Genomic DNA, 115,343 nt, shown 5'->3' on the forward strand with positions numbered 1-115,343 from the left:
CGCGGCGCTCCTGCACGGCTTCGCCACCTATGACTCCTCGGTCCGCCTCGGCGGTGTGATCCTCAATCGGGTCGGCAGCGAACGCCACGAACAAGTCCTGCGCGCGGCCTGCGACCGTGTCGGCCTCCCGGTTCTCGGCGCACTGCCTCGCATGGCCGAATTGGAAGTCCCCTCCCGCCATCTCGGCCTCATCCCCGCCGTCGAACACGGCTCCGCCGCCACCGCCGCAGTCGACGCCATGACCGAACTCGTCGCGGCACACGTGGATCTGCGCGCCATCGTCGGCCTGGCCGGCGGCTCGGTACTCGGCGACGCGTGGGAGCCACACATCGAACTGGCCGCCGCCGCTGAACATGGCACGGGCGGAACAAGTCCCGGGGGCGATGGCCGCGCGGACGACACGCGCGCAACGGACGCGGCGATGGCCCACCAGCAGCCGACCTCGGTCGATCCCGCTCCGGCATCCGCTGCCGAGTCCTCGGCCGCGTGGTTCGGGGCAGCCTCGAGCAGCGATCCCCTGATCGCGATGGCAGGCGGTCCGGCCTTCACGTTCGGCTACGCCGAGCATCGGGAACTGCTGGTCGCGGCCGGCGCCAGGGTGGAGGTCTTCGATCCACTGTCCGACGAACTCCCTGTCGGCACAGCGGGATTGGTCCTTCCCGGTGGGTTCCCGGAGGAGCACGCCGGGCAGCTGTCAGCCAACGAGAAACTCCGCGCCGCAGTGGCCGACGGTGCCTTGCGGGGCCTGCCGATCCACGCCGAGTGCGCGGGCCTGCTCTACCTCACGCGCTCCCTCGACGGCCACCGGATGGCGGGGGTCATCGACGCCGACGCCGAATTCGGCCCGCGCCTGACCCTCGGCTACCGCGATGCGGTCGCGCTGCACGACTCGGCGCTGTGGCGAGCGGGGTCCCGGGTACGGGGCCACGAATTCCACCGCACCCGGCTGGTCCGCACCGGCGCGGAGAACCCCGCCTGGGGCTGGCGCGCATCGGGTTCCGTCGCCGAGGGCGCGGTGGTTCGCCAGGTCCACGCCTCCTACCTGCACACCCATCCAGCCGGAAACCCCGATGCGATCGCGCGATTCGTCACCGCCGCACGTCGATTCGACCGCTGATGGCGTGCGGCGGCATACGGCGACGATGACGACTTCCGACGGTGAGCGACAACCGGCGACCCGTGATACGCCTTCAGGTTCCGCGCTGGCCGTTGGCATCGGCGTACGGCCGGGCACCGAGGCCGGGCGGATCGTCCGCGCCGTGCGGGCGGTAGTCGGCGACACCACCATCAGCTGCTTGGCGACCCTCGATCGGCGTGCGACCGAACCCGGTGTGCTGACCGCAGCGGCGATCCTCGGTGTGACCGTGGTGGCATTCACCGCCGAACAACTGGCCGAAGTCGACGTGCGGCACCGTTCGGACCACGTGTCGGCGGCGGTCGGCACGCCCAGCGTCGCGGAAGCCGCGGCTGTGCTCGCGGGCAGTGGCGAACTCGTCCGCGGCCGAACAATTGCCGACGGAATCGTGGTCGCCGCGTCGACTTCGCCGGGATCGCCAATGCGCGGAGATTAATTCGCTGGGCAAGATCGCCGGTGCGCAGTAAGTTCATTTCAGCAGTTGCGAGGCGGACCGGATCTGATCGGTTACCACTCTGGATGGGGATGTCGCAGGTTCGAATCCTGCCCGTGATCGGAAGATTGCGGTAGCTCAGTTCGGTAGAGCACCTTGCCGGTCAGGACACACATGTCCGCTGAGCAACTGTCCACCGTGAACGAGCAGGACGGACCGGATTCGGTCGGTTATCCGGCACGACCTCAGGGTCCAGTGGGGTCGAACCCCGTGGCGGAAAGTGATTTCCGCGTCAGCACCTGCCCCGGTCGGGTCCCGGGTCCGAAACATCAACGCCGGTACACGTATCGGAGGGGGAACAATGAATATCTTGTCGCGCTTTTCTCGTCGCGCCACGCCGCAGACCGTGCCCGCCGATCACCGGCAGGTCGTCGACAACGCGGGCGGCTACGTTTTCGAGATCACCCCGCAGGCGCGGGTGCGCCGTTTTCTCACACTCGGCACCGAATCCGGAACTTTCTACGTCAATGCCAAGGCGCTGACAGTGGACAACGCCGAATTCATCATCGAATACGCCGCCGAGCACACCGCCGATCTGGTTCGCGAGATCGTCGAGATCTCCACCTCCGGGCGCGCGCCGCGCCAGAACCCGGCCCTGTTCGCGCTGGCCGCTGCCGCGTCGCTCGGTGACCTCGACGGCCGCCGGGCCGCCTTCGCCGCCCTGCCGCTGGTCGCGCGCACCGGTACGCACCTGTTCCTGTTCGCCGGCTATGCCGAGCAGTTCCGTGGCTGGGGTCGCGGGCTGCGGCGTGCCGTCGCGAACTGGTACCTGGACAAGCCGATCGACGACCTGGCGTTCCAGGTGGTCAAGTACCGGCAGCGCGAGGGCTGGTCGAACCGCGACCTGCTGCGTCTGTCGCACCCGGCGACCACCGACGACGATCGGCGCAGACTCTTCGACTGGATCTGCGGTCGCACAACGGAACTCGACGGTCTGGCACTGGTCGACGGTTTCCAGCGGGCGCAGACCGCACCGGTGGCCCAGGTGCCGGAGCTGGTCCGTGCGTACCGGCTCAGCTGGGAGATGCTGCCCGACGCCGCGCTGAACACCGCGCCGGTGTGGGAAGCATTGCTGGACAACGGCATCCCGCAGACCGCTCTGCTGCGACAGCTGCCGCGGCTGACCCGCCTCGGCCTGCTCGATCCGCTCGGACCGCGCACCGCGGCGATCTGCGCGCAGCTCGCCGACCCGGCGCGCCTGCGCAAGGCTCGGGTGCACCCGGTGTCCGTGCTGATCGCGTTGCGCACCTATGCGTCCGGGCGGTCGGCTCGCGGCGCGGGCACCTGGACACCGTCGGCTCCGGTCGTGGACGCCCTCGATACCGCGTTCTACGCGGCCTTCGAGTCCGTGCGCCCGACCGGCCTGCGTCACCTGCTGGCGCTGGACGTCTCGGGTTCGATGACGACCAGGATCGGGGGACTGCCGATCTCGGCGCGCGAGGCTTCGGCCGCGCTCGCCCTGGTCACCGCACGCACCGAGCCGCGGCACGAGATCGTCGGGTTCACTTCCCGCGGTACGGGGTGGGAGGGGGCGCGTGGCCTGTCCCCGCTGTCGATCTCGCCGCGGCAGCGTCTCGACGACGCCGTGCGAGCGATCTCGGGGTTGCCGTTCGGCGGCACCGACTGCTCGCTGCCGATCCTGCACGCGCTGGACCAGGGTATCGAGGTCGATGTGTTCTCGATCTACACCGACAGCGAGACCTGGGCGGGTTCGGTGCACCCGCACCAGGCGCTGGCCCGGTACCGCCGTGCGGTGAATCCGCGGGCCAAGCTCGTGGTGGTCGGCATGACCGCGACGAACTTCAGCATCGCCGATCCCGATGACGCGGGCATGCTCGACGTCGCCGGATTCGACGCTGCCGTGCCCTCACTCCTGGCCGACTTCGCCACGGCCGCATGAGAAAGCGGAGCCGCCGCGACCTCGTTGTCGCGGCGGCGCCTTTTCTTCTCGCGCGAAAGAGTTCCGTCAAGGGGCGACGGAAGACCAATCGGCGAAACCCGTGGGGTCGTGGCGGCCCATGGAGGCGTGTTCGAACAGGCCCCAGCCTTCGAGATCGCCGCAGCGGGCGTAGCCGATGTGGTCGATCACGCCGAAGGGGGTACGGCCCTTGATCGCGGGGTCGGTGAGGTCGTAGGCGCTCGACAGCGACCAGTTCTCGCCCATCCAGCGGCCGTGGGTCCAGTCGGGGTCGGCGCCGTAACCGCAGCCGACGTGCAGGGCGATCCCCGGGCGCGACTCGATCTCCACCTCGAGCGGCTTCCCGTCCGGGGTGGTCATGTCGAGGCGCACCGACTTCGGGTGCCGGGTGCCGGACTCGTAGGTCCAGTGCATGCGCGGCCAGCCCAGTTGTTCCTTTCGGCCGTCGTTCCAGATCCGCACCGCGTTGTTGAGGGTGCGGGTGCCGTCGGGCTCCTCCTGCACGATCACCACGATCGAGAAATCCTGGAATCGCAGCGGCGCGTACAACCACCAGAAGCCGTCCATGCCGGTCGGCCTGCCCGCGGGTTCCGGCTCACCGGAGGGCCGGATGCCCCAGGATCGGTCACGGCTGCCGGTCCACACCGCCGGGTCGACCGTGTAGTCGATGCCGTCGACCGCGAGAGTGCCCTCCCACGAACCCGATTGGGCGAAGCGGGAGGCCTCGATGATCGGCTTGGTGCCGGACAGGATCAGGTGCGGCTGCTCCTGCACGGCGGGCTGCGCGCCGGTCCAGGTCAGATCGAAACCGAGATCGTCGTGTTCGCAGACCAATCGGAGCTTGTGGAGCGGCTCGATCACCTCGATCCGGTAGCCGCCGACGGCGGTGGTCAGATCGCGCGAGGTGAGCGCGTCGGAGAAGCGGACGCTGCGCTGGGCGTCGCCGTGGCGCACCGTCGCGAACGCGTCGACCACGCCGAGGTTCGGGTACACGCCGAACCCGGTGATCAGCATCGCGTCGCCGGCCGGGTCGAAGGCGTTGAAGTAGTAGCGGTCGTAGAAGTTCCGGTCGCTGGTGGCAACCCTGGCCAGCGACAGCGGGGTCTGATGGACCGGGTATTCGTCCAGGGGGACGGGCATGATCGCGCGCACAGTCAGTCCCATTCGTAGGTGCCGTCGAGCAACGCCTCGAGGGTGAGACGGTGCATCACGTAGTCGTCGAGTTCGGCGGGCACGGTGTCCTCACCGAAGTGGATCATCCGGCACTTGATCCTGGCCATCACGATCGCGTGCCGCAACGCGGCGTAGACGATGTAGAAGTCCAGATTCCGGACCGAATGTCCGGTGAGCTCCTCGTATTTCGCCACGACCGCGTCGCGGCGCAGGAAGTCCGCGAGACCGGGCTGGTCGAAGCGGGTGGCGATGTCCTGGAAGAACCGGTGGATGAAGATGGTCCAGCCCAGATCCAGTTCGCGCGGCGCGAACGTCGCCATTTCCCAGTCCAGAACCGCCGCCGGGGTGAAGCCTTCGAACAGGATGTTGCCCGGGCGGGCGTCGCCCCAGTTCAGCACCTCGGGACCGGGATCGGCGGGCCAGTGGGCCTCGAGCCAGTCGAAAGTCCGCTCGATGAGCGGCACTTCGACGCCGTGGTCGGTCAGCGCCCACTTGTACCAGGCGCGCTGGGCCTGGAAATGCCTGCGCAGCGCGGTGCCCGCACCGTCGAGCAGCGGAAAGCGCTCGGCCACTGCGTCGATGGCGTGCACCTGGGCGATCACCTCGACCGTCGCGTCCGCGACCAGTTCGCGCTCGGCGACGGTCGCGTCGAACAGCCAGCCGAAGAACACGTACGGCGGATTGTCCGACGGCGCCCTGCCCTCGACCCGCTCCATCACGAGGAAGGGGGAGCCGAACACAAAATCGTCGAGTTCGAGCCAGCGCAGCGGCGGCACGGCGATCTCGGAGGCCGCGGCCACCCCGGCCATCACCTCGTACTGCATCGCCAGGTCGTAGGACTCGAACACCGGGAACGAGCTGTCCTCGGGCGCCATCCGGATGACGAAGGACCCCTGTTCGGCGACCCCCTCCGCCGACCATTCGGCGTCGAACAGGATGGTGGTGCTCGACATGCCGCCGCTGGACGGCTTGTCCAGATTGCTGACCGTCACGTCGGCACCGACCTTGCCGGTCAGCCAGCGCGCCAGCTTCCCGGCGAGCTCGTCCAGATCGCGCTCGCTGACGGTGAGCGACATCTGAGCGGCCGGATCCTGATCTTCGGACATCTACGCGGTACCCCTGTCAGCCGAAACTGTAACGTGTGTCACTTCTGAGTACCGGACGGCCGACCGGAATGTAAGGGCGGCATCGCTGAGTGAGACTCAGGGTTGACATCGCAAAGATCGGGGTTCTCCCCGACGCGCTCCATCACATCTTCCGGTTAGCTTCGGTAACAACAGAACTCGATGAGGAGGCGTGGGTGACCGCAGGGACCATTGATCGTGGGCGCAACAATATAGCGACCCCGCCGTCACCACCGATGTGGCATCCGATTACCCGGCTCGCCTTCCGATTCAGTGTGGCGTACCTGGGGCTTTTCTGTCTGTGGATGGCTCAGATCACTTTCGTTTTCCTCGGGGTGATTGCGCTGCGGTTGCCCGAGGAAGCCGTGCTCTGGCAGATCATGGCCCTTGATCCGGTGAGTAGCTGGATCGGTGAGCACGTGTTCGGGGTGGAGGCCGAGCTGGCGATGAACGGCAGTGGCGACCAGGCCGCGATCTGGATTCAGTGCGGTCTGCTGCTGGTGGTCGCGGTGTTGATCACGGTGGTGTGGTCGGTGCTGGACCGGCGCCGGGGTGCGTACCCGCGACTGCTGAGCTGGTTTCTCACCGCGCTGCGGCTGTGTGTGGGCGGACAGATGCTGTTCTACGGCTTCGCCAAGCTGATTCCGACACAGATGCCCGAGCCCGCGCTGATCACGTTGCTCACCCGTGTGGGTGATCTGACGCCGATGGCGATGCTCTGGACCCAGGTCGGCTCGTCACCCGCCTACGAGATCGCTTTGGGCACAGCCGAAGTGCTCGCCGGTCTGCTGCTGTTCTGGCCGCGGACCGCGACGGTGGGCGCCATGCTGGGCGTGATTAGCATGGCGCAGGTGTTCCTGCTCAACCTGACCTTCGATGTGCCGGTGAAGATGCGGGCCGGGCATCTGTTGCTGATGGGGCTGGTGCTGCTCGCCCCGCAGGCGCGCAGGCTCGCGAATTTCCTCGTGCTGGAGCGTGATTCGGGACCGGCCGTGCAGCCCCCGCTGTTCTCCTCGTCGCGGGCGAACCGGTGGGCGGCGGTGGCGCAGGTCGTGATCGGACTGTGGATCACGGCGGGCATGGTCGACGTGGGAATGCGGAGCTGGCGCGAATACGGTGGTGGCGCACCGAAACCCGAGCTGTACGGCATCTGGGAGGTCCGCGAGTTCAGTGTCGAAGCGGCCCCGGTCCCACCGCTCACCACCGATCCGGTCCGCTGGCAACGCCTCGTCGTCGATGTGGGCTCGGCGGGCTACCAGCGGATGGACGACGCAGTCGTGCCGGTGCTCGCCACGACCGACCTTGCCGCGCACACGATGGCTCTCGCCGCCGTCCCCACCAGCCCGGACGAACCGCCCGCGCCCTACGCGACATTCACCGTCGACCACCCCTCGGACGACACGCTGACCCTGCGCGGCGAACTCGACGGCCGACCCACCACGATCACCCTCGAACGTCTCGACCTCGAGCGATTCCCCTTGCGCAGCACGAACTTCCGCTGGGTCCAGAACCAGCCGTACTTCAGCTGAACGTGAAGGCGTCGCACCGAGCCGGGTCGACCGAGACGATGCCGCTCATCCGGGTGCGTCCTTCGCCGGCGCGACGCCGATGTCCTCGAACCACAGGTCGGGGCGCTCGGCGATGAAGTCGGTCATCAGCGACACACAGCGCGGATCGTCGAGCACGATCACCTTGACCCCGTGTTCGGCCAGCCAGTCGTGGCCGCCGTGGAAGGTCTGCGCCTCGCCGATGATCACGGTGCCGATCCCGAACTGGCGGACCAGACCGCTGCAGTACCAGCACGGCGACAGGGTGGTGACCATGATCGTCGGTCCGTAGTCGCGGCGGCGACCCGCGGCGCGGAAGGCGTCGGTTTCGGCGTGCACGCTCGGATCGTCGTTCTGGACGCGGCGGTTGTGGCCGCGTCCGAGCAGGGTGCCGTCGGCGGCGAACAGGGCCGCGCCGATGGGGACACCGCCTTCTGCCAGCCCGCGCAGGGCTTCGTCGTAGGCCACGTCGAGGAGTGCGTCCGGCTGGATCATGGACTCCACTGTCCTGCCTGCCCGCCCGGTCGGCAACGTACGCGCCGTGGACCACCGGGATCCGTCGAGCCCGGGCCGCCGACGGACAGATCGTCGTGCGGCGCGGCATCCTTCGGCGGGTGCGTTCGGGGCGCACCGAGCCAGGAACTAGGCTGGGACACTGTGCCGAACACCGCAGACACCGCATCGACCCCGCCCGCAGGCGACCCGAACTACCTGGTCGGGCTCGATCTGCGTGGACGCAGAGTAGTGGTGGTCGGCGGCGGAACCGTCGCCCAGCGCCGACTCGGCCTGCTCGTGGCCTCGGGTGCGGATGTGCACGTGATCAGCCGGGCGGTCACCCCGGCGGTGGAGGGCATGGCTACGGCGGGGCAACTCACCGTCGAACTGCGCGCCTACGCCGACGGCGATCTCGACGGCGCCTGGTACGCGATGGCCTGCACCGACGAACCCGAGACCAACGCCGCGGTGGTCGCCGAAGCCAGCGCCAAGCGCATCTTCTGCGTCCGCGCCGACATCGCGCGCGACGGCACCGCGGTGACGCCCGCGACCGCCCGTTACGACGGGCTCTCCCTCGGTGTGCTCGCCGGTGGCGCGCACCGCCGCTCGGCCGCCGTGCGCAACGGTCTGCTCGAAGCGCTGCAATCCGGTGTGGTGACCGATGATTCGGAACCGGTGACCCCCGGCGTCGCGCTCGTCGGTGGCGGCCCCGGTGATCCCGACCTGATCACCGTGCGCGGTCGCAGGCTCCTCGCGCGCGCCGATCTGGTCGTCGCCGACCGGCTCGCCCCGCCGGAACTGCTCGCCGAACTGGGCCCGCACGTCGAGGTGATCGACGCCGCGAAGATCCCGTACGGCCGGTCGATGGCCCAGGAGGCGATCAACCTCGCGCTCGTCGAAGGCTTCAAAGCGGGCAAGTTCGTGGTCCGGCTCAAGGGCGGCGACCCGTACGTGTTCGGCCGCGGCTACGAGGAACTCGAGGCGTGCACCGAGGCAGGCATCCCGGTGACGGTGGTGCCCGGTGTCACGAGCCCGATCTCGGTGCCCGGTGCGGCAGGCATCCCGGTGACCCATCGCGGTGTGACCCACGAATTCGTGGTCGTGAGCGGACACGTCGCCCCCGATCATCCCGATTCGCTCGTCGACTGGTCGGCGCTGGCCAAGCTGCGCGGCACCATCGTGCTGATGATGGCGGTCGAGCGGATCGACAAGTTCGCCGCCGCCCTGCTCGCCGGTGGCCGCCCGAGCGATACTCCCGCCGCGGTCATCCAGGAGGGCACCCTGCGCACGCAGCGGGTGGTACGCGCCGATCTCGCCACGGTCGCCGACCGGGTCAAGGAAGAGGGCATCCGCCCGCCCGCGATCATCGTCATCGGCCCCACGGCGGGCTTCGGCCTGGACTAGCTTCACCGACGGCGCGCCCACTCGTTGCCGGTGCGCCAATTACACTGCCTGACTGTGCTCGATAAACCCGCTGCGACGATGCAGTATCCGGTGAAGCAGCGGGCGTTCGGCCTGGCCATTCTCGTGCTGAGCGGTCTGCAGTTCATGGTGGTGCTCGACGGCACCGTCGTGATCTTCGCCCTGCCGCGCCTGCAGCAGGACATGGGGCTGTCCAGTTCGGGCAGCGCGTGGACGGTGACCGCCTACGGCCTCACCTTCGCGGGGTTGATGCTGCTCGGCGGCAGGCTCGGCGACGCGTTCGGCCGCAAACGCATGCTGATCTACGGTGTCGGCCTGTTCACCGCGGCCTCGCTGGCCTGTGGTCTGGCCACCGGTGAGGCGATGTTGCTGATCTCGCGCGCCTTCCAGGGCGCGGGCGCCGCGATCGCGGCACCGACCGCGTTCGCGCTGGTCGCGACGACGTTCGCGCCCGGACCGGCCAGGAATCAGGCGATCGCGATCGTCGGCTCGATGGCAGGCATCGGTTCGGTCGGTGGTCTCATCGTCGGCGGTATGCTGACCGAGGTCGGGTGGCGCTGGATCTTCCTGATCAACGTCCCGATCGGCGCGCTCATCGTGCTCGGCGCGATCTACAAGCTCACCGATACCGCCCACCACCGCACTCCGCTCGACGTCAAGGGCGCGATTCTGGGCACCCTGGCCTGCGCGACGATCGTGTTCGGCGCCACCGAGGGCCCGGCCATGGGCTGGACGAGCCCGCTGATCCTCGGTTCGCTGATCGGCGGTTTCGTGCTGCTGGTGATCTTCGTCTTCGCCGAGCGACGCGAATCCGATCCGCTGCTGCCGTGGTCGCTGTTCGACAGCCGCGACCGGGTCGCCACCTTCATCCTGATCTTCCTGGCCGGCGCGGTGCTCGGCGCGATGACGTTCTTCGTCGCCCAGCTGCTGCAGAACGTGCTCGGCTACAGCCCGCTGCTGGCCGGTGTCGCCTCGATCCCGTTCACCATCGGCATCGGTGTCGGCGGTGCCGTGGCGTCCAAGGCCGCGTTGGTGATCGCGCCGCGCTGGCTGCTCGCCACCGCGGGTGTGGTGCTCGCCGTCGGCCTGTTCTTCGGGTCGACGCTGGACCGGCACGTGCAGTACCTGCCGACGCTGTTGGCACTGCTGCTGGTGATCGGCTTCGGTGTCGGGATGGCGATCGTGCTCGCTCCGCTCTGCGTGCTGGTCGGGGTTCCGCCGTCCAATATCGGGCCACTCTCGGCGGTCGGCCAGATGTTCATGAGCTTGGCGACGCCGATCGCCATCGGTCTGCTCAGCCCGATCGCGGCGTCACGCACGCTGTCGCTCGGCGGCAGCGATACCCCCGGCGCGAACACCACGCCCGCCGAGATCGAAGCCCTCAACAGTGGCTACACCCTGGTGCTGTTCATCTGTGCGATCATCGCCGCCGTCGCCGCGCTCGTCGCACTGACCGTGCGCTACACCCCGCAACAGCTGGTGCAGGCACAGCACGCGCAGGAAGAGGCCCAGCGGAGCTGACTCCGCCGGGCCGCCGGGCTCAGAAGCGTCCGGTGACCTTGGTCGGGGTCACGCGGATGACGACGCGTTCCGCGTCGTCCACCGAGGCCGGGTTGAACTCGCGGTACGGCTTGCCGGTGTACTTGAGCGACATCTCGTCCGGCAGTGCCCGCTCGGGATCCGGTGTGGTGGTAGCGGTTCCGCGCACCTCGGCGTACAGGAACGGCCGCTCCGGCGGGTTCACCATCACGGTGATCCGCGGATCGCGGACCAGGTTCTTGGCCTGCTGACGGGAGACGGTGGTGGAGAACAGCAGCTCATCACCCTCGCGCTTGATCCAGACCACGGTCAGATGCGGATGCCCGTTGGGCCCGACCGTGGCGACGGTCGCATAGACCTTCTCGTCGTCGAGGTACGACTTCAGTTCATCGGAAAGCACTGCGGTATCGGTCACGCTCTTGGACAACGCCCCACCCGCGCCGGGAATTCCGGCGCGGAATCGACAGCGGGACAGACGTTGCCGGAACACATCGACCGCACCGCGCGGCGCGCGGACGAAGCCGACGGGCGCGGTGCCGGTGTGTCCGCGCCGGGACGTGGTAGACGTAGCGGCCATGAGTCGCATGGTGGTGTGGGTCCTGGAACTGGGGCTGACCGGCCTCGGTGTGGTCTGGTTGCTGCTGTTCTCGTGGACGACCGGCGGGATCGGCCTGCTGCTGATCTGGAATCTCCTGGCCGTCGCCTACGTGGCGGCGGGCTGGCTGCTGTTGCACCGCGACCTGCCCGACGACTCCGTCGACTGGATCGGTCCACGCTGGTACACCACCACGTTCGCGGTGGTGGCCAGTGGCGCCGGGCTGGCAGCCGGGATGATCATGATCGGTGCCCGCGACAGCGATGCCGACAACGCCGTCGCGGCGGCCACGGTGCTGATGTCGTGGTTGCTCCTGCACACCGCGTTCGCGCAGATCTACACGCGGGCCCAGTTCACCGACGGGGGACTGCGGTTTCCGGAGTGCCCGGTGCCGCAGCTGTCGGAGTTCGTGTACTTCTCGTTCACCATCGGTACGTCGTTCGCGGTGTCGGATGTCACGGTGGTGAACCGGTCGATGCGTCGGCGCGTCACCGCCCACAGCGTGCTCAGTTTCTTCTTCAACGCCGCCGTCGTCGCCATCGCGATCGACTGGATCAAGGGATAGCGGCGAGGAAATCACGCGGTGTACGCGTCGGCGACGGTGAGTGCGTGATCGAGGATCGCCAGCCCTTCCTTGGCTTCGGCCTCGGTGATCACGCAGGGCGGGACCACGTGCAGGCGGTTGAAATTGACGAACGGGAGCATCCCGCCGGCGCGGCAGGCCGCCACCAGTTCGTTCATCGCGGGGCTGGTGCCGCCGTAGGGAGCGAGTGGCTCGCGGGTGTCGCGGTTGCGGACCAGCTCGACGGCCCAGAAAACCCCGAGCCCGCGGACTTCGCCGATGCTCGGATGCCGTTGTGCCAGTTCGCGAAGGCCGGGTCCGATGACCGTAGCGCCGATGTCGGCGGCGTTCTCGACGATGCCCTCCTCGGCCATCGCGGTGATCGTCGCGACGGCCGCGGCGGTGGCCAGTGGATGACCGGAATAGGTGAGCCCGCCGGGATACGGGCGGTGGGCGAAGGTCGCCGCGATGGCCGCGTTGATCGCCACGCCGCCGAGTGGGACATACCCCGAGTTCACGCCCTTGGCGAAGGTGATCAGATCGGGCACGACATCGAAATTGTCGATGGCGAACCATTTTCCGGTCCGGCCGAAGCCCGCCATCACCTCGTCGGCGATGAAGACGATGCCGTGCTTGTCGCACAGTGCGCGCACGCCACGCATGTACTCCGAGGTCGGCACCATGATGCCCGCGGTGCCAGGAACCGGCTCCAGCACGATCGCGGCGATGGTTGCCGGACCCTCCATCTCGATGGTGCGTTCGAGATGCGCCAGCGCGCGCTCGGTTTCCTGCGCCTCGTCGGTCGCGTGGAACTCCGTGCGATACAGGAACGGGCCGAAGAAATGCACGGTTCCCGTGTTGCCGTGGTCGTTGGGCCAGCGGCGCGGGTCGCCGGTGAGGTTCACCGCGGTCTCGGTGCCACCGTGGTAGGAGCGGTAGCGCGAGAGCACCTTGTAGCGGCCGGTGTGCAGTCGCGCCATCCGGACGGCGTGCTCGACGGCGTCGGCGCCGCCGTTGGTGAAGAAGATCGTGTCGAGGTCACCGGGAGTGCGTTCGCTGATCAGGCGGGCCGCTTCCGAGCGGGCGTCGTTGGCGAACGAGGGTGCGACAGTGCACAGTTTGGCCGCCTGCTCCTGGATCGCGGCGACGACCTTCGGATGCTGGTGCCCGATATTGGTGTTCACCATCATCGAGGAGAAGTCGAGCAGGCGGTTGCCCTCGCCGTCCCACACGTAGCACCCCTCGGCGGCGGTGAGCACCATCGGCGTGAGAGTCGCTTGCGCGGACCAGGAATGGAAAACGTGGCGGCGGTCGAGCTCATAGGCGCGAGCGGCCTCTTCGGAAAGCGTCATAGCGAAGTCTCCTGGAGTCACTTGTTCTGTGGGAAACCGAGTTCCAGCCCACCGTGGCTGGGGTCGAGCCAGCGGGCGGTGACCGCTTTGGTGCGGGTGAAGAAGTGCACGCCGTCGGTGCCGTGCGCGTGTGAGTCGCCGAACAGGGAATTCTTCCAGCCGCCGAAGCTGAAGTAGGCCATCGGCACCGGGATCGGGACGTTGATGCCGACCATACCCACCTCCACCTCGTGCTGGAATCGTCGTCCCGCGCCGCCGTCGTTGGTGAAGATGGCGGTGCCGTTGCCGTAGCGGTTCGCGTTGATCAGCGCGACCGCTTCCTCGTAGGTGCCGACCCGGACGACCGACAGCACCGGGCCGAAGATCTCGTCGGTGTAGACGCTCATGGCCGGGGTGACGTGGTCGAGAATCGTAGGCCCCAGCCAGAATCCGTCCGGTGCGCCGTCGACGGTGAGGTTGCGTCCGTCGAGCACCACCCGGGCGCCGGACGTTTCGCCCGCGTCGATGTAGTCGGCCACCCGGTCGCGGTGCGCGCGCGTGATCAGCGGGCCCATCTCGGCGCCGCCGGTGCCGTCACCGGTGACGATGCTCGCGGCTCGCTCGCTGATCTTGGTGACCAGATCATCGGCCACCCCGCCGACGGCGACGACCACGCTGATCGCCATGCACCGCTCACCCGCGGACCCGAAACCGGCGTTCACGGCGGCATCGGCGGCCAGGTCCAGGTCGGCGTCGGGCAGCACCACCATGTGGTTCTTCGCGCCGCCGAGGGCCTGCACCCGCTTGCCCGCCGCGGTGCCGCGCTGGTACACGTACTTGGCGATCGGGGTCGAGCCGACGAACGAGACGGCCTTGATGCCCGGGTTGTCCAGGAGTTCGTCGACAGCGACCTTGTCGCCCTGCACGACATTGAACACCCCGTCGGGCAGCCCGGCCTCCTGCCACAGCCGCGCCAGCCACAGGGCCGCCGAGGGATCCTTCTCGCTCGGCTTGAGCACCACCGTATTGCCCGCGCCGATCGCCAGCGGGAAGAACCACATCGGCACCATGGCGGGGAAGTTGAACGGCGCGATGATCGCGACCGGGCCCAGCGGCTGCCGGATCGAGAAGATGTCGACCTCGGTCGAGGCATTCTCGGTGAAGCCGCCCTTGAGCAGATGTGGTACGCCACAGGCGAATTCGACGACCTCGAGCCCCCGGGTCACCTCGCCGAGCGCGTCGGCGGCCACCTTGCCGTGTTCGGCGGTGATCACCGCGGCCAGTTGGGTCTTGCGTTCGGACAGCAGCTCCCGGAAGCGGAACAGCACCTGGGTGCGGCGGGTGAGCGAGGCGTCACGCCAGGAGGCGAAGGCCATCGTCGCGGCGTCGATCGCGGCGCGGGTATCGGCCACGTTCGCCAGCGCCAGTTCCCCGGTGACGGCGCCGGTGGCGGGATTGGTCACCGGTGCGGTGGTCTCGCTGCTGCCGCTGACCGATTTGCCGTCGATCCAATGGCCGATGGACTGCATGAATGCCTCGATTCGCCGGTGGTGTGATGCTTCCACCCTGGTCCATCCGGGCCCTGGACCCGGCCGACGATATGTACATAATTGCGGCATTCATATTACGATTCGTAGGTGCTGTTGACCGTGGCCGATGTGCTCGCGACGCCGGTGATGCAGGCCGGGCAACCCGAGGTCATCTGTGCCGCGAACCTGGACCGGCCGGTGCGCTGGGTGCATGTCAGCGACCAGGCCGAGGTGGCCGACCTCCTGGTCGGCTCGGAGTTGATCCTGACCACCGGGCAGGCGCTCGCCGCTCCTGAACAGGCACGGATCGTCTACTTGCGTTCGCTGTCCGCCGCCGGCGTCGCGGGACTGGTCGTGGAACTGGGCAGCTATGTGAGCGAGCTCGGTCCCGTCGTCGCCGCTACGGCCGCCGAACTCGGGTTGCCGGTGATCGTGCTGCACCGGGTGACCCGCTTCGTGGAGATCACCGAAGCCGTCCATCGGGCGATCGTCGCCGACCAGTACGCCGAACTCGAGTTCGCGCGCACCGTGCACGAGACCTTCACCGAGCTCAGTGTGCGCCGCGCGGCGCTGGCCGAGATCGTGCAGACCGCCGCGAGCATGCTCGACGCGTCGGTGGTGCTGGAAGACCTGTCGCACCGGGTGCTGGCGGCTACCGCCCGCCACACCAGTTCGGCCGCGCTGCTCGATGATTGGGAGTCGGTGTCGCGGATGCTGCCCGACGGATCCGGCGTGGTCGGCGTCGGACCGCACACGCGGCGCTGGGGCAGGCTGATCCTGCGCACCGAGCGAGCCCCGACCGCGCGGGTGGGTATGGTCCTCGAACGCGCCGCGCAAACCATCACCCTGCACCGGATGATCGACAAGGACCGCTTCGGCCTGCACCGGCAGGCCCAAACCGGCCTGATCGCCGATCTGGTGGAGGGGCGGGTGAGCGACGAGCGCGACGCACAGGCGCGCGCGGCCGCCCTCGGTCTGCACCGCCGGGCCCACTATGTGCCGCTGGCGATCGAGATCGACACCGAGCCGGCGTCGGATCCCGTTGCGGCGCAACGACGGAGCGAGGCCATCGTCGAAGCGGTGACGCATGCGCTCGGCCTGGTCGCCGCGTCGGCGCTCAGTGCGGCGCAACATCGGCGAACGCGCGGTGGCGCCGACGGGGAGCAGGTCACCGTGATCCTCGCGGTGACGCGCGGCGGCGACGTCGACGGCCTGCTGGCAACGGTGTGTTCGGCGGTGCTGGCCGAGGTCCGCCGGGTCGACGGCGTGCGTCGTGCGGTCGTCGGCGTCGGCGCCGACGCCGATTCCCTCCTCGACACCGCGGGCAGGCTCGCGCACGCCGCGGGCGTCGCCGAGGTGGCACTGTCGATGACCGCGGCACCGAATCGGCTGTTCTTCCGCAGCGCGGATATTCGCCTGCGCGGTCTGCTGTCGCTGATCCGCGACGAGCCCGGCGTGCAGAGTTTCGCCGAGGCCGAACTCGGGGCACTGCTGCGCTACGACATCCGCCACACCGCCGACCTCACCGGCACGCTACGTCGCTTCCTCGACCTGGCGGGCAACAAGACCGAGCTCGCCAAGGCGCTCGCGATCAGCAGGCCCACCCTCTACGACCGTCTCGACCGCATCGAACGCATCCTCGCCGTCGACCTCGACGACGGTGAATCGCGCACCTCCCTGCACGCCGCGCTGCTCGTGCGCGACCTCACCGCGGGCGGCGAGAAGCCCTAGGCCGCACGGATCAGCGGGTGAGGACGCCGCTCGACTCGACCGCGGCGACGATGAGATCGGCGACGCCACGCTGACCGGCGAGGGTGGGGTGATAGGGGAGCAGGGTCCGATCGGCGAGAATCGGATCGAACCAGCGGACCGCCGGGTCGGCGCACATCCCGAATTCGCGGGAGGCGGTGACGGTATCGATGTACACGGCCCCGTGGTCGGCGGCCGCCCGCGCGACGACGGTGTTGAGGCGTTCGAACTTGGACTGGATGTAGGCGGCGTCGGCGGGAAGCAGGCCGAGCATGGCCGGGCAGCTGGTGTTCGTGAGATAGGTGGGCCAGCCGTCGACGAAGACGGTCGCCTCGGGCGCCCGCCGGGTGATGTCGGCCAGCGCGGCGGCGTAGGCAGGCGCGATCGCGTCGATCTTGTCGTCCCACTCCGGATCCGCCGAGGCGGCGCAACCACCGCTGAGTGCCCCGGCGTGGCAGTGACCGAGGATGAACCGGGTCATGTCGGCGTCGTTGGCGCCCATGTGCAGGGTGACGATCTCGGTGGCGGGACCGAGTGCGTCCAGTTGGGGGTCGATTCCGGCGCCCTGCGACCCGTACAGATCCGGGATCTTCGCCGAGCTGCAGGTCCGGTCGTCGAGCGCCAGCCCGAGTCGTTCGGCGACCAGCTTCGGCGCGTTGGAGCTGGAACGCACGCAGCGCAGCGGAGCCGTCAGGTCGAGATCGACCGCACCCGTCGTGGCCGCCCCGGAATCACCGAGCGCGACGTAGGTGGCGCCCGGCCGTACCTCGGCCCGCGCCACCGCGTAGGTCGACACCGAAACCATCAGCGTCACAGCACCGGTGAGCAGCAAGCTCTTCAACGAGAGCGGATGAGACACCATCGTCCCACGCTATCGGGCGGTGGAACCGGTGACAATGGCGGCAGTGCGGGGAACAACCGTGCGGTTCGCCCTGCCCATCTCCGGCGACGACCTCGATGCCGAGAAGCTCGCGACCGACCTCCTCGATGCCCTCGCCGCCGCCGAGGTCTGAGAGCTGACTGTCGTCCCGCCGGGCGACAGGATCGGGGGGTTGTGGGTGTCGGTGCCGACGACGAAACTTGTTGTATGAGTGCGTTGTCACAGAACCTGATGGGCCGGTGGATCGCATTGGCCGGGATCGAGGCCGAACAGATCGGTGCCGGGGTGGTGGGGCGCTACAGCGAACCACACCGCCGCTACCACACCGGCACGCATCTGGCGGTGATGCTCGCGGCCATCGACGAATTGGCCGATGCCGCAGCCGATATCGACGCCGTGCGCTACGCGGCGTTCTTCCACGACGCGATCTACGCCGTCGCACGGGCCGACAACGAGGAGCGCAGCGCCGACCTGGGCCGTGACATCCTCGAATCACTCGGTGCCGCACCGGAATTGGTCGAGGAGGTGGTGCGGCTGGTAGTGCTGACCCGCGGGCACCGTCCGCAGCCGGGCGATGCGAACGGCGCGGTGCTCTGTGATGCCGATCTCGTCGTTCTCGGCGGGACACCCGAGGACTATGCCGCCTACACCACCGCGATCCGCGCCGAATACGCCCACGTCCCCGACGACCTGTTCCGGGCCGGGCGCGCCTCGGTGCTCCGCAATCTGGCCGATCAGCCCCGGCTTTTCCGTACCGACCTCGCCCACGACCGGTACGAGGCGATCGCTCGCGCCAATCTCGCCGCTGAACTCGCCGACCTCACCGCGGTGAGCGGCTGACCGGCTCCCGGTTTCAGAGCGCAGCGAGCATTTCGGTGGCCAGCGGGCCCGCCGAGGCGGGGTTCTGGCCGGTGTAGAGGTTGCGGTCGACCTCGATGTGCGGTGCCCACGGTTCGCCTTCGCGGTAGTCGGCGCCGAGCGCGACCAAGCGGTCCTGGAGCAGCCACTTCGCCTTGTCGGCGAAGCCCGCCTGGGTCTCCTCCGCATTGCTGAACGCGGTGAGCCGGTAGCCGGCGAAGGGGGAGCTGCCGGATTCGGCGGTGGCGAGCAGCGCGGCGGGGGCATGGCAGACGATGCCGAGCGGTGTGCCGGCAGCGAGAGCGTCATTGAGCAGGGTTCCGGAGACCGCGTCGACGGCGAGGTCTTGCATCGGGCCGTGTCCGCCGGGGTAGAAGACGGCGTCGTAGTCGGCGAGGTCGACCTTGTCGAGCGACAGCGGACTGCGCAACGCGGTGGCGCCGGACAGGATCGCGGCGACCGCTGCGGCACCATCGGCGCCGCCGTTGACCTCGGGGGCGAGGCTGGCTCGGTCGACGGTCGCGACGACGCCGTCCGGAGTCGCCACGGTGACGGTGTGGCCCGCGCCGGTGAATGCCTCGTACGGTGCCGTGAACTCCTCGGCCCAGTACCCGGTGGGGTGCTCGGTGCCGTCCGCCAGGGTCCAGTGGTCCGCGCCGGTCAGGACGAACAGGATGTGTGCCATCGGATTCCTTCTCCATTCAACGGGTTCGGGGCGAGCGCCGATGTCGTCGTCGGGTCGCGTCGTCCACGCTAGGGTCGGTGGCATCTTCTGACCAATAGGATGGCCTATATGAGACATAGGTCAGTCGATGGCTCGATGGATCTGGTGCAGTTGCGGACCTTTCTTGCCGTGTTCCGCACCGGCTCGCTCACCGCGGGCGCGGTCCAGGTCGGGCTGTCGCAACCGACTGTCACCACGCAGATCCAGGCGCTCGAACGGCACCTCGGCAGGCCGTTGTTCGAACGCTTGCCGCGGGGGGTGACGCCGACCGCCGCCGGTCACGAGCTGGCGGCGCGGGTGGGCGGTCCGCTCGAGGAGCTGGAGGCGATCGTCAGTGGTGCGGCGACCGACCGGGCGGCCCCGGCCGAGCCGCCGGTGCTGCTGGGTGGACCGGCGGAGATGCTCGCCGCCAAGATCGTGCCCGCGTTGTCGCCGTTGGTCGCCGACGGCGTGCGGCTCACCGTCAGTACCGGCATGACCGACGAGTTGCTCGCGCGATTGCATTCGGGGGCATTGGATCTGGTCTTCGCCACCACCCGCCCGCGCGGGCGGATCGTGCTGGCCGAACCGCTCGTCGACGAAGAGTTCCTGCTCGTCGCCGCACCGTCCATCGCCGACCGGATCGACATCGAACGGCTGCGCGCCGAAGGTCCGATCGCGCTCGACGGCATTCCGCTCGTCAGCTACGCCGCCGATCTGCCGATTCTGCGCCGCTACTGGCGCCACGTCTTCGAGACCCGCCTGGAAACCGAGCCCGCCCTGATCGTCGGCGATCTGCGCGCGGTACTCGCCGCTGTCACCGCGGGGGCGGGGATCAGCGTGCTCCCGCACTACCTGTGCGGCCGGGAGCGGGCCGACGGGACGCTGGTCACGTTGCTCGATCCCGCCGACCCGCCGATCAACACCGGTTTCCTGGCGCGTCGGGTCGGCGCACCGTCGCGACCGCACGTCGACCTGGTCCGCGCCCGGTTGGTGGAGGCGGCGCGAAGTTGGCGAGCCGGATGTGGCGTGTGACAGGCAAGCGAGCGCTTGCACTTGACAGGCAAGTCCGTGCTTGCCTATGGTTCGAGGGGAGTGGACGGAGAGTGCCGAGTGACCGACATCTTCACCGCCTTGGCGGATTCGACACGACGCGCGCTCCTCGACGAACTGGCCGATCGCGACGGGCAAACCCTGTTCGAACTGTGCGCCCGCCTCGTGAGCAAGCACGACATCAGTTCGTCACGCCAGGCGATCACCCAGCACCTGGCCGTACTCGAGGACGCCGGTCTCGTACATACCCGTCGGCAAGGCCGATACAAGTTCCATCACGCCGATTTCACGCCGCTGCGCGCGGTGCCGGTGCGATGGCCGATCCCTCAGGAGGACCCATGATCCGCATCGGAGTGACCAGCGTCTTCGTCGACGACCAGGCCAAGGCCGAGACCTTCTACACCGACGTGCTCGGCTTCCAGGTCAAAGACAAGGTCCCGGTCGGTGAATACGACTGGCTCACCCTCGTCTCGCCCGCCGACGTGGACGGCATCCAGCTGCTGCTCGAGCCCGACCAGCACCCGGCGGCCAAGGCCTACAAAACGGCGCTGAGCGCCGAAGGCATCCCCGTGATCGTCTTCACCGTCGACGATCTCGACGCCGAATACCGTCGCCTGCTCGACCGTGGCGTCTTCTTCACCCAGGCCCCCGCCCCCATGGGCCCGGTCAGCACCGCGGTCTTCGACGACACCTGCGGCAACCTCATCCAGCTGATGGCGCCCGTTACCGAGTGATGATCAGAAGTTCGGTGGGGGAGGCGATTTCGGCGCGCAGACCTGCCTTGGTGGCTACCCGGGCAACGGCGCGGATGTCGGTGGGGTCGGCGCGGGTGAGCACCAGCGCGCGGGCGAGCAGGCCCTTGTGATGCTTGTTGAAATGGCTGACGACGGTACGTGAGCCGTCCGGGTGTTCGGTGAGGACATTGGCGGTGATGGCGTCGGGGACTCGGCCGAGCTGCTGGTAGGTGCCCGAGCGCAGGTCGATCACGAGTTCGCCCGCGGCTTCCGCGTAGAGGGCGTCGGGCAGCACATCGCGCCAGACTGCCGACAGTGTCGCCAGCCCTGGGAGCTTGGTGCCGCCGGAGAGGCGGTAGGCGGGAATGGGGTCGGCCGCGCGGACGGCGCCGAACAGGGCCGAACCGATCCCCAGTCGCGCGTAGGCCTTGGCGCGCTGCGCCGTGGTGAACGATGTCGCGTCCAGCGCGTCGTAGAGGACACCGGTGTAGCGCTCCAACGCCGGGCGCGTCGCCGACGTGCGCAGGCTCGCGTTGCGGGCGACCTCCGCGTCCGCGCCCTTACCCAATCCGAGCACGGCCGCCGACTGCGCGGGGTCGGCCGCCAGCTGCACCACCTCGGTGATCAACTTGTCGCGGACCGCGCTGAGCTGCGGCATCGCGAGATCGTCGAGGTTCAACGGCGCACCCGATCCGCCGTCGGATTTGGTTTCGGAGGGAGGCAGCAGCACCAGCACGATCGTCAACGGTAATCGCCGGACGAACTGCCACCTCGCCCCGCCCCGACGTAGACCGGCTGTCGCTGTCAGCGACTTCGCCCGTGCGCGCACAGCGGCACCGGAGCCCGCCCCGAGTTGTGTTCAGCCGCCGCCGAGTTCAGCGCACCGCCTCCAAGAACTTCCGAGTGCGCTCGTTGGCCGGAGCTTCGAAGATCTGCTCCGGCGGGCCCTGCTCGACGATGCGACCGGAGTCGAACATCAGCACCCGGTCCGACACCTCGCGGGCGAAGCGCATCTCATGGGTGACGATCAGCATGGTGATATCGGTGGTTTCGGCGATGGTGCGCAGGACGTCGAGGACGTCGCCGACCAGTTCCGGGTCCAAGGCCGAGGTCACCTCATCGAGCAGCATGACCTTGGGGTCCATCGCGCAACACCGCGCGATCGCCACCCGCTGCTGCTGACCTCCCGACAACTGCGAGGGGTGCGCGTCGGCCTTGTCGGCCAGCCCGACCACCTCCAGCAGATGCCGAGCACGCTCGCGCGCTTCGTCTTTCGACTTGCCGAGCACGTGAATCGGCGCCTCGGTGATGTTCTCCAGCACCGTCATGTTCGGAAACAGGTTGAACTGCTGGAACACCATGCCGATCTTGGTCCGTACCGCCCGCAGATGTTTCTCCTTGGCGGGTACCAGCTTTCCGCCGCGCTCGGTATGGGTGAGCGGTTCACCGTCGACCCAGATCACGCCGTCGCTGATCGTCTCCAGGGTCATCAGCAGCCGCAAGATGGTGGTCTTGCCCGACCCCGACGGCCCGATCAGCGTGACCTTCTCCCCGCGTCGCACGCTGAAATCGAGGTGATCGAGCACGGTGAGGTCGCCGAAGCGCTTGACCACCTGATCGAATCGGATCATCTCGTCAGTAGTAGGCAAGTCGCTTCTCCAGTCTTCTGATCAGCACAGACGTCGGGTAGCTGGCGACGAGGAAGAACACCCCGGCCATTGTGATCGACTCCAGGTACGCGAAGTTGCGTGCCCCGAATTGCTGTGCGGCGGTCACCAATTCGACGACCGAGATGGCGAACAGGAACGGTGTGTCCTTGAACATCGAGACGGCGTTGGTGCCGAGCGCGGGCAGGCTCGCCCGGATCGCCTGCGGCAGCACCACCGCACCCCAGGTACGGGTGGGCGGCAACGACAGCGCACGCGCCGCCTCCCACTGTCCCTTCGGCACCGCCTCGATCCCGGCCCGATACACCTCGGCCAGATAACTCGAATAGTGGATGCCCAGCACCACGATGCCGATCTGCAACGCCGAGAACTGCGTGAACAGTGTGTAGGCGAACAGCAGTTGCACGACCAGCGGGGTGAGCCGGACGAACTCGCTCACCGCGTGCACCGGCGCGGCGATCGGGCGCGGCATCGTGCGGCGGACGATCGCGATCACCAGCCCGAGCACCGCGGCCAGCGCGAAGCCCAGCACCGTGGCCAGCAGTGTGATCTGGAAGCCGTCCCACAACACCGGCAGCGCCTCGCGAGCGCGCTCCCAACTCCATTCCGCCCTCATGGCGCCACCTTCGTATCGTCGGGCGCCAGGCTGAGGACCTCCTTGAGCGACGCCCCGCGACCCAGCTTGGTCTTGGCGCGGGTTTCGAGCAGGTTCATGCCCAGGGTGAGCAGATAGCCGAGGACGAAGTAGATGACCAGGCCGACACCGAAGGAGAACAGCGTGTCGCTGGTGGTCTTGCGCAGGTCACCGATCTCGTAGGTCAGGTCGTGCAGGGTGATGTAGGACGCCACGGCCGTGCCTTTGAGCAGGTGGACGAGCAGATTGGTCAACGAGGGCAGCATCAGCGCCCATGCTTGCGGGAACAGCACCCTGCGCATCCGCTGCCACGGGCTGAAATTGAGCGCGACTGCCGCCTCGAACTGCGCGCGCGGTACCGCGTTGAGCGCGCCGCGCACCACCTCGGCACCGTAGGCACCGTAGTTGAGGCCGAGCGCCAAAATGCCGCAGAACAGTGGATCGAGTTTGTAGCCGAGCAACGGCAGTACATAGAACAGCCAGAAGATCTGCACCAGCAGTGAGGTGCCGCGGAAGAATTCGATCATGACCCTGGCGCTGCCGCGTGCCGCGAGATTGCGCACGCGCGCGGTGGTGCCGAGGGCGAGGGCGAGGACGAACGCGAGGAGCGCGCCGCCGATGGTCAGCTCCAGCGTGACCACGATGCCCTTCCACAACGAGGGAAGGGCATCGCGCAACGCGTCGAGATTGCTCATGCGTGAATCAGATTTCGCCCTTGCACAGCTTGGCCGTCGTGTACTTCGGATCCGGCAGTTCGCGCTCGGTGAACCCGAACTTCCCGACGATCGACAGGTACTTGTCCTTGTCGCCGGTGATCTTGGCCAGCTCGGCGTTGTAGGCGGCGAGCAGGTCGGGGTCGGTGGTGCGGAACACGGTGCCACCGGCGCCGACCTGCGGCTTGCCGTCGATGACGGCCACGAACGACGGTGTCACGTCGACTGCGGCGTTGGGGGTGTGGCTCTTCAGCCAGTTCAGCGAGATCGCGGTGAGCGCGAACACGTCGGCGCGCCCGGAGGTGACGGCGTCCATGCCGTCCTGCGGGGTGCCGACCTGGGTGGCGTCGATGCCGAGCGAGCTGGCGTAATCGGATTCGATGGCGCCGGTCATCGCGGCCATCTTCGCGCCACTGGCCTTGATCGACTGCATATCCGTCAGATTCATCGGATTACCGGGTTTCACCATCAGCGCGGTGGTGTACATGAATTCCGGTTCGCTGAAAGAGGCCTGTTCACAGCGTTTCGGCAGGATCGACATGCCGGCGCTGACCGCGTCGAATCGGTTGGCCTGCAGGCCGGGGATCAGTGCGCCGAACTCGGTCTGCACGCCGTCGACGGTCTCGATGCCGAGGTTGGCGAAGATCTCCTTGTGCAGGGCCACCGTGGCGCCGGTGAGCTGGCCGCCCTCTTCGAACGAATAGGGTGCTTCACCGGCGAAACCCACGGTGATCGTGCCCTTGTCCTTCAGTGACTGCAGGAGCTGACCGCTCTCGGTGGTCTCGGTCTTGGTGCATCCGGCGAGGGCCGCGGCCACCATCGCGGCACCGGCGAACACCGCTGTACAGCGCTTCGACATAGATTTCGTCTCAGCCATTGTGACCTCTCGCAAGGGCAGCGTCGCCGCCGCCAATTTTCTGTTGTAAGTGGGTAATTGACTTATGGGGAAAATCTAGTCACCCAAGAATTGCCAAATGCGGTTACGTTATCAGGTTGTTATCTGATGATTGAAATATATTTGTACTGGGTAACCCGATATGCGCTGTTTTGCCGGAACCGGTTTTCGCGGGCTCGATAGCGCTCAGGTGGCAATCGGCTGTCGCCCCGCCCGGACCAGGGACTACCCTGTGCATCCGTGATCACCCGCCTCTCCCGCCTGTTCCTGCGCACCCTGCGAGACGATCCCGCCGACGCCGAGGTGCCCAGCCACAAACTGCTCGTTCGCGCCGGCTACGTCCGTCGGGTCGCCCCCGGCGTGTACTCGTGGCTGCCGCTCGGTCTGCGCACGCTGCGCAAGATCGAGGACGTGGTGCGCCAGGAGATGGACGCCACCGGCGCCCAGGAGATCTCGCTGCCCGCCCTGCTGCCGCGCGAGCCCTACGAGACCACCAACCGGTGGACCGAGTACGGGCCCGGCCTGTTCCGGCTCAAGGACCGCAAGGGCGGCGACTACCTGCTCGGACCCACCCACGAGGAGCTGTTCGCGCTCACCGTGAAGGGTGAGTACAACTCCTACAAGGATCTGCCGGTCACGCTCTACCAGATCCAGACCAAGTACCGCGACGAGGAACGCCCCCGCGCGGGCATCCTGCGAGGCCGCGAGTTCGTGATGAAGGACTCCTACTCCTTCGACATCGACGACGACGGTCTGACCAACAGCTACGCCACCCACCGCAAGGCCTACGAGGCCATCTTCGAACGGCTCGGCGTCGAGTACGTGATCGTGGCCGCGACCTCCGGCGCCATGGGCGGCAGCGCGTCCGAGGAGTTCCTCGCCGCCAGCCCGGTCGGTGAGGACACCTACGTGCGCTGCGTCGAGTCCGGCTACGCGGCGAACGTGGAAGCCGTGGTCACCCCCGCGCCCCCAGCGCTGCCCATCGAGGGTCAGGCCGACGCGGTCGAGTACGACACCCCGAACACCCCCACCATCGCGACGCTGGTCGACTGGGCCAACTCCGCCGACGTTCTCGGGCGCACGGTGACCGCCGCCGACACGTTGAAGAACGTGATGGTGAAGCTGCGCCACCCCGACGGCAAGACCGAGATCCTCGGCATCGGCGTCCCCGGTGACCGCGAGGTCGACGACAAGCGGCTGGGCGCCGCGGTCGAACCCGCCGAGGTGGAACTGCTCACCGAGGCCGATTTCGCCGCCAATCCGTTCCTGGTGAAGGGCTACATCGGGCCGAAGGGTCTGGCCGCCAACGGTGTTCGCTACCTCGTCGACCCCCGCGTCGTCGACGGCACCGCCTGGATCACCGGCGCCGACGTGGCGGGCAAGCACGTTGTCGGCCTGGTCGCCGGGCGCGACTTCACCCCCGACGGCACCATCGAGGCCGCCGAGGTCCGCGACGGCGATCCCTCGCCCGACGGCGCGGGCCCGCTGGTGTCCGCCCGCGGCATCGAGATCGGCCACATCTTCCAGCTCGGCCGCAAGTACACCGACGCCTTCGACGTCGACGTGCTCGGCGAGAACGGCAAGCCGGTCCGCCTCACCATGGGCTCCTACGGCATCGGCGTCTCCCGCATGGTCGCGGTGATCGCCGAACAGCAGCACGACGAGAAGGGCCTGCGCTGGCCCGCCGAAGTCGCCCCCTTCGACGTGCACGTGGTCATCGCGAACAAGGACGCCGCCGCCCGCGACGGTGCCGAACACGTCGTCGCGGGCCTGGACGCCGAAGGCCTCGAGGTCCTCTTCGACGACCGCACCGCCTCCCCCGGCGTGAAGTTCAAGGACGCCGAACTCCTCGGCATGCCCTGGATCCTGGTCATCGGCCGCGGCTGGGCCGAAGGCAAGGTCGAACTGCGCAACCGCTTCACCGGCGAAGCCGAGGAGATCCCCGCCGAAGACGCCGTCAGCGCGGTCACCGCCAAGATCCGCGGCTGACCTCGTCTCCCCGATCGCGCTGTCCCACTTCCTGCGGGGCAGCGCGATTTGGTTGTTTCAGGCGGCCGAGGCCTGGTAAATCATCGCAGCGGCGCAAGGTGCGACAGAGGCCGGAATCAGATCTGCGACGGCGTAGGCGTGGATCGTCATGGGGGCATTGTGGGTAGGTATCGGAGTACGTCTGAGTTGCCGTTGCCGGGGGAGTGGAAGCGGAAGGCGTTCGGCGCGTATCGGTATGTGGTGTTGCCGTTCGCGTGTGCGCTGGTTTTGTGGCCGGTGACGCTGGGACTGGTCTCGGCGATGGTGACGGAGCCGGGATCGGTGGGGCCCGGGCTCTTCGGGCTCGTGCTGCTCGGTCCGCTGACTGCTGTTTTCACCGGCTGGGGATGGTCGGAGATCCCGCGAGCCGCTCCGGTGGCCGCCGAGATTCGGGTCACCGACGGTGGCCCGGCACTCGTGCTGCCGGTGCCGCGGCCGTCCTCGACCGGAAGTCTGGTGGCCATAGCGTTCGGAGTGGCAGTGCTCGGGGCTGGGCTGTGGCAGTTCGTCGCATCGTTGAACGACGACTGGTCGACGGGAGCGGCGCTGTTGTTCCTCATGTCCTTGCCTGCCTTGGTTGCCCTGCTCCTCGGCTTCGGCACGTACCGCCCTCGCAAGACCCTCGGCGACATCGGCATCGAACTCACCCCGCAGCACATCTGCATCGACTACGGCAACGGCCCGACCAGAGTTGCCTGGCAGGACGTCTCGGCGGTCGGCGCCCGCAGCCGCCGGGAAGGGTTCCGATTCGGTAGCGGAACCAACGTGATCAGCCTCGTCACCGGCGATGCCGATACCGGCTACCGAACCATCGACATCGTTCACACCGACCTCGAGACCGACCCGACCCGGGTGTATCACCTGTTCCTGTTCTACGTGCGCAACCCGGGGAGGCGAGCCGAGCTCGGGACCGAACTCGGGCTGGATCGCTTCCGGCGCGCCGAATACGCCGGCGAACACCCGACCCCGGCGGCACTGTGATGCCCAGCGCCGGGCGCCGTCGAACAGGACGAGGGAGCGTTCGAACTTACGGCTACGTAGGCGAAAGTGCTGGTAGTGGGGTCGAGGGTCGGCGTGGCGGGTGGGCGGCGCTGATAAGTTAACGGGCATGACGAGTTCGCCCAGCCTGCTGTTCAACCCGGCCACCTACGACCCCCAGCATTTCGATGCCGAGACGCGGCGGCTGCTGAAGGCCACCATCGAGTGGTTCGAGTCCAAGGGCAAGGCGCAGCTGCTGGTCGAGGATCGCGACGCGGTGTGGACATCGGAGTTCCTCGAGTTCGTCGGCAAGGAAAAGCTGTTCGCGACCTTCCTGACCCCGGCCGCCTACGCCGACGGCGACCCGAACAAGCGCTGGGACGCGGCACGCAACGCGGCACTGGCGGAGATCTTCGGGTTCTACGGGCTGGCGTACTGGTACGCCGAGCAGGTCACCATCCTGGGCCTCGGCCCGATCTGGCAGAGCGGCAACGAGATCGCCAAGCGCAAGGCCGCCGCCGACCTCGACGACGGTCAGGTGATGGCGTTCGCGCTGTCCGAACGCGACCACGGCGCCGACATCTACAACACCGACCTGATCCTCACCCCGAGCGAGCCGGGCAGCGCCGACGCCGAGGCGGGCATCCTGTTCCGGGCGAGCGGCGAGAAGTACTACATCGGCAACGGCAACGTCGCCTCGATGGTGTCGGTGTTCTCCCGGCGCGCCGACGTGGAGGGTCCCGACGGCTACATCTGGTTCGCCGCCGACAGCCGCCACGGCGACTACCACCTGATCGAGAGCGTTATCCACGGTCAGATGTATGTCAGCCACTTCCGGCTGGAGAACTACCCGGTGACCGCCGCCGACCTGCTCCACGAAGGGCCCGAAGCCTTCTCGGCCGCGCTCAACACCGTCAATGTCGGCAAGTTCAACCTCTGCCACGGCGGCATCGGCATGGTCGAGCACTCGTTCTTCGAGGCCATCACCCACGCCAACAACCGCATCCTCTACGGCAACCCGGTCACCGACTTCGCCCATGTGCGCGGCAATTTCGTCGACGCCTATTCGCGGTTGATCGCGATGAAACTGTTCAGCGACCGCGCCGTCGACTACTTCCGCAGTGCCTCGCTCGAGGACCGCCGCTACCTGCTGTTCAACCCGATGACCAAATCCAAGGTCACCTCGGAGGCCGAGGTCGCGATGACCCTGCTGCTGGATGTGCTGGCGGCCAAGGGTTTCGAGAAGGCCACCTACTTCGCGCAGGCCTCGCGCTACATCAACCACCTGCCGCGCCTCGAGGGCACCGTGCACGTGAACGTGGGCCAGATCCTGAAGTTCATGCCGAACTACCTGCTCAACCCGAAGGAATACCCGGCGATCGGCACCAACCTCGAAGCCGGCGACCAGCCGTTCTTCTGGCAGCAGGGTCCGGCCCGCGGAGCGGGCAAGGTGCAGTTCGCCGACTGGACCCCCGCCTACGAGCAGGCATCCGAGGTCCCGAACGTCGGCCGGTTCTACGAGCAGGCTCGAGCGCTGCGCAGCCTGCTGCTCACCGCGGCTCCCGACGCGGCCCAGCAGAAGGACCTGGACTTCATGCTGACCATCGGCCACCTGTTCTCCACGGTGGTCTACGGCCAGCTGATCCTCGAGCAGGCCGAGCTCACCGGGCTCGACCGTGATGTGCTCGACCAGATCTTCGACTTCCAGATCCGCGACTTCAACACCCAGGCCTCGGCGCTGCTCGGCAAGCCGTCGGTCACCGACGCCCAGCGCGCGTGGGCGATCGGGGCCCTGCGCAGCCCGGTTGCCGACGCCGAGCGTTTCGGCCGGGTGTGGCAGCAGGTAGCGGCCTACGACGGCGCGTACGCGATGCGCCCGTAGTCGGGGCCTACGGTTGCGGGCAGGTCGCTGATCTGCCCGCAACCGCCGACTCGGTGTCCTACGCCCGCCCCGGGAACGCGACGGTGACCGGGACCGATCCCAGAATCGTCTGCCAGCGGGCGCGGCGAACGGCGGCTTCGGTGAGCGCTTCCGTCGCGATGGCGCGCACCGCCTCGTCGTTCGCGTTCTCCACGACCGTGTACCACGCTGCCGCGCAATCGGATTCGACGCTCACCGCGAGATGGGCCGCGGGAATCGGATCATCGACGGGGGCGGGCGGGGTGTAGGCGGCACGGGGCGCGTCCGGTGCGGTGCCCTCCGCTTCCAGGAGTTCGACGGTGCTGTCCCGACGGGCTCGGTGCGCGGCGCTGAACTCGGCGACCAGGCGGGACCGGTCGGCATTGGCGTACGCGGCGATCAGGCCGTAGGCGTAGACGGCGGCGTACTCGGCGTCGAGCGCGCTCTGCAACGCCGTTCGCTGTTCGGTCATGTCAGCAGGACTCCTGCCTGGGTGGCGCAGGCCGCGCTGATCGACGCGAGAAGACCTGCGCGATAACCGGATTCGGTACGGGCCAGGGCTGCGGCGGACTGTTGGGAACGGACCAGCTGATCACGCACCTGCGCGACGGTGGCCGGCTGCGCGGACGCGGTCTCGACCTCCGAGGCCGGGACCGGCGATCCACCGGGGCCGGGCACGGTCAAGACGCCCGTGCGATGGACGGGCGTGGTGCCGTCGCCGTACACGCCGATCACCCGGTCGATTTCGGTGCGAAGCGCGTCGGCGTGGGCGGTGCGCTCGGCGGCGATCGTGCTCAACGCGGCATTCGCCTGAGGTGCCAGCGCGATCGCCGCGGTCGCGGCCGCGGCGTCGGCACGGGCCAGAACTTCTTGCGCGGCAAGGGGATCCGGCGCGTGCACGGTATCGTCTTCGGTGCAGGCGGCCAGTGTGGCCACCACGGGAAGGCCGATCGCGCTCGCGCCGGCGAGTCGGAGCAGGGTGCGGCGGCGCCAAGTCGGCCCGGTGTCGGCCCGCGCGGTCGCGGATAGCGAAAGCTGCTGCCCGGGTGTGGGATGTGGCACTACGGCGGGCGGCTGCGACGCGGTCGCGCCGGCGGGAACCGGCGTCGGCCCGGCGAGGTGCGCGGTGGCAGGCTCGACCCGTAACCGAGAGGGTTCGTGCCGGTCGGAACGCATGCCGGAAGGTCGCCCGGCTCTCGGCGGGACGGAATGGCGGTGGGGCACGTGCACCATCGTGCCAGATCTCGCGCGGGTAGTTCGCGCGCGTGGTGACACGGCTCTGGCACGCCGAGTCGGACCGGTGCGCGGTGCTCAGGGCCTGGTCCTTTACACTCTCTGAGCGCGTTACGCTAGACCTTCGGCGTAGATATTTCCGATCGCGTCACAACTGAACCAGGAGCCGCCCATATGCCGATGCCCACCGAGGAAAGGGTGAGCCAGCTAGTCGCTGAGCTCGTCGCACGCCGGGGATTCGACCTCGAGGGCGTCGCGATCGCCGCCGCGGGCAATGGCGAGCTGGCTCCGGTTCGCGTGCAGGTCACCGTCGACAGCGACGGCCCCGCCGACCTGGACACCATCGCCGCGCTCAGCCGTGAGATGTCCGAACTTCTCGATGCCGCAGGCGATTTCGGCGAATCCGCCTATCTGCTCGAAGTGACGACACCCGGCGTGGAGCGCCCGCTCACCACCGAACGGCATTGGCGGCGCGCACAGGGCCGCAAGGTCCGCGTGAAACTGGCCGACGGCGCCGAGCGGATCGAGGGCAAGGCTCGTTTCGACGCACGCGTCGGCCTGCTCGCCGACGACGCCACCGGCACCTCCACCATCGCGCTCGTCATCGGCGGCAAGGTGAAGCCGCATCGCGTGCACGTGCCGGTCGCCGATATCGCCGAGGCTGTCGTCCAGGTCGAGTTCAACGCACCGGGCGCCGCCGAACTCGAGCTCGCGGGCGGCATCGCCCCGGGCCGCCCGGTACCGGGCGAAGAACCCGCCGACCTCGCCGCACCAGGACAACACAGTGACACTCCCACCGAAGGGGTTGCGGAATGAATATTGAAATCGAAGCCTTGCGGGCGATCGTCGCCGACAAAGGTATCTCGATCGAGACCGTGATCTCGGCGATCGAGTCGGCACTGCTCACCGCCTACCGGCACACCGACGGCCACGAGGCCAACGCGCGCATCGACATCAACCAGAAGACCGGTGTGGTGCGGGTGATGGCCCGCGAACTCGACGCCGACGGCAACCTCGTCTCCGAATGGGACGACACCCCGGAGGGTTTCGGCCGCATCGCCGCGACCACCGCCCGCCAGGTGGTGCTGCAGCGGCTGCGTGACGCCGAGAACGAGAAATCCTTCGGCGACTTCGCCACCCACGAGGGCGAGATAGTCGGCGGTGTGGTCCAGCGCGACGCCAGGGCCAACGCCCGCGGCATCGTGGTGGTGCGCATCGGCAGCGAGGCCAACGGCGCCGAGGGGCTGATCCCGCCCGCCGAGCAGGTGCCGGGGGAGACCTACGAGCACGGCGACCGGATCAAGTGCTACGTCTACGGCGTCTCGCGTGGCCCGCGTGGCCCGCAGATCCAGCTCTCGCGCACCCACCCGAACCTGGTGCGGCGGCTGTTCTCGCTCGAGGTGCCCGAGATCGCCGACGGCTCCGTCGAGATCGTCGCGGTCGCGCGCGAGTCGGGACACCGCTCCAAGATCGCCGTGCAGTCCACCGTGCCGGGTGTGAACGCCAAGGGCGCGTGCATCGGCCCGATGGGTCAGCGCGTGCGCAATGTGATGAGCGAGCTGGCGGGCGAGAAGATCGATATCATCGACTACGCCGAGGATCCGGCGACATTCGTCGGCAATGCGCTCTCGCCGTCGAAAGTGGTTTCGGTCACCGTCGTCGATCCCGACGCCAGGGCGGCACGCGTGATCGTGCCCGACTTCCAGCTCTCCCTCGCCATCGGCAAGGAGGGCCAGAATGCCCGCCTGGCTGCCCGTCTGACGGGCTGGCGCATCGATATCCGCAGCGACGCGGCTCCGCAACCGGACGACTCCAGTCGGCCGGAAGCGCACCGTAGCTGATCCGAACACGTCGAATCCCGACCGGCGGATGACATGTTCGTAACTTCCGGAGGGGAGGGGTTCGTCGTTATGACCGGGTCACCGGTAGAGTGGGTACAGGACCGGCCCGCGCAATCCGTTCGCACCTGTATCGGATGCCGTCAGCGTGAGCCGTCTGCCGACCTGTTGCGGATCGTGGCGCAGCATCGGAACACCGATGTCGCGATTGTTCCCGATCCGCGGCGCAGACAGCCCGGACGGGGTGCATGGCTGCACCCCGTTTCAGTTTGTTTGCGTTCCGCAGAGCGGCGCCGAGCATTCGGCAGAGCCCTACGAGTGTCCGGAAATCTGGATATCTCAGCCCTGGAGCAGTACCTCGAGAACAGGCACGAGCACTCATGAGCACACCGTGAAGCACCAACGATGAACGTCCGTCGGAGATAACCCGAGGTCGTGCGGGCCCGCCTTACCTAGGCGGCGTCACTGCTCGGCCTCTCAGTGAGGAGAGCAGTGGCAGGCAAGGCCCGCGTGCACGAGTTGGCTAAAGAGCTCGGTGTCACAAGCAAGGAACTACTCGCGAAGCTCAAGGAGCAAGGCGAGTTCGTGAAGTCGGCGTCCTCGACGGTGGAAGCACCCGTCGCACGTCGTCTGCGCGAATCTCTGGCGTCGAAGTCCGCTCCGGCGGCCGATGCCAAGTCGGCGGCCCGTCCCGGCCCGTCGTCGGCAGCAGCAGCCCGTCCGGCTGCCAAGCCCACCCCCGGTGGTGGCCCTCGCCCCGGTCCGCGTCCGGCTCCGGCCGCTCCCGTCCCGGCAGCCGCTGCCGCGCCGGTCGCGCCGAAGCCCGAACCGGCCGCTCCGGTCGAGGCCAAGCCCGCTACCCCGGCACCCGCGAGTCCCGCTCCGGCCGCCGCGCAGTCGGCTCCGGCCACCAAGCCCGCCCCCGCGCCCGGCCCGCGTCCGGCTCCCGCCGCGCCGCGTCCGGCACAGCCTCCCGCTGCGGGTCAGACCCGTCCGGGTCAGGCGACTCCGGGCGCTGCCGCCCCCGGTCCGCGTCCGGCCGGTCCCGGCCCGAAGCCGGGGCCCAAGGCTCCGCGCGTCGGCAACAACCCGTTCAGCTCGGCGCCCGATCGTGAGCGTCCGGCACCGCGTCCCGCCCCGCAGGGTGGCCCGCGTCCGACTCCGGGTCAGGGCGGTCCCCGTCCGGCTCCCGGTCAGGGTGGCCCGCGTCCGGCTCCCGGTCAGGGCGGTCCCCGTCCCGGTCAGGGTGGTCAGGGGCAGGGGCAGCGCCCGGCCGCCGCGCAGGGCGGCGCCCCGCGTCCCGGTGGTCCCCGTCCCAACCCGGGTTCGATGCCTCCGCGTCCGAACCCCGGTGCCATGCCCGCGCGCTCCGCACGTCCCGGCCCCGCGGCCGGTGGCCGCCCGGGTCGTCCCGGTGGCGCTCCCGGCGGTGGCGGCGCAGGCCGTCCCGGTGGTGGCGGCGGCGGTGGCGGCTACCGCGGTGGCGGTGGCGGTGCCCCCGGCGCTCCCGGTGCCGGTGCTCCCGCGGCCGGTGGTTTCCGTGGTCGTCCCGGTGGCGGTGGCGGTCGTCCCGGTGGTCCCGGTGGCCGTGGTGGCGCAGCCGGTGCGTTCGGTCGTCCCGGCGGCGCGGTCCGTCGTGGCCGCAAGTCGAAGCGGGCGAAGCGCGCCGAGTACGAGAACATGCAGGCTCCCGCCGTCGGCGGCGTGCGTCTGCCCCGTGGCAACGGCGAGATCATCCGTCTCGCCCGTGGCGCCTCGCTGTCGGACTTCGCCGAGAAGATCGACGCGAACCCCGCAGCTCTCGTGCAGGCCCTGTTCAACCTCGGCGAGATGGTCACCGCGACCCAGTCGGTGAACGACGAGACCCTCGAGCTGCTCGGCGGCGAGATGAACTACGTCGTCCACGTGGTCAGCCCCGAGGACGAAGATCGCGAACTGCTGCAGTCGTTCGACCTCACCTACGGCGAGGACGCCGGCGGCGAGGACGACCTCGAGCACCGTCCGCCGGTCGTGACCGTCATGGGTCACGTCGACCACGGTAAGACCCGACTGCTCGACACGATCCGTAAGGCCAACGTCGCCGAGGGCGAGGCCGGTGGCATCACCCAGCACATCGGTGCCTACCAGGTGCTCACCAACCTCAACGAGGAAGAGCGTCTGATCACCTTCATCGACACCCCGGGTCACGAGGCGTTCACCGCCATGCGTGCTCGTGGTGCGAAGGCCACCGATATCGCGATCCTCGTGGTCGCGGCCGACGACGGCGTCATGCCGCAGACGGTGGAGGCGATCAACCACGCCCAAGCCGCCGATGTGCCGATCGTCGTCGCGATCAACAAGATCGACAAAGAGGGTGCGAACCCGGACAAGATCAAGCAGCAGCTCACCGAGTACGGCCTGGTCACCGAGGAGTACGGCGGCGACACCATGTTCGTCAACATCTCGGCCAAGCAGGGCACCAACATCGATCAGCTGCTCGAAGCCGTGCTGCTGACCGCGGATGCCTCGCTCGACCTGCGGGCCAACCCGGACATGGACGCCCAGGGTGTCGCCATCGAGGCGCACCTCGACCGCGGCCGTGGCCCCGTGGCCACCGTGCTCATCCAGCGCGGCACGCTGCACGTCGGCGACTCGATCGTGGCGGGCGACGCCTACGGTCGCGTCCGTCGCATGGTCGACGAGCACGGCGAGGACGTCCACGCGGCGACCCCGTCGCGCCCGGTCCAGGTCATCGGTTTCACCTCGGTGCCCGGCGCCGGTGACAACCTGATCGTGGTCGAGGAAGACCGCATCGCCCGTCAGATCGCCGATCGCCGCAATGCCCGCAAGCGCAACGCGCTGGCCGCTCGCAGCCGCAAGCGGATCAGCCTGGAAGATCTGGATGCCGCACTGAAGGAGACTTCGGAGCTCAACCTGATCCTCAAGGGCGACAACTCCGGTACCGTCGAGGCCCTCGAAGAGGCCCTGCTCGGGATCGAGATCGACGACGAGGTGCGTCTGCGCGTCATCGACCGCGGTGTCGGTGGCGTCACCGAGACCAACGTCAACCTGGCGTCGGCCTCCAACGCGATCATCATCGGCTTCAACGTCCGCGCGGAGGGCAAGGCCACTGAGCTGGCCAACCGCGAAGGCGTCGACATCCGGTACTACTCGGTCATCTACCAGGCGATCGACGAGATCGAGAAGGCCCTCAAGGGCATGCTCAAGCCGATCTACGAAGAGGTCGAGCTGGGCCGGGCGGAGATCCGCGCGATCTTCCGTTCGTCGAAGATCGGCAACATCGCCGGTTGCATGGTCACCTCGGGCTCGGTCAAGCGCAACGCCAAGGCGCGCCTGATCCGGGACGGTCGCGTGATCGCGGAGACGATGACCATCTCCTCGCTCAAGCGGGAGAAGGACGACGCTCCTGAGGTTCGCGAAGGTTTCGAGTGCGGTATGACCGTCACCTACAGCGACATCAAGGACGGCGACATCATCGAGGCTTACGAGCTTCGTGAAAAGCCGCGCGACTGATCAACGCACTACCGCTCGATCCACGCCGCATCCGATTCTTCGGGTGCGGCGTGGGTTCTTGCGTGAACCCCATCTACCAGGAGGTGAGCACCGCTGTTCATCGGTGCGCTCGAATTCGATCTACTGCTCGGTGACGTGCATTCGCTCAAGGAGAAGCGGTCGGTGATCCGGCCGATCCTCGCCGAGCTCCAGAAGCGCTTCGGCGTGAATGCCGCCGAAGCCGGAGATCAGGACCTGCACCGCCGGGCACTGCTCGGTGTGGCCATGGTCAGTGCGGAAACGGGACACCTGAACGAGGTGCTCGACAAGTGTGAGCGGCACGTTGCCGCGCGTCCGGAGATAGAGTTGCTGGCAGTACGCCGCCGGATCTTCGGACCCGAAGACTAGGGAGGTTCAGCCATGGTTGATCAAGCCAGGGCACGCCGGCTCGCCAAGCGGATTTCCGCGATCGTGGCCACCGCGATCGAATACGAGATCAAGGATCCGCGGCTGCGGTTCGTCACCGTCACCGATGCCAAGGTGACCGGGGATCTGCGCGAGGCGAACGTCTATTACACGGTGATGGGCGAGACCATCGACGCCGAACCCGACTACGCCGAAGCCGCCGCCGGGCTCGACGCGGCCAAGGGTGTGTTGCGGTCCAAGGTGGGCGCGGGTACCGGAGTGAAGTTCACCCCGATCCTGTCTTTCACTCTCGATAAGGTGCCCGAGGTGGCCCGCGAGATGGAAGAGTTGCTCGCGAGAGCTCGCGCCATCGACGACGAGGTGGCCAAGGTCGCCGCCAACGCCAAGCACGCGGGCGAGGCCGACCCGTACAAGGCCGATCGCGACGACGAAGACGAGTAGGCAGGCATGTCCGGTCAGCGCCCAGCTCGAGTGACCACGCAGGGTACGTCATCCCGCCCGGTGGGCACAGCCCTGCCGGGCCGACGGCCGGTGCCCGTCGTGGACGCCGGATGACCAGCGTCCGCGACGGGACCGAACTGGGCGCGGCTGTCGCCGCATTGGCGGCGGCGCGCTCGGTGACGATCCTGTGCCACGTACAGCCCGATGCCGACACCGTCGGGAGCGGGCTGGCGCTGGCGCTGGCGCTGCACCGGCGCGAGGTACCGGTGTGTGTGTCCTTCGCCGAGCCCGCCGAGCTGCCGGCTTCGTTGCGCACGCTGCCCGGTGTGCAGATGGTCGTGCCGCCCGCGCAGGTGCCGGACGAGGTGGACCTGTTGATCGTCGTCGATTGCGGCGCCCGCAGCCGTCTCGGTGCTCTCGCCGATCGATTACCCGGTGCGACAATGACATTGGTGATCGATCATCATCGGGCCAACGACGGCTTCGGCACCGTCGACCTGATCGACGAGACCGCGGCCTCGACCACCGAACTGGTGACCCGGCTCCTCGACGCCTGGGGCGTGGAGATCGACGCCCCCATCGCGCACTGCCTGTTCGCGGGCCTGGTCACCGACACCGGTTCGTTCCGCTGGGCCCGGCCCGGCAGCCACGCCATGGCCGAGCGCCTGCTCGCCACCGGCATCGACGGCACCGAGATCACCCGGGTCCTGCTCGATACCCACCCCTATGCCTGGTTGCCGATGCTGTCGAAGGTGCTGTCGACCGCCGTGGTCGTGCCCGCCGCCGCCGGTGTCGGCCTGGTCTACGCGCTGGTGCGCGCCGCCGACACCTACGACGTGGGCCCCGAAGAGGTCGAGAGCGTGATCGACGTCATCCGCACCACCGCCGAGGCGGGCATCGCCGCCGTCTTCAAGGAAGCCCGCGGCCCCAACGACCGCTGGACGGTCTCCCTGCGCTCGCGCGACTCCGCCCCCGGCCGCACCGACGGCATCGACGTCGCCGCGGTCGCCGGCGTTTTCGGCGGCGGCGGCCACCGCTTCGCCGCCGGCTACACCACCTACGGCAACGCCGAGGATGTCGTCCGCGCCCTGATCACCGCGCTGGGCTGACCTGGGTTACCGCGCTTGTCTTCTCGCGGCGTAGACGCAGGGCGAGGGGGACGCCGAGGATCGTGGTGGTGGCGCAGAGGGTGAAGGCCAGGGCGGGCCGGTCTACGAGCAGGCCGGTCAGGCCTGCTACGACGAGGCCGCCGAGATTGCCGGTCATCCAGATGAGGCCCGCGGCGGTGCCTTCGGCGGCGCCGGTGTGACGTTCGGCCATGGCCAGGACGATCGGGAGGGCGGGGAGCAGAGTCAGGCCGATGAGGACGAAGGCCAGGAAACCGGTGGCCAGCCCGGGGGCGAGGGCGACGAGCAGACAGGCGGCGGCGCTGGCGGTGAGACTGACCATCACGGCCGGGAGTTCGATACCGCGCCGCAGGACCGCGACCGGAATCACCGCGCAACCGACGACACCGGCGAGGACGTTCACCAGCAACACGACACTGGCCACGTCGGCGCTCACGCCGGACGGTTCCAGCAGTGCCTGGCCATAGGTCGCCAGCGCGACGAACGTGCCGAAGGGGAAGAACACGGCGACGCAGAGTCGGCGCACATACCGGTCGCCGAGAGTCGCTCGGAGCGCGGCGAGCGAGGTCGAGGTGCTCGCGGCGGGTCCGGTGCCCGCGCGCATCAGTTCGACCGTCAGTGCGACCGCGGCCAGGGCGGCGAAGATCGTGCCGATCGCGGTCAGGGTGGTGAGCTGGCTGTGCGCAGGCAGCGCCGCGCCGAGCACGAACGCGGCGGCCATCCCGGCGAAGGTGCTCGCCGTGCCCACCGCGATACCGGTCGGCCGGTCCTTCTCGTCGAGATAGTGCCCGGCGATGCCGGTGATCGCGTTGAGCACCAGCGGTTGCGCGATGGCGACGACGGTCTGACCGATGAGCACGATCGCGAACCCGCCGTCGAGCAGGCGTAGCGCGGCACCGATCGCGGTGAGTACCGCGCCGGCGATCAGGCTGGGGCGGAACCACCGATCGAGTGCGATCCCAGCGGGCACCGCGAGCACGACGTAGAGCAGCGGGAACATGTTCGCCAGCCACCCGATCGCGGATTCGGACACACCGAAGTGCTCCGCCGCCACGGTCGTGACCGGCGCGTAGGTGAGCCACACCAGCTGGGTGGCCGCGCCGACCAGGGCGAACGCCGTGATCACCCGCCATCGCTGCACAAGCACCATGGTCGATCCTGAGTTGTCCGGGCGAACCAGGCGTCCGCGGTGTGTCATCGTCCCACCCGAGCTGGGCAGACGACCAGTGTCGTCACTCATCCTGCCTGTCGTCCACACTTCGTACCGCGATTTCGTGCCGATGGGTAAGTGCGTCCGCGATCGGCGGTGTGGGTGGGGGCGTCGGTGCACGACCACCGCGACCATGATCATGCCCGGCGAACGGTGAGATCGCCGATGCACGTGATGGGCGATGTGTCGGTGGCGTGTGCCACCATCGGCAGGTCGGCGGCGCGTCCGATGAGTTCGTGGTGACCGTGGGAGGTCGGTGTGGGGTCCGCTGAACCGAGGGGCGAAGCCATGACCGGCGATGAGGTCGATCAGGTCGGGCCGCGGCGAATTCTCGGAATCGCCGTGCCCACCCTGGGTGTGTTGGTCGCCGAGCCGCTGTATCTGCTCTTCGACATCGCGGTGGTCGGCAGGCTGGGGGCGCTGGCACTGGCCGGGCTGGCCGTCGGCGCGGTGATCCTCGGGTCGGTGAGCACCCAGCTGACGTTCCTGTCCTATGGGACGACCGCGCGTGCGGCCCGCAGACACGGTGCGGGGGATCGGACAGGTGCTGTCGAGGAGGGCGTGCAGGCCAGCTGGGTGGGTGTGGCGATCGGCCTGGTGATCGTCGCGGTGATCCAGTTGTTCGCGGTGCCACTGTGTTCGGTGCTCTCCGGCGGTGGGGAGATCGCCGACGAGGCATTGATCTGGGTGCGGATCGCGCTGTTCGGCGTGCCGTTGATCCTGCTGTCGATGGCGGGCAACGGGTGGATGCGCGGCGTGCAGGATGTGCGACGACCACTGACCTACGTGGTGGCGGGCCTGGCGTTGTCGGCGGTGCTGTGTCCGGTTCTGGTGTACGGACTGCTCGGCGCGCCGCGCATGGAACTGGCCGGTTCGGCGGTGGCGAATCTCGTCGGCCAATCGGTCTCCGGCGTCCTGTTCGCCTATGCTCTGTTGCGTGAACGTGTTTCGCTTCGACCGCGCGTCGTGGTGATGCGCGCTCAACTCGTTCTCGGGCGCGACCTCATCATCCGCAGTCTGTCGTTCCAGATCTGCTTCGTCTCCGCCGCCGCGGTGGCCGCCCGTTTCGGCGCCGCGTCCGTGGCCGCCCACCAGGTGGTCCTGCAACTCTGGAATTTCCTCGCCCTGACCTTGGACTCGCTCGCCATCGCCGCACAGGCCCTGGTCGGCGCGGCCCTCGGTGCCGGTAATGCCCACGGCGCCAAGGTGATCGCGCGCCGTGTGACGGTCTGGTCCGAGATCTTCGCCCTGCTCCTCGCCGCCGTCTTCGCCGCGGGCGTGACCGCGATCCCGCTGCTGTTCACCGACGACCCCCAGGTCCTCGAACGCACCCACGTCATCTGGTGGTTCTTCGTCGCCATGATCCCGGTGGCCGGCGCGGTGTTCGCCCTCGACGGCGTCCTGCTCGGTGCGGGCGACGCCGCGTTCCTCCGCACCGCGACCCTTGTCGCCGCTCTGACCGGCTTCCTGCCGTTGATCTGGCTGTCGCTGATCTTCGACTGGGGCGTGGCGGGAATCTGGACCGGCTTGGTCGTGTTCATGCTGGCTCGGCTGCTGGCCGTCATCGCCCGCGCACGATCCGGCCGCTGGGCCAAGGTGGGCGCCGAACTCCCACAGGGTGCCGCCTAGTTCTACGGAAAACCCCTGTGACGCAGCGCATTCCATGGTGTTGATGAATACGGCGGTGCTTCTCGGCGGTCGATCGCCTACCGTCGGAAGGACGGACACGAGGATCGACGATGGAGGCGCCATGGCCGTGCACGATGTGATTGCCCAGGGCGGCCGGGTGGTGGTGGCCGCGGCGCTGGTGCTGATCGGTGCGGTCGGTGTGGCGCCCGCGGCGCAGGCGGTGCCCGTCGCGCCGGGGCAGCTCGTTTCCCATCTCGCGCAGCCCGCGGGCTGGGGTGAATGGTCGCGGGCGGCGATCGTCGAATATCGCACGGAGGGCGCGACGCGCGGCATCACGAACGCGTCGGGGCTGTTGCTGCTCCCGGATTCGCCCGCCCCGGAAGGCGGTTACCCGGTGGTGGCGTGGGATCACGGGACCAGTGGGCTGGGGCCGCAGTGCGGCCTCACCACCGACAAGGCGCGGCACGAACGACCCCTGCTGCGCGCGTTCCTCGATCGTGGCTGGGCGGTGGTCGCGCCGGATTACCTCGGCCTGTCGCCCGGCTCCGACACCGTGCACCCGTACCTGCACACTCGCACCGAGGCCACCGCCACGATCGACCTGGTTCGTGCCGCGCGGGTCGCCGAGCCGAGTCTGGCGCCGACGTGGGCCGTGGTCGGCGGTTCGCAGGGCGGACACGCCGCGCTGGGGACCGGCAACCTCGCCGGCGACTACGCGCCCGAACTGGACTTCCGCGGCACCGTGGCGCTGGCGCCGGAATCCAATTACGAGCAGATCCTGACCTGGCTCGATACCGGCGTCCCGAACCTCCCGATCGTGGACCGGCTCGTCGGCCCGTTCGCGGGCATGCTCGCCGGGCTGCGCGCCACCCGGCCCGACCTGGATGTGAACGGTCTGCTCAGCGCTCGGGGGCGCGAGGTGGTCGACGCGATCGCCACCAGCTGTGTCGACGATTTCGACCGGGCCGTCGGCGGCGCGTCGATCGGCGCGCTGCTGGCGAAGCCCGTGGCCGCCGACGGTCTCGGCGCGGCCCTGCGCGACTACATGGTCGTCCCCACGCTCGGCTATCGCCAGCCGGTGCTGATCGCGCACGGCGCGGCCGACACCGTGGTCCCGCTGCCGCTGACATTCGCGCTGCTCGCGCAGATGCGGTCGGCGGGCACCCAGGTCGAGTTCGCGCAGTACCCGGGCGGACACGAACAGATCGGTGTCGAATCGCAGGAACGAGTGCTGGCTTTCGTCGACGGCATACTCACCGCCTGACCAGGGCGCGGACCGGTTCAGCGGGGATAGGGACTGAGCATGTCGATCCAGCGAATGTCCAGGTCGCGGGTCAGGTAGTCCAGGCGGGAATTCCAGAACCCCTGCATGTGCGGCAGGGCCGGGTGGCGGTCGAGCTCCGCGAGGCGGGGCTGGTCCGGCAGGTGAATGACGGCAATCGCAGGTCCGTCGTCCTGCGACCTCGACGCGCGGTTTCCTGGGCTGCTAGATCTCCTGGTGGCCGAGGCAGTCGACGCGCAGGGGTGAACCCGCCGGTGCCGCGCGCCCGGGGTGTGCCACTGTGGACAGGTGATTCCGAAGTTGATGGCGGTCAGCGATGTGCACGTGGGGCATCAGGGCAACAAGCCCGTGGTGGAGCAGATCGTTCCCGATTCGCCCGAGGACTGGCTGATCGTCGCCGGTGATGTGGGGGAGAAGGCCGAGGAGGTGCGGTGGGCGCTGGAGTTGCTGCGCGGCCGCTTCGCCAAGGTGATCTGGGTGCCGGGCAACCACGAGCTGTGGACCACGCCGAAGGACCCGGTGCAGATGCACGGCGCCGCCCGCTACGACTATCTGGTCGCGATGTGCCGTGACCTCGATGTCGTCACTCCCGAGGACCCGTTCCCGGTGTGGACGGGTCCGGGCGCCGAGAAGTACGGCGGCCGGGTCACCGTGGCGCCGATGTTCCTGCTCTACGACTACTCGTGGCGACCGGCAGGCACGAAGACCAAAGCGGAGGGTCTGGCGCTGGCGCGCGAACGCAATGTCGTGGCGACCGACGAGTTCCTGCTGGCCCCCGACCCGTACCTCACCCGCGACGCCTGGTGCCACGCCCGCGTCCAGTACACCCAGCGCCGCCTCGACGCGCTGCCCGCCGACACCCCGGTGGTGATGATCAACCACTTCCCCCTGGTCCGTCAGCCCACCGATATCCTGTTCTACCCGGAGTTCTCGCTGTGGTGCGGCACCGACCTGACCGCCGACTGGCACACCAGCTACAACGTGGTCTGCTCGGTCTACGGCCACCTCCACATCCCCCGCACCACCTACTACGACGGCGTCCGCTTCGAAGAGGTCTCCCTCGGCTACCCCCGCGAATGGAAACGCCGAGGCATGCCGGAACCGCTGCTGCGCCAGATCCTGCCCGACCCGGTCTATGCCGAAGGCGACCTGAACTCCTGGGGCGGCCACTTCAAGGTCACCCCGGAGATGGAAGCCGCGGCCGCCGAGATGCGCGAGAAGGCCGAGCGCAGGCGCGGCATCTGACAGCGAATTTGCACGAGAACCCCACGCCTGATTTCGTAAGAACATCGGTAACTCACCGGGCACGAGCACACCCGCCCACCCCGGTACCGCCAGACCTCGACGCTGACCCAACCAGCGCCGAGGTCTGGCCACAGGACGCGGAGAGGCGGACAAGCAGTGCTGGAGAGGATTTTGCCGAGGAGTGTGGCGTCGGCGGAGTTGCTGGTGTTCCCGGAGGATCTCACGGCGCATCCGGCCGAGGAACACCTCATCGCCAAAGCCGTGGAGAAGCGGCGCCGCGATTTCATCGGCGCCCGGCACTGTGCTCGCCTCGCCCTCGAACAGCTCGGTGAACAGCCTGTCGCGATCGGCAAGGGCGAACGCGGCATGCCGTTGTTCCCGCGCGGCATCGTCGGCAGCCTCACCCATTGCGACGGTTACCGTGCCGCCGCGATGGCGCACTCGCTGCGTTTCCGTTCGGTCGGTATCGACGCCGAACCGCACGACACTTTGCCCGAGGGAGTGCTCGATTCGGTCAGTCTGCCCGCTGAACGGGAGTGGCTGTCGGACACGCCCGGGGAGGGCCTGCACCTGGATCGGTTGCTGTTCTGTGCCAAAGAGGCCACCTACAAGGCCTGGTTCCCGCTCACGCTGCGCTGGCTCGGTTTCGAGGACGCGCACATCACCTTCGAGATCGACTCCCGCACAGACGATGCGGGTTCGGGCACCTTTCATACGAAGGTGCTCGTGCCCGGGCTGACGAATGACGGCGGCGCCGCGCTGACCGAGTTCCACGGCAACTGGTTGATCGCCGACGGGCTGATCCTGACCGCGATCGCGCACGGCTGATGGCGGCACGGGTGTCGCGGGTCGGCGAGCTCGGCGGTCTCGTGATCGTCGACAAGGACAGCGGTCTCACCAGCCACGACGTCGTAGCGCGCAGCCGAAAGCTGTTGCAGACCAAGAAGGTCGGCCATGCGGGCACTCTCGACCCGATGGCCACCGGGGTGCTGGTGCTCGGGGTGGAGCGGGCCACGAAGCTACTCGGCCAGCTGCTGCTCACCACCAAGGCCTACACCGCCACGATCCGCCTCGGCCAGGCCACGAACACCGACGACGCCGAGGGCGAGGTCACCGCGACCACCTCCGCGCTGCACGTCACCGACGACGAGATCGCGGCCGGTGTCGCGGCCCTGACCGGTGACATCGAGCAGGTCCCCGCCACGGTGAGCGCCATCAAGGTCGACGGTGAACGGGCTTACGCGCGCGTGCGCGCCGGCGAAGAGGTGCAACTGGCGGCCCGCCCGGTGACGGTGTCGCGCTTCGACATCCTGGCCCGACGCGACGTCGCCGACGGTGAGTTCGTGGATCTCGACGTGGCGGTCGAATGCACCTCCGGCACCTACATCCGCGCTCTGGCCCGCGATCTCGGCGCGGCCCTCGGTGTGGGCGGGCATCTGACAGCCCTGCGCCGCACCAGGGTCGGTCCCTTCACCCTCGAACACGCCCGCACCCTCGAACAACTCGCGGCCGCCGTCGACGCCGAGCAGCCCCTGCTCAGTCTCGATATCGACGCCGCCGTCCGCACCGCGTTCCCGCTTCGCGACATCGACGAATCGCAGGCCACCGACCTGCGGACCGGCCGCTGGCTCGAGCCGGTCGGCATCAAGGGCGTCTATGCCGCGATCGACCCACGGGGCCGGGCTATCGCACTGCTGGAGGAGAGCGGCAAACGCGCGGGCTCGGTGATGGTGGTGCGTCCGCGAGGAATCGGCGACTGACGAGCTCCTTGCCGGGCGAGCCCGCCGGAAACCGCCCGCCGGAAACCGCCTGCCGGACAGCGGTCAGATACTCACGGGCAGCGCTTCGCGCCGCAATCCTGCTTCCTTCGTCAGGTGCTCGGCCAGCAGTGCCGCTTGCGCGGCGAGGCCGGGCGGGTTCGTGGCGATGAACATCGAATCCGCCGCCAGGTTGCCGAGGACGTGCCAGGTGCCTGCACGCAGCGCCCGTGTGCGTGGTTCGGCAAGGAGGCCACCGGTGGGCGCGAGTTGCGCTGTGCCACTGTCGAGCAGGCGCGCCATCAGCGACTCGGTGTCCTGCGGGGTGACATAGGCGGGCGGGTTGACGGCATTGATCACGATGTCGGCCGTCCAGGTGGATTCGCCGGTCAGCGTGAAGCCGGTGTCGCCCGCCGCGATCGCCGTGAGTCCCGTGCGCAACCGGACCCGGCCCGCATCCAGCAGGCGCAGCAGGATTTCGGCGTTGTGCGGGACCATCGGTGAGCTGAGGCTGCTGATCGTGCGGTAGTGCTCGGTCCGCAACAACATCCGGTCGGCGTCGGTCAGCGCAGGCCACAGGATCGGGCCCATCGTGCGAATCGCCATCGTGAGCAGGCGTCGGCCCAGCCGGGTGGAGTCGACCTCGGCGAGCTGACGGCGTAGGCGAAGCACCGGGTCCTCGGAGCCGGTCGCGCGGATCTCGGCGGCGAACTCGTCGAAATCCTCACCCAGGTCGGCCAATTCGGCCCGTAGCAGCGCGACCACCTCGGTGAACTCGACCGCTCCGCGCGCCGCCAGGTCCACTGCGGCGGCCGGGGTGAGATGGCGCGGCGACAACGGTCGTGGACGTTGCTGGACGAACGGCAGGATCCCGCTGCGCGAGAGCAGCGTGATCGGACCTCGATGGCCGTTCTCGGTCAGCGCCGCCGTGATGTCGACCGCGGTCAGGCCGCTGCCGATCACGGCTACCCGGGCCTCGGGTTCCACTTCGGTGAGGGTGCGCGCCAGCGGATACGGCTCATCGAGATAGCCGCGAGCGCCGGTGAGTCCGTACTGGTCGCGGGGACGGCCGCTGCCGACGCAGAGCACCACGCGATCCACCGGATAGCTCACGCCGCCCCCGGTGCGCAGGACCACCGGCTGTTGCTGCGCGACGCCGGTGACCCGGTCGTTCACGACGTCGACCTGCCATCCGTCGCGCCGCAACCGGTCGATCGACGCCCGCGCCGACTGTTCCAGGTACTCGCCGTACATCGCGCGCGGCACGATCGGCTGCCCCAACCCGGGGTCGAGGAAGCGCCTCGCATCCGGTCGCTGCGCGAGCCAGTCCTGGAAATGCCCACGATCGCTCGCCCGTGCGGACATCAGCGGGGGCGGGGCGTTCACGCGCACCGCGGGCACATCGCGCTGATAGGCCCGGCCGCGCCACAGCGCCGCGGACCCCTCGAACACGGTGATCGTGCCCGGTGCGCCGTCGGCACACGCGAGCGCGTCGAGCAAGCCGACCGCGGCCACTCCCGCACCGATGATCCCGATTCGCATATCGACTCCTGTCCTCGGAGGGCGTTGCCGCGCACTCTCATTCGATGGCGAGCACGACGTCGTGCCCGCTCTGTGACCAGCGTGCTCGCGCCGGAGCCGCCGCGAAATCCCGCGTTTGCGGGATGCGGCGGCTCACCGGGTGCCTCGGAGGCGGGCTCTCGGCGGTGCGGGATCGCCACAGGCACCCCCTCGATCGTGGGATGGTCCCGAGCACTGAACGCGGCGACAATGGGCACATGACCGCCCCGGCTTCGCCCGCCATGACCGCCTTGCTCCGCGGGATCGACGCGGCGCCGGATGCGCACGCGCTGTTCGAGCGGACTTCCACCCGACTGCGCCGGTCCGTGGGGTTCGATGCCGCGGTGTGGGTGGCCACCGATCCGGTCAACGGGCTGACCACCGCGCCGGTGCGGGTGGAGAACCTGCACGAGGGCGGCTGCGGGACCTACTGGGAGTCAGAGCTTTTCGCCGAACACGTCAACCTGTTCCGCGATCTGGCCGTGGCGCCGGTGCCGGTGGCCGGTTTGCGCGCGGTGACGGGCGACCGGCCGACACTGAGCCCGCTGTACCGAGGTTTCATGCGACCCCGCGGGTTCGGTGACGAACTGCGGGCCGTGCTGCGCGTGGACGGTCAGAGCTGGGGGCAGGTGAGCTTGTTCCGGGAACGTGGCAGACAAGCCTTCGCCGCCGCCGAGGTGGCGGTGCTGCACGCGGTGTCGGCCCCGATGGCACGGCGTCTGCGCGGCTTCGCCCGACCGGCGACCACGGGTTCGGGCGGCATCCACGCGCCCGGCCTGCTGCTGTTCGGCGCCGACGGCGCGCTGGTCTCGGTGAACGACGAGGCCCGCGAGCTGCTCGCGCTGATGCCGCCGGGTCCGTCCACGACCACCGGCGCCGGGCTCGAATTACCGTTGCCGGTCTGGATCCTCAGCACCGCGGGACGCGCGCGGCTCACCGGCGACAGTGCCCGCATCCGCATTCGCACTCTCACCGGCCAGTGGCTGGTCTGCCACGCCTCGTGTCTGCGTGACGCGAACGGCGAAGCGGCCACGACGGTGCTGGTGATCGAACACGCGGCGCCCTCCGACGTCGCCGCGCTCATCGTCGCCGCCTATGAACTGACCCGCCGTGAACTGGAGGTCACCGAACTCATCGCGGCGGGACTGTCCACCGCCGCCATCGCCCGGCACCTGCTCGTCTCCGCCCACACCGTGCGCGACCACGTGAAATCCATCTTCGACAAGACGGGTGTCGCCAGCCGTGGCGAGCTCGTCGCGGCCCTGTTCACCGAATACCGGCAACCGGCGGCCGAATCGGTCACGCTGCGGGTCCTCGACGGGCACGCCGGCTGACCGCCGCGCTCGCGGACGGCCTGGCCGACTCCCGGTGCGCCGCAGCCACTCCGGCGAATCCGTAGAGTGGCGGAAACCGGCCGGTGGCCGGCCGTGGAAGAGGGATCGTGAAATGAGTGCAGAGTCGGTCGACACGTTCACACTGTGGGATCGCGACGGTGACGGACTGGTGTCGGTGGACGACATCGCCGACGGAATCCGGTCGGCGGGAATCGATGTCGACCGGGAGGCCGTCGAGCGGATGGTCGCCGCCGCGGATACCAACGGTGATTTCCTCGTCTCCCGCGCCGAATTCGACGCCGCCGTCGTCGAGGGGCGGATCGACGTCACCGACGCCGACGCGGCGTTCCGGGTCTTCGACACCAACGCGGACGGCCGGATCTCGGTCGCCGAGCTGGAATCGCTGATCCGTCACGTGGGTGCGGGGCGTATCGACGAACCGGCCGCCGACCTGCTCGCGGCCGCCGATCAGGACGGCGACGGCTACCTCTCGCTCCCCGAATTCCGGGTGCTGCTGGATTTCCTGTCGCGCTGACGGTGCCGTGTTCCCCTGTCAGGGGCGCTGGACGGCGGATAACACCCGGCTCCGAACGGGCGATAGCGAGGATGTATGGCTTTCGCGTCGGAGGGGCAGACCATGGCTGCGATCAGGACGATCTGGATCGGTGCCGTCGCCGGTGTGACGGTAGTGGTCGCGGCATGCGGAGGCGGCGATCCGCAGACGCCGGGATCGAGCGCGGCGCGTCCGGCCACCTCGATCACCGCGCCGATCTCGATCACCACGCCCGGCGCCACGCCCGCCGGTCGCCCTGGCGCCGTCCCCGCGCCGTCCGTGGGCGCGCCCACCGCCCCGGCGAAGACCGCGAGGCCACCCGAAATCGCGACCGGCACCGTGGTGCTGCGCACCGTGACGTTGTCCGGGAACCCCGTCCCCGGTGTGCCGGTGTACTTGTCGCTGCAGCAGCCGTGTGATCCGTCGGGCAACGACATCCCCGTCGGCGAGACGGCGGAAACCCTGCGCCGCGACGGGGTCACCGACGAGCAGGGCCGGGCGGCCTTCGTCACCGAAATCGGTTGCTATCGCTTCGGGATGACCGCGTCCGCCGGAACGAACCCGGTCCCCGAGGGCATGCACTCGCTGTTCCTGGTCACCGCGGGCGGCACGGCCACCGGTCAGTTGCGCTTCCAGGACACCCCACCCGATCCCGCGCCCGCCTGCGCCGAATCCACCATCGAAACCGAACTCGGCGTCGATGCGGGACCCGTCGCCACCATCGCCGACTGTGACGGGCAGTGGGGTGTCATCCGCTGGGATACCCCCGGCGACAACCAGCGCGTCATCACTCGCACCTCGGGAACCTGGACCACCTACGTCGGATTCCCCCACGACATCTGCTGGTCCGCCGCCGTCGCCGACGGCGTTCCGGACCGCCTCCGTACCTACTTCAACTGCTGATCACTAAGCGGTGAGCCAAATCGCTTCGGCGGCAAGGGTTCCCAGCTCGGTGGGGGCTTCGGACGAGGCGATGCGGACGGCGATGGTGCCGGCGAAATCGCGGCGTTCGGCTACTTCGATCGTGGTGTCGAGCGCGATGCCGACGGAGTCGAAATAGCGCAGCATCGCGGGATCGGAGTCGGAAATGCGGGCCACCCGGCCGGATTCGCCCGCGGCGAAGTCGCTGAGCTGGCGGGCGGGGGGAGTGGGCACGGCGCCGTCGGTGGAGGGGATGGGGTCGCCGTGCGGGTCGCGGTCGGGGTGGCCGAGTTTCGCGTCGATGCGGGACATGAGCAGATCCGAGACGGCGTGTTCGAGTACCTCGGCCTCGTCGTGCACTTCGTCCCAGCCGTAGCCGAGTTCGTTCACCAGGAAGGTCTCGATCAGCCGGTGCCGGCGCACCATCGCGACCGCGGCGCGACGGCCGTGTTCGGTCAGGGTGATCGCGCCGTAGCGGGCGTGCTCGACCAGGCCCTGATCGGTGAGCTTGCGCACCGCCTCCGACACCGTCGAGGCCGACACGCCGATCCGCTCGGCCAGTAACTTGGTCGACACCTTCTCCTGCGACCACTCCTGGGCGGTCCAGATGACCTTCAGATAATCCTGTGCCACCGCCGACAGTTCGGGCACGATCGTCGCGGCGAGTTCGGCCTGCTCGGCGGGTTGCGTGAGCGCGCTGCGGGTCGCGACATCTCGTTTGGCTGGCACCTCACCAATGTTAGGCATCCCTGGCCCGAATGACACATCGGCGAACCGGCACGCCGCGCACCGGCGATCCGATCACACCGGAATTCTGTTCGGGCACCGCTTTGCGTAGGCTTCGCTCTGTGCAGAGATGGCGAAGTCTCGACGACGTGCCCGCGGACTGGGGGCGTTGCGTTCTCACGATCGGCGTGTTCGACGGGGTACATCGGGGGCACGCGCAGCTGATCAGCCGCGCGGTCGCCGCGGCAGAGAAGCGTGGCGTGCGCTCGGTTCTGATGACCTTCGATCCGCACCCGATGGAAGTGGTGCGACCCGGTTCGCATCCCGCACAGCTGACCACGCTGACCCGCCGCGCGGAGCTGGCCGAGGAGCTCGGGATCGACGTGTTCTGCGTGATGCCGTTCACCCAGGAATTCATGAAGCTCACCCCGTCCGAATACGTGCACGACCTGCTGGTCGAACGTCTGCACGTCACCGAGGTCGTGGTCGGCGACAATTTCACCTTCGGGAAGAAAGCCGCGGGCACCGTCGACACGATGCGCGAACTCGGCGAGCGGTTCGGCTTCGAGGTCGACGGGGTGACCCTGCTCGGCGAACACGCCGTCACTTTCTCCTCCACCTACATCCGGGCCTGTGTCGACGCAGGCGATATGGCCGCGGCCGCCGAGGCGCTGGGACGTCCGCATCGCGTCGAAGGTGTCGTCGTGCACGGCGACGGTCGTGGTCGCGGGCTCGGATTCCCGACCGCCAACGTCGCCCCGCCGATGCATGCCGCGATTCCGGCCGACGGGGTGTACGCGGGCTGGTTCACTGTGCTCGGGGCGGGCCCGGCCATCGGCAACGCCGCACCCGGCGAGCGCGCGATGGCCGCGATCTCGGTCGGCACCAACCCCACGTTCTCGGGCCGCTCACGGACCGTCGAAGCGTTCGTTCTCGACGGCGAGGCCGATCTCTACGGCCAGCACGTCGGTGTCGATTTCGTCGAACAACTGCGCGGGATGCGCAAATTCGACACCATCGACGATCTGGTCGAGGCCATGGGCCGCGATGTCGAAGCCGCGCGCAAAGTCCTCACCGCCGCCGACGCCTGAGGCAGGTGCAACCTCACCCCCGTCGGGGTGTAAGGTGGCTCCTCGGGTTTGCTGCGGTCCGCGGTGGCGCCCATCCCGGGTAACCGGACCTTCGAGCGCGGAACTGAAAAATAGGAGTCGAGCCACATGGCGCTGACCACTGAGCAGAAGTCGGCGATTCTCGCCGAATACGGCCTGCACCCCACCGACACCGGCTCGCCGGAGGCGCAGATCGCGCTGCTGTCGAAGCGGATCTCGGACCTGACCGAGCACCTGAAGCAGCACAAGCACGATCACCACACCCGGCACGGCCTGCTGGCCCTGATCGGTCGTCGTCGCCGCCTGTCGAAGTACCTGCAGGCCAACGACATCAACCGCTACCGCTCGCTCATCGAGCGTCTGGGTCTGCGTCGATAATTTTGCGCGCTGGCGCGCGGTGTTCGCGGCCCTGAGGGCCCGCTGTTGCGGCACCGCGGCTTGCTCCTTCGTCGCCTACGCCCCGGCACCGCAACAGCGGGCCGGCCGCGAACGGCCCCTCCTCGGGGTCGGGGGTGCGGTGGTTGCGTTTCTTTGACACGCCTCCCGGTGGAGGCGGTCGGCGGGTAGCCAACGGGAAGAAGTACACTTCTTCTCGTTGGCTATTCGTGTATTCGGGGACCATCGGGTTCCCGGCTGCATTACAACATGTGACAGCCGTGTGCATCCGTCCGCGTGGCGTCGGTCTTCGGTAGTGGCCTTTCGGCAGGCGTTTCTCGCCGCCGTCGGGCTTCGATCGATGATCGCCTCCGCGTCGCCCCTCTTGTGGAATGTTCCAGCCAAGGGGATCCGGCCGGGTGCTGCGCGTGGCAGCCAGGAGGGTTTCCACGTGTCCGTGTCCGGTACGGCTGACGAATAGCTGGTTCGCGCCCACATGGTGCTGCGCTCCAGCGAGACGAGAGGTCGAGAGAAGAGAATATGACGCAGACAACTGAACGCCCTTCGACTGCGGTCGAGGTCGAGCCCGGAGTTTTCGAGTCGGTCGCGCTGATCGACAACGGTAGCTTCGGCACCCGCACCATCCGCTTCGAGACCGGCCGTCTGGCCAAGCAGGCCGCGGGTTCGGTCGCCGCCTACCTCGACGACGAGACCATGCTGCTGTCGGCGACCACCGCCGGCAAGTACCCCAAGGACCAGTTCGACTTCTTCCCGCTGACGGTCGACGTCGAAGAGCGCATGTACGCCGCGGGCCGCATCCCCGGCTCGTTCTTCCGTCGTGAGGGCCGCCCCTCCACCGACGCGATCCTGACCTGCCGCCTGATCGACCGGCCGCTGCGCCCGACCTTCATCGACGGTCTGCGCAACGAGATCCAGGTCGTCGTCACGGTCCTGAGCCTCAACCCGGCCGACCTCTACGACGTGGTGGCCATCAACGCCGCCTCGGCGTCGACGCAGCTGTCCGGCATCCCGTTCTCCGGCCCGATCGGTGGCGTCCGCGTCGCCCTCATCGGTGGCCAGTGGGTCGCGTTCCCGACCGTCGAGCAGCTCGAAGGCGCCGTGTTCGACATGGTCGTCGCGGGCCGCGTCACCGACACCGGCGACGTCGCCATCATGATGGTCGAGGCCGAGGCCACCGACAAGGTCATCGCGCTGATCGAAGACGGTGCGCAGGCCCCGACCGAGGCCGTGGTGGCCGAGGGTCTGGAAGCCGCCAAGCCGTTCATCGCGCGTCTGGTCCGCGCCCAGGCCGACCTGGCCGCGCTGGCTGCCAAGCCGACCCAGGAGTTCCCGCTCTTCCCGCCGTACGGCCCCGATGTGTTCGAGGCTGTCGAGGGCACCTCGAAGGTCGAGCTGAACCAGGCGCTGAGCATCGCCGACAAGCAGGCCCGCGAGGCCCGCATCGACGAGATCAAGGCCGAGGTGCTCTCCCGTCTGGGTGAGGACTTCACCGGTCGCGAGAAGGAACTGGGTGCCGCGTTCCGCTCGGTCACCAAGAAGCTGGTGCGTCAGCGCATCCTCACCGATGGTTTCCGCATCGACGGCCGCGGCCTGGCCGACATCCGTCAGCTCTCCGCCGAGGTCGACGTGATCCCGCGCGCCCACGGTTCGGCGATCTTCGAGCGTGGCGAGACCCAGATCATGGGTGTCACCACCCTCGACATGGTGAAGATGGCGCAGCAGGTCGACTCGCTCGGCCCGGAGACCTCCAAGCGCTACATGCACCACTACAACTTCCCGCCGTTCTCCACCGGCGAGACCGGCCGCGTCGGTTCGCCGAAGCGCCGCGAGATCGGCCACGGCGCGCTCGCCGAGCGTGCGCTGATGCCGGTGCTGCCCTCGCAGGAGGAGTTCCCCTACGCCATCCGTCAGGTCTCGGAGGCGCTGAGCTCCAACGGCTCCACCTCGATGGGTTCGGTCTGTGCCTCGACGCTGTCGCTGCTCAACGCCGGTGTGCCGCTGAAGGCGCCGGTCGCGGGTATCGCCATGGGCCTGGTCTCCGACACCATCACCAACGACAAGGGTGAGGACGAGGTCCGCTACGTCGCGCTCACCGACATCCTCGGCGCCGAGGATGCCTTCGGCGACATGGACTTCAAGGTTGCCGGCACCCGTGACTTCGTCACCGCCCTGCAGCTGGACACCAAGCTCGACGGCATCCCCTCGCAGGTACTGGCCGGTGCGCTGAACCAGGCGCACGATGCCCGCACCACCATCCTGGACGTGATGGCCGAGGCCATCACCGACCCGGACGAGATGAGCCCCTACGCCCCGCGCGTGACGGCCATCAAGATCCCGGTCGACAAGATCGGCGAGGTCATCGGGCCCAAGGGCAAGATGATCAACCAGATCACCGAGGAAACCGGCGCCAACATCTCCATCGAAGATGACGGCACCGTGTTCGTCGGTGCGACCGATGGGCCGTCGGCCCAGGCCGCGATCGACCTGATCAACGCCATCGCCAACCCGCAGCTGCCCAAGGTCGGCGAGCGCTTCCTCGGCACGGTCGTCAAGACCACCGCCTTCGGTGCGTTCGTATCGCTCCTGCCGGGCCGCGACGGTCTGGTGCACATCTCCAAGCTGGGCAACGGCAAGCGCGTCGCCAAGGTCGAAGACGTGGTCAACGTCGGCGACAAGCTGCGCGTGGAGATCGCCGATATCGACAACCGCGGCAAGATCTCGCTCGTCCCGGTCGAGGACGAGGCCGCTGCGGCCGAGCCGGCCGCCGCCGAGGAGACCACCGAAGCCGAGTAGGCATCGCTGCGGCTGATTGCCGAAACCCCCGCCGTTGTACGGCGGGGGTTTTGTCGTTTTCCGGCGCCGAGCACGTTCGTGATCTGGATCACGATGATGCAACGGTGATGCAACGTTGTCTCGTTTAGTGTGTCCGGACACAGTGTGAATCTGTGCCGACAGCCGTGACGCCGCCCATCGAGAGCCCCGCGTCGACCGCTGTCGGCTCGGCGTACGCGGTCGGATCGCTGGACCGTTCTCAGAGCCGAAAAGTGAGTCCTCCCGCCGTTATTTTGACTGAATCTGGTCCGGTTTATTATTGAAACGAATACGCTTCTCCTCGTGTTCGGACGCGTGTTTCAGGTGTCGGGGTTGACGATGGAGGTCGGGAGATAACCGAGTCATTGCTGGTTGCGTGGCGGCGAGCCGGATTGCCGCGATCGTGTCATAGCCGATCGCGCTGAATCCGGGGTGAGTGGGCGGATTTCGGGCAGGGTGCCCGAGGTGGGCCGCCCCCGCGCCGATCCACCTCACCCCGGTGCGAGCCCGGGGAGTTCCGAGAGTTTGTGCGGCCGCGTGGCATTACCCGCGGCCGGTAATGGAAGGCAGTGTGCGATGACCAACCCCACTCCGGCGCGCGCGGAAACAGAACAGCTGGCAGCGCTGGTGGCGACGGTCGCGGCGATGGATCCGGCGCGGATCGCGGTCGAGTTCGACGGCACCGCGGTGTCCTATGCCGATCTCGACGCCCAGCTCACGCTGATGGCCGAGCTCACCGGTGGGGCGCTGGACGCGGACACGCTCGTGCAGGTGGTGCTCGCCGAGCTGTTCCCCGGCGTGGTCGATGCCGCCGAGGGGACTTTCGGTGTGCTGCTGGATTCGCTCGCGGCGGACGCGATGGCGGCGCTGGGGATGGAAGTGGTGGCCCCTGCGACACTGGTTGATCGGTTCGCCGCGCAGGTGGCGCGCACGCCCGACGCTGTCGCGGTGCAGTTCGGTGACCGCACGCTGACCTATGCGGAATTCGATGCCAGGGTGCGGGTGCTGGCGGCGCGGTTGGCCGAATCGGGTGTCGGGCCGGAGTCGCTGGTCGCGGTGGCGCTGCGGCGCGGTGTCGAGCTGATCGTCGCGGTCCACGCGATCGTGCGGGCGGGCGGTGCGTATGTGCCGCTGGACCCCGATCATCCGGTGGACCGGTTGCACTATGTGCTCGAGGTGGCGCGGCCGGTGGTGGTTGTGACGCGGGCCTGCGACGAGCCGGATCTCAACGGCGCGCCGGTGCTGCGCACCGATGACATCGACTGGGTCGCGGTGCCCGGCGAGGTGGTGTCCGGCGTGCGGGCGGCCAACACGGCCTATGTCATCTTCACGTCCGGCTCCACGGGCCGGCCGAAGGGCGTGGCGGTCACCCACGGCGCGATCGTGGCGAACCTGGATTGGCGGCAGCGCCGCTACGGCATGACCGATGCCGATGTGGTGGTGCAGAAGACGCCCTACACCTTCGATGTGTCGGTATGGGAATTGTTCTGGCCCTTGCAGATCGGCGCTCGGCTGGTTGTCGCCGAACCGGGTCGCCACGGTGATCCCGCGTATCTGGCGGCGTTGATCGCGCGGCATCGGGTCACCGTGACTCATTTCGTGCCGTCGATGCTGGCCGCGTTCGTCGGTGACGTGGGCCCCGAGGCGGATCTGACGTCGTTGCGGATGGTGTTCGCCTCCGGTGAGGCGTTGCCCGCCGCCACGGCCACCCGGCTGCGCGCGTTGTCGTCGACGGCGCTGCACAACCTGTACGGGCCCACCGAGGCGGCGGTCGACGTCACCGCGCACGAGGTGACCGCTCTCGACGAGGTGTCGGTGCCGATCGGTGGTCCCGCCGACGACACCGGGCTGCTCGTGCTCGACGAGAACCTCGACCAGGTACCCGTCGGGGTTGTCGGCGAGCTGTATCTGTCGGGTGTCCAAGTGGCGCGGGGGTACGTGGCGCGGCCGGGGCTCACCGCGGATCGGTTCGTCGCCAATCCCTACGGCGTGCCCGGTGAACGCATGTATCGCACCGGTGACCTGGTGCGGGAGTCGCGTGGCGAGCTGGAATACCTGGGGCGCACCGACTTCCAGGTGAAGTTGCGCGGTCTGCGGATCGAGCTGGGGGAGATCGAGGCCGTGCTGGCCGGGCATCCGCGCGTCGGCAACGCGGCGGTGGTGCTGCATCGCCATGCCGCCGGTGAGGCGCTGGTCGGCTATGTGGTGAGCGTCGACGGCGCGGTTCTCGACGAGGCCGAGCTGATCGAGCACGCCAAGTCGTCGATGCCCGAGTACATGGTGCCGTCGCTGCTGGTGCAGCTGGACGCGATGCCGATCAATGCCAGCGGAAAGCTGGATCGGAAAGCATTGCCGGAACCGGACTTCCGGGTGTCCGCCGCCGAGTTCCGGGAGCCTCGCACGGCGACCGAACGCAGTGTCGCCGCGTTGTTCGCCGAGCTGCTCGAGGTGGACGTGGTCGGCTTGGACGACGACTTCTTCCGCCTCGGCGGCAACTCCCTGATCGCCACCCGCGCCATCGGCCGATTGCAGGCGAATTTCGGTGTGCGGGTGGATGTTCGCGACTTCTTCGACAGCCCGACGGTCGCCGTACTCGCGAAGCTGGTCGAGGGCGGGGTGATCGATGATCGGCCCGCGCTCGTCGCGGGCCCGCGTCCCGAAGTGTTGCCGCTCTCGCCCGCCCAGCAGCGAATGTGGTTCCTCAACCGGTTCGATCCGGAGACCGGGGCGTACAACATCCCGATCGCGGTGCGGTTGACGGGTGCGCTGGATCAGGATGCGTTACGGGCGGCGGTGGGTGATCTGATCGCGCGGCACGAGGTGCTGCGCACGGTGTACCCCGAGGTCGCCGGAGTGGGCACGCAGCTGGTACTCCCGGTCGCCGCCGCGCTCGATGCGCTGGCAGCCGAACTGGATTCGAGCAACCACGCCGCCGGCTACGAGGCTGACACCGATGTCGCCGTGTCGGGGTCTTCGCCATTGCTCGATGCCGTCGGCGTCAGCGCCCAGGAGCTTCCGGAGGTGCTGGCGGCTGTCATTCTGCGCGGCTTCGACGTCACGGCCGCCCCACCTGTGCGCGCGCGGTTGTTCGAGGTCGACGGCGATCACGTGTTGGTGCTGGTGGTGCATCACATCGCCGCCGACGGCTGGTCGGCGGGCCCGCTGGTACGCGACACGATGACCGCCTACTCCGCGCGTGCCGAAGGTGCGGCGCCGCAGTGGAATCCGCTGCCGGTGCAGTACGCCGACTACACCCTGTGGCAGCGCGCCGTCCTCGGCGCGGAGGACGACGCCGAGGCACAGGCCGGGCGCGAGATCGCGTTCTGGCGTGATTCGCTGGCCGGACTGCCGGATGAGTCGAGCCTGCCGACCGATCGGCCGCGCCCCGCCATGGCGTCGATGCGGGGGCGCGCCATCGCGTTCGAGCTCGATGCCGACGTGGTCGCGGCGCTGAACGCGGCTGCCGCGGAACAGGGCGCGACCCTGTTCATGGTGCTGCACGCGGCGTTGTCGGTGCTGATCGCCCGCCTGTCGGGCAGTGCCGATGTGGCGATCGGCACGCCGGTCGCCGGGCGCGGCGCCGCCGAACTCGACGATGTCATCGGCATGTTCGTCAATACCGCCGTGTTGCGCACCCAGGTGCGCGGCGGCGAACCGTTCACCGACCTGCTCGGCCATGTCCGCGCCGGGGATCTGGCGGCCTTCGACCACACCACGTTGCCGTTCGAGCGACTGGTCGAGGTGCTCGCCCCGGCGCGGTCGGCCGGTCGCCATCCGCTGTTCCAGGTGGCGCTGTCGTTGCAGAACCTGCCGCCCACCACCTTCGAGCTGCCCGGGCTGCGCGCTGCCGCCGTCGACTTGCCCTATGACATCGAGAAGTTCGATCTCTCGGTGACCCTGCGTGAATCCGCGGCCATCGGTCTGTCGGGCGAATTCTCCTACGCCACAGATCTGTTCGACGAGCCGACCATCACCCGCATGGTGTCGCGCTTCACCGGTCTGCTGGCCGCGATCGCCGCCGCCCCGCAGACCCCGGTGGCCGACCTGCCACTGCTGATCGACGCCGAATTCGCCGAGCTGACCGCCCGCACCGGCGGCCCGTCGACGCCCGCTCCGCTACTGCCGCAGGTGCTCGCCCGTGCCGCCGCCGACCCCACCGCGATCGCGATCCGCGACGGTGCCCGCACCCTCACCTACGGCGAGCTCGACGCCACCTCCACCCAGCTGGCCGCCCGCCTCACCGATCTCGGCATCGGCGCGGGTGACCTCGTCGCCGTGAGCATTCCGCGTTCGGCCGACTCGATCACCGCGATCTGGGCTGTTGTGAAGTCCGGCGCTGGCTTCCTCCCGGTCGACCCGAACTACCCCGCCGACCGCATCGCCCACATGCTCTCCGATTCCGGCGCGGCAGCGGGGATCACGATCGAGGCAGTGCGGTCGGAGCTGCCGGCTACCGTGAACTGGCTCGTGCTCGACGGCAGTGAACACACGGCAGACGAGGCGGCGCAGGCAGACCTGGGCGCATACACACGTCCCGGTGACAGCACGATCAGTGCCGAGAACGGTGCCGGTGCTGCCGAGACCGGTCCCGACGGCGTCGTGGCCTCTCCACATGCCCCCGTGGCCGATTCCCCTACCGGCGGCGCAGCAGGTGGCCGTGCGGCGAACGGCGGCGCGGCGGGTGAACGAGCGGTGGATCCGCTGGATCCCGCGTACGTCATCTACACCTCCGGCACCACCGGTCTGCCCAAGGGCGTGGTGATTCCGCACGGTGCGGTAGCGGCGTATCTGCCTGTGCAGGCGTGGCGGTATCTGGCGTCGGCGGATGCGCGGGTGCTGCACGTGGCGTCGCCCTCGTTCGATATCTCGGTGGCCGAGCTGCTGCTGACCGTCACCGAGGGGGCGACGATGGTCATCGCGCCCGCCGGGGTGTTCGGTGGGGCGGAGCTGGGGGAGTTGCTGCGGGTCGAGCAGGTGACCCATGTGGTCATCACGCCGTCGGCGCTGGCGACGGTGCACCCGGAGGGGCTCGACGAGCTGCGGATGGTGGTGGTGGGTGGCGAGGCGTGCCCGCCGGAACTGGTGGCGCGGTGGACCGCCGCGATTCCGGGTCTGGTCTTCCGCAACGGTTACGGGCCGACCGAGACGACCATTGTCACCAATATCAGCGAACCACTCAGTGCGACAACGGCGATCACTCTCGGCGCGCCGGTGGAGGGCACCACCGAACTCGTGCTCGACGAGCGGCTGCGGCCGGTGCCCGCCGGGGTCGTCGGCGAACTGTACATCGCTGGTGCGCAGCTGGCGCGCGGCTACCATCGCAGGCCCGCGCTGACCGCCGGACGGTTCGTCACCAATCCCTTCGGCGCGCCCGGCGAACGGATGTACCGCACCGGCGACACCGTGCGCTGGGTGCGGCGCGCAGGCTCGTTCGATCTGGAGTACCTGGGCCGCAACGACTTCCAGGTGAAGGTGCGCGGCTTCCGGATCGAGCTCGGCGAGATCGACGCGGTCCTCGCCCGCCATCGGACGGTCGACTTCGCCGCCACCGTCGGTCACCGCACCGACGCGGGCGCGACGGTGCTCGTCTCCTACATGGTGCCCGTCGCCGGTGCCACGATCGACGCCGCGACCCTCATCGCGCACACCGCCGCGCACCTGCCCTCGCACATGGTGCCCGCCGCGGTCGTCGCCCTCGATGCCGTGCCGCTGACCCCCGTCGGCAAGCTCGATCGGGCCGCGCTGCCCGCGCCGGTCTTCGAGACCGCCGCCTACCGGGCGCCGGAATCGGTGGCCGAGCAGGTGGTGGCCGACGCGTTCGCCGAGGTCCTCGGACTGGACCGGGTCGGTCGCGACGACGACTTCTTCGACCTGGGCGGCAACTCGCTGCTCGCCACCCGGTTGATGGCGCGCATCGGCACCGACCTCGACCTGCGCATCCCCCTGCGCCAGCTCTTCGACACCACCACGGTGCTGACGCTGGCCGCGGCCGCCGATCGTCTGCGCGGCACCGGCACCGGTCCCGCGCTGGTGGCCGGAACCCGGCCCGATCCTGTCCCGCTCTCACCTGCCCAGCAGCGCATGTGGTTCCTCAACCGCTTCGATCCCGGCTCGGCCACCGACAACATCCCGATGGCCGTCCGGCTCACCGGTGCGCTCGACATCGCCGCACTCCGGGCCGCGATCGTCGACGTGCTGGACCGGCACGAGGTCCTGCGCACCCGCTACCCGGAACTCGACGGCACTGCCCTCGCCGAGATCCTTCCGCCGACCGGCCTCGTCCCCGAGGTGCACCCGCGGATCGTGGATGCGGCCGACCTGTCCGACGCCGTGCGTACCTTCGCCTCCACCGGCTTCGACCTCACCGTCGATGCCCCGATCCGCGCGATGCTGCTCAGGGTTGCCGACGACACCGCGCATCGCGCATCGGTCGAGCGTGACGGGGCCGACCTGCCTGCCGGTGCGGCGGACTCGGCGGGTGCTGAGTATGTGCTGGTCATCGTGTTGCATCACATCGCGGCCGATGGTTTCTCGTTCGGGCCGCTGATCCGGGACGTGCTCACGGCCTACCGCGCGCGAGCCGCCGGTGCGGCCCCGGGGTGGGCGCCGTTGGAGGTGCAATACGCCGACTACGCCGTGTGGCAGCATGCCGTGCTCGGCGATGCGGGCGATCCGGAATCGGTGGCGGCGAAGCAGCTCTCGTTCTGGCGTGACGCGCTGGCCGGGGTGCCCGAGCAGCTGGAACTTCCCGCCGACCGGACCCGGCCTGCGGTCGCTTCCCGGCGCGGTGCGATGCACGGCGTCGAGATCGATGCCGCAACCCATCGGGCACTGGCGGAATTCGCTCGCGCGCAGGGCATCACGGTGTTCATGGCCGCGCACGCGGTGTTCGCGGTGCTGCTGGCGCGGCTGTCGGCGACCACCGACATCGCGATCGGCACGCCGGTGTCGGGGCGGGGTGAGCGCGCGCTCGATGATCTCGTCGGCATGTTCGTCAACACCCTCGTCCTGCGCGTGGAGGTGACGCCCGCGACCCCGTTCACCGAACTGATCGCCCAGGTCCGCGAGACGGACCTCGCCGCCTTCGGCCACGCCGACGTGCCGTTCGAGCGCCTGGTCGAGGTCCTCGATCCGGTCCGCTCCACCGCCCGCAACCCCTTGTTCCAGGTGATGCTGTCCCTCAACGAGGACACCCCGCGCGAACTCGCGCTCCCCGGACTCACCGTCGCCGGTTTCGACCTGCCCACCGGCGTCGCCAAGTTCGACCTGGAACTCACCCTCACCGAGCACCGCGACGACGACGGCACTCCCACCGGCATTTCCGGCGCCTTCCTCTACGCCACGGACCTGTTCGACGCCACCACCATCGCCAGTTTCGGTACCCGACTGGACCGCATCCTCACGGCCGTCCTCGCTGACCCGGCACGCCCCGTCGGCGATCTCGACGTCCTCGACGCCGCCGAGCGGACCCACCTCCTGACCACGTGGAACGACACCGCCACCGAGACCGGCCACGCCGCGACTCTCGCCTCGCTGCTCGCTGACCGAGCCGCCGCAACGCCCCACGCGATCGCCGTGGTTGTCGATTCCGACCCCACCGCGGCCGAGGACGCGCCCCTCGGAATCGGGGCGTCCTCGAGCGCGATCTCCCGGCTCGAACACGCGGCAGCCGATGCCATCGCCGCACACCGCGCCAGGGGTGTGGTGCCCGAGGCGTCGCTGCGGAACGCTGCCGATTCGACGACCGCAGTGCAGCTTTCGTACGCGGAGTTCGGCGTGCGCGTCGCACGGCTGGCCCGTCATCTGATCGGGCTGGGAGCGGGCCCCGGCTCGCTGGTCGCGGTCGCGATGCGTCGTGGTGTGGAGCAGTTGGTCGCGGTGCACGCCGTGCTCGCGGCCGGGGCGGCCTATGTGCCGGTGGACCCGGATCATCCGGCCGAGCGGACCGCGTCTGTGCTGGCGCAGACGGCACCGGTCTGTGTGCTGACGGTTGCCGGAATCGGTGTGGCTGTGGGCGAGTCGGTGGTGGAGGTCGACGCGCTCGACCTGTCGGCGCTGTCCGGCGATCCGATCACCGATGCGGAGCGGGTGGCGCCGCTGCGTCCCGGGCACCTCGCGTATGTGCTGTTCACGTCGGGTTCCACCGGCAGGCCGAAGGGTGTGGCCGTGCCGCACAAGGCCGCGGTGAACCAGTTGCTGTGGTTGCAGCGGGAGTACCCGCTCGGCGCCGACGACGTGGTGCTGCAGAAGACGCCGTTCACCTTCGACGCATCGGTGTGGGAACTGCTGTGGCCGTTGCACGCCGGGGCGCGCTTGGTGCTCGCCACCGCTGACGGGCATCGCGATCCGGCCTACCTGGCGGCAGCCACCGCGCGGCATCGGGTGAGCGTGGTCCAGTACGTACCGTCGGTCCTCGCCGCGGTCATGGCGGAACCGGCTGCCGCGCAGGCCGATTCGCTGCGACTGGTCTTCGCGGGCGGTGAAGCGCTGACGACCGGCCTGGCGCGGCGGGCGCGCGCGATGACCGGTGCGACGGTGGTCAACCTGTACGGCCCGACCGAAACCGCCATCCAGGTCACCACGCACGAGGCCGGTGACGAACTCGGCGCGATGGTGCCGATCGGCGCACCGGTCGCCGATACCCGTGTGTACGTGCTGGATTCGCGCCTGCGTCCCGTCCCCGCGGGGGTTCCGGGCGAGCTGTACGTGGCGGGCGCGCAGCTCGCCGACGGCTACCACGGCCGGACCGAGCTCACCGCCGAACGTTTCGTCGCCGACCCCTTCGGCGCGGGCGAGCGCCTGTACCGCACCGGCGATCTGGTCACCTGGCGCACCGGCGCCGACGGCCCGGCGCTGCACTACCTCGGCCGCACCGACTTCCAGGTGAAACTGCGCGGCCTGCGCATCGAACCCGCCGAAATCGAAGCCGCGATCGCCTCGGTTCCCGGCGTCGGCCGCGTCGCCGCCCTGGTCCGCTCGGACGAAGGCCGCACCGATCAGCTCGTCGCCTACGTCGTCCGTGCTGCCGAGACACCCGAGGTCGCCGACGGCGACTTCGGCCCCATCGCCGGCGGCGCCGATTCCGGGGGAGGCGACGCGGTCCGTGCTGTCGCCGTCGCGCCGGCTGTTCCGCGACCCGACTCGTCGGCGGCGCCCACCACCGCCGACTTCGACGCGGCGATCGCGGCGACCCTGCCCTCCTACATGGTCCCTGGCGCCTACGTCTTCCTCGACGAGTTGCCCGTGAATGCTTCCGGCAAGCTCGACCGCCGGGCACTCCCTGCGCCGCAATCGCGCCGGCTCGACTACCGCGAGCCCGCCACCGCCACCGAGCGGATCGTCGCCGCGACCTTCGCCGGGGTGCTCGACCTCGACCGGGTCGGCGCGGGCGACGACTTCTTCGCCCTCGGGGGCAACTCGCTGCTGGCGACCCAGGTGGCGGCCCGGCTCGGTGCCGCGCTGGATGCGCGGGTGCCGGTGCGCGAGCTGTTCGAGGCCGGCACCGTCGACGCGCTCGCCGTGCGGCTGGATGCGCTGCGCGGTACCGGCAGCAGGCGTGGACCGGTGGCGGGTCGACGGCCGCACCGGATTCCGCTCTCGCCCGCCCAGCAGCGGATGTGGTTCCTGCACCGCTTCGACCCGGACTCCGCCGCGTACCACATCCCGGTCGCGATCCGGCTCAGCGGCGAGCTGGATACGACCGCGCTGCGTGGCGGCCTGGGTGATCTGATCGCCCGGCACGAGACCTTGCGCACCACCTACCCCGAATTCGACGGACAGGCGACACAACTCGTCGGGCCGGCGTTCGTGCCCGAGCTCGCCGTAGTCGACGTGGCTGCCGATGACGTGCCCGCGGCGGTGGTGTCGGTCCTCGCCGGTGGTTTCGAGATCACCACCGAGGTGCCGGTGCGCGCCGCACTGCTGCGGGTGGCGGCGACCGAACATGTGCTGGTGCTCGTTGTGCATCACATCGCCGCCGACGGCTGGTCGATGGGACCACTGACCCGGGATCTGGTGGCCGCCTATGCCGCCCGCGCCGCCGGTGCCCAGCCGCAGCTGCCCGCGTTGACCGTGCACTACGCCGACTACGCGCTGTGGCAGACCGAGGGGCTCGGCAGTGCCGACGACCCGGACGCGCCGCTGGCCCGCCAGCTCGACTACTGGACGCACCGGCTCGCGGGATTGCCCGATGTCCTGACGCTGCCCGCCGATCGGCGCAGGCCGCTGATCGCCTCCAACCGGGGTGCCACCTTCACCACCACCCTCGGCGCGGATCTGCATCGCGGGATCGAGGAACTGGCTCGCGCGCACCGCGCTACCCCGTTCATGGTGCTGCACGCGGGCCTCGCGGTGCTGCTCGCGCGGCTCTCGGCCGGTGCCGACATCGTCGTCGGTACCCCGGTGGCCGGGCGTGGCCATCGTGAGCTCGACGACATCGTCGGCATGTTCGTCAACACACTGGTCCTGCGCGCGCAGGTGCGTGCCGGCGCGCGCTTCAGCGACCTCCTCGCCGAGGTCCGCGCCGGCGATCTCGATGCCTTCGACCATGCCGACGTGCCCTTCGAGAGCCTCGTCGACGCGCTGAATCCGGCTCGCTCACAGGGGTATTCACCGCTGTACCAGATCTCCCTGGCCTTGCAGAACCAGCGCAGGACCGCCTTCGAATTGCCGGGGCTCACCCTGTCGGCGCTGAGCCTGCCGGACGCGCCGATCGAAGTGGATCTGGACTTCACCTTCGTCGACCGTTTCGCGCCCGGCGGTGCGCCCGACGGCCTCGACCTCGAACTGCGCTACGCCACCGATCTTTTCGACGCCGACACCGTCGCGACAATGGTCGAGATGCTCGATCGGGTGCTGCGGGACGCGGTCACCGCGCCCGGCACCGCGGTCGGCGACCTAGCCCTGCTCGCCGACCCCGCCGCGGCCACGCTGCCTGCGCAGCACCACGGTGCCGTGGTCCCGCTCGACAGCGCACTCGCGGAACTGGGCCTGCGCGCCCCACTGGCCGCCCACCTGCTCGACGCGGCGGCCGCGCGAGCTCCCCACGCGGTGGCGGCGATCTTCGAAGGCGCCGAGATCACCTACGGCGCGCTCGCTGCCAGGGCCAACCGGTTGGCGCGCAGGTTGATCGACTGCGGTGTGGGGCCGGAAACACCGGTGGCCGTCGCTGTTCCACGCAGCATCGAACTGCTGGTGGTGCTGCACGGCGTACTCGCCGCCGGTGGCGTGTACGTGCCGATCGACGCGGGCCAGCCCGCCGAACGCATCGGGCACGTGCTGGCGACCGCGGCCCCGCGACTCGTCGTCGTCGCGTCGGCCGGTGACCTCGACCATGTGGACAGCGGCATCCGATCCGCCACGGCCTCGGTGCATTTCGCGGCCGCGTCGCGCTCCGGGGTGCCGGTGCTCACCGTCGCCCAGCTCGAGGACGTAGCGCAGGACGCCGGGGCAGCGGGCCCGATCACCGACCGCGAACGTCTCGCGCCGCTGCACCCCGAGCACCCCGCGTATGTGCTGTTCACGTCCGGCTCCACCGGTACGCCGAAGGGAGTACTGATCTCGCATCGTGCCGTGGTCAACGAGATCTGCTGGCTGCGTGGCGAATACGACATGACTTCGGCCGATCGCTTCGTGCAGCGCGCGCCGCTCACCTTCGACGTCTCGCTCTGGGAACTGCTGGCTCCCGCGCTGCTCGGCGCTGCGCTGGTGCTGCTGCGCCCCGGCGGTCACCTCGACCTGGAATATCAGGCGCGAGTGGTGCGTGAGCAGGGCGTGACCATCATGGAGATCGTGCCGTCGGTGCTGGCCGCGATGCTCGCCGAAGGGCTCGGCGACGCGCTGAGCGGGCTGCGCATGCTGCACGTGGGCGGCGAGGAACTGCCCGCTCCGCTGGCGGCCACCGTGCTGGCCGCGATCCCCGGCGAGCTGCACAACACCTACGGCCCCACCGAAGTGGCGATCACCAGCACTTTCCAGCGGATCACGGCCCCGGTCGAGCAGACCGAGCTGCCCATCGGCAGGCCCACCTGGAACGTGCGCACCTACGTCCTCGACGAGCGCCTGCACCCGGTGCCCGGCGGCGTCGCGGGAGAGCTGTATCTCGCCGGTGACCAGCTGGCCCGCGGCTACCTCGGCAGGCCCGACCTGACCGCCGACCGCTTCGTCGCCGACCCGTTCGGGGCCGACGGCACCCGCATGTACCGCACGGGCGACCTCGTGCGCCGCGACCGCGGCGGTGCGCTGGTCTATCTGGGCCGCAACGACTTCCAGGTGAAGATCCGTGGACTGCGGATCGAGCTGGGCGAGATCGAGGCCGCGCTCGGCGACGCACCAGGTGTGACCCACGCGACCGTGCTGCCCGCGACCGACGACGCCGGTCGGCAGTGCCTGGTCGGCTATGTCGCGGGCGAGGTGGACAGCGTGGCGGTGCGCGCGCATGTCGCGGGCCGGGTACCCGCGTACATGGTGCCCTCGCACCTGGTCGTGCTCGACACCGTGCCGCTCAACTCGGCGGGCAAACTCGATCGGGCCGCGTTGCCCGCCGCCGACCTGTCCGTCACCACCGAATACGTGGCGCCGCGACCGGGCGCGCAGACCGCGCTCGCCGGGGTGATCGGCGAACTGCTCGGGGTGGCGCGCATCGGCGCCAACGACGACTTCTTCGCCGTCGGCGGCAACTCGCTACTCGCGATGCGCCTGGTCGCCCGGGCCAACGCCGCCCTCGGCAGTGCGCTGGACGTGCGCGATGTGTTCGACGCCCCGACCGTCGCCGGACTCGCCGAGCGTGCGGGCACCGGACTCGAACAGACACCGCCGCTGACCGTGGTGCGACCGCGCCCGGATCGAATCCCGTTGTCGCCGGCTCAGACTCGCCTGTGGCTGCTGAACCGGATCGACCCCGACTCCGCTGTCTACACGCTGCCGATCGCTTTGCGCCTGACCGGCGACCTCGACACCGATGCGCTGTGGGCGGCACTCGCCGATGTTCTCGATCGGCACGAAGCACTGCGCACCGTCTTCCCGGAAGACGCCGACGGCCCCACCCAGGTGGTCCTGCCCGTCGACTCGGTATCGCCTGCCGCTGTTGTCCGCGAGATCGCGGAGAGTGATCTGGCCGCTGCCGTGGGCACCATCATCGGCGCGGGCTACGACCTGACCACCCAGCCGCCGCTACGAGCCGCGCTGCTGCGCCGCGAGGCACGGGACGAGCCTGTGGACCGCCGATCAGATGAAGCCGGGACCCGTCATGCGGTGACCGATCGCGATGTCAGGCTGTACGACACCGGGGGCGCTGTTGCCGCTGACTCATCCGCACGCGGTGCCGCGGTAGCAGCTCCAGGGGGTTGTGATGCCCGGGTCGGCAACGCGGTGGGCGTTGGTGTGGTGGGCGGTGCCGGGGTGGGCGATGCTGGGTCCCGTCGCACTGCCGCGGATTACGCGGGTTCGTCGGAGACAGAGCATGTGCTGGTGCTCGCGGTGCATCACATCGCCGCCGATGGTGTGTCGACTACGCCGCTGGCACGGGACCTGATCGCTGCCTACGCCGCGCGCGCCGCGGGGGCCGCTCCGGAGTGGGAGCCGTTGCCGGTGCAATATCCGGATTTCACGCTGTGGCAGCATGCCGTACTCGGCGATGCGGCCGACCCCGAGTCGCGATCGGCGCGGCAGTCGGCGCACTGGCGTGACGAATTGGCCGGGGTCGCACCGGTTCTCGAACTGGCTACCGATCGGCCTCGGCCCGCTGTACGCACGGGCGCGGGCGGCGCTGTCGGGTTCGATGTGCCCGCCGAGGTGGTCGCGGGGATCGAGGGGCTGGCTCGCCGCCACGGGGTGTCCACCTTCATGGTGGTGCACGCGGCGTTCGCGGTGCTGCTTTCTCGGCACGGCGCCGGTGCGGACGTTCTCGTCGGCACGCCGGTCGCCGGGCGGGCCGATGCGGCGCTCGACGATCTCGTCGGCATGTTCGTGAACACCCTCGTGTTGCGGACGGCGGTCGATGCCGGGGCCGGATTCAGTGAACTGCTCGCCGAAGTGCGCGCGGCCGATCTGCGAGCCTTCGCGCATGCGGACCTCCCGTTCGAGCGGCTCGTCGACGAGCTGAATCCGGTTCGCTCCACGGCGTATTCGCCGATCGTGCAGGTGATGCTCGCGTTCGAGCATCGCGAGGACACCACCATCGAACTGCCCGGGCTGCGGATCGACGAGTTCGCGCTGCCCGCGGCGACCACCCAGTTCGATCTGTCGCTGGCGATCAACGAGATCACCGGTGCCGCGGGGGAACCCGGGATGCGCGGGTGGTTGCGCTACGCCACCGATCTGTTCGACGCCGACACGGTGACGTCGTTCGGCGCGCGGTTCGTGCGGGTGCTGAGCGCGGTCGTCGCCGATGACAGCATCGCGGTCGGCGAGATCGATCTGCTCGATGCCGCCGAGTCCGCCCAGTTCGCCGCGTGGAACGACACCGCCGCCCCACTCGACGCCGACGCGACGCTGGTCTCGATGTTCGCCGCGCAGGCCGCGCGCACCCCCGATGCGATCGCCCTCGAGTTCGAGGGGCAGCGCATCACCTATGGCGAGTTCGCGATTCGTGTCGCCCGCCTGGCGCGCTGGCTGATCGCCGAGCGGGTCGGTCCCGGCGCGGTCGTCGGTGTCGGGTTGCGGCGCGGCATCGATCTCCTGGTCGCCCTCTACGCGGTCCAGGCCGCAGGCGCCGCCTACCTGCCGCTGGACCCGGACCACCCGGCCGACCGGATCGCCGACGTCCTGGCGGCCGCCGCACCGGTCTGCGTGCTGGCCGCCGCCGACTTCCCCGTGATCGGCTCTCGCACAGTCCTGCCCGCCGCACCGCGAGAACCGGTCGGACCCGGTGACGGGACGCACGAATTCGTCGCTGGTGCGCGAGAATCCGTCACGCGTGTTGTCGAGCCCGGCAGGCTCGACCTGTCCGCGTTCACCGGTGACCCGGTGACCGATGCCGACCGGATCCGGCCGCTGCGGGGTGCGGACCTGGCGTATGTGCTGTTCACGTCCGGCTCGACCGGCAAGCCCAAGGGGGTTGCGGTTACCCATACCGCGATCGTCAACCGGCTGGTCTGGATGCAGGATGCCTACCGGCTCGAGGCCGATGCCACGGTGCTGCAGAAGACGCCGATCACCTTCGATGTGTCGGTGTGGGAACTGTTCTGGCCCTTGCAGATCGGCGCCCGCCTGGTGATCGCGCGCCCCGACGGGCATCGCGACCCTGCTTACCTGGCCGAGGTCATCACCCGCACCGGAGTCGGCGTCGCGCACTTCGTGCCGTCGATGCTGGCGGCATTCCTCGCCGAACCGCGTGCCGCCGACTGTGTTTCGCTGCGGCAGGTGTTCGCCTCCGGTGAGGCGCTGCCCGCGGCCGATGCCCAGCGCCTGCGGGCGCTGGTCCCCGGTGTCGCCGTGCACAACCTGTACGGACCCACCGAGGCCGCTGTCGACGTGAGCTTCCACGAGGTCACCGACGCCGACACGGTCACGGTGCCGATCGGCGCCCCGGTCGCCAACACCGCCCTGCACGTGCTCGATGCCCGCCTGCGTCCCGTTCCCATCGGCACGCCGGGTGAGCTGTATCTGGCCGGCGTCCAACTGGCCCGCGGCTATCTCGCCCGGCCCGACCTGTCGGCCGACCGCTTCGTCGCCAACCCCTTCGGCGCCCCCGGCGACCGCATGTACCGCACCGGCGATCTCGTGGTCCGCACCCGCACGGGTGAACTGGAATACCTGGGCCGCACCGACTTCCAGGTGAAACTGCGTGGTCTGCGCATCGAGCTCGGTGAAATCGAGGCAGTTCTCAGCGGCCTCGACACCATCGAGCGAGCCGTGGTCACCGTCCGCGACGACGGCACCGGCGACTATCTCACCGCCTACCTGCTCGGTGTCGCGGAGCTCGACCTCGACGCGGTGAAAGCCGCTCTTCAGCAGGTGCTTCCGGCCTACATGGTGCCGAGCGCGTTCGTTGTCCTCGGTGAGTTCCCGGTCAATTCCTCGGGCAAGCTCGATCGGCGGGCGCTGCCCGCGCCCGAGCTGGTCGCTCGTGAGTTCCGCGCACCGGTGACGCCGACGGAGCAGTTGGTGGCCGGGGTCGTCGCCGGGGTGCTCGGTGTCGAACTGGTCGGTGCCGACGACGATTTCTTCGATCTGGGCGGCAACTCGCTGATCGCGACCCGGGTCGCGGCGCGGCTCGGGGCGGCGCTGAACCGGCAGGTGCCCGTGGCGCGGATCTTCGAGACACCGGTGGTGGCCGCGCTGGCTGCCGCGCTCGACGCCGACGGCGGCCCGGCGCGACTGGCGCTGGTGGCGGGGGAACGGCCCGCGTCGATCCCGCTCTCGCCCGCCCAGCAGCGCATGTGGTTCCTCAACCGGTTCGATCCGGATTCGGCCGGCTACAACGTGCCGATCGCGGTGCGACTCGATGGCGTGCTCGATCTCGACGCGCTCGCCGCCGCGGTGGACGATCTCATCAGCCGGCACGAAGTGCTGCGCACCTATTACCCCGAGACGGCCGAGGGGCCGGTGCAGCAGATCCTGCCCGCCACCGAAGCCGCTGTGGCGCTGCGGGTTCACGACATCGTCGCCGCCGACATCGTGGACGCCGTGACGGCGCTGGCCGCCACCACCTTCGATGTCACGGCGGATGTGCCGTGGCAGGTGGTGCTGTACCGGATCAGCGCCGACGAGGCCGTGCTCGCCATGGTCGTGCACCACATCAGCGCCGACGGTTCGTCGATGCCGCCGCTGGTGCGTGACCTGATGACCGCCTACCTCGCCCGGCGCGACGGTGTGGCACCGCGGTGGACACCGCTGCCGGTGCAGTACGCCGACTACGCGCTGTGGCAGCGCGCGGTGCTCGGCGACGAAGCCGATCCCGAATCGGTGGCCGCCCGCCAGCTCGACTTCTGGCGCGCCGAACTCGCCGATCTCCCCGATGAGCTCGCGCTGCCGCTGGACCGCCCGCGTCCGGCGGTGCGGACCCTCTCCGGTGGGACCGTGCCGGTGACCCTGGACGCGCGCACCCATGCCCGGCTCGGCGCGCTGGCCAGGGAATCCGGGGCAACGCTGTTCATGGTCGTGCACACCGCGTTCGCCGCGCTGCTGTCTCGCCTGTCGGGCAGCGCGGACATCACCGTCGGCACACCGGTCGCCGGGCGCGGGGAGGCCGCGCTCGAGGATCTGATCGGCATGTTCGTGAACACGCTGGTCTTCCGTACGCGCCTGCGGGCGGGAGAGTCGTTCCAGCAGTTGCTGATTCGCCAGCGCGCGACCGACCTCGCCGTGTACGCCCATGCCGAGGTGCCGTTCGAACGTCTCGTCGAGGTGCTCGATCCGGCCCGCTCCACCGCCCGGCATCCGCTGTTCCAGGTCGGCTTCTCGTTCCAGAACTTCGAACGTGCCGAGCTGGCCCTGCCCGGGATCACCGTGTCGGGGCTCGACACCGACAACGAGCTGTCGCAATTCGATCTGCACCTCATCGTCAGTGACGAGTACGCGGCAGACGGTGCGGCCGCGGGCGTCACGGGCGTCCTCACCTACGCCCACGACGTGTTCGACACCGAGACCGCGGTGGCGATCGCCGAACGGCTGGAACGCCTGCTCACCGCTGTCGCCGCGTCGCCGCACACACCGCTGGATTCCGTCGAGGTGCTCGAACCGGCCGAACGGACCCGCATCCTCACCGCATGGAACGCCACCAGCCGCGAGATCGACAATGCCGCATCGCTACTCACCCCGTTCGCCGCGCAGGTTCGGGCGAACCCCGAAGCGACCGCACTCGTGTTCGAGGACACGGCGCTGACCTACGCTGAACTCGGCACCCGGGTCAACCGCCTGGCCCGGTACCTGATCGAGGCAGGTGTCGGCCCCGACGCGCTGGTGGGGCTCGCCTTCCGGCGCTCCACCGACCTCGTCGTCGCCATGTACGCGGTCCTCACCGCGGGCGGCGCGTACGTGCCGATCGACCCGGATCACCCGGCTGACCGGATCACCCAGATCCTCGACACCGCGCGACCACACCTCGTCCTCACCACCGCCGGAGCCGAATTCGGGGGGCCGGGCAAGGTTGTCGTGCTCGAGGACGTCGACACCGCCCGCTACCCGGGTCATCCGGTCGCGGAGTCCGAACTCCACGCCCCCCTGCGGGATTCGAACCTCGCCTACGTGCTGTTCACCTCCGGCTCGACCGGCAGGCCCAAGGGCGTGGCCATGAGCCATGCCGGAATCCGCAACCAGATCGCCTGGCTGATCGAGCAGTACGCCCTCGGCAGCGACGATGTGTACCTGCAGAAGTCCGCGTCCGGGTTCGACCTGTCGGTCTGGGGCTACTTCGCACCGCTCGCGGCGGGCGCGACCCTGGTGCTCGCTACCCCGGACGGGCATCGCGACCCGCTGTACCTCGCCGAACTCATCGCTGCGCGGCAGATCACCGTCGTCGACTTCGTGCCGTCGATGCTGGCAGTGTTCGCCGCGCACGCCGACGCCGAGCACCTGGCGAGCCTGCGGCTCGTGCTCGCGATCGGTGAAGCGCTCACTCCGGAGATCGTCGGCGCGCTACGGGCGAAATCGACTGCGGCGGTGCACAACCTGTACGGGCCGACCGAGGCCGCCGTGTCGGTGACGGCGTGGCCCGCCGGCGGTGCGAGCGGGCAGACGGTGCCGATCGGTGTGCCCGCATGGAATTCGCGCGTGTACGTGCTCGACGAACGACTGCGCCCGGTCGCACCGGGAGTTGCCGGTGAGCTGTACCTGGCGGGCGAACAGCTCGCTCGCGGGTACCTCGGCCGCGCCGACCTCACGGCGGACAGATTCGTCGCGGATCCGTTCGCCGGTGCAGCAGGCGCTGCCGTGGACTCCGGTCTCGACGTCGCGCATTCCGTCGCAGACGACCGCGACCGGGGCGCACGCATGTATCGCACCGGTGACCTGGTGAAATGGACTCGCGAGGGTGTCCTGGTCTATCTGGCGCGCATCGACTTCCAGGTGAAGTTCCGTGGTCAGCGCATCGAACTCGGCGAGATCGAGACCGCACTCGGCGGCCTGGCCGGGGTCGGTCAGGCCGCGGCGGTGGTTTCGGCGAGTGCGACCGGTGACCAGCTCGTCGGCTACGTCGTACCGGCGCCGGGCGTCGCGCTGGACCCGGCCACCCTGCGATCGGGTGTGGGGGCGGTGCTGCCGTCCTACATGGTGCCGTCGGTGATCGTGGTGCTCGACGCGTTCCCGCTCAACACCTCCGGCAAGCTCGACCGGAAGGCGCTGCCCGCACCGGAATTCGTGGCCCGCCCGTTCCGGGCGCCGGTCAGCGCGGCGCAGCGGGCGGTCGCCGAGGTGATCGGTGATGTGCTCGGGCGCGAGCGAGTCGGGCTCGACGACGACTTCTTCGAACTCGGCGGCAACTCCCTCGTCGCGACCCGGGTCGCCGCCCGCCTCGGTGCGGCATTGTCGACGCGGGTGCCCGTGCGGACTCTGTTCGAAGCGACCACCGTGGCCGACCTGGCCGCCGCGCTCGCGCCCCGGGCCGGCAGTGGCGCGGGGATCGCGCTGACATCCGGCGCACGACCGGCACGGATTCCGCTGTCGGCGGCCCAGCAGCGCATGTGGCTGCTCAACCGCCTCGACCCCGAGTCCGCCGCGTACAACATCCCGATCGCGGTGCGGCTTACCGGCGATATCGATGCCGGCGCGCTGGCGGCCGCCGTCACCGATGTGCTCGACCGGCACGAGGTACTGCGCACGGCCTACCCGGCCGTCGACGGGATCGGGCACCAGGCGGTGTGGGAGTTCGTGCCCACACCGGTGGTGGAGACCGTGGATCCCGTCGCGGTACCGGCTATCGTCGCGGCCGAGATCGGGCGCGGATTCGATGTCACCGTCGCACCGCCTGTGCGGGTGCGTGTCTTGCGTTGCGCGGTAGACGAAGTCGTGTTGGTCGTGGTGATCCACCACATCAGCGCCGACGGGTTCTCCGCCGGACCACTCCTGCGTGACACCACCGCCGCCTACGTCGCGCGTCGCGCGGGATCCGAACCCGAGTGGGCGCCGCTGCCGGTGCAGTACGCCGACTACACGCTGTGGCAGCGTGCTGTCCTGGGCAGCGAAGAGGACGCCGAGTCGGTCGCCGCCCGGCAACTGCGATTCTGGCGCACCGAATTGGCCGGACTGCCCGGCCTGCTCGAACTGCCCGCCGACCGGCCGCGGCCTGCTGTCGCGTCGCATCGTGGCGCGAGTGTCGACACGGTGGTGCCGCAGCCGGTGTGGCAACGGGTGGCGCAGTTGGCGCGCCGCGCCGACGTGAGCGAGTTCATGGTGGCCCACGCCGCGCTGGCCGCGTTGCTGGCGCGACTCAGCGGCACCGGCGACATCGCGATCGGCACCCCGGTGGCGGGTCGCGGGGAGCAGGCCCTCGACGATCTCGTCGGGATGTTCGTCAACACGCTGGTGCTGCGGACCGGTGTCGACCCCGCCGCCTCGTTCAGCGCGCTGCTGCGCGAGACCAGGCGGGTGGACCTGGATGCGTTCGAGAACGCGGAGGTGCCGTTCGAACGACTGGTCGATGTGCTCGACCCGAACCGCTCGACCGCGCACAGCCCGCTGTTCCAGGTGATGCTGGCCTTCCAGAACCTGGCCGCGAACCCGGTCGAGGTGGTCCTGCCCGATCTGACCGTGACCGGACTGGACGCCGACGCCGCCGTCGCCAAGTTCGACCTGGACCTCGTCCTCGCCGGCACCGCCGACGGTGGTTGCGCGGTGAGCTTGACCTACGCCACCGACCTGTTCGACGCCGAGACGGCCGCCCGCATCGCCGACGGCTACGCGCGGGTGCTCGACGCGGTCACGGCGAACCCGGAAGCAGCGGTCGGTGATATCGACCTGCTCACCGACGGCGACCGCCGGATGCTCGAGAACTGGTGCGACACCGCGCATCCGGCCGGTAATGCGTGGCCGGTCGCGGCGACCTCGGATGCGCGGTCGCTGTCGGGCGACATCGCTCACGCCGACGCGATCGGCGTTCTGCCGACAGCGTTCGATCGCCGGGCCGCGGCGACACCGGACGCTGTCGCGCTCATCGACGGTGACATCGTTCTCACCTACGCCGAATTCGCGGCTCGGGTGAACCGGCTCGCGCGCCATCTGATCGAACACGGTGTCGGGCCGGATCACGCGGTGGCAGTGGGAGTTCGGCGCTCAGCCGAGTTGCTGGTCGGCGTGTACGCGGTGTTGGCGGCGGGTGGCACCTACGTGCCGATCGATCCTGATCATCCGGACGAGCGGATCACTCGCATCCTGCGGATCGCGCAGCCGGTCTGCGTGCTCACCACCAGCGGCGATGCCACGGACCTCCCGCTGCGCGGGCACGACGTGATCACGCTGGACACCGTCGATCTCGCGGGCCTCCCGCTGGGGCCGATCGCCGGCGCCGAGCGGGTGTCGCCGTTGCTCCCGGAGCACACCGCGTACGTGATCTTCACGTCCGGCTCGACCGGTCTGCCCAAGGGCGTCGGTGTTCCGCATCGCGCGATCGTCCACCAGCTCGATTGGCTGGCACAGCAGTTCGGGTTCACCGCCGGTGACGCCGTGCTGCACAAGACGCCGATCACCTTCGACGCCTCGGTCTGGGAGCTGTTGCTGCCGCAGCGAGTGGGCGCCCGCACTGTCATCGCCCGGCCCGGTGGGCACGGCGACCCGGCCTACCTGGCCGCGCTGATCACCGAACATCACATCGACACAGCGCAGTTCGCCCCGACGCTGCTCGCGGCCTATCTGGCGCACGTGCGGGAGGCAGCCGCTGCGGGCGACAGTGTCACACGGGGGACGCTACGGCGGGTGTTCGCGGGTGGCGAGGCATTGCCCGCCGCGCTGGCACAGCAGGTGCGCGCACTGACCGGTGCGCAGGTGGTGAACCTCTACGGGCCGACCGAGACCACGGTGCAGGTCAGCGCGCACCGGGTGACCGAGGACGATGTCGTCACGGTGCCGATCGGTGCGCCGGTGTGGAATACGGGGCTCTACGTGCTCGATGCCAGGCTGCGTCCGGTGCCGCCGGGGGTGACCGGTGAGCTGTACGTCGGTGGCGCGCAACTCGCACACGGGTACATCGGAGCCGCCGAACTGACCGCTGAGCGGTTCGTCCCCGACCCGTTCGGTGTGTCCGGTGCGCGGATGTATCGCACCGGCGACCTGGTTCGCCTGCGGGGAAGCGGCACTCCGGCACTGGAATACGTCGGGCGCGCCGACCTGCAGGTGAAACTCAACGGCCAGCGCATCGAACTCGGTGAAGTCGAAGCCGCGCTGCAACGGCGGCCGGGGGTCGCGCAGGCCGCGGCCGCCGTGGTGTCCGGGGCCGGCGCCGATCGGCTCGTCGCCTACGTGGTGGCAGCGCGCAACCAGGAGTCCGGTGGTGCTCCCGCCGTCGGCACAGGTCCCGGAGCCGGAATGGGTGCAGTAGCCGATGACATTGTGACGCGGGGTAGTTCGGTATTCGATGCGGCGATGCTGCGGGCCGCCCTGGCCGCGGAACTTCCCGGGTACCTGGTGCCCGCGGTGGTACTTGAGCTGGATGCGTTGCCGGTCAACACCTCCGGCAAACTCGACCGCGGCGCACTTCCCCGTCCGGAACTGCGCCAAGCGACCTATCGGGCGCCGATCACCGAGACCGAGCAGCGCGTGGCGAGCGCGTTCGCCCGGGTGCTCGGGTTGGACCGCATCGGCATGGACGACAACTTCTTCGACCTCGGCGGCAACTCCCTCACCGCGGTCCAGCTGTCGTCTCGACTGAGCGAAGCGCTGGGCAGCGCGGTGCCGGTGGCGTGGTTCTTCACCGACCCCACGCCCGCGGTCGTCGTGGAACGGCTACGCGCCGAGGACGATGCCGGCGATGACGCGTTCGCGGTCCTGCTCCCGCTGCGCGCGGGTGGCACCGGCGCGCCACTGTTCTGCATCCACCCCGTCGGCGGTGTGTCCTGGTCGTTCGCCGGACTGACCCGCCACCTCGACCCGCAGCGCCCGATCTACGGGTTGCAGTCGCCTGCCCTCACCGCCGACGAACCGCTGCCCGCCACCATCGACGACTGGGCGCGCCGCTACATCGCCGCCATCCGCGAAGTGCAGCCGCAAGGGCCGTACCACCTGCTCGGCTGGTCGCTGGGCGGGCTGCTGGCCCACGCCGTCGCCACCGGCCTGCAAGCCGACGGCGAACAGGTGGCGCGGCTGGCCATGATGGACAGCTGGCTCGGCGACGGGCCGGAACAGACCACGATGCCCACCGTCGGCGACCTGCTCGGCGGGCTCGCCGGTGACGATCTCGCGTTCGACACCGACGGTCTCGCCGCCGCGGCCGCGGGCATCGGCGGACCACTGGCGGCACTCGATCGTGACCGCGTCACCCGCATCATCGACGCCGCCACGGCCTCGATGCGGATGGTCGACGACTACCGCCCACGTCGCTTCGACGGCGACCTCGTCTACTTCGCCGCCACCGTCGACGACCCCAGCGGATCGCGCGGCGCGGCGAGCTGGGCCACCGCCGTCGACGGCACGATCCACCGGCACGGCATCCCCGCCACCCACTGGGCGATGGCGGGCGAGGCGGCGCTGGCCCGGATCGCGGACGTCCTGGACGGGAACGGATCCGCTGCGCACCGGTTCGCCGGCGAGGACCCGGCGACGAGGGCCGATGCGCGGGCGGGGGCGATGGGCGCATAGAATCGCGGAGCCGGCCGTCGTGCCTGCTGCCTGCACAATGAGGCATTACGCACACGTCGCCAGCTCCCGTTCGAGAGGTTGAGGAACCATGCCAGCACAGCCGTCCGGTGGGATCGGGTGACGAAGCCGAAGTTGACCGAGTCGAATACCGAATCCGCTGACGATGTCTCCACCGGTGGAGTGCGCCGCACCGTCCTCCCCGGTGGCCTTCGCGTGGTCACCGAACACGTGCCCGGCGTGCGCTCCGCCTCCATCGGGGTGTGGGTGGGCGTCGGGTCGCGCGACGAGGGCCCCACCGTGGCCGGCGCCGCGCACTTCCTCGAACACCTGCTGTTCAAGGCGACGCCGACGCGCACCGCCCTCGACATCGCGCAATCCATGGACGCGGTCGGCGGCGAACTCAACGCGTTCACCGCCAAGGAACAGACCTGCTACTACGCCCACGTCATCGACGAGGACCTGCCGCTCGCCGTCGACCTCGTCTCCGATGTGGTGCTCCACGGGCTGTGCCGCGCGATCGACGTCGACGTCGAGCGTCAGGTGGTCCTGGAAGAGATCGCGATGCGCGACGACGACCCCGAAGACCTGGTCGCCGACTCCTTCCTCACCGCCATGTTCGGCGAGCACCCCATCGGGCGCCCGGTGATCGGCAGCGTCGAATCCATCGAGAACATGCAGGCCGCCCAGCTGCGCGGCTTCCATCAGCGCCGCTACCGGCCCGAGCGCATGGTCGTCGCGGTGGCCGGCAACATCGAGCACGAGCGCGTCGTGGAACTGGTGCACCGCGCGTTCGGGCCGCACCTGGACCCCGCCGCCGAGCCCGCGCCGCGCCGCGAAGGGAAGTTCCGCGCGCAGGGCACACCCGGCCTGATCCGGATCAACCGCGACAGTGAACAGACCCACCTCGCCTTCGGTGTGCGGGCGTTCGGCAGGCACGAAGGCCAACAGCGCTGGCCGCTGTCGATCCTCAACACCATCGTCGGTGGTGGCCTGAGTTCGCGCCTGTTCCAACGCATCCGGGAAGAACGCGGCCTCGCGTACTCGGTGTACTCGAGCGTCGACACCTTCGCCGACACCGGCGCGTTCTCGGTCTCGCTCGGCTGCCAGCCCGAAAATCTCGGCCAGGTCACCACCTTGGCCCGCGGCGTGCTCGACGAGGTCGCCGCCCACGGTGTCACCGACGCCGAATGCGCCAGGGCCAAGGGATCTTTGCGCGGCGGACTGGTCTTGGGCCTCGAGGACTCCGCCTCCCGAATGAATCGCATCGGCCGCAGCGAACTCAGCTACGGCAACCACCGCAGCGTCTCGGCGACCCTGGCTCGTATCGACGCCGTCACCACCGACGAGGTCAGCGAGATCGCCCGCACGTTGCTCGCCCGCCCCTACGGTGCGGCGGTATCGGGCCCGTACCAGCGCACCCGCGATCTGCCGGCCTCGGTGCGAAAGCTCGTCGAACGCTGAGCAATTCGGCACCGCGGGTAATCGGGGTGTGCGCGTGAACAGTGGTGCCGACGCCAATGGGTGAGCGGCGGCGCGCCACCCCGAGTGAAAGGCTCCTGGTCGCCCGCGGGGCAGTCTGAGCTGGGCTCCGGCCGGTACTGTGCACTCGGATGGCAACAGGGGGAGGGGCGGTCGTGCCGGTACAGGTAGCTCTACAGCGAGCTCGCGTGGCGCAGGAGATCGGGCGGATCGAGGAAGCCCGGCGGATTCTCGGGACGGCGTTGCTCGACGCGCCCGAGGATCCGTACCTGCTCGTCGCGCTCGCGGACATCGCCTACGAACTCGACGAATACGACGACACCCTGCGCTTGGCGGGACAGGCCCTGCGCGCGAATCCTGAGTCGTCCGGGGCGCACCACACGGTCGCGCTGGCGTACGCGATGCTCGACCAGTGGGATCCGGCCCGCGAACACGGCCACACCGCCGCTCGGCTGCGCCCGCACGACGCGGCGACGGCGCTGCTGCTGGCCTGGCTGCACAGCAGCGGTCCACGGCGAGACCCGGAGCAGGCGCGCGCGGCACTCGCACACGCGACGGCGCTGGCGCCCAACGACGTTCACGTGCACTTCTCGGCAGCACAGACCTACCAGCGGCTGTCCGACAGCGGCGCCGCCGAGCGCCATGTCGCCGCCGGATTGGCCATCGACCCGACCCACGCCGGCCTGCTCGGCCTGCACGCACGCGCCGAATTCGCGGTCGGCGGTGTCGACGGCGGGCGCGCAGCCGCGATCGCGACACTGCGCGGTCTGCTCGCGAACGCGCCGACCGATCGCCAGGCACGGCGGCTGCTCGCCGAAGTGCACTGGCGGGCGTTGCTGCGCCTGGCCGCCTGGGTCTGGGCATTCGCGGGATGCTATGCGGCACTGGCGATGTGGTTGCCCACGATCGCGTTGCGGGTGCTGTCGCCGATGATGTTCTTCGCGGTGCCGCTCGCCTGGTTCGGCGTGTTTCGCAAGCTGCGCAAGCAACTACCGCCCGGATACCTGCGAGCCAGGGCGACGCGACCGCGGGCGGTGATCGCGCTGGCCGCGGTGGCGGTGTCCGCGGTGCTGGTGGACCTGGCGGCGGCCGCGATGCGGTCGGAATTCGTCGCGCTGGTTCGGCTCGGAGGCCTGGTGCTGGTGCTGGGGGTGCTCGGTGCGGCCCTCGGGCATCTGCTGCTGTTCACGGCGTGGATGCGGCCGGGGCGCGATGACCCCGACCCCGACGACGGGGAGGATTTCGCGGGATTTCAGATCATCGTGCTCGGCTTGTTCGTGGTGCCGGTGGTGATCGTGGTGGCGTTCCTGCGTGGCTGGGCTCGTCAGCCCGCGGTGTTCGGCGCGCTGGTCGCGATCGTCGGCATCGTCTTTCTCACGCTGCTGGTCGAGGCGGCGATCGCCGGCTGGCGCGACCGGGGCAACTATCGCCGGTCGTGGCAGACCCTGGTGATCGTGCTGGTCGTGCTGGCCATGATGGGCGGCTCGGGTGGCGCGCTGTGGTGGGGTGGCGGCGAGATCGTCCGCGGGGAAACACACGGGCGGGACCTGCTCGACGAACCCGCTACATCGACGTCAACGACTACGTTTCGTCCGCTTCCAACCCTGCCGTCTCGGCTGGTGCCGACGCCGACGCGGTCCCTGCCGAGCGGCGCGGTGCCGACAGCCGCGCAACGATAGAAATACGCGGGGCGCAGCGCCTGGTCCGGACCGGGCCGGCGATCAGTTGACGGACTGCTCGTCGCGGTCTGCGCCGGGAACGTGCGCATCCGCGCGGTTGGCGGCGTCGACGATCGAGCGGAGCAGGCCGGGAAGAGCGTGCTCGACGGCGTCGGTACGCAGGTTCTGGAAGGTCTGGCCGTCGATGGTGAGACGCTCGATCAGGCCCGCTTCGCGCAGGATCTTGAAGTGGTGGGTCGCGGTGGATTTGTTGATCGCGTCGTAGAGCGCCGCACAGCGGATGGGGGCGGCCGCGTTGCTCAGCCGACGGACCATCTCCAGCCGGACGGGGTCGTGGAGGGCGCCGAGGACAGCGGGGAGCGCGCCGACAGGTATCGTCGGCGCCGGGGTGAGATCGTTAGCCTGTGTCATGAGTTACCTCACTCGGGGGTTTGATAGTCATCATACTCGGCGTAGCCTGATCATCGTTCGATGGTGATCAAACTCTGCTGATGGGGGCTGCTGTGGCAGCGACAACGATGGCGCCGGTCGAGGCCGGGCAGCGCTGGGCGTACGGGCTCGTCCTGGCCGCGAGCGCCGTGGCGCTCGGCGTCTCCGGGGCGCCCGCTCCGCTCTACGGGATCTATGAGACCGAGTGGCATCTTTCCCCGCTGACCACCACCATGGTCTTCGCGGTCTATGCCTTCGCGGCGCTCGGCGCGGTGCTGGTCTCCGGCCGGATCTCCGATGTGGTCGGCCGCAAGCCGGTGATGATCGGCGCCTTCGCCACCATGATCGCCGGGCTGGCCGTCTTCCTGCTCGCCGATTCGGTGCCGATGTTGTTGCTGGCCAGGGCATTGCACGGGGCGGCCGTCGGCGCCACCGTCGTCGCGGGCGCCGCGGCGCTGCTGGATCTGCGGCCCGAACGTGGTGCTCGGTCCGGGCAGCTCAGTGGCGTGGCGTTCAACGTCGGCATCGCGATCGCTGTGCTCGGCACCGCGGTGCTCGCGCAGTACGCGCCGTCGCCCTTGCGCACGCCGTATGTGGTGATCACCGTCATCTGTGTGGCCGCGGGGGCCGGCATTCTCGCCCTTCGCGAACCGCACACCACTCGGGTGAAGGCACGCATCACCATCGCGAAACCCTCCGTCCCGCACGAGATCAGGTCCGACTTCTGGTTCTCCGCGATCGGCGTGATGGCCGCCTGGTCGGTGCTGGGCGTGCTGCTGTCGCTGTATCCGTCGCTGGCCGCGGCCGAAACCGGCGTGCACAATCTCGTGTTCGGTGGTGTCGTCGTCGCGAGCACCGCGCTGGCGGGCGCGTTGGCGCAGTTGCTGGCCACGCGGGTGCCTGCCCGTCGCGCCGCGATGATCGGTGACCTCGGCATGGCGGCGGCACTACTCGCCACTATTCCGGCGCTGGCCACGAAAGAGCCCGCCGTTGTGGTCCTCGCCGGTCTGGTGCTCGGCGGCACCTTCGGTCTCGGTTTCGGTGGGTCGCTGCGGCACCTGTCCGAGGTCGTTCCGCCGCATCGCCGTGGCGAGACCATGTCGGCCTTCTACCTGCTGGCCTACTCGGCGATGGCCCTGCCGACCCTGGCGGCGGGCTGGGCCGCGACGACCTGGGGACTCACGACGGTGTTCCCCTGGTTCATCGTGGGCGTCTCGGCGGCGTGTGTCGGCGCCGCGCTGCTGGGTCTGCGCGGGACCCGCGCGGCCGCGAAACTCGCGTAGCCGCGGACAGGCCGGTCCCGGCGGGGACCGGCCTGGACGACTACTCGGGCCAACCGCCGTAGGGAACGGTGATCAGTTCCAGGAAGTGGCCGTTGGGGTCGAGGAAATAGACCCCGCGACCGCCGTCGTTGTGATTGATCTCGTTGACCCCGTGTTGCTGGGGGTCGGCCCAATGGTCCAGCTTGTAGCGCTGGATCTTGGCATAGGCCGCGTCGAACTCGGCCTCGCTGACCAGGAACGCGTAGTGCTGCGGCTGGATCTCGGAGACGAACGGCGGAACCTTGGCGAAATCGAAGGCCGCACCGTGATCGAGGGCGATCGGAATGAACGGCCCCCACTCTTTTCCTACGTCCAACCCGAGGATGTCCGCCCAGAACTCGGCGGTCTCCCGATTATCGTGACATCCGACAATGGTGTGATTGAACTGCACTGACAGGGGATTTCTCCTTGTTCGTGATGGCGCCGACCCTGGGCACGGTACGAGGCGGCCGACAGGAGCACCATCACCGAGATCGAGGTTAGCGACAGATCCCGGACCCTGTAAAGGGTGCTCGCGGTAGCGTCGCGAGCATGAAGATTCGTGGAGCCGTTCTGGAACGGATCGCCGACCCGGCGCCGTTCGCCGATTCGCAGCCCATCACCGTGTGTGACCTGGAATTGGCCGAACCGGGGCACGGCGAATTGCTGGTGCGCATCGAAGCCGCGGGCCTGTGCCATTCGGATCTGTCTGTGGTGGACGGCAATCGGGTACGCCCGGTGCCCATGCTGCTCGGCCACGAAGCCGCGGGCATCGTCGAATCGGTGGGCGCCGATGTCACCGATGTGGCGCCCGGGCAGCGGGTCGTGATGACGTTCCTGCCGCGCTGCGGCGACTGCGCCGGCTGTGCGAGCAACGGGCGCACGCCGTGCGGGCCGGGCAGTGTGGCCAACAACGCGGGCGAACTGCTCGGCGGCGGCCGACGGCTCACCCGCGACGGCGAGGTGGTGCAGCACCATCTCGGCGTCTCCGGCTTCGCCACACACGCGGTGGTGGACCGGCGCTCGGTCGTCCCGGTCGACGACGACGTACCGCCCGAGGTGGCGGCGGTGCTCGGCTGCGCGGTGCTCACCGGCGGCGGCGCCCTGCTCAACGCCGCGAAACCCGGTGCGGGAGACCGGATCATGGTGGTCGGGCTCGGTGGTGTCGGGATGGCGGCCGTGCTCGTCGCGGTCTCGCTCGGCCTCGGTGAGGTGATCGCCGTCGACACGGTTCCCGAAAAGCTGGCGCTCGCCCGCGAATTCGGTGCGACCGTGTCCTGCACGCCGGGTGAGGTCGCCGAGCAGGGCGTGCAGGCCGACGTGGTGATCGAAGCGGCGGGCAATGTCCGCGCGTTCGAAACCGCGGTCGCCGCAACAGCACCCGGTGGCGTCACCGTGACGGTCGGCCTGCCCGCACCGACCGCCACCGCCACGATCTCGCCACTGGCGTTGGTCGCGCAGGGTCGCACCATCATCGGCAGCTACCTCGGCTCCGCGGTCCCCGACCGTGACATCCCCGAATACGTGCGGCGGTGGCGCGAGGGCAAGCTGCCGCTGGAACGGCTCGTCTCGGCCCGCATCGGGCTCGACCAGGTGAACCAGGCGATGGACGACCTCGCGGCGGGCGCGGCGCTACGACAGGTGATCGTCTTCGACTGACGCCGCGGCGGGCCCGGCGGTGTGAGGTCGGCGCCGCGGCCCCGCAGGCTGCTCGATAGGCTTCCCCGAGCAAGCTGAGTCGAGGACGAGGAGATGCGGTGACCATTCGGGTCGGAGTGCTCGGAGCACGCGGCAAGGTCGGGCAGGCGATCTGCGCGGCGGTGGAGGCGGCGCCCGATCTGGAGCTGGTGGCGCAGGTCGACAAGGGTGACGCGCTCGAGACGTTCACCGAGACGGGTACCCAGGTGGTCGTCGATTTCACCCACCCCGATGTGGTGATGGGCAACCTGAAGTTCCTGATCGAGAACGGCATCCACGTCGTCGTCGGCACCACCGGCTTCGACGAGGCCCGCCTCGCCGAGGTGCGCGGGCAGCTGGCGCAGCGGCCCGAGGTGGGCGTGCTGATCGCGCCGAACTTCGCCATCGGCGCCGTGCTGTCGATGCGATTCGCCGAGCAGGCGGCCCGGTTCTTCGACTCGGTCGAGGTCATCGAGCTGCACCACCCGAACAAGGCCGACGCCCCCTCGGGCACCGCGTACCGCACCGCCGCGGTGATCGCCGCGGCCCGCGCCGAGGCCGGGGTGGGGATCAGCCCCGACGCCACCACCACCGAACTCGAGGGTGCCCGCGGCGCCGACGTCGACGGTGTGCGGGTGCATTCGGTGCGCCTGGCCGGGCTCGTCGCCCACCAGGAGGTGCTGTTCGGCACCCAGGGCGAGACGCTGACCATCCGTCACGACTCCATCGACCGGTCCTCGTTCGCACCGGGCGTGCTGCTCGGGGTGCGCGAGATCGCCGGACGGCCGGGTCTGACCGTCGGGCTCGACCCGTTCCTGGATCTGTGAGCGACGCCGACGCGCAGCGACCTGATCGGCAGGTCCTGAAAACCGTTGCGGTCGTGGTGTTTCTGGTCATCGCGCTGCTGTTCTACTTCGTGCGGCTGGGCGGGTTGGCCATCGCCTACGTCGCCGACGGCGAGTTCGCGGGTATCGCGATCGGCATCGGCATGCTGCTGCTGCCCGTCGTCGGTATCTGGATTCTGTGGGCGACCTTGAGCGCGGCGTTCGCGCATCAACGGCTGGCCCGGCGGATCCACGAGGAGGGCCTCGAGGTCGACACCTCGCAGCTGCCGCGCCGGCCCTCGGGCCGGATCGAACGCGACGCGGCCGACGCCCTGTTCGCGCAGATCAAGACCGAATGGGAAGCCGACCCGGACAACTGGCGCTCGTCCTACCGGTTGGCCCGCGCCTACGACTACGCCGGCGACCGGGGTCGCGCCCGCGACACCATGCGTCGCGCGGTGGCACTGGAAAAACTGGAACGCGAACCAGGAGAGTAGCGAGCCCATGGCCCGGTTGCTGATCATCCATCACACCCCCTCGCCGCACACCCAGGCGATGTTCGAAGCGGTCCTCGCCGGGGCGAGCGACCCGGAGATCGAGGGGGTCGAGGTGGTGCGCCGGGCCGCGCTGGCGGTGACCGCCGTCGACGTGCTCGACGCCGACGGCTACCTGCTCGGCACCCCGGCCAATCTCGGGTACATGAGCGGCGCCCTCAAACACGCCTTCGACACCATCTACTACCCGTGCCTCGACTCGACCGGCGGGCGCCCCTACGGCCTCTACCTGCACGGCAACGAAGGCACCGAAGGCGCTGAGAGCAGCGTGGAGCGGATCACCACCGGGTTGGGCTGGCAGCGCGCCGCCGCGGCGGTCGTGGTCTCGGGACCGCCGAGCAAGGCCGATCTGGAGAAATGCTGGGAACTCGGCGCGACCATCGCCGCAGGTCTGATGGAATAGCCGATCGTGACAGCCGGGCCCGCCCCGAATTTTGGTGGGCTGACACGCGGGCTCGGGATGCGGTAGAACTCGACCGACGTGTTGCGGGCTGGCCGCGGTGGGTGTTCTTCAGATGGGGAGTGGTCGGGTGAGCGAGTTGGCGCGGACGCGCACGGTGCGGCGGGTCGGTCTGGTGGAGGACCACGAGTCCGTGGCGATCGGGCTGGCGGCCATGCTCGGGCCCGAACCCGATCTGGAACTGGTGGCGGTGGCGGAGTCCGTCGCCGGGTTGCTGGCCGAGACCACCGATCTCGATCTCGTCGTCCTCGATCTGCGGCTGCCCGACGGCTCGACGCCCGAGGACAACGTCACCGCGCTGCGCGAACGCGACATCGAGGTGCTGGTGTTCACCGGCGCCGACAACGCCTTCCTGGTCCGTTCCGCCGCCAAAGCGGGTGTGCTCGGGGTGCTGCGCAAGTCCGAGAGCGTGGCGACCGTGGTCGAGGCGGTGCGCCGGGCCGCCTCGGGGGAGCAGGTGGTGACCACCGACTGGGCCGCCGCCATCGACGGTGATCCGAAGCTCTCCGACGTCGGGCTCAGCCCGCGTCAGGAGGAAGTGCTGATGCTCTACGCCTCGGGGGAGAAGGCCTCGCGGGTGGCCCGGCTGACCGGTCTGTCGGAACAGACCGTCAACGACTACCTCGGCCGCATCCGGCAGAAGTACGCCGACGCGGGCAGGCCCGCGCCCACCAAGACCGATCTCTACAAGCGGGCCGTCGAGGACGGATGGCTGCCCGTGCCGGAGAGGCAGCAGCGCACGTGACCGATCTCGCGGTCGCGACGGCGTCCGCACCGGTCGGCGACGTCGAATTCTCGCGCGCGGCGACCGAACAGATCCTGCGCAGGCTCGGGCTGGTGATCGGGACCGGCGCCGCGATCGTGATGGTGCTGGAACTGCCCGCCGTGCTGGTGCAGCCGGTCAACCAGTCGGTGTGGCCGGAACTGCATCTCGTCTCCGCGTATCTGGTGTTCGGTGTACTGGCGATCGTGTCGGTGCGCGGCCCCGCCGCCGCGATTCGGCGCACCGCGGCCGCGGCCGCGGCGTGTTATCTCGCGGCGACCGTGGCGACGCCGCTGGTGTATTCGGTGGTGTACATCGGTTCGTTCGCTTCGTGGCCCTATCGCGGGCTCGCGGTCGGTGTGATGGCCGCGGGTCTCGCGTGGCCGCGGCGTGGCGCGGCCGCGTTCGGCGCCCTGCTCGCGGTGGCCGGCAGTGTGTCGAATGCCCTTGTGGTGCCGGACAGTTCGATGTGGGCGTTGTTCGGCGACATCACCAGGGCGCTCGGCGTGGCCGCGCTGTTCCTGTGGTGCGTGGTGTACGCGCGTGCCGCGGCCGAACGGGTCGACCGGGAAGCGGTCCGCCAGCGCAGCCGGGCGGCGGCGGTCGCGGCGACCTCGGCCAGGGAACGTGAGGGGGCGCGTTTCGCGGCGCTCATCCACGACGCGGTGCTCTCGACGTTGTTGGAGGCCTCGCGCGCGCAGCAGTCCTCGTCGGTGCTGCGCAACCAGGCCGCGCGCACCCTCGAACAGCTCGAGCGGTCGCGGACCGCGCCCGAGATCGACCACCTCGACGCCGCCGCGACGATCGAGTTCCTGCGCGAGGCCGTGCGCGAGGTGGCATCCGAGATCCCGGTGCAGGTGTCCTCGCGGCGCGCGGCCGATCTGTGCCTGCCGATCGAGGCCGCGCAGGTGCTCGGGGCCGCGCTCTCGGAGGCGGTGCGCAACAGTGTGCGCCACGCCGACGTCGCCGGTCGGACGGTGCGGCGCGGTGTGTCGGTGACCATCGCCACCGGTGGGATCCGGGTGGTGCTGTCCGATGACGGCGCCGGGTTCGATCCGGCGCGGGTGTCGGCCGATCGGATGGGGATCGCGGGCAGCATTCTGGGCCGGATGCGCGCGCTCGCCGGTGGCGCGGCGTTCGTGGAATCGGCGCCGGGTGCGGGAACCGTGGTGACTCTGGTGTGGGGTAGCTGATGGTCGATCGTGATCTGCCGTTCGCGATGCGCGATCTGTTCGGCCTCAGCGACGGCACCGCGTGGCTGTTCGTGGTGATCTTCGAAGCCACCATCGTGATGTATCTGCGGGTGAATTTCGACATCGCGCCGCCTGTGGCCGCGGCCGCCGCGCTGGTGCTGATGGCCGTGGCCGCGCTGGTGGTGCTGGTGTTCCCGGTGGACCCGCTGCCGTGGCCGGCCACGATCTTCGTGGCATGCGCGGGACCTGCGGCGATGGCGATCACCGTGCCGTGGCTCGAGAACTCGTCGGGGTTCGCCCACCAGCTGTGGACCGCCTATCCCACGTCGTATCTGCTGGCGATGCTGGTGCTGCGCGGGCGGATCATGTCGGCCTGGCTCGGCGTGGCGGCCGCCGCGACGGTGCTGGTGACGATGGGGGCGTTCACCAGCTGGCACCCCGAAACCGTGGTCCGCGCGCTGACACCGGTCGCGACCGTCGGCGCCGTGACGGTGTTCATGTCGATCGTGCGACCCACCCAGCGGTCACTGCGGGAACTGCGCAGCGAGGCCAATCGGCGCGCGGCGACCGAGGCCGCGCTGGCCGCGGCCAACGCCGAGCGTGACCGTCAGCTGGGAGCGCTCGACCGGGTGGCCGGGCCCCTGCTCGCCCGCATCGCCGCCGGGATCGAGCTCACCGACACCGAACGCGAACAGTGCAGGCTGCTCGAAGCCGAACTGCGCGACGGACTTCGGGCGCCGCAGCTGGTCACCGACCGGCTCAGCGCCGCCGCCAGGGGCGCGCGATCGCGCGGTGTCGAGGTGACCCTGCTCGATGACGGCGGTTTCCTCGGAGTACCGGAATGGGTGCGCCACCACGTGATCGAGGCCGCGGTCGGCGAACTCGACACGGCCGCGGCGGGCTCGGTGACCGTGCGGGTGCTGCCGGTCGGCAGGCGCTGGGTGGCGACCGTGCTGGCCGCCGCGCCGGGCGGGGATCGGCGGACCGAGATCGACACCGCGGGCGAGGTCCGGGTCTCCACCTGAGCGCCGCAACTTGTCGGACCCCTGTGTCAGGCTGAGGAAATGCAGCGGATGAATGCGGCGCAGGCCCGTCGAACGGCGCTGGCCGCGCAGGGCTTCGGCAAGCGAAGGCCGACCAACCCCAAGCGTCGGGCCGTGCTCGATGTGGTCGCCAGAACCCGTCTGCTGCAAATAGATTCGGTGTCGGCGGTGGTCCGCGCGCACTACGCGCCGGTGTTCAGCCGGATCGGCCCCTACGACCGCAGCCTGCTCGACGGCGCCGCCTGGAGCGACAGCGCGAAGGCGCGGCGGGGGCTGGTGGAGTACTGGGCGCACGAGGCGGCGCTGATCCCGGTCGCCGACTGGCCGCTGATGCGCTGGCGGATGCGGGAATATCGGCACGGGCGCTGGTCGGGGATGCGCAAGGTCGTCGAACGAAATCCCACGCTGGGCAAGGACATTCTCGATGTCGTCACCGAGGTGGGGGCGGCGAGCGCGGGCGAGATCGAACGTCATCTGGAACTGGACAAGCCGCGGCCGAAGGGGACCTGGTGGAACCTGAGCGACACGAAGATGATCTGCGAGCAGCTCTTCGCCGCCGGTGAGCTGTCCACCGCCCGTCGGGTCGGCTTCACCCGGCACTACGACCTCACCGAACGAGTCGTCCCGGCCGATATGTGCGACCGGGAGATCGGCGAGGACGATGCGGTGCGCGAGCTGATCCGCCGGTCCAGCCGGGCCCTCGGTATCGGCACCGAGGCCGACCTGCGCGACTACTACCGCCTGGCCCGGCGCCAGAGCGCCCCGGCGATCGCCGACCTGGTCGACGCGGGCGAGCTGCTGCCGGTCGACGTCGACGGCTGGGACGCGCCCGCGTATCTCCATCCGGAGGCCGCCACCCCGCGCCGGATCACCGGAACCGCGCTGCTGTGCCCGTTCGACCCGCTGATCTTCTTCCGCCCGCGCACCCAGCGGGTGTTCGACTTCCACTACCGCATCGAGATCTACACCCCCGAACCCAAACGGGTGCACGGGTACTACGTCTTCCCGCTGCTCGTCGACGGCAAGCTCGTCGGCCGGGTGGATCTGCGCGCCGAACGCGCCACCGGCCGGCTGCTCGCCCCCGGCGCGTTCGCCGAACCCGGCTACGCGACTGTCGAAACCGCCCGGGCATTGCGCGAGGCGCTGCGGGAAATGGCCGACTGGCTCGAACTCGACGACATCGTGATCGGCGAACGCGGCGACCTGGCCCCCCTGCTGTGATGGCAGGCGGTGCCTACCAGCCCTTGCCGCCGTACCCGCGCATCTGATCCTTCAGCGCGCCACTGACGGCACCCGAGAGCCAGGAATTGAGTGACTGCCCGTTCTGCTGGGCCGCTTCCTCCGCGCGGGACTTGAGCTGTTCGACCAATCGCAGGGTCACCCGGCTGATGTCGCCGGTCATTTCCTCGAAAGTCGGGGGTTCCTCCGCGCCCGGCGGCGTGTTTTTGCGCACGTCGGCTTTCGCGTCGGTGCCTTCCAGCCGGACGTGCACGGTGCGGTCACCGAGTTCGGTACTGATCTCGGCGGCCAGTTCCGACAGCGCCGACAGCAGCACCAGGCGGCTAGAACTCTCCACCGCGGCGGCGAGTGCGGCGGCGGTGGCCTGCGTTTTCTCGTCGCCGAGCGCGGCGGCGGCGATCAATTCCTCGCGCAAGCGCGCGGTATGAGCATTCAGATCCATGACATCATTGTGACGTCATATGTGACATCACGCAAGGTGAAAAACACCCACCGGCAGCCGCTTCGGGCGCTAGGGTGTCGAGGCGCATCCGGCGACCGGGTAGCCTTTCTGACCATGACGAACGGTGAATCGACGCCAACGGAGCTGCGCGCGTCCGGCACGGTAGGTGTCGCGATGGTGACCCCCTTCAGCGCTGCGGGCAAGCTCGACGTCGATGCCGGTGTCGCACTGGCGGCACACCTGGTCGACCGTGGAGTCGACCTGCTGATCATCTCGGGTACCACCGGCGAATCGCCGACCACGACCGAAACCGAGAAGCACGATCTGCTGCGGGCGGTCGTCGACGGCGTCGGCGACCGGGCCACCGTGGTCGCGGGCGCGGGTACCTACGACACCGCGCACTCGATCGAATTGGCGCGTGCCGCGGAGAACGCGGGCGCACACGGTCTGCTCGTGGTGACCCCGTATTACTCGCGGCCCACACAGGAGGGCCTGATCGCGCATTTCACCGCGGTCGCCGACGCCACCGCGCTGCCGATCACGCTCTACGACATTCCACCGAGGTCGGTGGTGCCTATCGCCATCGACACGATCCGGCGCCTTGCCGAGCATCCCAACATCGTCGCGGTGAAGGATGCCAAGGGCGATCTCGTCTCCGGAGCCGATCTCATCGCGACCACCGATCTGGATTTCTACTCCGGTGACGACGGACTGAATCTGCCCTGGCTCTCGGTCGGTGCGGTCGGATTCATCAGCGTCATCGGGCACCTCGTGCCGGAGCGACTGCGCGAGATCCACCAGGCCTACACCACCGGTGACGTGGCCAGGGCGCGAGAGATCAACGCGACACTACTGCCGCTGTACGCGGCCATGACCCGCCTGGGAGGTGTGGCGATGTGTAAGGGAGGACTCCGATTGCTCGGCATCGACGTAGGTGAGCCCCGGTTGCCCCAGCTGATGCCGACGCAGGCACAGCTCGAGGAGCTGGCGCTGGACCTGCAGGCCGCGGGGGTGTCGGCATGACCGAACCCGTAGGCCGTAAGCCCCGCCGCCGTTCGGCATCGCGTGCCGCCGGCGCCCCGGAGCCGACACCGGTGGAGACCGTGCAGGCCGCGGTGAAGAAGGTGGTGGCGCCCGAGGAAGCCCCCGTGGCCACCGAACCGGCGATCGCCGAACCGATCGCCGAGGTCACCGCGGAGGCGAACCTGGCCGGTAACGCCGAAGTGGGCACCGACCTGCTCGGCGTCGCCGAGGAACGGGTGACCGCGAAGAAGACCGCGCCGCGACGCGCGAGGACCAAGCCGGCCACCGAAGCCAAGGGCAAGCAGGCCGAGGCCAAGAGCAAGCCCGCCGCCGAGCAGTCCCGCGGCGGTGGCCGTGGCAGGCAGGGCGGTGGACGCGGTCGCGGGTCGGCGCCGGTCGCCGAGCCGCGCGAGAAGGCCGCCCACGACAAGCTGGGCCCGCCGCCGAAGCTGGTGAAGAACGGCCTTCGCCTGTTCGCACTGGGCGGCATCGGCGAAATCGGCCGCAACATGACCGTATTCGAATACGGCGGCAAGCTGCTGATCGTCGACTGCGGTGTGCTGTTCCCCGAGGACCAGCAGCCCGGCGTCGACCTGATCCTGCCGGACTTCGGGCCCATCGAGCACCGGATGGCCGACGTCGAGGCCATCGTGCTCACCCACGGCCACGAAGACCACATCGGTGCCGTGCCGTTCCTGCTACGCCTGCGCCAGGACATCCCGGTGATCGGTGCCAAGTTCACCCTCGCGCTGGTCGCGGCCAAGGCTCGCGAGCACCGGTTGCAGCCCAAGCTGCGCGAGGTCGCCGAGGGCGAGACCACGGTGCACGGCCCGTTCGAGCTCGAGTACTTCGCGGTCAACCACTCGATTCCCGACGCGCTGGCCGTGGCCATCCGCACCGGTGCGGGCGTCGTCCTGCACACCGGCGACATCAAGCTCGACCAGCTGCCCCTGGACGGTCGCCTCACCGACCTGGCCGGTTTCTCCCGCCTCGGCGACGAAGGCGTCGACCTGTTCCTGGTCGACTCCACCAACGCCGAGGTTCCCGGCTTCGTCACCCCCGAGCGCGAGATCGGCGGCGTGCTCGACAATGTGATCGGCAAGGCCACCAACCGCGTGATCGTGGCGTCGTTCGCCAGCCACGTGCACCGCATCCAGCAGGTCGTCGACGTCGCGCAGAAGTACAACCGCAAGGTCTGCTTCGTCGGTCGTTCGATGGTCCGCAACATGGAGATCGCGCAGGACCTCGGCTACCTCACGGTGCCCGACAACGTCGTGGTCACCCTCGACCAGGCCGCGAACCTGCCCGGCAACCGTCTGGTGCTGATCTCCACCGGTTCCCAGGGCGAGCCGCTGTCGGCGCTGTCACGGATGGCGCGCGGCGAGCACCGGCAGATCAACATCCGCGCCGACGACCTGGTGGTGCTGGCGTCCTCGCTGATCCCCGGCAACGAGAACTCGGTGTTCACCGTGGTCAACGGCCTGGCCCGGCTCGGCGCGACCGTGATCACCCAGCAGAACGCGAAGGTGCACGTCTCCGGGCACGCCTCCGCCGGTGAGCTGCTGTACCTGTACAACGCGGTGCGCCCGACCAATGCCATGCCCGTGCACGGCGAATGGCGGCACCTGCGCGCCAACGCCGCGCTGGCCGTGGCGACCGGCGTGCCCGAGGAGCGGGTCATGCTGGCCGAGGACGGTGTGGTGGTCGACCTGGTCGACGGCATCGCCTCCATCGTCGGCCGGGTGCCGGTCGGGCACGTCTACGTCGACGGCCTGTCCGTCGGTGACGTCGGCGAGTCGACCCTGTCGGACCGCCTGGTCCTCGGCGAGGGTGGTTTCATCTCGATCACGATCGTCATCGACTCGACCACCGGCAAGGCGGTGAGCACCCCCGAGCTCAACGGGCGCGGCTTCTCCGACGACCGAACCGCGCTCGACGGCGCGAACGAACTGGTCGAAGCGGAACTGCTGCGCCTGGCCGGTGAAGGCATCACCGACACCCACCGCATCGCCCAGGGCGTGCGCCGGGTGGTCGGCCGCTGGGTCGCCGACGTCTACCGTCGCCGCCCGATGATCGTGCCGACGGTCGTCGCCGTCTGATCGACAGTTCGACGAAAAACCGCTGGGTGACATTGTCGCCCAGCGGTTTTCTCGATGTCGGACCGGTGTCCGGTCCAGACCTCAGGCCTGGCAGGCCGCGGAGTCGAGCTGCGCCGACTTCACGATGTTGCACGCGAACACGTGCGACACCTTCCAGGAATCGTCCTCGGCGACGAAGTCGACGAAGGCGTCCTTGACCGGGGCACCGTCGATGGTGACGTCGGCGTTGGCCTTGAGCTTGCCGTCGGCGGGGTCACCGACGGTGGTGATGGCGACCTTGACGTTGTTCTGTTTCGCCGCCTCGACGAACTTGTCGACCAGCATCGGATCCTGGTCGGCGTCCTCGATATAGGTCTTCTTCTCGTCACCGGTGAGCTGCCCCGCGAGGGCCTTGTTCAACCGGGCGTTCAGCTCGGCGGCGGTCGGCTTGGGCAGGTTGGGCACCGTGGTGGCCGCGGGCTCGCCGCCCTCTTCCTTGCCCGACTTGGCGTCGCCCGTTTCGAAGGCGCCGCCCGCGCTGGTGGTGGTTCCCGCGCCCTTGCTGGTCGAATCGGCGTCGGAACTGCACGCGCTGAGGCCGAGCGCCGCGACGATCGCGACGAGCACGGCAGCGGTTTTCACTGGACGGTTGTTCACTACAACTCCCATGATCATGGTCGAAACGGTCGGGCTAGAGCTGGTAGCCGCTGGTGCAGTTCCAGTGCTTGATATAGGCGTTGCCCGGATTGTTGTTCAGCGCTTCGCGTTTCGCGCCGCCGATCGTCGACGCGGAGCCGTAGCTCCACCACCCGCGCGAGATCGCGATGGCTCCACACCCGTTGCGGTAGGACACCTTCACGTCGCACCCCCCACCGCCGCCGCCACGTCGGCAGGCAGCCATGGCACCGGCCTCGGCGTCGGCGTAGCTGCCGTAGTCGGTGGCGTATCCGTAAACCCCCGGTTTGACCGACACCGCGATGGCGCCGTAATTGCCCGACTGCGCCGTGGCCGGTGCGATGTGCCCCGCGAACAGCGCGGTGGCGGTGGCGCCCAGCACGACCGCGCTGGTGAGCATTCTCTTCACTTGTAGCGTCCCCTTCATGAACACGGGTCGACGACCCGATAGAGCGCTGTCAACGTACCGAGGGTTATGTCGGCCGCGCCAGCCGTGCGAGCCCGTTGGCGCCCGAATCAGTGGTGATCGACAAGGATTCCGTAAGTTCGGGCCCGCGAAACGCGGTTCCCGGCGAGATTTCCCCGCGCTGACCGGGGCGCTGCGACCTGCGCATCCACCCTGGATCTCCTCGGCGAGCACGGTGGGACCAGTGTTGCGGATGGTCTCGGAGGTGTTCGAGCGGCTAGCCTGATGGTCATGGCAGGTAAGTCCCGCAGCACCACGACCTCTCGTGCGCGGGCGGGATCGACCAGGGGGCGGACGCCGGCGGCGCGGTCTCGTTCGGCGACCCCGCGAGCGACGGCGGCTCCGCGTGGGCGCAGCACACCCGTACGCAGGCCGGTCAAGCGCGCCTCCGACACCGCACCGCTGGCGGTGATCAGCCGCGGCATCGGGAGCGGCTGGACCATGCTCGCGCGCGGCGTCGGCGCCACCACCCGCACGCTGAGCCGGGCAGGCGAACTGGACCACGGGCACCGGCGCGACGGCATCGGCTTGGCGCTCATCGCGTTGAGCGCGATCATCGCCGCCGCGATGTGGCTCTCGGCGGGTGGACCGGTCGGCCGTTTCCTCGAAGACGTCGTCCGGGCCATCGCCGGTTCCGCGGCCGCGCTGGCGCCGATCCTGCTGGTCGCGCTCGCGGTGGTGCTGATGCGCACCGAACCACATCCGGAGATCCGGCCGCGACTGGTCCTCGGTGGGCTGCTCGTCGTCCTGCCCGCCCTCGGCGTGTGGCATCTGGCGGCCGGTTCCCCGGCCGACGCGCACGGCCGCGCCACGGCGGCCGGTGCGCTGGGGTACGCGATCGGCGGTCCGCTCGGCCAGGGGCTCACGCCGTGGCTGGCGCTGCCGATCCTGTTGCTGGCCATGATGTTCGGCGTGCTGCTGCTCACCGGCACCACGGTGCGCGAGGTGCCGGCCAAACTGCGCGACTACTTCGGCCTCGGCGAATACGCCGACGACAGCGACCCCTACGACCCGGCCAACTACGACGCCGACGGATTCCCGGTGCACCGCAACCGGACCCGTCGCCGTGGCCGCAACCCCGACGACAACTACCCGCCCGACGAGTTCGGCGGCTCCGACGCGGTCACCGAATCGCTGGGCGAACCACCGCTACGCGACGCCAAGCCGATCGAGGAACCGCCCGCGCCGGCACCGAAACCGGCACGCAAGCGGCCGGTGGTCAAGCCGGTCGACCAGACCCCGCCGCCGCCACCGGAACCGGAGTTCGTCACCGATCGGGTCGTCGACGGCGACTACACGCTGCCCCCGCTGACCCTGCTGCTCGACGGCGACCCGCCCAAGAAGCGTTCCGCGGCCAACGAATCGATGATCGAGGCGATCACCGAGGTCCTGGTGCAGTTCAAGATCGACGCCGCGGTCACCGGCTTCGTGCGCGGCCCGACCGTCACCCGCTACGAGGTGGAGCTCGGTCCCGGCGTGAAGGTCGAGAAGATCACCGCGCTGGCCCGCAACCTCGCCTACGCCGTCGCCACCGAGAACGTGCGCCTGCTCGCGCCCATCCCCGGTAAATCGGCCGTCGGCATCGAAGTGCCCAATGCCGACCGCGAATTGGTGCGCCTGGCCGACGTCCTGAAGTCGCCGCACACCCGCAACGACCACCATCCACTGGTGATCGGCCTCGGCAAGAACATCGAGGGCGAGTTCGTCTCGGCGAACCTGGCCAAGATGCCGCACCTGCTGGTGGCCGGTTCCACCGGTTCGGGTAAGTCGAGTTTCGTGAACTCGATGCTGATCTCGCTGCTGCACCGGGCCACCCCCGAGGAGGTCAGGATGATCCTGATCGACCCGAAGATGGTGGAGCTCACGCCGTACGAGGGCATTCCGCACCTGATCACGCCCATCATCACCCAGCCGAAGAAGGCCGCCGCCGCGCTGGCCTGGTTGGTCGAGGAGATGGAGCAGCGCTACCAGGACATGCAGGCCAACAAGGTCCGCCACATCGACGACTTCAACAAGAACGTGCGATCGGGCAAGATCACCGCGCCGCTGGGCAGTGAACGCGTCTACCGGCCTTACCCGTACATCCTGGCCATCGTCGACGAGCTCGCCGACCTGATGATGACCGCGCCGCGCGACGTCGAGGACGCGATCGTGCGGATCACCCAGAAGGCGCGGGCCGCCGGTATCCACCTGGTGCTGGCCACCCAGCGACCCTCGGTGGACGTGGTGACCGGTCTGATCAAAACCAATGTGCCCTCGCGGCTCGCGTTCGCCACCTCCTCGCTCACCGACTCGCGCGTGATCCTGGACCAGCCGGGCGCCGAGAAACTGATCGGCATGGGCGACGGTCTGTTCCTGCCGATGGGTCAGGGCAAACCGACCCGTTTGCAGGGCGCGTTCATCTCCGACGAGGAGATCCAGGCCGTCGTCGAGTTCAGCAAGACGCAGGCCGAACCCGAGTACCAGGAAGGCGTCACGGCGGCCAAGGCGGGCGAGGTCAAGGACGTCGACCCCGATATCGGCGACGACATGGACGTGCTGCTGCAAGCGGTGGAGCTGGTGGTCACCTCACAGTTCGGTTCGACCTCGATGCTGCAGCGCAAGCTGCGGGTCGGCTTCGCCAAGGCGGGCCGGTTGATGGACCTGATGGAGACACGCGGCGTGGTGGGGCCCAGCGAGGGCTCCAAGGCGCGCGACGTGCTCATCAAGCCCGACGAATTGGACGGGCTGCTGTGGTCGATCCGTGGCGGCGATCCCGGTGCGTCCGAGGATGAGTAACGCCGTTCCCGGTTTGCTCTGACCGTGCCGGAAGCAGGCGGCGACGAACGAGGAGGGACCTGGCACGGCTCATGGTCGGAGATGGCCCTGGGTCGGGCGGGAATCGCCTGTCAGGCGATGAAGCGGGCGCGCGCGAGGCGGCGGGTGCCCGACTTCACGGCACCGGGGCTGGGCCGGTGCATCGCGGTTGGGCGCTGGATCTGCGCGGTGGATTCGTACACGGCTCGCTCCTCTCGGGGCTGTAGTCGGGGTGTGTGCGGTGACGGTAGCAGCGGTCGTGAAGTGGGCGAAAGCGCTTTTCCGTGCGCGCGGCGGGTGCGCCGGCCGCCGGTGTGTGTGAAATCATGGCGGGCAATCGTTCCGCAAAGGCTACTGAAACGGACAATTCGGGCATGATGGGCGACATGAACTTCATCGATCGGACCACCACATGCAGGTGACCACGCTCGAGTGGGTGATCACCGGCCTGGTGATCCTCGGCCTGTTCGTCTTCGACTTCTTCGCCCACGTGCGCACCCCGCACGAGCCGACCTTCAAGGAATCGGGCATCTGGTCGGCCGTCTACATCAGCTTGGCGCTGCTGTTCGGCCTGTTCGTCGCCTGGAAATGGGGCGGCACGTTCTCGGGGGAGTACTACGCGGGCTTCGTCACCGAGAAAGCGCTCTCGGTCGACAACCTGTTCATCTTCCTCATCATCATGAGCACCTTCGCTGTGCCGCGGATCTACCAGCAGAAGGTGCTGCTGATCGGCATCGTGCTGGCGCTGGCGATGCGCGGTGTGTTCATCGCGGTCGGCGCGGCCGCGATCAGCGCGTACAGCTGGGTGTTCTACCTGTTCGGCGCGTTCCTGATCTACACCGCGATCAACCTGCTGCGCGAGAGCGGGCACGAGGTCGAACACGAGCAGAAGCGCGACAGCTACATCGTCTCGCTGGCCAAACGGATCCTGCCGACCACCGACGAATACGACGGCGACAAGCTCGTCACCCGGATCAACGGCAAACGCGTGGTGACGCCGCTGCTGCTCGCGCTGCTGGCCATCGGTTTCGCCGACCTGCTATTCGCGCTGGACTCGATTCCGGCGATCTACGGTCTCACCGAGGAGCCGTACCTGGTGTTCACCGCCAACGCCTTCGCGTTGATGGGTCTGCGCCAGCTGTACTTCCTCATCGGTGGGCTGCTCGACCGCCTGGTGTACCTGTCCTACGGTCTGGCCGCGATCTTGGCGTTCATCGGCGTGAAGCTGGTGCTGCACGCGCTGCACGAGAACACGCTGGGGTTCATCAACGGTGGTGAGCACGTGAGCGTGCCGGAGATCTCCACGGCGTTCTCGCTGAGCGTGATCATCGGCATTCTGGTCATCGCGACGGTGGCGAGCCTGCTGCGCACCCGCAACGCCGACAAAGCCTGACACCACCGCGGACGACGCTGCCCGGAACCCCCCAGGGTTCCGGGCAGCGCTGTCCGCGGGCCGCGCTACTCGGCGAAGGCGCCCATCACCGGCAACCACTCGACCACGCGCACGGCGTCGATCAGGTCCAGCTTCGCGAACGGGTCGTTGCCGAGCAGTTCGGTCAGCGAGGGCGCGTCCTCGGCGCGGAACAGCAGCAGCGCGCCTGAACCGTCGGGGTAGGGACCGCTACTGAGCACTGTGCCCGCGTCGACGAGAGCGTTCAGCCAGCCGCGGTGCTCGGGCCGGTTGGTCGCGCGGTCGGCCGCGGTGGACTCGGAGTAGGTGTAGTGGACAGCGAAGATCGGCACAGTCGATCACTTTCTGGTGATGGAGTTCTACAGGGTCAGCAGCATGCGGGTATTGCCGAGGGTGTTCGGCTTGACGAAGCTGAGATCGAGGAATTCGGCGACGCCGGTGTCGTAGGAGCGGCACATCTCCGCGTACACCTCGGCGGTGACGGGCGTGCCGTCGATCTCGACGAACCCGTGCCTGCCGAAGAAGTCCACCTCGAAAGTGAGCACGAACACACGCTGCAACTGCAGTTCGCGGGCGACGGTGACCAGGTGCTCGACGACAGCGCCGCCGACTCCCCGGCCCTTGACGACGGGATCCACTGCGACAGTGCGTACTTCGCCCAGATCGGCCCACAGCACGTGCAACGCGCCGCAGCCGACGACCTGTCCGTCGAGCTCGGCGACCCAGAACTCCTGCACCGATTCGTACAGTGTGACAAGGTTCTTCTCCAGCAGAATGCGGCCGGCGTACTCGTCGACCAGGCGCTTGATCTCGGGGACATCGGAGGTTCGCGCTCGTCGGACGACCACGCCGGAAACAGGCGCCACAGTGGGCGCGGCAGGATGCGCGTCGCTGGTCGAACCGCTGAAGGGTCCCCGTGAGGTCATGGGTGCACAGTAGTCGGCCGGGTTACCGATAGTCTGAACATGTGCCGCACATCCTGTCGTTCCGCTCCTCGCATCGCGCCGGGCTCGACGACCGGATCGCGTGGCACCGATCGTGCGAGCAAACAGCTCGCGAAACCGTGGGATTTCGGCGCAGTGCCGGTGAGTGCCGAGAGGGCAGCATGAACGGTCAGCGCCTGGAGGCGGTAGCTCGAGAGGCCACGCGAGGCGCCCGGTCATGCCACGAGGACAGGGCATGAGCGTGCGACCCGAAGAGATCGATCGTGGGTCGAGTGCGGTGACACCGATGCACGGAGTGGCGGAGACGCAGGTTCCGCTGCTCAATATCGCCAATGTGCTGACCATCGCGCGCATCGTGCTGGTGCCGCTGTTCGTGCTGGCGCTGTTCGCCGAGGGCGGGCACGACACCCGCTGGCGGGTCATCGCCGCGGCGGTCTTCGGCCTGGCCGCGATCACCGACCGCTTCGACGGGCAACTGGCCCGCAAATACGGATTGGTCACCGATTTCGGCAAGCTCGCCGACCCCATCGCGGACAAGGCGCTGATCGGAGCCGCGCTGATCGGGCTCTCGGTACTCGGTGATCTGCCGTGGTGGATCACCGTGGTGATCTGCGGCCGCGAAATCGGCATCACGCTGCTGCGGCTGGTGGTCGTACGGCGCGGGGTGATCCCGGCCGGCCGCGGCGGCAAGCTCAAGACGCTGGTGCAGTCGGTGGCGATCGCGCTGCTGGTGCTGCCGCTGTCCGGTGTGTTCGCCACCGCGGGCATGTGGCTGATGTATCTGGCCGTGGCGCTGACGGTGGTGACCGGGCTGGACTACGTGGGGCAGGCGGGCAGGGTGTGGCTGGCGGGTGGACGGTCGCGCTCGTGAGCGATCCGCTCGTCGACGGCGCGCCGGTCGCCGAACTGGTCGAGGCACTGACCGCGGCGGGTCAGACCGTCGCCACGGCCGAATCGCTCACCGCGGGTCTGCTCGCGGCCACGGTGGCGGGAGTTCCCGGTGCGAGCGCGGTGCTGCGGGGCGGGTTGATCGTCTACGCCACCGACCTCAAGAGCCGGCTGGCCCGCGTCGACGGCGAGCTGCTGCGCACCGACGGACCGGTCGCCGCCTCGACCGCCGAACAGCTCGCCGTGGGGGCGCGCGAGCAGTGTGGCGCGGACTGGGGTCTCGGATTGACCGGGGTCGCCGGACCCGATTCCCAGGACGGGCATCCCGTCGGCACGGTATACCTCGGGTTGGCCGGTCCACGTCACAGCGAAGTGGTCCGGTTGAAACTGCACGGTGACCGGTGGACGATCAGACTCGGTGCGGTGCACAGTGCGGTGCGGGAGTTGCTGCGCTGTGTCAGTGTGAAGTAGCCCGGTTCGGGAACCCCCGGTCCATGCTCGACGTTGTGCCAGAAAGAGGTGAGCACCGCTACGGCGGTGACACGAGGTGGAGGAGAACGAGATGACGCTGCTGCGGGAGGCAATCGGGGACAGTCTGCGGCGTGCGCGTCTCGCCCAGCATCGAACGCTGCGCGAGGTGTCGACCTCGGCGCGCGTGAGCCTCGGCTATCTGTCGGAAGTGGAGCGCGGCCGCAAGGAAGCCTCCAGTGAACTGCTCGCCAGCATCTGCGAGGCACTCGACGTGCCGCTCTCGCGCGTGCTCTGGGACGTGAGCACCCTGATGGCCGGCGCCGACGGCTCCGCGCCGCGTGAACCCGCGCTGACCGGCCCCGCCGCCGAGCGCGAGCCGGCCGAAGCCGAGCCTGCCACCCTCCCCGAACCCGCCGCGGGCGAGGCCTCCGCCTCCGCGAGCGCGGCCGCCGAGCAGGGCGCGCGCATCGGCATCGCCGAAGACACCCGCATCGTCATCCCGGCCCCGAGGGCCGAGATGCTGGTACTGGTGAAGGGAATGTGACGCGGCGAACCCTGCGCCCGGCGCGCGAGACGCTGCACACCGCTGGTGAGAACGGATAGATTCTCATCAGGCGTCGATCGGTCCGGTCATTCCGGTTCGGGTGCCGCATGGTGAAGGATAAGCACGTATCTGGTGCGTGACGGTCGCGTACCACCAGTCGCACGAGCGACGCACAGATGGAGGCGGGATCAATCGATGGCTAATCCGTTCGTGAAGGCCTGGAAGTACATGATGGCCCTCTTCGACTCCAAGATCGAAGAGCATGCGGATCCGAAGGTCCAGATTCAGCAGGCTATCGAGGAGGCGCAGCGCCAGCATCAGGCGCTGTCGCAGCAGGCGGCGTCGGTGATCGGTAACCAGCGTCAGCTGGAGATGAAGCTGAACCGCCAGCTCGACGAGGTCGAGAAGCTCAACGCCAACGCCCGTCAGGCCGTCACCCTGGCCGATCAGGCGCAGGCGGCGGGCGACACCGAGAAGGCGATCCAGTACACCAACGCCGCCGAGGCGTTCGCCGCCCAGCTGGTCACCGCCGAGCAGTCGGTGGAAGACCTCAAGGTGTTGCACGATCAGTCCCTGCAGGCCGCCGCCCAGGCCAAGAAGGCGGTCGAGCAGAACGCGATGATGTTGCAGCAGAAGGTCGCCGAGCGCACCAAGCTGCTCAGCCAGCTCGAGCAGGCCAAGATGCAGGAGCAGGTCTCGGCCTCGCTGCAGCAGATGGATTCCACCCTGTCCGCGCCGGGCTCCACGCCCAGTCTGGATGCCGTGCGCGACAAGATCGAGCGCCGCTACGCCAACGCGCTCGGCTCGGCCGAGCTGGCGCAGAACACGGTGCAGGGTCGCATGATGGAGGTGCAGCAGGCCAGCGTCCAGATGGCCGGGCACAGCAAACTCGAGCAGATCCGCGCCTCCATGCGCGGTGACGCGTTGCCCACCGGCAACAACAACTCGGCGATCAACCCGGCGCAGCCCCAGGCCGCGCCGGCGCCGAACATCGACAAGGGCCAAGCGGCCCAGCAGTAGTACAGGGAGTCCGGCGACGGCGCGGTAACCGGCGGAAACGCCCGGTGGCCGCGCCATCAACGGTTCCGTCACGACCGGCGTACGGGGGAAGGACACCGATGAGCGGGAAAATGCGGCGAGACCGTGTCGAGATCGTGGATCCGGCGACGATCGCGCAGGTCGGCTCGGTGCCCGCCACCTTGCGCGGGGTCGGTGAGCAGGCGCTCGTCGCGGTTCGGCGCTGGGCGGATCCGCGCGAACGTGAACTGCGCCGTCGGCGCCGGGTACGCAGGCGCAGTTTCCAGCTCGGCACCGCGTCCGGCATCACCACGATCGGCGCGGTCGGCTTGGCCGTGATCTCGGCGCCCGCCTGGGCGGTCGTGGTGATCGGTGGGGGCGCCGTCGCCTTCGTCACCGGGACCGCGCTCAGCGCCCGCCGCTACCTCGAGTTGCGCAACAAGCCCCTGCCCCAGGCGGCTTTCGTCGCCCGCAAATCACCCGGCCTGCGATCGGCCGCGCGCGCCCCCATCCAGCGTCTGATCCGTGCCGAACGGGCCCTCTACGACCTCGGCGCCCAGATCGCGCGCACCCGCCGTCTCCCCGAAGACGAACTGCGCGACCTGCTCGAGACGGCCCGCTCCGGCGCGGCCGCCCTGCACGCGCTCGCCACCGACGTCGTCGCCATGGAACAGGCCGCCGACACCGTCGGCCGCGCCAATCCCGACACCGTCGCGGCTCTGAAGACCACCGTCGCCGGTGTGCTCACCCGCCTGGAGACCGGCGTGGTGGAATACGAACAACTCGTCGCCGCGGCCGCCCGCATCCTCGCGGTCCCCGAGGACTCGGTCCTGGCGTACCAGTTCAACGGCATCGTCGCCGACCTGCGGGAAGCCGCCGACCGTCTCGACGGCTGGGCCCAGGCGCTCACCGAAATGGCCGACCAGGGTCCCGATTTGTTCGCCGGCGGAACGGATTCCGTCCGCTAGGGCTTATCCGGCCACCGCGACTTCCGGTCGGCACGCCGGTCCCGGACACGGCGGGTCACGCCGGGGCGATGGCCTTGCGCAAGGCCGCGAGTTCGGTGGCGCGGGGATCGGTGACGGTGGCGGACTCGGGGCTGTCGAAGATCCGGACGTTCTTCTCGTCGGTCGTGAACGGGGCCCAGCCGGTGGTGCCGTCGGTGGCGAAAGCGACCCAGGCGGCGTGGATTTCGTCGGCCAGGGCCTGGGGCGGGGTGGGCCCGGTCAGGGTGTGGGCGTCGTCGATGGTGTCGAAGACGAACGGGACTTCCAGCACGTGACACGCGCCGAGGCCGGGAAGGCTGGTGGGCCATGCGAATTCGTACACATGGGTGGAGGTGGCGATGGCGCTGGCCTCGGCGAAGTCGTAGGTGCCGGAGCGGAAGCTCAGGTCGGTGAGGACGGCGTTGAAGATCTCGGCGGGGGTGGCATCGGGGCGCTCTGCCGAATAGATCTGGGCGACAGCGGGATCGATGCCGTAGCGGGTGAGGACGAACGGCAGGGTGTCGGTGGTGACGGCGGCAGCGAGCCCGGCCGGGACGGTGAAGAAGCGGAACTCGTCGGCGGTGGTGCCCGCGATGAGGGGCACCGCACGATCCGGATGAGCGCGCAGCACCTCCGTCGGTGGGCCCTCGACGATGTCGTCGTCGATCACCGGGAACAGGCTCATGATGCCGCCGCCCAGCTGGATCACCGAGTTGCCCCAACGCCGCGGATCGGGGTCGGTCATCACGGCCAGCGCGACGGCGTTCTGCGCGGTGCGCAACTCGTCCGGGCCCAGTTTCCCGAAATCCCGCGCGGTAGGCGAGATCCCGAGCTCGGCGGCCAGCGCGGCGGACACCTTGCGCGCGTCCTCGGGATCGGCGGCGACCGCACCGTTGCCGCTCTGCATGATCGCCCGGCGGAACAGCCCGGCTGTCTGCGGTGCGGCGATCAACGCCGCCACACTCATCGCGCCGGCGGACTCGCCGAAGATCGTCACATTGTCCGGGTCGCCACCGAAGGCGGCGATGTTCTCGCGCACCCAGCGCAAGGCGAAGATCTGGTCGTGCAGACCGCGATTCGACGGTGCGCCCTCGATCTCGGCGAAACCCGACACCCCGAGCCGGTAGTTGATCCCCACCATCACCACGCCGTCGCGCGCGAACGCCGTGCCATCGTAAATCGCCCGTGCGTTGGACCCGCGGACGAACGCCCCACCGTGAATCCACACCAGCACCGGTAGACCCGAAGCGGCGGAGTCGGGCGTCCACACGTTCGCGTTGAGGTACTCCTCGCCAGGGATGCCGTCACTGCCGATCAGGGCGTGGATCGGCGCGGGATACGGCGTCTGCGCGCAGGTGGCGCCCATGACGGTCGCCTCGCGCACGCCTTCCCAGGCCGGCGCGGCCTCGGGCAGCTGAAATCGTTTCGGCCCGACCGGGGCCGCCGCGAACGGCACCCCGAGAAAGCGGGTGACCCCGGCCTCCGTGTGGCCGCGGACCGCGCCGCTCGTGGTCGTGACGATCGGTGCCATGAAATCCTCCTCCGCGCAGTGAGCTCCGATTATGGGCGCTTGTCCGGTGCGCCGTCAGTCGTTTGCCTACGGAACGAGCGGTCCGGCCAGCACTCGCTCGCCCGCCGCGCGGTCGCCGTCCCAGGTGAAGCCGGGGTCGTCGCCGGATTTGCGCGACCAGAGGGCCAGCAGCAGGTCGGACGCGGTGCCCGCGAGTTCGGCGACCGGCTCGCCGGGGCCGTGGGTCCAGCTGTTGCCGGTGTCGGTGGCCCGCACCCGCAACGCCACGTCCGGTTCGACCGCCAGGCCGCGGTGGATCATCCGGGGCGCGAACAGCTCGAACACCTCGTCGACGCCGTCGACAGCGAGGTCGGCGTCGAACGGGTCGGCGGTGCCCAGCGCGTTCTGACCGTCCCACAGGTGCATGAGCGTCTCGTGGGCGCGGCGCCGCCGCCAGAAACCGACGGTGCGCGGCATGGACCGGGTGAAGGTCCAGGCTTGCTGGTCCTGGTCCGCGGACAGCGAGGTCACCAGGGCGTCGGCGGTCGACTCGTACCACTCTCGCAGGGCGGCGGAATCTTTCGGCGCGGGCTCGCCCTCGAAATCGCCGCGCAATTCGGCCACCGCGGTGACCACCCACAGGTTGCCACGCCCGACATGGTCGACGAGGTCGTAGAACGTCCAGTCGCCGCAGGACGGCACCGGCGCGGCGAGATCGGTCTCGGGAGTGATGAGCTCACCGAAGGCGGTGAGCTTCGCACAGAGCAACGCCAAGTAGTCCATGCCGATCACGGTAGCCCCGCGGTGGTTCCGATCTCGGGGTGAACCCTGATCTACACCCGGATATCGGTGCTGACCTGGTGATCTATTGCTCGCCGGGTGGGAGGATCGACGTGTCGGATCGCTGGACGGCGGTCGCAGAGGTGAAGGAGTCGTCATGGTCTTGAAAGTCATCGGCATCGTCGTGGTCGCGGTGATCGCGTTCTGGATTCTGGGGGCGCTGATCGAGGCGCTGATGCCCATCCTGGTGATCGGGGCGATCGGCACCGGCTTGTACCTGCTGTACAAGGCGATGTCGGGGAGCGACAAGACCCCGATCAGCTAGTCGTCTGTGGTTAGCATGGCGGGGTGGAACAGGTACCCGAGGACTGGCAGCGCGGTCTGGTGATCGTCGCGCACCCCGACGACATCGAGTACGGCGCCGCGGCGGCGGTCGCGCGATGGACGGGGCAGGGCAAGGACATTCGCTACCTGCTCGTCACGCGCGGCGAGGCGGGGATCGCCGGGATGCCGCCCGCGCAGGCCGCGCCGTTGCGCGAGATCGAGGAGATCTCGGGTGCCCGTGAGGTCGGCGTGCACATCGTCGAATTCCTCGACCATCCCGACGGCCGCATCGAGGAAGGTCTCGCCCTGCGCAGGGAACTCGCCGCCGCGCTGCGCAGACATCGCCCGGAGATGGTGGTGCTGTTCAACTTCGGCGACACCTGGGCGCCCGGCGTGGTCAACAGTGCCGATCACCGGGCCGTCGGCCGTTCGGCGATGGACGCGATCTCCGACGCGGGCAACGAGTGGATCTTCCCCGAGATCGCCGATCTGCCACCGTGGTCGGCGCGCTGGGCCGCCGTGGTCGGGCCCGTGGCCACCCACGCCGTCGATGTGAGCGCTCAGCTGGAGCAGGCGCGCGCGTCGTTGTCGGCGCATCGGCGTTATCTGCAGGTGCTGAGCCCGGTGCCGGTGGAGGAGCAGGTGCGCGAGATCGTCAGCTTCGCCACGGGTCCCAAGGAAGGGTTCCCCGCCGAACACGCTGTCGGGTTCGAACTGTTCACCTTCGGCGGCTGATCAGCGACCCACGTTCGATGATCGTGCGGTACAAGGGCATTGGGTGTCGTCGGCATCAGCGCAGTCGGCGTGCGACGCGCTCGACGAGTGGCCGCCAGTCCTGAAGCGGCGCGACCCGTAGGCCGACCACCTTGCCCGCGTCATCAGCCCTTCGCAACGCGAGGGCGGCGGCGAAGTCGGGGTCCGCGCGGAACGACTCGGTCTCGGCGGGCGTCATCGGCCCGCCCTGCGCGATGAGCGTGCGCCGACTCGATGCCGACAAACCGGCGGCGTGTGTGGAATCCGTCGCCACCAGAAAGCGTTTCGCGGTCACGTGTAGTTCGATCAGCCGCGCTACCCGGGGGCCGAGCAGGGCGCGCACCGCCTCGGCGCCGTGCCTGCCGTGGCCCGCGTCGTCACCGGGGAAAAGTACGTGACCGATGTCGTGCAGCAGACCCGCGACCTGGAGTTCTTCGTCCTCGGGGAAGTCACGGCGGAGCAACTGCGCGCACTGGCGGTCGTGATCGAGGATGTCGACCGGGTCGCCGGTGCGGTCCGCGGTGTCCCAGGCGCCGGCGCACCGTTCGAGCAGCGCGAACAGGTCGTCGACGGTGTCGATACTGGGGTGTCGCACGTGCTCGCTCCTGCCGGTGTCGCTCGACCGTATCGGTCTCTCGGCGGACAAGGTAGCGCGCGGATCGTGGTTCGGTCGTCCGAGGTGGGCGGGGCCTGGAGGTATGGCAGGGTGGGCGGATGCGAATAGCTGTGGTGGCCGGGCCCGATCCGGGGCATGCGTTTCCCGCGATCGCGTTGTGTCTGCGATTGCTGGCCGCGGGGGACGAACCCGTGTTGTTCACCGGGCCGAGATGGCTGGATCAGGCACGCTCGGCGGGGATCAGCGTGCGCAAGCTCAAGGGCCTCGCGCCGCGCCCCACCGACGACGACACCGACGCGGGCGCCCGGATCCACGAGCGCGCCGCCCACATCGCCACCGAGAACCTGCCCGAACTCAGCGCGATGCTGCCCGACCTGATCGTCTCCGATGTCCTCACCGCGGGCGGTGGAATGGCGGCCGAGCGGCTGGGGCTGCCGTGGGTCGAATTGTCACCGCACCCGCTCTACCTGCCGTCGAAAGCCCTGCCGCCCATCGGTAGTGGCCTGGCGCCGGGGGAAGGTGTCCGTGGCCGGATGCGCGACGGCGTCCTGCGCACGATGACCGCGCGCGCGGTCCGCAACGGACACCGCCAGCGCTCGGCGGCCCGCGAGACCATCGGCCTGCCCGCCGAGGACCCCGGTCCCACCGCGCGCCTGGTCGCCACCCTGCCCGCGCTGGAGATGGACCGCCCGGACTGGCCTGCCGACACCCACATCATCGGGCCGCTGCTGTGGGAACCGACCGATGCCGTGCTCCCGCTGCCCGCCGGCACTGCCCCGCTGGTGATGGTGGCGCCGTCGACCGCGCACACCGGTGTCGCCGACATGGCCGATATCGTCCTGTCCGGCCTGGCCGGACTCGGTGTGCGCGTGGCCGTCTCGACCCTGGACACCCCGCCGGCCGACCTGCCGGAGTGGGCCACCGCCGGCCTCGGCCGGCAGGACGAACTGCTCACGCACGCCGCGGTGGTCGTCGGCGGCGGCGGACACGGCCTGCTCGCCAAATCCCTGTCCGCGGGCGTGCCGGTGGTGACTGTCCCCGGCGGCGGTGACCAGTGGGAGCTGGCCAATCGTGCGGTACGGCAGGGCAGTTCGGTGCTGGTGCGCCCGCTCACCCCGGAGGCGGTCGGCGCCGCGGTGCGGCAGGTGCTCGACGACCCCGCCTATGCCGACGCGGCTCGCCACGCCGCGGCCGGTCTGGCCGAGGTCGAGGACCCGGTCCAGGTCTGTCACGACGCCGCGAAGCGGTAGCGGCCCGTCGGGCGTCCTCCAGCCAGGCCGCTCGGGGCGCACCGTCGGCCGCTGGTGAGGTGGGCGGAGCGGGGCTCTGTCGGCGGCCGCCGAGCGCGAGTATCTTGGGCAACGTGCGATTGACCGAATTCCAGGAGCTGATGCACACCGAGTTCGGCGTGGCGCGCGCCGACGCCATGCTGACCGATCACGTGATACCCCAGCTGGGGCGCACGGGGGCGGTGGCGATCGACAGCGGCGTCGACCCACGCGACGTGTGGCGGGCACTGTGTGCCGACTTCGACGTACCCCCGAGCCGGTGGTGACCAGGCCATGGCCGTGACAGCGGAGAACTCGGACACGCGCCCGTACCGGTTCGACGAGCGGCTGCGGATGATCCCGGTCGACGCCGAGAGTCTCGCGGCCAGGGTCGCCTTCGCCGACCCGCACGATTTTCCCGGCCTGCGCAGGCTCGGCATCGCGCTGATGCTGCTCGGGCGCTACGACGAGGCCCTCGACCGGCTCGATCAGGCCCTCGAGCTGGCCGACACCGAGCGGCGCCGGGTCACTGTCTGGATCAACCTGGCCGATGTCTACCGGTACCAGGGCGAGCCGGGGCACGCCGAGATCCTCTACCGCCGGGCGCTGCACGCCAGCCGCGCGCTCGACCCCGAACTCGTCTCCTTCGCCGCCCACCACCTGGGCAAGTCACTGGCCGAACAGCACCGTCCGCGGGAGGCGCGCGAGCTGCTCAACGAGGCCATGCGGCTGCGGGTGGCCGACGGCGATTCCGAACTCATCGAGTCCACCCGCGCGGCCCTCGACCATCTCGACGAGCTGGCCCTGCCGCTGCCGCCGGTGATCGAGGAACTACTCGGGCCGGTGCCGGAGTGGTCCGACGAACACGAGGGCTGTGACGGGAATCTGGTGCGGTCGGGTGAGTACTGGATCAAGCGTGGTCCGCGCGCGGTGGCCGAGCACGCCCGGCTCACCTGGCTGCGCGACAACGGGATCGCGGTGCCGGACGTGGTCGCGTTCGCCGAGGACGTTCTCGTTCTCGCCGATGCGGGTGGATCACTCGCCGGACAGACCGATCCGGCCGAAGTCGGTGCGCAGATGGGCCGCGCCCTGCGCTCGTTGCACGAGCTCCCGGTGCCGGCCTGCCCCTTCGAAGGTGGTCTGGACGGCGCCCTCGCCCGCGCCCACCGCCATGTGGTCGAGGGTTTCGTCGACACCACTGATTTCGACGACGATCATCGCGACCTCTCACCCGCCGCGATCCTCGAGCGCCTGCGGGACCGGCGCCCGGCCACCGAGGATCTGGTCGTCACGCACGGCGACTTCACGCCGGGCAATGTGCTCACCGGCGGCCTGCTCATCGATGTCGCGACGCTGGGCACCGGCGACCGCTATCGCGATCTGGCGCTGGCCGAGCGTGATCTGGCCGGGGATTTCGGCGTCGCGGCGGTTACGGCGTTCTACGCCGCCTACGGCCTGACCGCCCCCGACCGCGCCAAGCTCGACTACTACCGGCTGCTCGACGAACTGTTCTGACGAGGCGCTGCTCAGCTGGTCTTGGCGTAGTGGCGCGCGGCCTTGGTGCGGTTGCCGCAGGTCGCCATCGAATGCCAGCGTCGGGTGCCGTTCTTGGACGTGTCGTAGAAGAACAACACGCAGTCGGGGTGCGCGCATTGGCGGATCCGCTGCGGCGCCTGTGCGATCAGGTGCAGCAGGTTATCGGCGGCGAGCCAGCCGGGTAACCACGCCGGGTCGTCGACCTCGGGGACGTCTCTCGGTCCCTCGTCGGTCAGCTCGCGGCGGATCCGCCCGCGGGCGAGAACCTTGTTCACCGCGGTGTGGTCGGCGCGAGTGACGGCGTCGTGCACGGCTGCGCGCGCGGTGTGCAGCGCGGTGAGGGCGTGGTCGTCGGCGGATACGCGATCGGCGAGCCCGATGAGCTCCAGCCAGGTGCGCAGCCCGTCGAGATCGGCGAGCAGATCGCCGGGTTCGGCGCCCGCCCACCGGGTGTTGAGCAGGTCGAGAGCAGGGGGTTCGCCGGTGTGCGGACGGGGATCGCGCATGCCCGAGGTTATCAACACGACCCTCCTAACTGTCTAAAAGTATTTCAAGGGTTGACGGAGTGAGTGGGCCCGTTCTATGTTCTAACTGTTCAACAACCGATAGGCAGTTAAACATTCCGGGAGGAAACCATGACCACCGTCGCCGCACCCGTGCTCACCACCGGTCATATCGGACTCAACGTCGCCGACCTCGACCGTTCCGTCGACTTCTACCGCCGTGGCCTCGGCTTCGAGCAGCTCGGCACCGGCGCCGACGGCGAGCGGCGCTGGGCCTTCCTCGGCCGGGGCGGGGCGCTGGTGCTCACGCTGTGGCAGCAGAGCAGCGGCGAATTCTCCACCAGCACACCGGGTCTGCATCACCTGTCGTTCCAGGTCGACGATGTCGACACGGTGCGCGTCGTCGAGTCGGCGCTGCGCGCGGTCGATGCCGAGTTCTTCCACGACGGGGTGGTCGCCCACGGTGAGGGCGCGTCCTCCGGTGGCATCTTCTTCGCCGATCCCGACGGCATCCGGCTCGAGGTGTTCGCGCCGCTGGGCGCCGACACCGCCCCTGCCCCGGCTGGACCTGCCCCGACATGCGGATTCTTCTGACCCACGGGCACCGCACGTCGTAGACAGGAGGGCGAGGATGTTTCACTCCGGAGAACTGGCCGTGCAGCAACGCATGGGGCAGGCCGACGCGGCTGCTCGCGTCGGCCGCTCGATCCGAACCGGGATTCCGGCGGTCGCCGCGTCCTTCCTGGCCGAGCAGCCGATGGTGGTGCTCGGCGCCGCCGATCCGGCGGGGCGGCTGTGGGCGAGCCCGCTCACCGGTCCCGCCGGGTTCGTGCACGCGATCGACGACGCGACCATCGACATCGACACACTGCCCGAGACTGATGATCCGCTGTCGGTGGCGCTGGCGGGTGAGGCCGAAGTCGGGCTGATCGCCCTGCAGCCGCAGCGCCGCAGGCGGATGCGCGTCAACGGCACCTCGGCAGCGCGCGACGGCGGAATGCGGATCACCACCGAGCAGGTCTACGCCAACTGCCCGAAGTACATCTCGCGCAGGCGGATTCGGGAGATGCCTGCCGCCGGGGAGCCCGGTCCGGTGTGGCGCGGCACGGCGCTCACGCCCGCCGCGGTCGCGATGGTGGGGGCCGCCGACACCTTCTTCGTCGCCACCGCCGATGGCGACGGGCACGCCGACGCCTCGTATCGCGGCGGCAATCCCGGCTTCCTGCACGTGCTGTCGCCGACGCGGCTGCGCTGGCCGGACTATCGCGGCAACTCGATGTTCATGACGCTGGGCAACCTCGCCGTGCAACCACGCTGCGGGCTGCTCGTCGCCGACTGGTCGACCGGCGCGTTGCTCCAGCTCACCGGTCGTGCCGAATTAGTCTGGGACAGCTCGGCATTCACCACCGGCGCGCAGTGCGCCGTCGACTTCACCGTCGAGGAGGCGATCGAACGGCCCGGTGCGCTCGCGGTGCGCTGGGGGCCGCCCGAACTCTCCCCGAACAACCCCTGATCACATCGAAAGGCCTTCCATGCGTCCGCCCTTGCCACCCTTCGATCTCGACTCCGCGCGCGCGAAGGTGCTCGCCGCGGAAAACGCCTGGAACACCCGGGATCCCGAACGCGTCGCCGCTGCGTACACCGAGGATTCGGTCTGGCGCAACCGCGACGAGTTCTTCACCGGCCATGCCGCGATCATCGACTTCCTGACCCGCAAATGGTCGGCCGAGAACGGCTACGCGCTGCGCAAGGACCTGTGGGCCTTCCACGGCAACCGCATCGCCGTGCGCTTCCAGTACGAATGGCACGACGAATCGGGGCAGTGGTGGCGCAGCTACGGCAACGAGCAGTGGGAGTTCGCGGCGGACGGGCGGATGGCGCGGCGTGAGGCCAGCATCAACGACGTGCGCATCGACGAGTCGCAGCGGCGGATCTTCGGGCCACGCGCCGCGGGCGACGAGTCGGTGCTGCCGCAGCGCTGACGACCGGTTTCGCTCCCGGATTGCTGGTCGGAGCGGCTGCTTCGCGTGTTGCCGGGCGCGTCGCTTGACTCGAATGGGTGTTCGACTAACCTGGGCGCCAGAACTTGTCGGTGCCGGCCTCTACTGTGGGCGCCAACCAGAGAGACACTCACCTCGAGAAGGGGCACACATCATGGCACCGCAGGCCTACGATCGCGACAAAGCGCTGGAATTGGCACTGGCGCAGGTGGAGAAGAGCTTCGGTAAGGGCGCGGTCATGCGCCTGGGCGAGGAGACCCGCCAGCCGATCGCGGTCATCCCGACCGGCTCCATCGCGCTCGACGTCGCGCTCGGTATCGGCGGGTTGCCGCGCGGTCGCGTCGTGGAGATCTACGGCCCGGAATCCTCGGGTAAGACCACTGTCGCGCTGCACGCCGTCGCCAATGCCCAGGCCGCGGGCGGTGTCGCCGCCTTCATCGACGCCGAGCACGCCCTCGACCCCGATTACGCCCGCAAGCTGGGCGTCGACACCGACGCGCTGCTGGTCTCCCAGCCCGATACCGGTGAGCAGGCCCTGGAGATCGCCGACATGCTGGTGCGCTCCGGCGCCATCGACATCCTCGTCATCGACTCCGTGGCGGCTCTGGTGCCGCGCGCGGAAATCGAAGGCGAGATGGGCGACAGCCACGTCGGCCTGCAGGCCCGCCTCATGAGCCAGGCGCTGCGCAAGATGACCGGTGCGCTCAGCAACTCCGGCACCACCGCCATCTTCATCAACCAGCTGCGCGAGAAGATCGGCGTCATGTTCGGTTCCCCGGAGACCACCACCGGTGGTAAGGCGCTGAAGTTCTACGCCTCGGTCCGCCTGGACGTGCGCCGCATCGAGACCCTCAAGGACGGCAGCGACGCGGTCGGCAACCGCACCCGCGTGAAGGTGGTCAAGAACAAGGTCGCCCCGCCGTTCAAGCAGGCCGAGTTCGACATCCTCTACGGCCAGGGCATCTCCAAGGAGGGCTCGCTCATCGACATGGGTGTCGAGCACGGCTTCATCCGCAAGTCCGGCTCCTGGTACACCTACGAGGGTGACCAGCTGGGCCAGGGCAAGGAGAACGCCCGCAAGTTCCTGCTGGAGAACACCGACGTGCGCGACGAGGTCGAGAAGAAGATCAAGGAGAAGCTGGGCATCGGCGCCGTCCTGACCGCCGAGGCCGACGCGCCCGCCGACTTCTGAGCCGATGACC

At 69.3% G+C, this 115,343-nt stretch carries 92 protein-coding genes (1 of these 92 cut by a window edge); 63 read left to right on the plus strand and 29 right to left on the minus strand.

Annotated elements, in window-relative coordinates; genetic code table 11:
• The 3 genes from ACFWFP_RS02955 to ACFWFP_RS02965 all read left to right on the plus strand — a co-directional run.
• A protein-coding gene (locus tag ACFWFP_RS02955; protein ID WP_379292827.1) for a cobyrinate a,c-diamide synthase crosses the window boundary here: on the plus strand, positions 1 to 1,117 show its 3' portion. Its footprint begins 407 nt before the window's first position; 1,117 of the gene's 1,524 nt are visible here — the last part of the coding sequence; the start codon falls outside the window, past its left edge; the stop codon is at positions 1,115 to 1,117.
• Positions 1,118 to 1,142: 25 nt separating this feature from the next.
• Entirely contained in the window at positions 1,143 to 1,571 is a 429-nt protein-coding gene (locus ACFWFP_RS02960) for a cobalamin biosynthesis protein (RefSeq protein WP_379292828.1), read from the plus strand.
• A gap of 358 nt (positions 1,572 to 1,929) precedes the next feature.
• Positions 1,930 to 3,528 carry a TROVE domain-containing protein gene (locus ACFWFP_RS02965; protein ID WP_379292829.1) on the plus strand — a complete coding sequence of 533 codons (1,599 nt, stop codon included), beginning with the start codon at positions 1,930 to 1,932 and terminating at the stop codon, positions 3,526 to 3,528.
• 66 nt (positions 3,529 to 3,594) lie between these two features.
• Here the strand turns inward: ACFWFP_RS02965 and ACFWFP_RS02970 are convergent, their stop codons facing one another.
• Positions 3,595 to 4,710: a hypothetical protein gene (locus tag ACFWFP_RS02970; protein WP_379292830.1), complete on the minus strand. Its 1,116-nt coding sequence runs from the start codon at positions 4,708 to 4,710 to the stop codon at positions 3,595 to 3,597.
• Positions 4,701 to 5,825, minus strand: a complete 1,125-nt coding sequence (locus ACFWFP_RS02975; protein ID WP_379292831.1) for a phosphotransferase family protein — start codon at positions 5,823 to 5,825, stop codon at positions 4,701 to 4,703. The genes ACFWFP_RS02970 and ACFWFP_RS02975 overlap by 10 nt, the downstream gene beginning before the upstream one ends.
• A 323-nt stretch (positions 5,826 to 6,148) precedes the next feature.
• Here ACFWFP_RS02975 and ACFWFP_RS02980 point away from each other — a divergent pair, with 323 nt between their 5' ends.
• A complete protein-coding gene (locus ACFWFP_RS02980) occupies positions 6,149 to 7,372 on the plus strand; it encodes a DoxX family protein (protein WP_379292832.1) in 1,224 nt (407 codons plus the stop codon).
• 45 nt (positions 7,373 to 7,417) lie between these two features.
• Here ACFWFP_RS02980 and ACFWFP_RS02985 read toward each other — a convergent pair whose 3' ends face one another.
• Positions 7,418 to 7,885, minus strand: coding sequence for a nucleoside deaminase (locus ACFWFP_RS02985; RefSeq protein WP_379292833.1), 468 nt, complete (start codon positions 7,883 to 7,885; stop codon positions 7,418 to 7,420).
• Positions 7,886 to 8,047: 162 nt separating this feature from the next.
• On the opposite strand from ACFWFP_RS02985, the gene cobA reads away from it, so the two are divergent.
• Both cobA and ACFWFP_RS02995 read left to right on the plus strand, forming a co-directional pair.
• Entirely contained in the window at positions 8,048 to 9,289 is a 1,242-nt protein-coding gene (gene cobA / locus ACFWFP_RS02990; protein WP_379292834.1) for a uroporphyrinogen-III C-methyltransferase, read from the plus strand.
• Between the two features lie 78 nt (positions 9,290 to 9,367).
• Entirely contained in the window at positions 9,368 to 10,828 is a 1,461-nt protein-coding gene (locus tag ACFWFP_RS02995) for an MFS transporter (protein ID WP_379293732.1), read from the plus strand.
• 19 nt (positions 10,829 to 10,847) lie between these two features.
• Here the strand turns inward: ACFWFP_RS02995 and ACFWFP_RS03000 are convergent, their stop codons facing one another.
• Positions 10,848 to 11,423: a PPOX class F420-dependent oxidoreductase gene (locus ACFWFP_RS03000; protein ID WP_379292835.1), complete on the minus strand. Its 576-nt coding sequence runs from the start codon at positions 11,421 to 11,423 to the stop codon at positions 10,848 to 10,850.
• On the opposite strand from ACFWFP_RS03000, the gene ACFWFP_RS03005 reads away from it, so the two are divergent.
• Complete coding sequence (locus tag ACFWFP_RS03005; RefSeq protein WP_379292836.1) at positions 11,422 to 12,006, plus strand: DUF1345 domain-containing protein; 585 nt, start codon at positions 11,422 to 11,424, stop codon at positions 12,004 to 12,006. The genes ACFWFP_RS03000 and ACFWFP_RS03005 overlap by 2 nt on opposite strands.
• Before the next feature lie 11 nt (positions 12,007 to 12,017).
• On the opposite strand, the gene ACFWFP_RS03010 is transcribed toward ACFWFP_RS03005, so the two are convergent.
• Positions 12,018 to 13,355, minus strand: coding sequence for an aspartate aminotransferase family protein (locus ACFWFP_RS03010; RefSeq protein ID WP_379292837.1), 1,338 nt, complete (start codon positions 13,353 to 13,355; stop codon positions 12,018 to 12,020).
• Positions 13,356 to 13,372: 17 nt separating this feature from the next.
• Complete coding sequence (locus ACFWFP_RS03015) at positions 13,373 to 14,863, minus strand: CoA-acylating methylmalonate-semialdehyde dehydrogenase (RefSeq protein WP_379292838.1); 1,491 nt, start codon at positions 14,861 to 14,863, stop codon at positions 13,373 to 13,375.
• Between the two features lie 108 nt (positions 14,864 to 14,971).
• Between ACFWFP_RS03015 and ACFWFP_RS03020 the strand changes: the two genes are divergently transcribed.
• Positions 14,972 to 16,594, plus strand: a complete 1,623-nt coding sequence (locus ACFWFP_RS03020) for a PucR family transcriptional regulator (RefSeq protein ID WP_379292839.1) — start codon at positions 14,972 to 14,974, stop codon at positions 16,592 to 16,594.
• A gap of 10 nt (positions 16,595 to 16,604) precedes the next feature.
• Here the strand turns inward: ACFWFP_RS03020 and ACFWFP_RS03025 are convergent, their stop codons facing one another.
• Positions 16,605 to 17,474 carry an SGNH/GDSL hydrolase family protein gene (locus tag ACFWFP_RS03025; protein ID WP_379292840.1) on the minus strand — a complete coding sequence of 290 codons (870 nt, stop codon included), beginning with the start codon at positions 17,472 to 17,474 and terminating at the stop codon, positions 16,605 to 16,607.
• Between the two features lie 225 nt (positions 17,475 to 17,699).
• On the opposite strand from ACFWFP_RS03025, the gene ACFWFP_RS03030 reads away from it, so the two are divergent.
• Positions 17,700 to 18,332 (plus strand): metal-dependent phosphohydrolase, encoded by a 633-nt coding sequence (locus ACFWFP_RS03030; RefSeq protein WP_379292842.1) that lies wholly within the window; start codon positions 17,700 to 17,702, stop codon positions 18,330 to 18,332.
• A gap of 13 nt (positions 18,333 to 18,345) precedes the next feature.
• On the opposite strand, the gene ACFWFP_RS03035 is transcribed toward ACFWFP_RS03030, so the two are convergent.
• Positions 18,346 to 19,035, minus strand: a complete 690-nt coding sequence (locus ACFWFP_RS03035; protein WP_379292843.1) for a type 1 glutamine amidotransferase domain-containing protein — start codon at positions 19,033 to 19,035, stop codon at positions 18,346 to 18,348.
• Between the two features lie 108 nt (positions 19,036 to 19,143).
• Between ACFWFP_RS03035 and ACFWFP_RS03040 the strand changes: the two genes are divergently transcribed.
• From ACFWFP_RS03040 to ACFWFP_RS03050, 3 genes are all read left to right on the plus strand, one after another.
• Positions 19,144 to 20,088, plus strand: a complete 945-nt coding sequence (locus tag ACFWFP_RS03040; RefSeq protein ID WP_379292844.1) for a LysR family transcriptional regulator — start codon at positions 19,144 to 19,146, stop codon at positions 20,086 to 20,088.
• 78 nt (positions 20,089 to 20,166) lie between these two features.
• On the plus strand, positions 20,167 to 20,448 hold the full coding sequence (locus ACFWFP_RS03045) for an ArsR/SmtB family transcription factor (protein ID WP_379292845.1): 282 nt from the start codon (positions 20,167 to 20,169) through the stop codon (positions 20,446 to 20,448).
• Positions 20,448 to 20,840 (plus strand): VOC family protein, encoded by a 393-nt coding sequence (locus tag ACFWFP_RS03050; RefSeq protein WP_379293733.1) that lies wholly within the window; start codon positions 20,448 to 20,450, stop codon positions 20,838 to 20,840. Before ACFWFP_RS03045 ends, ACFWFP_RS03050 begins: the two co-directional genes overlap by 1 nt.
• Here the strand turns inward: ACFWFP_RS03050 and yaaA are convergent.
• From yaaA to ehuB, 5 genes are all read right to left on the minus strand, one after another.
• Entirely contained in the window at positions 20,830 to 21,576 is a 747-nt protein-coding gene (gene yaaA, locus ACFWFP_RS03055) for a peroxide stress protein YaaA (RefSeq protein WP_379292846.1), read from the minus strand. The genes ACFWFP_RS03050 and yaaA overlap by 11 nt on opposite strands.
• Positions 21,577 to 21,715: 139 nt before the next feature.
• Entirely contained in the window at positions 21,716 to 22,471 is a 756-nt protein-coding gene (ehuA, locus tag ACFWFP_RS03060; RefSeq protein ID WP_379292847.1) for an ectoine/hydroxyectoine ABC transporter ATP-binding protein EhuA, read from the minus strand.
• A 4-nt stretch (positions 22,472 to 22,475) separates the two neighbouring features.
• Positions 22,476 to 23,123, minus strand: a complete 648-nt coding sequence (gene ehuD, locus ACFWFP_RS03065; RefSeq protein WP_379292849.1) for an ectoine/hydroxyectoine ABC transporter permease subunit EhuD — start codon at positions 23,121 to 23,123, stop codon at positions 22,476 to 22,478.
• Positions 23,120 to 23,836 (minus strand): ectoine/hydroxyectoine ABC transporter permease subunit EhuC, encoded by a 717-nt coding sequence (ehuC, locus tag ACFWFP_RS03070; protein WP_379292850.1) that lies wholly within the window; start codon positions 23,834 to 23,836, stop codon positions 23,120 to 23,122. The genes ehuD and ehuC overlap by 4 nt, the downstream gene beginning before the upstream one ends.
• Before the next feature lie 7 nt (positions 23,837 to 23,843).
• Positions 23,844 to 24,713, minus strand: a complete 870-nt coding sequence (gene ehuB, locus ACFWFP_RS03075; RefSeq protein WP_379292851.1) for an ectoine/hydroxyectoine ABC transporter substrate-binding protein EhuB — start codon at positions 24,711 to 24,713, stop codon at positions 23,844 to 23,846.
• A gap of 276 nt (positions 24,714 to 24,989) precedes the next feature.
• On the opposite strand from ehuB, the gene ACFWFP_RS03080 reads away from it, so the two are divergent.
• The 3 genes from ACFWFP_RS03080 (at position 24,990) to ACFWFP_RS03090 (ending at position 29,637) form a co-directional block, all read left to right on the plus strand.
• On the plus strand, positions 24,990 to 26,738 hold the full coding sequence (locus ACFWFP_RS03080) for a proline--tRNA ligase (protein WP_379292852.1): 1,749 nt from the start codon (positions 24,990 to 24,992) through the stop codon (positions 26,736 to 26,738).
• Positions 26,739 to 27,014: 276 nt separating this feature from the next.
• Positions 27,015 to 27,758 (plus strand): hypothetical protein, encoded by a 744-nt coding sequence (locus ACFWFP_RS03085; protein WP_379292853.1) that lies wholly within the window; start codon positions 27,015 to 27,017, stop codon positions 27,756 to 27,758.
• A 127-nt stretch (positions 27,759 to 27,885) separates the two neighbouring features.
• Positions 27,886 to 29,637: an acyl-CoA dehydrogenase family protein gene (locus ACFWFP_RS03090; RefSeq protein ID WP_379292854.1), complete on the plus strand. Its 1,752-nt coding sequence runs from the start codon at positions 27,886 to 27,888 to the stop codon at positions 29,635 to 29,637.
• Between the two features lie 58 nt (positions 29,638 to 29,695).
• On the opposite strand, the gene ACFWFP_RS03095 is transcribed toward ACFWFP_RS03090, so the two are convergent.
• Positions 29,696 to 30,127 (minus strand): ferritin-like domain-containing protein, encoded by a 432-nt coding sequence (locus tag ACFWFP_RS03095; protein ID WP_379292855.1) that lies wholly within the window; start codon positions 30,125 to 30,127, stop codon positions 29,696 to 29,698.
• The gene (locus tag ACFWFP_RS03100; protein WP_379293734.1) at positions 30,124 to 30,606 is read right to left on the minus strand and encodes a hypothetical protein; all 483 of its coding nucleotides are present in this window, start codon (positions 30,604 to 30,606) and stop codon (positions 30,124 to 30,126) included. Before ACFWFP_RS03100 ends, ACFWFP_RS03095 begins: the two co-directional genes overlap by 4 nt.
• 456 nt (positions 30,607 to 31,062) lie before the next feature.
• On the opposite strand from ACFWFP_RS03100, the gene rimP reads away from it, so the two are divergent.
• The 7 genes from rimP (at position 31,063) to ACFWFP_RS03135 (ending at position 38,194) form a co-directional block, all read left to right on the plus strand.
• Positions 31,063 to 31,704 (plus strand): ribosome maturation factor RimP, encoded by a 642-nt coding sequence (gene rimP, locus ACFWFP_RS03105; protein ID WP_379292857.1) that lies wholly within the window; start codon positions 31,063 to 31,065, stop codon positions 31,702 to 31,704.
• Positions 31,701 to 32,729: a transcription termination factor NusA gene (gene nusA / locus ACFWFP_RS03110; RefSeq protein ID WP_379292858.1), complete on the plus strand. Its 1,029-nt coding sequence runs from the start codon at positions 31,701 to 31,703 to the stop codon at positions 32,727 to 32,729. Before rimP ends, nusA begins: the two co-directional genes overlap by 4 nt.
• Positions 32,730 to 32,798: 69 nt before the next feature.
• Positions 32,799 to 33,110, plus strand: coding sequence for a YlxR family protein (locus tag ACFWFP_RS03115; protein ID WP_101468594.1), 312 nt, complete (start codon positions 32,799 to 32,801; stop codon positions 33,108 to 33,110).
• 108 nt (positions 33,111 to 33,218) lie between these two features.
• Positions 33,219 to 36,239: a translation initiation factor IF-2 gene (gene infB / locus ACFWFP_RS03120; RefSeq protein WP_379292859.1), complete on the plus strand. Its 3,021-nt coding sequence runs from the start codon at positions 33,219 to 33,221 to the stop codon at positions 36,237 to 36,239.
• Positions 36,240 to 36,332: 93 nt separating this feature from the next.
• Positions 36,333 to 36,626, plus strand: coding sequence for a DUF503 domain-containing protein (locus ACFWFP_RS03125; protein WP_056811534.1), 294 nt, complete (start codon positions 36,333 to 36,335; stop codon positions 36,624 to 36,626).
• A 12-nt stretch (positions 36,627 to 36,638) separates the two neighbouring features.
• Positions 36,639 to 37,085, plus strand: coding sequence for a 30S ribosome-binding factor RbfA (gene rbfA, locus ACFWFP_RS03130; RefSeq protein ID WP_101466563.1), 447 nt, complete (start codon positions 36,639 to 36,641; stop codon positions 37,083 to 37,085).
• Between the two features lie 110 nt (positions 37,086 to 37,195).
• Positions 37,196 to 38,194 (plus strand): bifunctional oligoribonuclease/PAP phosphatase NrnA, encoded by a 999-nt coding sequence (locus tag ACFWFP_RS03135; RefSeq protein WP_379292860.1) that lies wholly within the window; start codon positions 37,196 to 37,198, stop codon positions 38,192 to 38,194.
• Here the strand turns inward: ACFWFP_RS03135 and ACFWFP_RS03140 are convergent.
• Positions 38,178 to 39,362 carry an MFS transporter gene (locus ACFWFP_RS03140; protein WP_379292861.1) on the minus strand — a complete coding sequence of 395 codons (1,185 nt, stop codon included), beginning with the start codon at positions 39,360 to 39,362 and terminating at the stop codon, positions 38,178 to 38,180. The genes ACFWFP_RS03135 and ACFWFP_RS03140 overlap by 17 nt on opposite strands.
• A gap of 348 nt (positions 39,363 to 39,710) precedes the next feature.
• Between ACFWFP_RS03140 and ACFWFP_RS03145 the strand changes: the two genes are divergently transcribed.
• From ACFWFP_RS03145 to truB, 5 genes are all read left to right on the plus strand, one after another.
• Positions 39,711 to 41,051 carry an MATE family efflux transporter gene (locus ACFWFP_RS03145; RefSeq protein ID WP_379292862.1) on the plus strand — a complete coding sequence of 447 codons (1,341 nt, stop codon included), beginning with the start codon at positions 39,711 to 39,713 and terminating at the stop codon, positions 41,049 to 41,051.
• Positions 41,052 to 41,172: 121 nt separating this feature from the next.
• The gene (locus ACFWFP_RS03150; protein WP_379292864.1) at positions 41,173 to 42,315 is read left to right on the plus strand and encodes a lipase family protein; all 1,143 of its coding nucleotides are present in this window, start codon (positions 41,173 to 41,175) and stop codon (positions 42,313 to 42,315) included.
• 306 nt (positions 42,316 to 42,621) lie between these two features.
• Positions 42,622 to 43,578, plus strand: coding sequence for a metallophosphoesterase family protein (locus ACFWFP_RS03155; protein WP_379292865.1), 957 nt, complete (start codon positions 42,622 to 42,624; stop codon positions 43,576 to 43,578).
• A gap of 156 nt (positions 43,579 to 43,734) precedes the next feature.
• Entirely contained in the window at positions 43,735 to 44,406 is a 672-nt protein-coding gene (gene npt, locus ACFWFP_RS03160) for a 4'-phosphopantetheinyl transferase Npt (protein WP_379292866.1), read from the plus strand.
• A complete protein-coding gene (gene truB, locus ACFWFP_RS03165) occupies positions 44,406 to 45,338 on the plus strand; it encodes a tRNA pseudouridine(55) synthase TruB (protein ID WP_379292867.1) in 933 nt (310 codons plus the stop codon). Before npt ends, truB begins: the two co-directional genes overlap by 1 nt.
• Positions 45,339 to 45,401: 63 nt before the next feature.
• On the opposite strand, the gene ACFWFP_RS03170 is transcribed toward truB, so the two are convergent.
• Complete coding sequence (locus ACFWFP_RS03170; RefSeq protein WP_379292868.1) at positions 45,402 to 46,877, minus strand: FAD/NAD(P)-binding protein; 1,476 nt, start codon at positions 46,875 to 46,877, stop codon at positions 45,402 to 45,404.
• A 236-nt stretch (positions 46,878 to 47,113) separates the two neighbouring features.
• On the opposite strand from ACFWFP_RS03170, the gene ACFWFP_RS03175 reads away from it, so the two are divergent.
• From ACFWFP_RS03175 to ACFWFP_RS03185, 3 genes are all read left to right on the plus strand, one after another.
• Positions 47,114 to 48,229, plus strand: a complete 1,116-nt coding sequence (locus ACFWFP_RS03175; RefSeq protein WP_379292869.1) for a LuxR C-terminal-related transcriptional regulator — start codon at positions 47,114 to 47,116, stop codon at positions 48,227 to 48,229.
• 112 nt (positions 48,230 to 48,341) lie between these two features.
• Positions 48,342 to 48,764, plus strand: coding sequence for an EF-hand domain-containing protein (locus ACFWFP_RS03180; protein WP_379292870.1), 423 nt, complete (start codon positions 48,342 to 48,344; stop codon positions 48,762 to 48,764).
• Positions 48,765 to 48,866: 102 nt separating this feature from the next.
• Entirely contained in the window at positions 48,867 to 49,685 is an 819-nt protein-coding gene (locus tag ACFWFP_RS03185) for a hypothetical protein (protein ID WP_379292871.1), read from the plus strand.
• A 3-nt stretch (positions 49,686 to 49,688) separates the two neighbouring features.
• Here the strand turns inward: ACFWFP_RS03185 and ACFWFP_RS03190 are convergent, their stop codons facing one another.
• Positions 49,689 to 50,450, minus strand: coding sequence for a metal-dependent transcriptional regulator (locus ACFWFP_RS03190; protein ID WP_379292872.1), 762 nt, complete (start codon positions 50,448 to 50,450; stop codon positions 49,689 to 49,691).
• A 101-nt stretch (positions 50,451 to 50,551) separates the two neighbouring features.
• Here ACFWFP_RS03190 and ACFWFP_RS03195 point away from each other — a divergent pair, with 101 nt between their 5' ends.
• The 6 genes from ACFWFP_RS03195 to ACFWFP_RS03220 all read left to right on the plus strand — a co-directional run bounded on the left by ACFWFP_RS03195 (position 50,552) and on the right by ACFWFP_RS03220 (position 81,627).
• Positions 50,552 to 51,520, plus strand: coding sequence for a bifunctional riboflavin kinase/FAD synthetase (locus ACFWFP_RS03195; RefSeq protein WP_379292873.1), 969 nt, complete (start codon positions 50,552 to 50,554; stop codon positions 51,518 to 51,520).
• 126 nt (positions 51,521 to 51,646) lie between these two features.
• On the plus strand, positions 51,647 to 51,916 hold the full coding sequence (gene rpsO / locus ACFWFP_RS03200) for a 30S ribosomal protein S15 (protein ID WP_056811493.1): 270 nt from the start codon (positions 51,647 to 51,649) through the stop codon (positions 51,914 to 51,916).
• 537 nt (positions 51,917 to 52,453) lie between these two features.
• On the plus strand, positions 52,454 to 54,727 hold the full coding sequence (locus ACFWFP_RS03205) for a polyribonucleotide nucleotidyltransferase (RefSeq protein ID WP_379292874.1): 2,274 nt from the start codon (positions 52,454 to 52,456) through the stop codon (positions 54,725 to 54,727).
• A gap of 594 nt (positions 54,728 to 55,321) precedes the next feature.
• Positions 55,322 to 78,469 (plus strand): non-ribosomal peptide synthase/polyketide synthase, encoded by a 23,148-nt coding sequence (locus ACFWFP_RS03210; protein WP_379292875.1) that lies wholly within the window; start codon positions 55,322 to 55,324, stop codon positions 78,467 to 78,469.
• Between the two features lie 117 nt (positions 78,470 to 78,586).
• Positions 78,587 to 79,930 carry a M16 family metallopeptidase gene (locus ACFWFP_RS03215; RefSeq protein ID WP_379292876.1) on the plus strand — a complete coding sequence of 448 codons (1,344 nt, stop codon included), beginning with the start codon at positions 78,587 to 78,589 and terminating at the stop codon, positions 79,928 to 79,930.
• A 149-nt stretch (positions 79,931 to 80,079) separates the two neighbouring features.
• Entirely contained in the window at positions 80,080 to 81,627 is a 1,548-nt protein-coding gene (locus tag ACFWFP_RS03220; RefSeq protein ID WP_379292877.1) for a tetratricopeptide repeat protein, read from the plus strand.
• Between the two features lie 42 nt (positions 81,628 to 81,669).
• On the opposite strand, the gene ACFWFP_RS03225 is transcribed toward ACFWFP_RS03220, so the two are convergent.
• Complete coding sequence (locus ACFWFP_RS03225; protein WP_379292878.1) at positions 81,670 to 82,038, minus strand: ArsR/SmtB family transcription factor; 369 nt, start codon at positions 82,036 to 82,038, stop codon at positions 81,670 to 81,672.
• A gap of 107 nt (positions 82,039 to 82,145) precedes the next feature.
• Here ACFWFP_RS03225 and ACFWFP_RS03230 point away from each other — a divergent pair, with 107 nt between their 5' ends.
• Entirely contained in the window at positions 82,146 to 83,339 is a 1,194-nt protein-coding gene (locus ACFWFP_RS03230) for an MFS transporter (protein ID WP_379293735.1), read from the plus strand.
• A 40-nt stretch (positions 83,340 to 83,379) separates the two neighbouring features.
• Here the strand turns inward: ACFWFP_RS03230 and ACFWFP_RS03235 are convergent, their stop codons facing one another.
• Positions 83,380 to 83,775: a VOC family protein gene (locus tag ACFWFP_RS03235; protein WP_379293736.1), complete on the minus strand. Its 396-nt coding sequence runs from the start codon at positions 83,773 to 83,775 to the stop codon at positions 83,380 to 83,382.
• Positions 83,776 to 83,909: 134 nt separating this feature from the next.
• On the opposite strand from ACFWFP_RS03235, the gene ACFWFP_RS03240 reads away from it, so the two are divergent.
• The 8 genes from ACFWFP_RS03240 to ACFWFP_RS03275 all read left to right on the plus strand — a co-directional run bounded on the left by ACFWFP_RS03240 (position 83,910) and on the right by ACFWFP_RS03275 (position 91,092).
• On the plus strand, positions 83,910 to 85,016 hold the full coding sequence (locus ACFWFP_RS03240) for an alcohol dehydrogenase catalytic domain-containing protein (protein ID WP_379292879.1): 1,107 nt from the start codon (positions 83,910 to 83,912) through the stop codon (positions 85,014 to 85,016).
• A gap of 98 nt (positions 85,017 to 85,114) precedes the next feature.
• Positions 85,115 to 85,861 carry a 4-hydroxy-tetrahydrodipicolinate reductase gene (gene dapB / locus ACFWFP_RS03245; RefSeq protein ID WP_379292880.1) on the plus strand — a complete coding sequence of 249 codons (747 nt, stop codon included), beginning with the start codon at positions 85,115 to 85,117 and terminating at the stop codon, positions 85,859 to 85,861.
• Positions 85,858 to 86,355, plus strand: coding sequence for a hypothetical protein (locus ACFWFP_RS03250; protein WP_379292881.1), 498 nt, complete (start codon positions 85,858 to 85,860; stop codon positions 86,353 to 86,355). The genes dapB and ACFWFP_RS03250 overlap by 4 nt, the downstream gene beginning before the upstream one ends.
• Positions 86,356 to 86,362: 7 nt before the next feature.
• Positions 86,363 to 86,815: a flavodoxin family protein gene (locus ACFWFP_RS03255; protein ID WP_379292882.1), complete on the plus strand. Its 453-nt coding sequence runs from the start codon at positions 86,363 to 86,365 to the stop codon at positions 86,813 to 86,815.
• A 112-nt stretch (positions 86,816 to 86,927) separates the two neighbouring features.
• Positions 86,928 to 87,617 (plus strand): response regulator, encoded by a 690-nt coding sequence (locus tag ACFWFP_RS03260; protein WP_379292883.1) that lies wholly within the window; start codon positions 86,928 to 86,930, stop codon positions 87,615 to 87,617.
• The gene (locus ACFWFP_RS03265) at positions 87,614 to 88,828 is read left to right on the plus strand and encodes a sensor histidine kinase (protein ID WP_379292884.1); all 1,215 of its coding nucleotides are present in this window, start codon (positions 87,614 to 87,616) and stop codon (positions 88,826 to 88,828) included. Before ACFWFP_RS03260 ends, ACFWFP_RS03265 begins: the two co-directional genes overlap by 4 nt.
• A complete protein-coding gene (locus ACFWFP_RS03270) occupies positions 88,828 to 89,853 on the plus strand; it encodes a hypothetical protein (RefSeq protein ID WP_379292885.1) in 1,026 nt (341 codons plus the stop codon). Before ACFWFP_RS03265 ends, ACFWFP_RS03270 begins: the two co-directional genes overlap by 1 nt.
• Before the next feature lie 39 nt (positions 89,854 to 89,892).
• Positions 89,893 to 91,092: a winged helix-turn-helix domain-containing protein gene (locus ACFWFP_RS03275; protein WP_379292886.1), complete on the plus strand. Its 1,200-nt coding sequence runs from the start codon at positions 89,893 to 89,895 to the stop codon at positions 91,090 to 91,092.
• A 13-nt stretch (positions 91,093 to 91,105) separates the two neighbouring features.
• On the opposite strand, the gene ACFWFP_RS03280 is transcribed toward ACFWFP_RS03275, so the two are convergent.
• Positions 91,106 to 91,552, minus strand: coding sequence for a hypothetical protein (locus tag ACFWFP_RS03280; RefSeq protein WP_378761864.1), 447 nt, complete (start codon positions 91,550 to 91,552; stop codon positions 91,106 to 91,108).
• Between the two features lie 114 nt (positions 91,553 to 91,666).
• On the opposite strand from ACFWFP_RS03280, the gene dapA reads away from it, so the two are divergent.
• Together dapA and ACFWFP_RS03290 are read left to right on the plus strand one after the other, a co-directional pair.
• Positions 91,667 to 92,575: a 4-hydroxy-tetrahydrodipicolinate synthase gene (gene dapA / locus ACFWFP_RS03285; RefSeq protein ID WP_379292887.1), complete on the plus strand. Its 909-nt coding sequence runs from the start codon at positions 91,667 to 91,669 to the stop codon at positions 92,573 to 92,575.
• Entirely contained in the window at positions 92,572 to 94,674 is a 2,103-nt protein-coding gene (locus ACFWFP_RS03290; RefSeq protein WP_379292888.1) for an RNase J family beta-CASP ribonuclease, read from the plus strand. The genes dapA and ACFWFP_RS03290 overlap by 4 nt, the downstream gene beginning before the upstream one ends.
• An 81-nt stretch (positions 94,675 to 94,755) precedes the next feature.
• On the opposite strand, the gene ACFWFP_RS03295 is transcribed toward ACFWFP_RS03290, so the two are convergent.
• Together ACFWFP_RS03295 and ACFWFP_RS03300 are read right to left on the minus strand one after the other, a co-directional pair.
• Positions 94,756 to 95,310: a hypothetical protein gene (locus ACFWFP_RS03295; RefSeq protein ID WP_379292889.1), complete on the minus strand. Its 555-nt coding sequence runs from the start codon at positions 95,308 to 95,310 to the stop codon at positions 94,756 to 94,758.
• Between the two features lie 34 nt (positions 95,311 to 95,344).
• Complete coding sequence (locus tag ACFWFP_RS03300; protein ID WP_379293737.1) at positions 95,345 to 95,728, minus strand: DUF4189 domain-containing protein; 384 nt, start codon at positions 95,726 to 95,728, stop codon at positions 95,345 to 95,347.
• Between the two features lie 297 nt (positions 95,729 to 96,025).
• On the opposite strand from ACFWFP_RS03300, the gene ACFWFP_RS03305 reads away from it, so the two are divergent.
• Positions 96,026 to 98,572 (plus strand): DNA translocase FtsK, encoded by a 2,547-nt coding sequence (locus tag ACFWFP_RS03305; protein WP_379292890.1) that lies wholly within the window; start codon positions 96,026 to 96,028, stop codon positions 98,570 to 98,572.
• A 430-nt stretch (positions 98,573 to 99,002) separates the two neighbouring features.
• Entirely contained in the window at positions 99,003 to 99,983 is a 981-nt protein-coding gene (locus ACFWFP_RS03310; RefSeq protein ID WP_379292892.1) for a TerC family protein, read from the plus strand.
• Between the two features lie 65 nt (positions 99,984 to 100,048).
• On the opposite strand, the gene ACFWFP_RS03315 is transcribed toward ACFWFP_RS03310, so the two are convergent.
• Entirely contained in the window at positions 100,049 to 100,333 is a 285-nt protein-coding gene (locus ACFWFP_RS03315; RefSeq protein ID WP_378920172.1) for a YciI family protein, read from the minus strand.
• Between the two features lie 27 nt (positions 100,334 to 100,360).
• Positions 100,361 to 100,927: an amino-acid N-acetyltransferase gene (locus ACFWFP_RS03320; RefSeq protein WP_379292893.1), complete on the minus strand. Its 567-nt coding sequence runs from the start codon at positions 100,925 to 100,927 to the stop codon at positions 100,361 to 100,363.
• A 304-nt stretch (positions 100,928 to 101,231) separates the two neighbouring features.
• On the opposite strand from ACFWFP_RS03320, the gene pgsA reads away from it, so the two are divergent.
• The 5 genes from pgsA (at position 101,232) to ACFWFP_RS03345 (ending at position 104,833) form a co-directional block, all read left to right on the plus strand.
• Entirely contained in the window at positions 101,232 to 101,816 is a 585-nt protein-coding gene (gene pgsA / locus ACFWFP_RS03325) for a CDP-diacylglycerol--glycerol-3-phosphate 3-phosphatidyltransferase (RefSeq protein ID WP_379293738.1), read from the plus strand.
• Entirely contained in the window at positions 101,813 to 102,304 is a 492-nt protein-coding gene (locus ACFWFP_RS03330; protein WP_379292894.1) for a CinA family protein, read from the plus strand. Before pgsA ends, ACFWFP_RS03330 begins: the two co-directional genes overlap by 4 nt.
• A 91-nt stretch (positions 102,305 to 102,395) precedes the next feature.
• Positions 102,396 to 102,848 (plus strand): helix-turn-helix domain-containing protein, encoded by a 453-nt coding sequence (locus tag ACFWFP_RS03335; RefSeq protein ID WP_378626573.1) that lies wholly within the window; start codon positions 102,396 to 102,398, stop codon positions 102,846 to 102,848.
• 195 nt (positions 102,849 to 103,043) lie between these two features.
• Positions 103,044 to 103,868 carry a phage shock protein PspA gene (pspA, locus tag ACFWFP_RS03340; protein WP_379221694.1) on the plus strand — a complete coding sequence of 275 codons (825 nt, stop codon included), beginning with the start codon at positions 103,044 to 103,046 and terminating at the stop codon, positions 103,866 to 103,868.
• A gap of 110 nt (positions 103,869 to 103,978) precedes the next feature.
• Complete coding sequence (locus ACFWFP_RS03345) at positions 103,979 to 104,833, plus strand: hypothetical protein (RefSeq protein ID WP_379292895.1); 855 nt, start codon at positions 103,979 to 103,981, stop codon at positions 104,831 to 104,833.
• Positions 104,834 to 104,888: 55 nt separating this feature from the next.
• Here the strand turns inward: ACFWFP_RS03345 and ACFWFP_RS03350 are convergent, their stop codons facing one another.
• Both ACFWFP_RS03350 and ACFWFP_RS03355 read right to left on the minus strand, forming a co-directional pair.
• Positions 104,889 to 106,382, minus strand: a complete 1,494-nt coding sequence (locus ACFWFP_RS03350; RefSeq protein WP_379292896.1) for a carboxylesterase/lipase family protein — start codon at positions 106,380 to 106,382, stop codon at positions 104,889 to 104,891.
• A gap of 66 nt (positions 106,383 to 106,448) precedes the next feature.
• Positions 106,449 to 107,144 (minus strand): maleylpyruvate isomerase family mycothiol-dependent enzyme, encoded by a 696-nt coding sequence (locus ACFWFP_RS03355; RefSeq protein ID WP_379292897.1) that lies wholly within the window; start codon positions 107,142 to 107,144, stop codon positions 106,449 to 106,451.
• Positions 107,145 to 107,298: 154 nt separating this feature from the next.
• On the opposite strand from ACFWFP_RS03355, the gene ACFWFP_RS03360 reads away from it, so the two are divergent.
• Together ACFWFP_RS03360 and ACFWFP_RS03365 are read left to right on the plus strand one after the other, a co-directional pair.
• A complete protein-coding gene (locus ACFWFP_RS03360; RefSeq protein ID WP_379292898.1) occupies positions 107,299 to 107,466 on the plus strand; it encodes a hypothetical protein in 168 nt (55 codons plus the stop codon).
• 23 nt (positions 107,467 to 107,489) lie between these two features.
• Positions 107,490 to 108,200 (plus strand): PIG-L deacetylase family protein, encoded by a 711-nt coding sequence (locus tag ACFWFP_RS03365; RefSeq protein ID WP_379292899.1) that lies wholly within the window; start codon positions 107,490 to 107,492, stop codon positions 108,198 to 108,200.
• 55 nt (positions 108,201 to 108,255) lie between these two features.
• Here the strand turns inward: ACFWFP_RS03365 and ACFWFP_RS03370 are convergent, their stop codons facing one another.
• Positions 108,256 to 108,813: an HD domain-containing protein gene (locus ACFWFP_RS03370; RefSeq protein WP_379292900.1), complete on the minus strand. Its 558-nt coding sequence runs from the start codon at positions 108,811 to 108,813 to the stop codon at positions 108,256 to 108,258.
• A 119-nt stretch (positions 108,814 to 108,932) separates the two neighbouring features.
• On the opposite strand from ACFWFP_RS03370, the gene ACFWFP_RS03375 reads away from it, so the two are divergent.
• The 3 genes from ACFWFP_RS03375 to ACFWFP_RS03385 all read left to right on the plus strand — a co-directional run bounded on the left by ACFWFP_RS03375 (position 108,933) and on the right by ACFWFP_RS03385 (position 111,617).
• Entirely contained in the window at positions 108,933 to 110,084 is a 1,152-nt protein-coding gene (locus ACFWFP_RS03375; protein WP_379292901.1) for a glycosyltransferase, read from the plus strand.
• A 113-nt stretch (positions 110,085 to 110,197) separates the two neighbouring features.
• Positions 110,198 to 110,389 (plus strand): DUF3046 domain-containing protein, encoded by a 192-nt coding sequence (locus tag ACFWFP_RS03380; RefSeq protein ID WP_379292902.1) that lies wholly within the window; start codon positions 110,198 to 110,200, stop codon positions 110,387 to 110,389.
• A gap of 7 nt (positions 110,390 to 110,396) precedes the next feature.
• A complete protein-coding gene (locus ACFWFP_RS03385; protein ID WP_379292903.1) occupies positions 110,397 to 111,617 on the plus strand; it encodes a phosphotransferase in 1,221 nt (406 codons plus the stop codon).
• Positions 111,618 to 111,628: 11 nt separating this feature from the next.
• Here ACFWFP_RS03385 and ACFWFP_RS03390 read toward each other — a convergent pair whose 3' ends face one another.
• Entirely contained in the window at positions 111,629 to 112,144 is a 516-nt protein-coding gene (locus ACFWFP_RS03390) for a CGNR zinc finger domain-containing protein (protein WP_379293739.1), read from the minus strand.
• A gap of 129 nt (positions 112,145 to 112,273) precedes the next feature.
• On the opposite strand from ACFWFP_RS03390, the gene ACFWFP_RS03395 reads away from it, so the two are divergent.
• From ACFWFP_RS03395 to recA, 4 genes are all read left to right on the plus strand, one after another.
• Positions 112,274 to 112,735, plus strand: a complete 462-nt coding sequence (locus tag ACFWFP_RS03395; protein WP_379221714.1) for a VOC family protein — start codon at positions 112,274 to 112,276, stop codon at positions 112,733 to 112,735.
• A gap of 37 nt (positions 112,736 to 112,772) precedes the next feature.
• Entirely contained in the window at positions 112,773 to 113,654 is an 882-nt protein-coding gene (locus ACFWFP_RS03400; RefSeq protein ID WP_379292904.1) for a pyridoxamine 5'-phosphate oxidase family protein, read from the plus strand.
• Between the two features lie 19 nt (positions 113,655 to 113,673).
• Entirely contained in the window at positions 113,674 to 114,123 is a 450-nt protein-coding gene (locus ACFWFP_RS03405) for a nuclear transport factor 2 family protein (protein WP_379292905.1), read from the plus strand.
• A 172-nt stretch (positions 114,124 to 114,295) separates the two neighbouring features.
• Entirely contained in the window at positions 114,296 to 115,333 is a 1,038-nt protein-coding gene (recA, locus tag ACFWFP_RS03410) for a recombinase RecA (protein WP_067460620.1), read from the plus strand.
• Positions 115,334 to 115,343 lie beyond the last annotated feature (10 nt).

This window comes from Nocardia sp. NPDC060249, assembly GCF_042728755.1.
Classification (GTDB): domain Bacteria; phylum Actinomycetota; class Actinomycetes; order Mycobacteriales; family Mycobacteriaceae; genus Nocardia.

What these genes read in the sequence shown, in the direction of transcription:
- ACFWFP_RS02960 (WP_379292828.1), top strand. Translation starts at nt 1,143, where the DNA reads ATGACGACTTCCGACGGTGAGCGACAACCGGCGACCCGTGATACGCCT.
- ACFWFP_RS02965 (WP_379292829.1), top strand. Translation starts at nt 1,930, where the DNA reads ATGAATATCTTGTCGCGCTTTTCTCGTCGCGCCACGCCGCAGACCGTG.
- ACFWFP_RS02970 (WP_379292830.1), bottom strand. Translation starts at nt 4,710, where the DNA reads ATGGGACTGACTGTGCGCGCGATCATGCCCGTCCCCCTGGACGAATAC.
- ACFWFP_RS02975 (WP_379292831.1), bottom strand. Translation starts at nt 5,825, where the DNA reads ATGTCCGAAGATCAGGATCCGGCCGCTCAGATGTCGCTCACCGTCAGC.
- ACFWFP_RS02980 (WP_379292832.1), top strand. Translation starts at nt 6,149, where the DNA reads ATGGCTCAGATCACTTTCGTTTTCCTCGGGGTGATTGCGCTGCGGTTG.
- ACFWFP_RS02985 (WP_379292833.1), bottom strand. Translation starts at nt 7,885, where the DNA reads ATGATCCAGCCGGACGCACTCCTCGACGTGGCCTACGACGAAGCCCTG.
- ACFWFP_RS02995 (WP_379293732.1), top strand. Translation starts at nt 9,368, where the DNA reads ATGCAGTATCCGGTGAAGCAGCGGGCGTTCGGCCTGGCCATTCTCGTG.
- ACFWFP_RS03005 (WP_379292836.1), top strand. Translation starts at nt 11,422, where the DNA reads ATGAGTCGCATGGTGGTGTGGGTCCTGGAACTGGGGCTGACCGGCCTC.
- ACFWFP_RS03000 (WP_379292835.1), bottom strand. Translation starts at nt 11,423, where the DNA reads ATGGCCGCTACGTCTACCACGTCCCGGCGCGGACACACCGGCACCGCG.
- ACFWFP_RS03010 (WP_379292837.1), bottom strand. Translation starts at nt 13,355, where the DNA reads ATGACGCTTTCCGAAGAGGCCGCTCGCGCCTATGAGCTCGACCGCCGC.
- ACFWFP_RS03015 (WP_379292838.1), bottom strand. Translation starts at nt 14,863, where the DNA reads ATGCAGTCCATCGGCCATTGGATCGACGGCAAATCGGTCAGCGGCAGC.
- ACFWFP_RS03025 (WP_379292840.1), bottom strand. Translation starts at nt 17,474, where the DNA reads ATGGTGTCTCATCCGCTCTCGTTGAAGAGCTTGCTGCTCACCGGTGCT.
- ACFWFP_RS03030 (WP_379292842.1), top strand. Translation starts at nt 17,700, where the DNA reads ATGAGTGCGTTGTCACAGAACCTGATGGGCCGGTGGATCGCATTGGCC.
- ACFWFP_RS03035 (WP_379292843.1), bottom strand. Translation starts at nt 19,035, where the DNA reads ATGGCACACATCCTGTTCGTCCTGACCGGCGCGGACCACTGGACCCTG.
- ACFWFP_RS03040 (WP_379292844.1), top strand. Translation starts at nt 19,144, where the DNA reads ATGAGACATAGGTCAGTCGATGGCTCGATGGATCTGGTGCAGTTGCGG.
- ehuA (WP_379292847.1), bottom strand. Translation starts at nt 22,471, where the DNA reads ATGATCCGATTCGATCAGGTGGTCAAGCGCTTCGGCGACCTCACCGTG.
- ehuD (WP_379292849.1), bottom strand. Translation starts at nt 23,123, where the DNA reads ATGAGGGCGGAATGGAGTTGGGAGCGCGCTCGCGAGGCGCTGCCGGTG.
- ehuC (WP_379292850.1), bottom strand. Translation starts at nt 23,836, where the DNA reads ATGAGCAATCTCGACGCGTTGCGCGATGCCCTTCCCTCGTTGTGGAAG.
- ehuB (WP_379292851.1), bottom strand. Translation starts at nt 24,713, where the DNA reads ATGTCGAAGCGCTGTACAGCGGTGTTCGCCGGTGCCGCGATGGTGGCC.
- ACFWFP_RS03090 (WP_379292854.1), top strand. Translation starts at nt 27,886, where the DNA reads ATGACGAGTTCGCCCAGCCTGCTGTTCAACCCGGCCACCTACGACCCC.
- ACFWFP_RS03095 (WP_379292855.1), bottom strand. Translation starts at nt 30,127, where the DNA reads ATGACCGAACAGCGAACGGCGTTGCAGAGCGCGCTCGACGCCGAGTAC.
- rimP (WP_379292857.1), top strand. Translation starts at nt 31,063, where the DNA reads ATGCCGATGCCCACCGAGGAAAGGGTGAGCCAGCTAGTCGCTGAGCTC.
- nusA (WP_379292858.1), top strand. Translation starts at nt 31,701, where the DNA reads ATGAATATTGAAATCGAAGCCTTGCGGGCGATCGTCGCCGACAAAGGT.
- ACFWFP_RS03115 (WP_101468594.1), top strand. Translation starts at nt 32,799, where the DNA reads ATGACCGGGTCACCGGTAGAGTGGGTACAGGACCGGCCCGCGCAATCC.
- rbfA (WP_101466563.1), top strand. Translation starts at nt 36,639, where the DNA reads ATGGTTGATCAAGCCAGGGCACGCCGGCTCGCCAAGCGGATTTCCGCG.
- ACFWFP_RS03135 (WP_379292860.1), top strand. Translation starts at nt 37,196, where the DNA reads ATGACCAGCGTCCGCGACGGGACCGAACTGGGCGCGGCTGTCGCCGCA.
- ACFWFP_RS03140 (WP_379292861.1), bottom strand. Translation starts at nt 39,362, where the DNA reads ATGGTGCTTGTGCAGCGATGGCGGGTGATCACGGCGTTCGCCCTGGTC.
- ACFWFP_RS03145 (WP_379292862.1), top strand. Translation starts at nt 39,711, where the DNA reads ATGACCGGCGATGAGGTCGATCAGGTCGGGCCGCGGCGAATTCTCGGA.
- ACFWFP_RS03150 (WP_379292864.1), top strand. Translation starts at nt 41,173, where the DNA reads ATGGCCGTGCACGATGTGATTGCCCAGGGCGGCCGGGTGGTGGTGGCC.
- truB (WP_379292867.1), top strand. Translation starts at nt 44,406, where the DNA reads ATGGCGGCACGGGTGTCGCGGGTCGGCGAGCTCGGCGGTCTCGTGATC.
- ACFWFP_RS03170 (WP_379292868.1), bottom strand. Translation starts at nt 46,877, where the DNA reads ATGCGAATCGGGATCATCGGTGCGGGAGTGGCCGCGGTCGGCTTGCTC.
- ACFWFP_RS03175 (WP_379292869.1), top strand. Translation starts at nt 47,114, where the DNA reads ATGACCGCCCCGGCTTCGCCCGCCATGACCGCCTTGCTCCGCGGGATC.
- ACFWFP_RS03180 (WP_379292870.1), top strand. Translation starts at nt 48,342, where the DNA reads ATGAGTGCAGAGTCGGTCGACACGTTCACACTGTGGGATCGCGACGGT.
- ACFWFP_RS03185 (WP_379292871.1), top strand. Translation starts at nt 48,867, where the DNA reads ATGGCTGCGATCAGGACGATCTGGATCGGTGCCGTCGCCGGTGTGACG.
- ACFWFP_RS03190 (WP_379292872.1), bottom strand. Translation starts at nt 50,450, where the DNA reads ATGCCTAACATTGGTGAGGTGCCAGCCAAACGAGATGTCGCGACCCGC.
- rpsO (WP_056811493.1), top strand. Translation starts at nt 51,647, where the DNA reads ATGGCGCTGACCACTGAGCAGAAGTCGGCGATTCTCGCCGAATACGGC.
- ACFWFP_RS03205 (WP_379292874.1), top strand. Translation starts at nt 52,454, where the DNA reads ATGACGCAGACAACTGAACGCCCTTCGACTGCGGTCGAGGTCGAGCCC.
- ACFWFP_RS03210 (WP_379292875.1), top strand. Translation starts at nt 55,322, where the DNA reads ATGACCAACCCCACTCCGGCGCGCGCGGAAACAGAACAGCTGGCAGCG.
- ACFWFP_RS03220 (WP_379292877.1), top strand. Translation starts at nt 80,080, where the DNA reads ATGGCAACAGGGGGAGGGGCGGTCGTGCCGGTACAGGTAGCTCTACAG.
- ACFWFP_RS03225 (WP_379292878.1), bottom strand. Translation starts at nt 82,038, where the DNA reads ATGACACAGGCTAACGATCTCACCCCGGCGCCGACGATACCTGTCGGC.
- ACFWFP_RS03230 (WP_379293735.1), top strand. Translation starts at nt 82,146, where the DNA reads ATGGCGCCGGTCGAGGCCGGGCAGCGCTGGGCGTACGGGCTCGTCCTG.
- ACFWFP_RS03240 (WP_379292879.1), top strand. Translation starts at nt 83,910, where the DNA reads ATGAAGATTCGTGGAGCCGTTCTGGAACGGATCGCCGACCCGGCGCCG.
- ACFWFP_RS03255 (WP_379292882.1), top strand. Translation starts at nt 86,363, where the DNA reads ATGGCCCGGTTGCTGATCATCCATCACACCCCCTCGCCGCACACCCAG.
- ACFWFP_RS03260 (WP_379292883.1), top strand. Translation starts at nt 86,928, where the DNA reads ATGGGGAGTGGTCGGGTGAGCGAGTTGGCGCGGACGCGCACGGTGCGG.
- ACFWFP_RS03270 (WP_379292885.1), top strand. Translation starts at nt 88,828, where the DNA reads ATGGTCGATCGTGATCTGCCGTTCGCGATGCGCGATCTGTTCGGCCTC.
- ACFWFP_RS03275 (WP_379292886.1), top strand. Translation starts at nt 89,893, where the DNA reads ATGCAGCGGATGAATGCGGCGCAGGCCCGTCGAACGGCGCTGGCCGCG.
- ACFWFP_RS03280 (WP_378761864.1), bottom strand. Translation starts at nt 91,552, where the DNA reads ATGGATCTGAATGCTCATACCGCGCGCTTGCGCGAGGAATTGATCGCC.
- dapA (WP_379292887.1), top strand. Translation starts at nt 91,667, where the DNA reads ATGACGAACGGTGAATCGACGCCAACGGAGCTGCGCGCGTCCGGCACG.
- ACFWFP_RS03290 (WP_379292888.1), top strand. Translation starts at nt 92,572, where the DNA reads ATGACCGAACCCGTAGGCCGTAAGCCCCGCCGCCGTTCGGCATCGCGT.
- ACFWFP_RS03300 (WP_379293737.1), bottom strand. Translation starts at nt 95,728, where the DNA reads ATGCTCACCAGCGCGGTCGTGCTGGGCGCCACCGCCACCGCGCTGTTC.
- ACFWFP_RS03305 (WP_379292890.1), top strand. Translation starts at nt 96,026, where the DNA reads ATGGCAGGTAAGTCCCGCAGCACCACGACCTCTCGTGCGCGGGCGGGA.
- ACFWFP_RS03310 (WP_379292892.1), top strand. Translation starts at nt 99,003, where the DNA reads ATGCAGGTGACCACGCTCGAGTGGGTGATCACCGGCCTGGTGATCCTC.
- ACFWFP_RS03320 (WP_379292893.1), bottom strand. Translation starts at nt 100,927, where the DNA reads ATGACCTCACGGGGACCCTTCAGCGGTTCGACCAGCGACGCGCATCCT.
- pgsA (WP_379293738.1), top strand. Translation starts at nt 101,232, where the DNA reads ATGCACGGAGTGGCGGAGACGCAGGTTCCGCTGCTCAATATCGCCAAT.
- ACFWFP_RS03335 (WP_378626573.1), top strand. Translation starts at nt 102,396, where the DNA reads ATGACGCTGCTGCGGGAGGCAATCGGGGACAGTCTGCGGCGTGCGCGT.
- pspA (WP_379221694.1), top strand. Translation starts at nt 103,044, where the DNA reads ATGGCTAATCCGTTCGTGAAGGCCTGGAAGTACATGATGGCCCTCTTC.
- ACFWFP_RS03345 (WP_379292895.1), top strand. Translation starts at nt 103,979, where the DNA reads ATGCGGCGAGACCGTGTCGAGATCGTGGATCCGGCGACGATCGCGCAG.
- ACFWFP_RS03350 (WP_379292896.1), bottom strand. Translation starts at nt 106,382, where the DNA reads ATGGCACCGATCGTCACGACCACGAGCGGCGCGGTCCGCGGCCACACG.
- ACFWFP_RS03355 (WP_379292897.1), bottom strand. Translation starts at nt 107,144, where the DNA reads ATGGACTACTTGGCGTTGCTCTGTGCGAAGCTCACCGCCTTCGGTGAG.
- ACFWFP_RS03360 (WP_379292898.1), top strand. Translation starts at nt 107,299, where the DNA reads ATGGTCTTGAAAGTCATCGGCATCGTCGTGGTCGCGGTGATCGCGTTC.
- ACFWFP_RS03375 (WP_379292901.1), top strand. Translation starts at nt 108,933, where the DNA reads ATGCGAATAGCTGTGGTGGCCGGGCCCGATCCGGGGCATGCGTTTCCC.
- ACFWFP_RS03385 (WP_379292903.1), top strand. Translation starts at nt 110,397, where the DNA reads ATGGCCGTGACAGCGGAGAACTCGGACACGCGCCCGTACCGGTTCGAC.
- ACFWFP_RS03390 (WP_379293739.1), bottom strand. Translation starts at nt 112,144, where the DNA reads ATGCGCGATCCCCGTCCGCACACCGGCGAACCCCCTGCTCTCGACCTG.
- ACFWFP_RS03395 (WP_379221714.1), top strand. Translation starts at nt 112,274, where the DNA reads ATGACCACCGTCGCCGCACCCGTGCTCACCACCGGTCATATCGGACTC.
- ACFWFP_RS03400 (WP_379292904.1), top strand. Translation starts at nt 112,773, where the DNA reads ATGTTTCACTCCGGAGAACTGGCCGTGCAGCAACGCATGGGGCAGGCC.
- ACFWFP_RS03405 (WP_379292905.1), top strand. Translation starts at nt 113,674, where the DNA reads ATGCGTCCGCCCTTGCCACCCTTCGATCTCGACTCCGCGCGCGCGAAG.
- recA (WP_067460620.1), top strand. Translation starts at nt 114,296, where the DNA reads ATGGCACCGCAGGCCTACGATCGCGACAAAGCGCTGGAATTGGCACTG.